Raw genomic sequence first — 115,343 nt, forward strand, 5'->3', positions numbered from 1 at the left:
TCATCAACCAACATGGGAGCGAACTGAGGAAATAAATGAGTAAATAAACCGTATTTGTGCAGTAGTTGAAAGGTTTTTACACCACTTCCTGAAATGAATAGTTTAAGCACTTCTTCAAATAAGCGCGCTGGCGGTATATTAGCCAATAAATGGCCAAGTTCTTTGAACTGAGCACCAAGTTCATCAGAAATACTCATACCTAATTTCGCTGAAAACCGGATAGCTCTGATCATACGAACCGGGTCTTCACGAAAACGCGTAGCAGGATCGCCAATGAGTTCTATTTTTTTGTTCTGAATAGACTCGATACCATGGGCAAAGTCGATAATGCTCTGATCTTTTGCGCTAAAGTACATCGCATTAAAGGTAAAGTCTCTGCGTTCAGCATCTTCATCAATGGTGCCAAATACATTGTCACGAAGCAGTTGGCCTTGTTGATCTTGCTTTGCCAAAACGTCTTCCACGTCTTTTCCGCGACGGCTCTTTACCTGTACTTTATTCTCTTCATCGTTCTCTGACACGTCACCATGATGCCCACGAAAAGTGGCGACTTCTATAATATCTTTACCGAACACGATATGGGCTAAGCGAAAGCGTCTGCCGATAAGTCGACAATTACGAAAGCAGGCTTTAATTTGTTCAGGGGTTGCGTTTGTAGCAATGTCGAAGTCTTTCGGCGTTTTACCCATGAGTTTGTCGCGAATGCAGCCGCCGACTAAATAAGCGTCGTAGCCTTTGCTATTCAAGCGACGTAACACTGACAGTGCGTTTTCGCTAATGTCAGAAAATGTCACTGGATGTTGCCCTTTCGGGATAACCACCGGGTCGATCGCCGGAGAGTTAGTTTGTGTTGGTGCTATTGGGGTGCTTGACATGCCACCTTTGCCTATTATCGATGCTTCAACTTTGTGTTGAGCGTCTTTATTGATTTTTCGCGATTATACTTCATTTACGTCAGAAATCAGAATTTCTCTTTGTTTTGACAGTAATTTCGGCGACCAATGAATAATTGCCCACTGCAACAATTCACTTGGGTCTTGCGTCGCTAACTGTTTTTCTCTCGCTAGCCCAATATAAGTAAGCGCTACCGAAAGTGTTTGATAAGTGTTTTCTGTACTCACAGCCTTCGCATGGTTTTGTTTACTGAGCTTTTTGCCTGGCGCTCTACTTAATACTGGAAAGTGTAAATATTGCGGGGGCGCAGATTGCAGCAGTCCGTAAAGATAGTTTTGTTGGGGCGTGGTATCTATCAAGTCGGCACCGCGCACAACGTGAGTCACACCTTGATAAATGTCGTCTACGACAACTGCTAAATTATAAGCAAATAGACCATCTTTTCTTTTTAACACCAGGTCTTCATTACAAAACTCGGGTTCAACTGTCACTCGGCCTAACAACAAGTCATCAAAGCTTGCTTGATTGTTTTTAATGATAAGGCGCAGCGCATTGCCAGTATCGCTTAGGTTTCTATGCTGACAATAAGACGTGTAGTAGCGACCCTTGGTTTTTATTGTTTGGCGCGTGCAATCACAGGCGTAGACTAATTGTTTAGCTTGCAGGCTTGAGAGTGCCGCTTGATATGCTTCTTGCCGCTGTGTTTGATATACCACTGAGTTATCCCAATGTAAGCCATGGGCTTCAAGTTGATGTAGAATGGTGGAGTCTGCATTAGGCATGACACGAGTTGTATCTACGTCCTCCATTCGCACAAGCCATTTACCGCCAGCCTGTTTCGCATGCAAATAGCTGACTAAAGCACAGCTCAAAGATCCCAGATGCAGCGGACCGCTGGGGGAGGGAGCGAATCGACCAATGTAAGGAAGTGCTTGTTGCATGCAAGTGCTCATGTTAGACAATAAAAAACCGCAATAGCAAAGCCATTGCGGTTAATCATATACGAACAAACAACCACAGGATTTAACCTTGTAATTGCTTCTCTTTAATTTCAGCCATGGTTTTGCAGTCTATGCACATATCGGCAGTAGGTCGAGCTTCTAACCGGCGAATACCAATTTCGATACCGCATGAATCGCAGAAGCCGAAATCATCTTCTTCAATGCGCTTCAAGGTTTTCTCGATTTTTTTGATAAGCTTACGTTCTCTGTCACGGGCACGTAGCTCCAAGCTAAATTCTTCTTCTTGAGCCGCTCTATCTACTGGATCAGGGAAGTTTGCAGCTTCATCTTGCATGTGGTGTACAGTACGGTCGACTTCTTGCCGAAGTTGGTTACGCCAAGCTTTCAGAATCAATCTAAAATGATTCATTTGCTCGTCGTTCATGTATTCTTCGTCCGGTTTTTCTTGGTATGGCTGAACATCAGCTAACGCAAGTAACCCTAATGATTTTCCTGTTGGCATCTGCCATTTCTCCTAAACTTCGACATTTTGTATCCTTTTGCCTAAACAGTGCTGGCAAATCACATTGCAACGAAATGTCTTATCAATCATTTAATGCTATTAGTAGCACCAAATTCTAAAAATTGTGTAGTCCACTTTTCAAACTGAGGACGGTAATATGGTGATTTTTACACAAAAATCAATCTTTTTTTAATCAACAATTGGTAGTGCGTCGGCTAAGCTCATATTTTCAATAGAAAAATTACATTTATACGATAATAATAAAACGCCTGCTTCTTGTGCTTTTCTCACCGCTTCAGCATATTTGGGGTCAATATGCTGTGCAATTTGCACCGAATTAATCCCGCTATGCTGCACACAAAACAATAGCACAGCCTTGTGACCTTGCCTGGCTAATTCTGCTAATTCATTTGCGTGTTTGGTACCCCTTTTTGTGACAGCATCGGGGAAAAAGCCCATTCCACCTTCACTGCATAAGCTGACTGACTTTACTTCGACATAGCAATCAGGCATGCCGTCACCTTGTAAGAAAAAATCAATCCGGCTATCACCCACTTTATATTCAGGGTGAATCGAGTTGTATTCGGCGAGTTCAATAATATGTCGGTTCTGAAGTGCTGCTTTGACCACCTTATTTGCGTTATTGGTATTGATGCCAATCCATTCTTGACGATGATTCTTAGCAAGCTCCCAGGTATGCGCATATTTGCGTTTTGGATTGTCCGACTGGCTTAAGTAAACTCGCCAACCTGGCTCAGCGCAGCCTGTCATGGCGCCAGTGTTTGGGCAATGTACGGTGAGGGAATCACCATTGGGCAATACGACGTCGGCTAAGAAACGCTTATAACGCTTAAGCAAAGTGGCTTCAATTAATGAACTTGTGAATGTAATCAACTTATTATTCTTTTTATTTTTCTTAATTTTTTGGGCGACGCTTTATATTTGTTACACTCATCACCATATAAGCGATATAAAGCAAATCGGTCGATGAGAGACCGCTATCATCAAACCTTGTTGGAGATATAATGTCAAATTTTCAGGTATCACTGAGTACGCAAAGCGCCGATGCAATTTGGGGCGAACAAACCAAGCTTTCTTTTAACGAAAAGGGGGCTGTCCTGCATTTACCCTCCGAAGCATTGCACTTACGTGATATTCAAAAATCTGCTCGTAAAGTGGCCGGTCTAGGAGTAAAAAACCTGGCTTTTGTTGGCCAGTGGGATTCTGAGCAGCAATGGGCATTTGTAATGAGTTTTTGTGGTGCGGGCTTCCGCGGCGATATTCAATGGGCAGACGATGAACATGCCATTGACCTTGCTATTCGTTTTGAAGCCTTGCAATTCACTCGAAAGTTGGTGAATGAAACTCCAGAGGACTTAAGTCCAGAAGTGTTGGCTGTTGCTGCTGCATCTTGGATCGAATCAATTGCACCTGACTTCGTGAGTACGAAAATGATCAAAGGCGAAGAATTGATTGCAGCTGGTTGGCAAGGCATTTACGAGGTTGGGCGTGGTAGTTGCCGACCACCTGTTTTGCTTGAATTAGATTTCAATCCAACGGGTGACGCAAACGCAGATGTTGAATTTGCTTTAGTTGGAAAAGGAATTACGTTCGATAGTGGTGGCTATAGCATAAAGTCAAGTGAAGGAATGTTGGACATGAAGTGCGATATGGGTGGTGCTGCTACCGTCACTGGGGCACTTGGCTTAGCAATTATGAAAGGATTGGAAAAACGCACCAAACTATTTTTATGTTGCGCCGAAAATTTGATTAGTGATCATGCATATAAATTAGGGGATGTGATCACGTATAAAAATGGTGTGACGGTAGAAATTGTCAACACGGACGCAGAGGGCAGACTCGTGCTCGCAGATGGTTTGATGGCCGCCACTGAGTCGGGAGCGAAAAAAATTATAGATGCAGCAACCTTAACTGGCGCGGCAATTATGGCTGTTGGTAAAGAGTTTAATGCAGTATTCAGTTTAGACACAGCGTTCCAACAGGAAGTGCTAGCAAGTGCTGTGGAAATGAATGAACCTCATTGGCCACTGCCTCTTATGCCATGGCACCAAGAGCAATGCCCGTCTCCTTTCGCGGAAACGGCAAACAGTAGACCGATGAAAGGTGGTGGTGCTGGTGGTGCTTCAAATGCAGCGGGTTTCTTATCACGCTTTGTTGCCGACGATGGCAAAGGTTGGGTACACATAGATTTAGCCGCGGCTTACAATCGTAATGGGACTGAAATTATGCCAAATGGTGCAAGTGCTATTGGTATTAGAACGATTGCAGCTCAGTTACTAAAATAGCCATTCACTCAGGTGCGCATATGCTTTTTGGCATAGAGCGCATAGATGGAAGGGGGACTAGCAGGGGCGAAGGAAACTTAGATTCCGCCTAAACGCTCTGCTAGTTCTTTGTATTTTTCGACATCGGTTCGATCAAACAATGGATTGCCAGCATCATCTTTATCTTTAGAAAGTAACAAACTTTCTCTTTCCAAGCGTTCCACTCTCACTTCTTGTACCGCTAAAAACTCTGCGACTTCACTTACCGTCATTAATGCCATGTTTCCTCCAATTGTATTATTGAAACTTCAGTTCGGACTCGCTGCTGCTACAAAGCTAAACCCTTGCTTGAAAGGTTAACGACAGTTGCGACGAATATCTTAATAAATTCATCATAACAGTTTGTGGTGAAACTGCTCGGGAAAAACCTTTCTTATAGGTGTGTAGATAAATTCCAAGGTATAAATTATTGCTTTTTACTGCCAATCTCGGCCCAAATAGCGCATAATTGCGCTTTTTTTCAAGGAGCAAAGGTGTGATCGAAATACTCTCAGCGGCCACGATGTTATTCCTGATCATGGATCCATTGGGTAACTTACCGATTTATATGTCGGTATTAAAAACGATCGACCCGAAAAGACGCCGAATAGTGATTATTCGAGAGCTCATTTTCGCACTCATCATCCTGATGGTATTTTTGCATAGTGGGCAAGCCCTGCTCGACTTTTTAAAAATAGAGCAAGAGACCGTGAGTATTGCTGGCGGTATTATTTTGTTCATTATTGCCATAAAAATGATATTCCCTAAACCGGGCGGCATCATGGGCATGCCTGCTGGTGAAGAGCCATTTATCGTGCCACTAGCTATTCCTATGATAGCGGGACCTTCTACGATGGCTGCGCTGATTCTGCTAGCAAATCAAGAGCCGAACAAAATGACAGAGTGGAGTATTGCTTTGTTTGCGGCTTGGCTGATCAGCGCTATTATTTTATCGATGTCTTCAACCTTTCATCGCTTGTTGGGTGAAAAAGGCTTAAATGCCGTTGAAAGACTCATGGGAATGATACTCGTCATGATTGCAATTCAAATGCTACTAAACGGCATCGGTGTATATTTTCAGTCGCAGCTAAGTGCTGCTATTTAACGCGACAATTAAACAAAAATTAGAGAAGCGAATATGAGCGAAAAGCTAAGTACTTTCCAACAAGTGCGAGATTTATCGAAGAAGCCAGCTGTTGGTTTTTCTGCAGCCATGCTGCAAAGAATGTTACCGAACTATCAATTGTTTTGTGAACTTGCAGAGTTTGGCGATGCTGAATTTGCTGAAAAGGTGGTGAATTTAGTTTGGGAATGGTTGACTGCACCCAAAGCAAAAATCAACATCGCAGTGCAGTTGGAAAAGCTAGAAGAAATTACGCCAGATGTGGAAAACTTCGATAATTTTGGCGTCTACCCTGCACTTGATTTCTGTATGGCAGCAGCTGCCACACTTCAATTGATAAGTGATGAAGAGCCGAATGGTGCTGTGATGGTCGCCAAGCTGAGCCAAGGCGGCGTCGAAGCTTATTTACTGGCGCTTTCTGAAACCGATTTAAGTAATCAAGAGGTCAAAGCCGATCCGCTGATGCAGTTCGAGATTGAAACCCAATTAGAAGTGTTGGCCATGTGTAACAACCGCGCACTTGACTTCAAACAATTGCGTGCCGAGATGAAAGCTCAGGGAATGTCAAACATTGGCATTGCTATCTAAACGACTTGGTATAATTCAGCACTCACTTGTTGAGTCGATTTGTGTTTAATTTGCTGCCAATTGTCGGGAACGTGCAGTGACTGACTGTTATTTTCTCGTTCGATGTATATTTTGCTACCTGCTTTGACTAAGCCTTTCGATTGAATCATATCCACACAGCTTTGCACTAGGCCTTTGTGAAACGGCGGGTCGATGAATATCAAATCAGCAGCTTCCTTGAGTGTTTCTAGTACCTGCAATGCATTACCCTGCTGAACTGTCGCACTTTCAGCGTCAATACGCAGCAGAGAAGCATTCTTTGATAATTGCTGTGCAGCAGGCTTATCTAACTCAATAAATTGCACATGACTTGCCCCACGTGACAATGCTTCAAACCCTAATGAGCCAGCACCCGCAAAACAGTCAATACACTTTGCATTTCTTACGTCGAGCATTAACCAATTGAACACGGTTTCTTTCATTCTATCCGTAGTAGGGCGCAAGCCCTCTAGGTTCAATACAGGTAGTTTTCGACCGCGGTGTTCGCCACCGATGATTCGAATATTACCTGTACTGGAATTTACCTTTTTTCTTACTCGCGTCATGTGGCCTGAAAGTGTTAGTATTGGGGGATTACGGGATTATATCTGAATCTACCAATCTGCTGTTAAGGATTTTTTGAACAACATGGCAAATTTGTTTAACTGGTTTAAGAAAGACCAATCAAAAAGTGACTCGAAATCGACTGAAAGCGAGGCCATTGAAGATAAGGCTATCACAACTGATACCGACGCGGCTGAGACACTTGAAGATACTAGCTTCAGGCCTGCACAGAATACAGAATTAGAAGACAGCAATGTTGAGCCTGTAGACAACACCGAGCTTGTTGAGTCTGAAACACTCAATCCTGTAGATCCTCATCTCCCTGCTGCGAGTGAAACAGAACCAGCGCAAGAGCCGACAAAGTCAGAAGCTACACAAGAAAAACCAGCATCGAAAGGTTTTTTCAGCCGTTTAAGAGACAGCTTGTCGCGCACCAAGGAGAGCATTGGAACCGGTTTTATCTCTTTGTTTGCTGGCAAGAAAATTGACGACGAGCTATACGAAGAGTTAGAAACACAGTTATTGATTGCTGATGTGGGAATGACGACCACAAGTAAAATCATCAATAAGCTAACTGAAAGCGCAAAACTGTCTCAGTTGAAAGACGGCGAAGCCTTGTACGATCTGCTTAAGCAGCAAATGCGTGATTTATTGGAGCCGGTCTCCAGCCCTCTCAATCTCGACAATAATATAAATGAAAATGGTGAGAAAGAGCCTTTTGTTATTTTGATGGTGGGTGTTAATGGTGTGGGCAAGACGACCACAATTGGTAAGCTTGCTAAGCAGTTCCAAAACCAAGGCAAAAAAGTCATGCTAGCTGCGGGTGACACCTTTAGAGCTGCAGCTGTTGAGCAGTTGCAGGTATGGGGTGAACGTAATGATATCCCCGTTGTTGCTCAGCAAACCGGGTCTGATAGCGCTTCTGTCATATTTGATGCTTTGGCGTCAGCCAAGGCTAAAGGAGCTGACGTGCTGATTGCAGATACGGCCGGTCGCTTACAAAACAAAGATAACTTAATCGAAGAGTTGAAAAAAGTGGTCAGGGTGATGAAAAAAATCAACCCGAACGCACCTCATGAGATCATGCTCACGCTGGATGCCAGTACAGGCCAAAACGCGGTAAGCCAGACTAAAATCTTTAATGACGCTGTAGGTATCACTGGTATTAATCTAACAAAGTTAGACGGTACAGCAAAAGGTGGTATTATTTTCTCATTAGCGGACCAATTTGGTATCCCAATCCGTTATATCGGCATTGGTGAAGGCATAGACGATTTGAAACCGTTTGAAGCTCAGCAGTTTGTTGATGCTTTATTCAGCCAAGATGTAGCCACAGAAGCAACAGTGGATTAAGCTAGAACCGATGTAGTCGATCAGAATGAAAAGGATGTAAGGTTGATCAAGTTTGAGCAGGTAAGCAAAACCTACCCAGGAGGCCAGCAAGCGCTTCGCAAGGTAGATTTCCATGTCGAACAGGGCGAAATGGCCTTTTTAACGGGCCATTCTGGCGCGGGGAAAAGTACGCTCCTGAAACTGATCAGTATCATGGAGCGTCCAACCGTTGGGCGCGTGCTGATTAACGGCCATGACTTAGGTTCAATCAAACGCAAGCAAATAGCCTACATTCGCCGTGACATCGGCATGATCTTTCAAAGTCATCAGCTACTAATGGACAAGAGCGTCTATGACAACGTTTCCTTGCCATTAGTCATTGAAGGGCACACGCGTAAAAACATTGCCAAGCGCGTCGATGCTGCCCTCGAAATGGTGGGTCTACGTGACAAAGCCCGCAATTTACCTATTACGCTTTCTGGTGGTGAGCAACAACGCGTAGGCATAGCTCGAGCGATTGTGAATCGACCGCCACTGTTGCTCGCAGATGAGCCAACGGGTAATTTAGATCCTAAATTGTCTATGGAAATTATTCGCTTGTTTGAAGACTTCAACCAAGCCGGAGTATCGGTTTTTATAGCAACCCATGACCTTGGCCTGATTGCGCGAATGAAATATCGCACACTCACACTAAAAAATGGACAAATGATCACAGATGGCTTAACAGATTCCTCAGATGAGGGGAACTATCGATGAGCTTATTATTCAAAGGCCGCGCACAAGGCGCAGAATCCGTAAGAGTCGGCTTTTTTCAGTCAATTTTTATGTTCTTTACGGATCATGCTAGACAAGCTGTTAATAGCTTAGGTGAGCTATGGCGATCACCTTTTGCTTCTTTGATGACGATTGGTGTCTTGGGTTTCAGTATAACACTGCCGAGTACCTTATACGTCATTGTGAAAAACACCGAACAAATCAGTGAGCAATGGCAACAAGCATCTGAAATATCCTTGTTTTTGGAAAAGGGGGTGTCGAATGCAGATGCACAACAGTTGCTTAAACGATTGCGCCTGTGGCCTGAAATATCTGAGGTAGCCTATATCCCAGCAGATAAGGCCTTGGAAGAATTTCAGCTACTCTCTGGCTTTGGTGATGCACTAAATTACCTGGAAGAGAACCCTTTACCTGCGGTTGTATTAGTGGTGCCGACCAGTAAGCATGCTAGCCCAACAGCGGCCGGTATTTTGCTAGATAAACTACGTAAAGAACGAGAAGTCGAAATAGGGAAGTTAGATATTGAATGGTTAGAGCGCTTGTATGCGCTAATCAACATAGCCAAGGATTTAGTTACCCTGCTCGCCGTGCTCCTCTTTTTCGCGGTAGTATTGATTATTGGTAACACCATTCGTTTAAATATTCTGAACAAGAAAGATGAAATTGTAGTGATGAAGCTTGTTGGTGCTACCGATGCGTTTATTCAACGACCATTTCTTTATACGGGTTTTTGGTTCGGCTTACTCGGCGGGATCATGGCTTGGGTCACGGTACTGTTTATTCTGCTTTGGGTTGATTTCAGTATGGATGCTTTTATGGAAAAGTATCAGGTCGATTTTAATATTACCGCAATGGATTTGAGTACACTGTTAATCATGCTAATGATGTCGGTGGGACTCGGTTTAGCAGGTTCAATATTGTCTGTTCAACGGCATGTGAAAGATATAGAGCCTAGGTAGATAGTCCTGCAAGGCACAGCAAAGCAATCGGTATTTACAAGGTATATAAGCTGTATCTACCTTGAAATCTATCAGATAGTGATTGATGGCCTTATTGCTTGCCGTTGGGCGTCGCTCTGGGGAAGAAATCAGACAGCGCTTGTCGCATTTCGTTGCTCCATTTAATCGCTCTATTGAATATTTCATGCAAATCTTTTTGAGAGATATCCAAGCTTTCTGATTGAGAGATGACGATCCCCCACAAGCCGCTTTCAAAGGCTTTTGCTGTGCTGAGATAGTCGGTAAAAGTACACGCTTCACCCAGCAATGCTTGTTTTATACCTTTCGATACTGGCAGTTTTTCTAAGATTACCGGCATTTCAGAGTCTAGGATGGTATCCAGAAGAGAGAACAAGCCAACAATGAAGGCTGACATGGACTTATCTTTACCGTTTTTCTTTTCTTCGAACAGCTCACAGAACTTCGCTCTCACTAAGGAGACTTGTAAAAGCTCGAGTGGCTTAGAGTCGTTCAAGCTTGCAAGAGATAGTAGTGCGATGAATTTCTTCACCTCGACTTCGCCCAAGTACGTTAATGCATGGCGTAGAGATGTTATTTTTAAACGTTTGTTTACCATTGGATTATTGATAAAACGCAATAACAGATAAGATAAAGCAGCGTCACGTTCAATAATACTCGCGACGGATTCTAAGTCGAATTCGGGCTGCGCGCTTTGTGACATCAGCTCAAGCATGGTGAGTTTAGATGCAGGCAATGCCTTAGCAGATTTTGTATCAGGTTGAGTGAAAAAATAGCCTTGAAAGTAGTCAAAACCAAGATCACGACACATTGCAAATTGATCTAAGGAAGCAACTTGCTCAGCAACTAGCTGAATCCCTGAAGCCGCAAGGGTTGGTATATGTTGCTCTAACCATTCAGGCTTAATTTTGGTGATGTCGACCTTCACGATATCAATGTAAGGATAAGGCGTGAGGATCGTCGATTCGAGTTTATCGTCACTCAAGGCTAATTTGTAGCCTTGTTGCTTTAGATGTTCACAAGCATTCATCAAGCTAGTATTTATCGCTGGATTTTGAGTTAACTCAACAACCACATTGTCGGCAGACAGTTCTTCTGGAAAGCGATTGATAATAGTTTCAGGTAAGAAGTTGATGAATGCTTTTTGATTACCAGAAATATCATCTATCCCCAGCGTTGAAAAACGCTCGGTAATCAGCTCAGCCTTCTTCGGTTCATGAAGAGGGTAAGCACCGCTTGCACCATCGCGAAACAGGAGTTCATAAGCGAATAGGTCCTGCTCCTTATCTAAAATGGGTTGTCTGGCGATGAATGCAAACATACTACGTTCCTTGTTTGTCGTTTAAATTAGCGATGTGCTCATATTTTGTGCCCAATGCATTGCCTCGTAATACAGTGTATACAAGCGCTCGCCGGTTAGCTCAAATTCAGCTGCGATATAATCTATCTCATCCCAGTTTGCCTCTTCGAACGCGTAGCAAGCTCTTAGTTGGAGGCCCATGTTAGAGTCTTTGTTTTTATGACAAAGCGCATCTTGAAGTTCAGCACCGACGGGCAGTTTCTGTACTAAGGATTCCATCGGTTGATCCAATAACGCATCCAACATGGAAAAGAGGCCCAATATAAAGCTACTCGGTGGATTTTCTGGTAGTTCTAATTCAACTGACATCAGTGAGCAGAAGCGCGCTCTAACCAATGACTGGATGAGCAACTCTCCAGGTTTCTCACCGCGTAGATTAGCTAAGGCCAGAAGCGCGATAAACTTTTTAATTTCAATGTGACCCATGTAGTTCAGGGCATGCTGCAAGGATTCAATCTTTTGGCGCTTGTTGATCAGAGGATTGTTTACAAAGCGCATTAGTTTGTATGCTAAGCCCACATCTCGCTCTATTACTTTAGTCACTTCTTTCACGTCAAAATTGGGTGAGTTACTTAAGCTTACTAATTCTGTTACCGAGTGCAAAGAGGCGTTAAGGTCGCGATGTCTGATCATTTCAGGACGTGCTAGGAAATAACCTTGGAAAAGTTTCACACCCATATCTTTGAAGCGTTCAAACTGTTCGTGGGTTTCTACTTTTTCAGCAATTATTTTGATGCCATGACTGTTCAATTGTTGAATTTTGGCAACGGCAGCAGGGCCTTGCTTCTCAATTTCCTCTACTTCAACTTTGATGTAATCAACGAAAGGCAAAAATACATCCCATCGCGAACCAAAGTCATAGTCGTCTAATGCCAATTGATAGCCTAAATTACGAATATGTTTACATGCTTGCACTAACTCATCGTTGACCTCTACAGTTTCAACGATTTCAATCACCACACTCAGAGGGTCAAGTGTTGATGGGAAACGATACAAAAGAGTATCGCGGTGGAAATTGATAAAAGCGGGTTTATTAAAGGTAATATCTTCAATACCAATCGATAAGTGACTGGTCGCAATCATGTTACTCGTAGCTTCATCTGGAGACATGTCTGGAAAACAATTACTGTCGCCATCCCTGAACAGTAATTCGTACGCAAATACACGTTTTTCGACGTTATAAATGGCTTGTCGTGCTACATATGCAAACATTCAAAAGTGCTCAAATTATAAACTTTGTGATAAATGATATTAATCAAATTTTTTACATAAAAATATGATCGTTTTTGGAATTTACCATATAATACAATAGTGTTTTCATCTAAATAAAAAAAATCTAGAGAAAATCGGAAAATAAAGGGTCTTAGGGCTTGAGTTCTGAGCAAGAAGCCTTATATTTACTGAAATGTTTTAATCGAACTTCCGTTCTAATTGAGTGTCTATTATATAGATGGACTATAAATGTATCGGCTGTAAAACGCAGCAAAGGCATCACAATTGCTCTTGTGTGGACGAAATACCGAAAGCGTATGTTCACGAGGATATGTTCACACTAAGAATGAAGTAACGAGGTAATAATGAGTACAAAAATGCAATCATTGGCGTTAAGCGTCCCGCAAAGTGGCAGTATCGAAAGCTACATTCAGGCGGTGAGCGGTATTAATATGCTAACTGCTGACGAAGAGAAGTCGTTAGCAACACGTTTATTTGATGAAGGTGACCTTGAAGCTGCGCGTAAGCTTGTTATGTCTCACCTGCGTTTTGTTGTTCATGTCGCGAAATCATATGCTGGTTACGGCTTGCCACAAGCAGACCTTATTCAAGAGGGTAATATCGGCTTGATGAAAGCAGTGAAAAGATTCGACCCAAATGTGGGCGTGCGTCTGGTTTCATTTGCAGTGCATTGGATCAAAGCTGAAATTCACGAATTCGTATTGAAAAACTGGCGTATCGTGAAAGTCGCAACAACAAAAGCGCAAAGAAAATTATTCTTTAACCTACGCAAAGCGAAAAAACGCTTGGGTTGGTTTACTCATGACGAAGTGCAAAAAGTGGCTGATGAGTTAGGTGTAAGCACAAAGGAAGTATTGCAGATGGAGGCTCGTATGAGCAGCCAAGATGCAGCCTTCGACCTGACTAACGATGATGATGACTCAACTGCTTTTGCGCCGGCGCAATACTTAGAAGACAAATCAACAGACGTTGAAATGGAAGTTATTAACACAGATCATGACAAAACAGCGTCAACCAAACTGTATTCTGCTATTAAAACATTGGATGCACGTAGTCAGCATATCATCGAAACTCGTTGGTTAGCTGACGACAAAATGACTTTGCAAGATTTGGCAGATGAGTACGATGTGTCAGCGGAGCGTGTTCGCCAAATCGAAAAGAACGCGATGAAAAAGCTGCAAGCTGCTATGGCGTAAAGCGCTTTATCATCGACAACAAAATATAAGCTACACCAAAACGCCGATAGTAATATCGGCGTTTTTTTATTTCGAAAAGCGGGCTTTCAAGCTACCTAAGTAGGGTTCGAAGTGTCTCCATTGTTCCAGTCCTGAGGTGTAGATTGGCTGTCGAACTTGCTGAGCGCTGGGCGTTTTCACCGCGCGCTTGTTTTTATGGAAGTCGAGACATGCTTGCTCAAACGGTAAACCGCAGAAATCGAGAATACGACGCACTTGGTTTTCAGTATCGGCCACGACTTCTTCATGTCGCACTAATAAAATTTCATCGGGAAATAAGGCGTCCCAATGAGCCATTAAACGTTCGTAGTTTTGATAATACTGACCAATGTCATCAAGTGAGTAGGAAAATTCCTGTCCTTCGCCAAACAATTGCTTAAAGCCACTAAAGCAGCAAGCCATGGGTTCTCTGCGAGCGTCAATTATCTTTGCATTTGGCAATATCATCTTTATTAGACCAATATGCATATAGTTGTTTGGCATTTTATCAATAAAGTAAGCCGCGCCCTGACGGTAGACTTTGGTTTCTTCTATAAATTTTTGACCAAATTTCGCAAATAGATCGTTTGGGATCTGCTTCAAATTCAGTGGATAGCTTGGCTTGTTTCCTTGCTTTTTACTCAGGGTTGCGGCTAAACCCAATATTTCGTGTAGTTCCATCGTGCCATCGACTTGAGAATGCGAAGCCAGTATCTGTTCCAATAGCGTAGAGCCAGCACGGGGCATGCCGACAATGAAGATCGGTGCACCATCGCTGCAGCCTATCTCGTGCCGCTGCTCAACTAAATCTGGGGTGAAGGTGTTTATCTGGGTTTGGACAAACTGAGTATGCTTCTCACTGGAATATGACAAGGTGCTACTTTGTAATGCGTTTCCTTGTTCATAATGAAAGAAAGACTTGTCGAACTGCTCTTCATCTTCATAATATTTACCCAAAGCAAAATGTAAGTGAACTTTCTCCTTTACAGCGAGTTCTGGATCGTGTGTACCTGCCAGCATCGAAGCAACTTCGTCTTCGGCAAAGCGATAGGTTTTGGTGTTGGCTAAACTCCAATAAGCGTCGCCACAAAAGCGCTGTTGTTGATAAGCGTTTTGATAAGCAGAAATAGATAGGGCAATGTCACCCTGAGTTTTGTATGCGTGGCCCAACAAAAGATAAACATTGGCTTCAGCGCGTCCGCGTTCTATCAGTGCGAGGTACACATTGATAGCCTCTTTTAATTGACCTACACCAACTAATGCAGTCGCTTTAGCTACTTGATAGAAAACATTCTCTGTGTCTTTGCTGCATAAAGCTTCTGTGAGTTCGAGCGCTTTCGAAAACTTGCCAAGTTTACTATAAATCTTAAATAGCTCGTATTTGGCTTCTAAGTTATCCGGTGCTAATTCGCAGCAAGTCTCTAGTACGAATTCAGCTTCTGGTATCGCTTTCAAGCGCAGGGCAATTTCAGCCAGTAATAATAAAGCATCAAGTGAGTGCTTATTGGTTTGTAAGAATTGTCGGCATAAGGCATCTGCCTCCAACACTTTCCCGTCATAAAGTAGATCGCTTGCAGCCAAAATTGGTTTGGGTAAACGGCTTAGTTTACCTATTTGCTGTTGGCAAAGGCGCAATGCTTCTGATTGTCCATTCTCTTGATACACGGGTAACAAGGCCTGCCACGCAGACAATAAGGCTGGGTTAAGTTTAGTGGCCTTGTAAAAATGGACACTTGCCTGCTGTTGTTCACCCATTGCTCGATAGTTATAAGCGAGCTCTTGATGAGCTCGTGCATGTTCTGCATTAATGACGAGTAGTTGGTGCAATGTCTCGATAGCTTTTGTATGTGCTTGTTGCAAACGTAGGCTGACCGCGAGTAAGTAATGCGCCATTGTGCGGCTATCTGTGTCGATATCTAAGGCTAATAGAGCATTAACTTCAGCTTCTACTTTTGAGAACACGCCTTGTTGTACAAAGGTTTGTATCGCTTTTAGTTTTTCTGCAATTAGATGGGCACTTGGTGGGCTTTGAGACATAGGTTCTTCAATAATACTTATTTTATTCGATAATTTAACATAAAAAAGCCCCAACTTGGGGCTTTCTTAGGGTCTTGCTACTGTGCTTACTTTCTACTTTTAATAGAAGTCGTAAGACAGTCTGAAACCAATGGTGCGAGGACGGTTAGTCACTACTTTCGGCGTAAACTGCTGATTATCGATGTGCAATACAGCGCGCTCATCAAACAGGTTGTCGATGTAGATTTCAGCCTTCCATTCATCATTAGTCACACCGAAAGCAACGTTTGCTAGTGTGTAACCATCTTGGATGTAACGTCCGCCAGCAAACAAGTTGCCGTTGGTATCGGTATAACCGACGCCGTCGTATACTGGTGCTTCATTTTCGATGCTCAAGCCACTGCCAACACCATAAACTAAGCGGGTAGTGTCTTCTAATACATAAGCGTCCATCGACATGCCCGCCAAACGGTCACCCGTATAAACCAGTGAGCCATTAACAAAGCCAGTCAAGCCATTGTCCATTTCGTAGAAGTAACGCGCACGTAAGTTACCAGAGAAATCAGCTGAGTAAGGTAGTGCTGCGCCAACAGGTGGTGCAATGCCATCTAGTTCCGCATTGATACGAGTCAGTTCTGTATCTAAAATACTGAAAGAGGCATCAATAACCAAGTTATCGGTCGCTAACCACGTAATGTCACCATCAATACCTTGTATTTCGGCATCACCGACATTATCGGTAAATACCAAGAAGCTGATGTTTGTCGGGTCGAAACGTGAAGTCTGAAGGTCCGTTATTTCAGACATATATGCCGTTGCGTTTACACGCAGGATGCCGTCTAAGAAGTCACCTTTCATACCAATTTCGTAGTTTTTCAGAGTATCTGTCGTTGAATAGACTGGAATTCTGAAGCCATCAAAAGCGCCTGATTGGTTTGTCGCTAAGCCACCACCAACACGGTTTGTTACCGGTGGTCTGAAACCTTCACTGTAAGTTGCAAATACGAGTAAATCGTCATTCGGTTTCCAATCAATGGATGCTTTGTAAATGACATCATCTACGGTAAGCACGCCATCATCATCCAATAGCGATACATCAAGTTGACCACTGGCGATCGCGGCATCTATAGCAGCTGGATCTTCGCCTACAGCTGCTAACTCAGCTGGGTCTAAGGAACCAAATGCACGAATTCGACGAGTGACGTCAACCGTTGAGGTAGAGCCCTTATATTCGTCTTCAATTTCGTACCAACGCGCGCCAAGGCTGACCGTTACGGTATCTGTAATGTCATATTCTGCTTGACCGAATAAAGCAATTTGGTCGATTCCATGAGTGACATCGTTTACGAAGCTAACTTCAGAATTGAATGGACCACCGTCACTATTGATACCTTCCTGACCGACTGTTGTTCTGGCTAGGTTAGGGAAAAGTTCAGTATTGGCAATTTTGAACTGGCCAACGGTGCTTAGCTCTTGTGAGTCATAAAACACACCAGCTGTGATGCGCCAGTCTTTAGATGCATCTGTGTTAACTCTGAATTCGTGAGTAACGCGAGAAGTATCCGTATCTTCTTTATAGAATTTAGTTGGGTCTAAACACTCAACGTCTGCTGGTGTTGCTGCGGTGTAGTGGTTACACACGTAGTATGCAGCAAATAAACCACCGTTAGTGTAACCGGTGTAATCGACAGTTGATGCGATGTCACGGTCTAAGAACCCGCCGGTATAAACCACTTCAAGCTCGGCTAAACGGCCGCTTAGTGTCCAAGTTGTTAGTCCGAAAGTATCGCTGTTTTTGTCCGCTTGGAAACGGTTTACAGACTGCGTACCTTCAAGGTTAGGGTCATATGCGAATACGCCCTCTGTATCAAGTTGTTGTTGTGTATGCTGGACAAGTAAGTCCCAGTCAGCATTAATTTCATGCGCTACGCCAACACGTACACCTGAGTAAATAGCATCATTTGAATCTTTCTCAACAAGTGCATCGTTATTCGGTGATACGACGGACGCTTGAGATGCATCTGGAAGAACCCCACCAGAAATACGGTCAATAACAATAGCGCTGCCAATGTAGCCGCCTTCGCCTGGCTCGTTTCGGATGTTATCGATCCAACCGCCTTGATTGTCATTATATGCAGTAACACGTACCGCTAAATCATCACGTAAAGTGAAGTTCATGAAGGCTTCTACTGAATTGCTCATTTCACCATCTTTAGTGAAGCTTGCGCCAAGGTCTACGCCACCAGAAAAGCCATTGAAGTTTGGCTTGTTTGTGATCATGCGCACGGTACCAGACTGAGAGCTAGCACCAAATAAGGTACCTTGAGGCCCAGGTAACACTTCCACTCGAGCAACGTCAGCAGCATAAATATCAAGGTTTCGACCTTGCATTGATACTGGCTGCTCGTCTAAGTAAAAAGCGACAGACGGTTGTAAGGCTTGCACAGTCGAAACGGCAATGTTCGTTTGAGAGGTTGCAGCACCACGAATATAAATTTCGTTTTGGCCAGGACCTGTGCCTTGGAATACAACGTTAGGTAAAAATTCGACATAGTCTTGGAAGTTATCCACCCCAAGATTCTCGAGCGCTTGTCCACTGAGTGCACTTACTGTCACAGGTACGTCTTGAATAGATTCAGTTCGTTTTGTTGCTGTGACTTCAATTGTCTCGATCTTTGGGCCTTCTTTTACTTCAGTCGCATCTTGCGCCATTGCTAGCGATGATGCACTTAATGCCGTGATAATAGCGTAGCTTAGCTTGTTAATTTTCAATGGTGTCCCCTACTTGATTTCCGTTGACTGTGGTTTTTATGCACTTCATGCCTAATAAGTTCACCTTAATTATTAGTGTGCTATTTATTAGGCATGAATGTATTTCAACCACATCGTACCACATTAAATAGGCAAATTTAACCTTGTATGCTGGCTCGAGGCCTATTCCGGCTTTTTGATAGTGCACTAAGTAACAGCTTTCTGTAGAATAAGAGTGTCTAATTCAACGCAATGTAATATGCTAGGCGTTCATAGAAATAAAGGGGTAATGAGTGAATAAAGATGTACTTAAAGGCAAGTTGAATAGCGCGGTCTTCTATCCCGCGTCGGTATTAGTCATTGGCCTGCTAGCATTTACCTTAGTGCTTCCTGAAATCTCTGCAGGGTTTTTCGCTGCCTTACAAGCAACGATTGTAGAAAACGGCAGTTGGTTCTATGTCTTTGTTGTTGCGATTATTCTCATATTCACGCTTTATCTCGGGCTGTCCCGTTACAGCGATATAAAACTAGGGCCCGACCATGCTACACCCGATTACTCCTATGTCAGTTGGCTATCTATGCTATTCGCTGCGGGTATGGGCATAGGCTTGATGTTTTATGGTGTTGCGGAACCATTAATGCACTACTTGTCGCCACCGACTGTCGAGACAGGCTCTATTGAGGCGGCAAAGGAAGCAATGAAAACCACCTTTTTTCACTGGGGCCTTCATGCTTGGGCTATCTATGCCATCGTTGCGCTTATCCTTGCTTACTTTAGTTTTAGACACGAGCTCCCTTTAACTTTACGTTCAGCACTGTATCCGCTAATCGGTGATAAGATTTACGGCTGGCGAGGCAACGCCGTGGATATCTTCGCGGTTATCGGTACTTTATTTGGTGTCGCTACTTCGCTTGGTTTAGGTGTGTTGCAGATCAGTGCAGGACTCGAATATTTATTTGGCTTCTCAGCTACCTCTAGCATGCAAGTTATGCTCATTTGCGGCATTACCTTTATTGCTATTCTCTCGGTGGGTAGTGGTCTTGATAAAGGCATCAAGCGCCTTTCTGAATTGAACATGATGCTCGCGGTTGGCTTACTCTTTCTCGTATTAATATTAGGTCCAACTGTCTTTCTACTAAAGGCAATGATGCAGAACACCGGTGCTTATTTATCTGACATCGTACGCAATACCTTCAATTTGTTTGCCTACCAAAAAACAGATTGGATTGGTGGCTGGACTATTTTCTATTGGGGGTGGTGGTTAGCTTGGGCGCCGTTCGTTGGCTTGTTCATAGCACGTATTTCTCGTGGACGTACAATCAGAGAGTTTATTCTGGGCGTAATGCTTGTGCCTACCGTGTTTACATTAATCTGGATGACGATATTTGGTAACAGCGCTATCGATATGGTGTTAAACCAAGGCAATGAAATGCTTGGCACTTTAGCGAACGACAATACGCCGGTTGCCTTATTTTTATTCTTAGAACAGTTCCCTTGGTCTAGTGTTTTATCTGTAATCGCGGTCCTTATGATCGTTGTCTTTTTTGTTACGTCCTGTGATTCCGGTGCAATGGTCATCGATATGTTATGTAGTCATGGAAATAACAATACACCACTTTGGCAGCGTGTTTATTGGACTGCTGGGGTAGGTATTATTGCCGCGGTGCTGTTGCTTTCGGATGGAATAAGCGCACTTCAAACGATGACAATTGCCAGTGCTTTACCTTTTGCAGTTGTGCTCCTAATCGCGATGCTAGGCCTAGTGAAAGCACTTCGCATAGAAGCTTACAAGCGCGACAGTTTGCTCATTGCTCCGTCACTGATGCAAAGTAGCGGTAATCAGGAGAGTTGGAAGGAACGATTGAAAAGCATTGTTGACTTTCCGAGCAAGCAACGTGTATCGAAGTTTATTACCGAAGTAGGGCTTCCATCCTTTGAATCAGTGAAGGAGGAATTGAAAGCGTTGGATATTGCCGCTGAAGTCGAACAAACAGAACAAGGCATACGCTTTTATGTGGAACAAGGCGAAGCGCAGGGTTTCAGCTACGAAATTCGTCCTAAGCGTCATCTGCAACCTGAGTTTGCGAATGATGATGAGGGCGACACCGAAATCGACAGCGAATATTATCGCGCAGAAGTGCACTTAGGTGAGGGTGGGCAAGACTATTGCGTGATGGGATGGTCGAAAACAGCACTCATTAACGATGTTGTTGACCAATATCACAAACACTTGTATTTTCTCCACCTAATGCGTTAAGCGCCTGTGAAAGGTTTATTATGAAAAAAGATGAAGAGTTGCTAGTCGCGCTAAGAAAAATCATCAGAGCGATTGATATTCGCTCTCGACAGTTGAGCAAAGAAGTTGGCCTGACTGGCCCTCAACTGCTCATATTACAAAAAGTGGGTAAACAAAAAGGGGTAATGGTCCGCGAAATTGCCGATGACATTAATCTCAGTTCTGCCACAGTGACGAGTGTGTTAGACAGAATGGAAGCCCGTAATTTAGTGGAAAGGATACGCAGTACAGAAGACAAACGTAAAGTCGGTGTATTTTTAACTCAGGAAGGTGAGAAAGCCCTTGAAACCGCACCATTGCCTTTCCAAGAGCACTTTACAAATAGTTTTAATAGCATGGAAGAATGGGAGCAAAGTCAAATGGTTGCTACGCTTCAGCGTATTGCCACGATGATGGGAGCGCAAGATGTCGATGCATCGCCCGTACTCGAAATCGGTAGTATTATCGAAAAATAATTCCTGTGTAATATTTGTACAGTTTAAAAAGCACTGCTATAGTCGATGAGGAAGTAACAGCCCTTACTTCCTTTTTTCAGTTTTAGGGCAACATATTAAGGATTGATATGAACGTGAACACAACGAAAAACTTAATCACTAAAACACTTTTAACACTCGGTACCGTAATGGCTTTGGCGGCTTGTGCTGTCGAGCCCGCGCTTATGGTGAATACGGAATCGAAGCAAGCTGTGCAGAACTATACTACGTTTTCTTGGGTTAAAGATGACCCAATGTTTATCAATGGCGATTTCCAGCCTAGTCCACAAATGAGTGCCAAGGTAATGGAAAGCATCAAAAAAGAGCTTGAGACCAAAGGCTATCGCTTCACCGAAGAGAGAACAAACGCTGATCTTGTCGTCTTGTTCTCTGTAGGCGCAAATGAGAAAACAGAGTTTGAGAAATTTCCTAATTATTTCTCAGAGAATGCGCGTTGGATGAGTAACTATCAAGACGGAGATGTTGGTGAAGTGACGAAAGTCACCGTGTTGCATGCCGGCATTGCGATTGATGTTTTTGATCGAGAAAAGCGTGAAGCTGTGTGGTATGGCTCGGCAAAGAGAAAGTTGAAAGAGCATGATGAGGCAAGTGCTATACTTGACCCTGAGGGTCTTTCAAAGTCAGTTCAAGTCTTGTTAACAGAGTTTCCTAAGGCGAGTTAATCCGCTATCATGGGTGCTGTGTCACGGAGTTTAATCTTGTGGCGGTAGTACCCAATATTTACCGATAAATTCAGCGACCGCTGTGTCACCGTCATGCAATTCAACTTTCAAATCGATTGGGCATTTCTTACCCGCCGTTAATAGGTCAAAGCGAGCCTTTACCGATTCAATATTGCACACTGCTCTTGGCTTCATGGTTATTGGCTTGTGATAATGTATATTACCATCGCCTAAGACAATTTCACCAACCAAACCTTTTTGTTTAAGCTGTAAAAATATCATACCCCAACCTGTAAGTGTGGCTTGAGAAAAGATACTGCCGGCAAACATGGAACCGTGCAGATTGATGTTTTTGTTCAGCGATGCACGCGTTTCAATTGTTCTTTCAGTGTATTGGTATAGCTTAATGCCCATATGTTCAGTGATCGGGATTTGTTCGTGCCAGGTGCTCTGAAGCTCTTGGCACCACTTGGGATGCAGAACCAGCACATTGTTATCAACAAGCAGCTTGAACATGTGCGTGCGTTTAAGTTTGCCGAGTTCGTTTGGCGCTTCTTTTTCGATTTGGAAACCACAGGCCGAGAAAAATGACATGGATGTTTCTCGTGAATTGGTTACAGCTCTTTCGGCACCTAAGTCCCTAGCAACGGATTCTAAGGCAGACAATATGATTTGACCGACGCCTTTGCGACGATATCGTTTATCCACTGCAATATGGCGTATTTGTGCTTCTTCTGAAGTATTTAGATGTATTCTTCCACAAGCAACGATCTCACCTGAAGGGTTTAAGATGACACGGTGCTCACTGACAGTTTCATACTCGTCTTTTTCGGAACCAATAGGATAACCCCATGGCTCTCGCAACCATTGCCATCGAAAGTGGAAATAATCTTCTAATTCTTTTTCGGTTTTTGGTGTGGCGATGGTAAACACTGCTAATCCTCTTTGCGTCCATGTGTGCAACACACTATATTAGCATGATAAATGAAAAGTAACTGGTCCATCGTTTACTAGAGCGACCTGCATGTCTGCGCCAAATCGCCCGGTTTCACATATTTTGTATTGAGCATTAACGTGTTCAATAAACGCTTGGTAGATTAGCTCTCCCTGCTGGGGGCTTGCTCCGCGTGAAAATCCGGGGCGGTTACCTTTTAAGGTATCTGCGACTAGAGTGAATTGAGAAACCACTAATAGCTGGCCATGAACATCAATGAGGCTTCGATTCATTTTACCGTTTTCGTCAGGAAATATACGATAGTTGTGTACTTTACGAGCCATTTTTTGAATTTGCTCGCTTGAATCGCCTTGTTCTACGCCTAAAAATAACAACAGACCAGTGTCAATCGAGCCAACGACTTCACTGCCGACTGTCACTGATGCCTGTGTTACTCGTTGAATCAATCCTTTCAACGGATCGCACCCAACTCAAACATGTTATTCATAATCCGTGTGAGTTCGTTAGCAATGCCGATTTCAGACATACTGTGTCCGGCATTGTTGACAATTTTCAATGTGGACAAAGGTAAGGCTTGTTGAACAGAGTACGCAGCCTCTAATTTGCAGACCATGTCATATCGGCCATGCACGATATGACAAGGTGTTCCTTTCAATGCATCGATATTGTTGAGGATAAAGTTCTCATCAATAAAGCACTTGTTCAAAAGGTAATGACACTCTAGAAGAGCAAGGCTTTTCACTTGGGCATCCGCACTCAGGTCACTGGCCATTACACTGGGGGCCACCAGTCGTGAGATATAACCTTCCCAATCATACCAAGACTTGAGTGCAGGAAAGCTCACGCTTTTATCAGAATGTTTAAATAGTTCAATGAATTGTTCGCACACCGCGCTTGATGAAGATAAGTCTTTTATATGAGATGAAAAGTTTTTATATGCTTCTGGGTAGATTTGCGCTGCACAACCGTTCGGTCTAAGGAACCAATCAAAATCTTCTTCTCGAGCTAAAAATACACCGCGTAATACTAAAGAGAGACAATTTTCCGGATGCATAATGCCGTACATTAAGGCAAGTGTTGAACCCCATGAACCGCCAAATACCACCCACTTCTGAATGCCTAAAGACTCTCTTACAAATTCAACATCGTCGAGTAATAGCTGCGTGGTATTGTGTTGTGTATCGCCAAAGGGAGTTGAACGCCCGCAGCCCCGCTGATCAATGCCGATAATACGATATTTGATAGGATCAAAAGGCCATTGGTAATTGCGACCTAAGCCGGCGCCTGGTCCGCCGTGAAGGTAAACGAGAGGGATACCGTCGGGGTTGCCGCTTTGTTCAACGTATATCTCGTGCCCATGAGAAACAGACATAAAGCCTGTTTGATATGCGCTATTTGTATGGAAGAGTCCGTTCATACTACTCAATACTATTGTTAAACTAATACAAGTGTCGTTTACGCGACAGATACAAGCTATTTACAAATGTAACATTTGATTTGTGGTATTATAACTCATTATTTTGCTTAGCAGATCATTGCTGACGGTATTTTGGGAAAAAGTAAGGATGAACATACCTAAGGCATTGATAAGGTAATAAAATTATATTTTCAGTCTTAATCAGAAAGGAAGAATTATGTTTCGTATACTTACAATGATGTTTGTTTTGGTATTAAGCTTAAGCGCTTGCCAGTCGGTAGTAGACAATGCTTACTATGGCATGTGGGAAAAGCTAGGTGTAGAAAAGCGAGATTTATTAGTAGATAGAGTGGAAGACGCTCAAGATTCACAAAAAGAAGCTCAGGAACAGTTTTCCTCAGCCTTAGAAGAGTTTAGCGCGTTAATTAACTTCGATGGCGGTGAGTTAGAAAGCGTCTACAAAAATTTAAGTGATCAATTGGGTGCAAGCAAAGACAGCGCAGCTGCGGTCACCGCGAGAATTATTAAAGTTGAAGATGTAGCCACTGCTTTGTTTGAAGAGTGGGAAGACGAAATAGATTTAATTAACAGTGCGACCTTGAAGCGTGACAGCAAACGTAAACTCAATGAAACAAAACGAAAATACGATTCATTACTGCGCTCCATGCGCAAGGTAGAAAAAAGTATAGATCCCGTATTGATTGCACTACAAGACAATGTCCTAGCCTTAAAACACAATCTGAATGCAAACGCGATTGGTGCATTGCAAGGCGAGTTTAATAATATTAAGCAAGATGTGACAAGCTTAATTGCTGAAATGAATACAGCAATTAAACAATCTGACGAATTTATTGCAGGTATAAAAGGCTAACTGAGCTTATTCAGCTTCAGCAGCATCGATATCGAGCCCCATTTTTTCCATGATTTCACGGGCAGAAGCAGGAATACGGTGAGGATTGTCCTTTTTTAGATCAGCGTCGTCGGGTAAAGGTTGCCCAGTAAACGCATGCAAGAAAGCTTCGCATAGCAATTCGGAGTTGGTTGCATGACGAAGGTTGTTTACTTGACGGCGCGTGCGCTCATCGGTAAGTACTTGCAGCACGTTGATAGGAATCGATACGGTCACTTTTTTTACCTGTTCGTTCTTCTTTCCGTGTTCTGCGTATGGATGTATATATTTACCGTTCCACTCTGCCATGTGAATCCTTAATGGTTTTACTTATATGAAAATTCTAACTGGAATAGAAAAAATATCAATCTAGAAGTGTAAACTTCTTGACGTCTAGGTGTATAAAACGTAATTTAGACGTCTAAACGTCTATAAGTGAGCAAGTAACATGGTTTCCTACGCACAGGGTATTGATGCACTGAATCAATCTCTATCTGAATTGAGAGATATCGAGGTGTCTTTTGAGTTTTTTCCGCCAAATTCTGCGGCGATGGAAAATACCCTTTGGAAATCTGTTGAGCGATTAGCACCTCTTAAACCCAAATATATGTCGGTAACCTATGGGGCGAATAGCGGTGAACGTGATCGCACTCATTCTGTTGTTAAGCGTATTAACAACGAAACAGGCGTGCCAACAGCACCACACCTTACATGTGTTGATGCCTCACCTAGCGAGTTAAAGCAAATTGCAAAGGACTACTGGGACTCAGGCATCAAGCGCATCGTTGCCTTGCGCGGAGACTTACCTCAAGGTGTGGATAAAACTGATATGTACGCTTCAGACTTAGTCGCGCTTTTAAAGGACGTGGCAGATTTTGATATTTCGGTCGCGGCTTATCCAGAAAAGCATCCAGAAGCACCTAATGCTCAATTTGATCTATTGAATCTAAAACGCAAAGCTGAAGCGGGTGCGAATGAAGCAATCACCCAATTCTTTTTCGACACCAGTGTGTTCTTGCGTTTTCGGGACCGCGCCGCGGCTGCTGGTATCGACTTGGATATCGTACCCGGTATTCTGCCCGTGACTAACTATCAAACTCTTCAGCGCTTTGCTGGCTTTACAAATGTGCATGTACCAAATTGGTTGCATAAAATGTATGAAGGTTTAGATGATGACGATCAAGCAACTCGTAACCTACTTGGTGCCAACATAGCCATGGATATGGTCAAGGTGTTAGCTAAAGAAGGGGTGAAGCACTTTCACTTTTATACTCTGAATCGCAGTGAACTCAGTTACGCAATATGTCATATGCTAGGATTGCGTAGCCATTCGAAATAGGCAGTGTTATTTCCTGATTAGGCTTGAGTGGGGCCTTAGCCCTTGAAGTTTACGGTACACCTGTAGTTTAAGTTTGCGATGGAACACTGTAAACTGCAGGTCTAACGTCCATTGTCATCATTGAGTTGCGCTACCTTGAATCTACCTGACTACGTAAATAAAAAAGTAAGTTACTATCAACCTTTGCTAATTAATATTGGCAAAGCGTTTGTTGACCATATCCGTAGTGAGCGTATCACCGTTTCAGCAGGGCATTTAGCCTACGTTTCTTTGCTTTCATTAGTGCCTGTCATTATGGTCTTCTTTATGATCATGTCAGCTTTCCCTGCATTTGAAGATGTGCGTGAACAACTAGAGAACTTCATTTTTAATAACTTTGTGCCCACTGCCGGTGATGTGGTGCAAGATTACATGGGTGATTTTGTGTCTAACGCCTCTAGCATGGGTGCTGTGAGTATTATTTCACTTTTGGTGGTGGCGCTTTTACTCATTTCGAATATTGATAAAACCTTTAATCACATCTGGCGCACGCAAGTCCAACGCCCGCTAATTTATACCTTCGCAATATATTGGATGGTTATTACCTTAGGCCCATTGTTAATTGGCTCGAGTATTGTTGTAAGCTCATATCTAGCTGGGTTGGCGGCGTTTGCGGAAGAATATACCCCAGGTTTAGGTACCTTTTTCCTAAAATTAGTACCAAGCTTCGCTGCAATCGGTGCATTCTTGATTTTGTACATGATTGTGCCTAATCGTCCAGTACGCGCAAAATATGCATTATGTGGTGCAATTCTGGCAACTGTGTTGTTTGAGCTTTCGAAGAAAGGCTTTGCCGCTTACGTAACTAGTTTCCCATCCTATCAAGTGATTTATGGTGCGCTTGCGGTTGTGCCAATATTGTTTGTTTGGGTCTATCTGAGCTGGATTGTGGTACTGCTGGGCGCCGTATTTACTTACAGCATCACTGTGACTTGTGATGCAAGAGATGAAGCTGAAGAAGAAGCGCAAAATGAGAGAAAAGCCCTCGAAAAACCGAAAGAGGCAAAGGTATCAAAGGCAAGTGACGAAGATAAGCCAAAGGACTAAGTGCTCAACGCCTTAGTCCTTGTTTGGATTCTTATTACTCAAGCCACTATCCCGCAAACTACTCGTCAGTAAATCTATAAACTCAGGCACATCGAAATATGAGGTGTGTATCAGTTCCTGCCAGTTTAGGCTTTCGCTCAGTTCGCTGCGAATATCGGGGCTTCCTCCCGCTTGTTCCGACATGCCCAACACGACTCTGACCTTATGTAAGGTCTTAATGGCATTCTTTTCGCTATGCTTGCGCAGGGGGGCGGCGATGTTTTCGCTTAAAAAGTCACATTGATGTTTGAATAAAGGGGGGTGTGAACCTACCGCATACACGTCTTCTTTCAATAGATCATCTCCCCATGCTCGCTGTTTAATTGACGTCCAAACGATATTGTTCAGCAAAGATGACAAAGGTCGCCCAACAATGCCTGCAAGAAAGCTGAGTATTTTGGTGAATATCCAAATAATCGGAATGCAGAAAGCCAGAATCATGACCAACATCATCCAAGTGAAAAAGCCAACACCAAAGCCTTCCTCTTCCATGTCTTCCAAGAAAAAGTGGGCAATTCCGAGTATTTCTTTACTATCATGAAACGCAATATCTATGGCGAAGTAGAGACCCACAAAAATCACCGCGACAAACTGTAAGCTGGACACAATGGGGGCTAGAAAGTTATTCGGTACGATTGGTGCATTGATTTGTCGGATGTTACTCAGTGCGCTGATTGCCTCGTCTTCTTTGTGCCAGAGGCCGCACCATCTTTCACCGTATTGCTCCTCGGTTTGCCTCTTTTGCTTCAGTGTGAACCAACTTTTTTTACGATGCTCATACAGCCATAAAGCCCCATAATTGATCAGGCCATACAACATCATTGCATACCCCATATCAAGTACTGTCTCATCAAGTTGGTCACCGAAGAAGCCGATTGCAGCAATCCATAAACCGAGTATGAATAAGACAATGCCAGTGGTACAAATAGTTAAACCCAAACTGCGTAAACGCTGAAATAGAAAGGTATTGGGGCGGTAATCTAGGAAAGGAGTACCAACAGTACACCAAAGCTTAAGCCTCTCGAAAGGAGTATTATCAGCGACTGATTTTAAGAGTGCATTGTATATGACGGAGCCACCGTGGCTATGCCCAACTAAATAGTAGTCTTGTTGTGCAGCGTCGTAACTAAGCAATAGCTTCGCCAACGAGCATCCTGCTGCACGCCGCTTTTCTTCGCTATTCGGACCGTCTTCCCATTGAAAAGGGACAATGTCGACTTGATCTGGTTCGAGCTCTAGACCTTGTTGTAGTTTACCCATGAAAACGCTGCCTAACTGCCACCATTTATCGCCAGAGCTGGTAACATCACCAGCTCCCGTGCCATGCACGGTGACTAGTTTTATGGAGGGATTGCTCGTTGTTTGATTGATTTCAGTATTAGTAGACACAGGATGTTCCTATTATTGTTATTTTCAATACTGCTTATTTTTTATTCAAGCTAACAGCTTTTGGTAAGAAGGTCACTGAATTTAAATTTGAGCCTGACTACAAGGCCTCTAGGTGATTCCAACGTGTACAAGATGCTAACGCACGAGCAATTTCGTCAGTTCCTTCATTTAATTCATGTTTAATTTCATTGTTAATGCGCCTATCAATAAAATGCAGTGTAAATGCCAAAGATAAAAGTCCAGTGAGTTCATATTCGAACACTTCATCTTTGGTAAAGTAATCTGCAGTTTTGTCTTCTTTACTGCTGTTGAAGCTGACAGGTTCCGATAAACGATTGTGATCAATAAAGCTCAGTTCTATTTTGTGGGCGCCGCTGAGTTCCAACAAACGCGTACCCAATTGAGTGACGAAGACCTGCAGTTTTTGCGTTTCAGCAAGTACCAAAATATCTTTGGAAAGAAAGCGCTTAAGCATGTGCAGATCTTTGTTAAAAAAGGCATCGCAGGACTTGGAGATATATTGATAGGCTGGAATCGCGAATAATGAACTTATCGCAGCGGCAACAAATGCTGAAAAGGTTTTATTACTCAAACCAAGGGTCTGATTCAGTAACACCTGCATGCCTTGGTCTAAACCCGCCCAAGCTGAAAATGCGAGGATCGAAAGCAAGCTCAAGGTAGCAGACTTGGAAATCAAGGAATTGACCTGCCAAAGGCCGTAACGCATTAAAGCAAAGAAAATACCCAAACCAATACTCAGCACGATAATATAACGACCGGCCAATACCCCGTATTTTCCTCCCCAAGTCATCAGAGGGAAGTAGAGTAATAATCCAATACTAAGGCAATACACCATTGTAAGTACTTGCTTACGTTCTTTTGTGTTGAGTACTTTTCGAAACTTAAATATAAAGTGCAGTACAAGCACAAACAGCGATAGCGAGATACTCGCTAGATAAACAGTAAAAGCCTTCGGATACCAGTCAACATTGATTAATTGAAAACTGACCAACATAAGTAACGCGCAGAACATGACGCCATAAAATTGAGGCTTACGCCAAACATCTTGATGATCCGCTTGAGGAAAACAATAAAGTCCAATAGGGCCTATGAGTAAAGCAATACTGATGCGTAATGTTTCAAATAGACCTGCATCAATGGCATTGGAACCAATATAAAAAAACTTACTTTCACCAGCAGCAAGTAATAGCGTTAGGCTAATAAGATAGCCCGATAGGAAGTGGCGTGCTTTATTGAATAAGAGTAAGGAAAGCGCTAAACATACGCCAAGTAGAAAAGTATCGAGTAAAATATAAGGCACATTATGCTGCATACCTTTTTTATCGTTCTGTTTGACCGTCTTGTCGTTTGATTCACCTTGTTTTATTGCAGGTAACTTCGCGACAGTATACGTTTTAAGCTGATCATATCGCTCTAGCGATAAGCTTAAGGTTTGTGCACTTTCTACTTTAGAACCACCTTGTTCTGAATTTTTTGTTTCTGCTATTTTGGCGCAGGAAAATAGCGCTTTAACGCTATTAAATTGAGAAACATCGCAAGCATTTATCTTAAACAAGCGGCTATGGTCGAAACCCTGCTGGTACAAACTCGAGCCTTCATGAGAAAACAATGCATAACGATTAATGAAGGGATATTTGAAAATAGAGGCACCGTACTGTTGGATGCCTGCATTTTCTTTTTTATTTAAGCTGGCAGTACCAATTGCGCCTATGAATATAAACAACACTATAATTGCCAAGGATACATAGTAAAAAGTGTTCGCAAATAGTCTTATTGATTTCCCTATTGGGGGCTTGCTTCCTATGTCGGTCATTCCGGGTTTGCAGCCTCAATGTAAAATAGTTGTTTGTATTGTCTGTACAAATATAGTACAAGTGAGAACGCTTAGCGAGAAGTATACATTGCAGACTTATCACCACAGTGTGGCTTTAACTATGGGGAATTGCACTTAGATCAGAGTAGTCGCGTTAGCGCATTTACCTGTTTATTGCACAAACAAAACTTAATTATTTGGAGAATTCTCATGTCAAAAGAAGACCACGTAAACGACAGAAGCCGAGGCGAAGCGCCGGCTGAAGAGCAATCAGAAAACACTGAAACACCAGCAACGCCAAACCAAGTGCCAGCCAGTCCTGCATCTGGGGGAACGACACCAGCAGGTGGATAGACTGCGCACTTCTAAAAAAGACTCGCTTTTTAGTGACTAAAGGTTTTCAATATACCTAAGAAAATTGTCTTAGGAGAAAGCCGTGAGTGAAGTTGTAAATTGCAGCATTGAGAATAATGTCGCTACCATTCGTATTCAAAATGGCAAAGTGAACGCCATATCTCATCAAGTGATTGATGAGCTAAATGCTGCGCTAGACCAAGCTGAAGCTGCGAAAGCGGTCGTTGTATTAACTGGACAAGCTGGCATGTTGTCTGGTGGTTACGATCTTAAAGTCATGAAAGAAAGTATGGCCAAAGCAATGGCTTTGGTTGAGAAGGGGTCTACCTTATCTCGACGCCTTCTGTCCTTTCCTTTTCCAGTTGTTGCAGCCTGTCCAGGACATGCAGTAGCAAAAGGCGCATTTCTGCTCTTATCAGTTGACTATAGAATTGGCGTACAAGGCGATTTTAAAATTGGTTTGAACGAAGTGGCAATCGGCATGAGTATGCACCATGCAGGTATTGAAATCGCAAGAGGTCGTTTAGCGCCTGTTTATTTTAATCGAAGCGTTAATTTGGCTGAAATGGTTGGGCCGGAAGATGCCGTTACGGCAGGCTTCTTAGATAAAGTTGTGCCAGCTAGTGAGTTTGAAGCTACGGTAAATTTTGTTGCGCAGTCATTAACAAAACTAAATATGAAAGCCCACGTAAATACTAAGTTAAAAGCGCGTGCAGACCTATTGAGCGTGCTCGATGAGTCTATCGAAAAAGACAAGCACGCCAGTTTATAGTAAGTAAATTAGTCGGGTGTTGCCGCACAGAATTTAGCGATAAATTCATCTTGTGTCGGTAAGGTATCAACCGATTTATCTATCACCGATTGTATGTGCTGCAGGCGCCGAGATACTTCTTCCTCTGGCAGGTTATCTACAATCGGGTGATAGCCTTCTGGCCTCAACCCCTGTCCATGCATCACCGCCAACCATGATGTTTCATCGAATAGTTCTGTTTCGTAGCGGAAAATGCGCCCATTTGATTCATATAGGGCCATTTTGTCTTCCAGATTTTTCGGCACTGGCATGTTTTTACAATACTCCCAAAACGGCGTATCTTCGCGCTCGGTGAGTTTGTAGTGCAAGATAATAAAGTCGCGTATTTGTTCCATTTCCAATTTTGACTGTTCATTAAAGTGGTCAATATCAATTTGGTTAAAGCCTCTGTGCGGGAAAAAGCCCATAAGACGCGAAATTGCTGTTTGTATTAAATGCAAGCCTGTGGATTCTAATGGCTCAATAAAGCCGGCGGATAAGCCAATGGCGACAACATTTTTATTCCACATTTTGTTACGACGACCTGTTTGCCAACGCAGAAAGTTGGGTTCAGTAATGGGCTCGCTTTCCATTTGCCCGCGCAGTGTTTCTAGTGCTTCTTCATCGCTAACATATTGACTGGGGTAAACGTAACCGTTGCCAATTCTATGTTGTAATGGGATCCGCCATGTCCAACCGGCATCTTGCGCGGTCGACTTAGTGTAGGGTTTGACTTCGTCCTTTGGCATGCATTGCATAGCAACTGCGCGATCACACGGAAGCCATTCACTCCAATCTTCGAAGCCAGTCTTTAGGGTTTGTTCAATTAACAAGCCTTTAAAGCCAGAGCAATCAATGAATAAATCCCCCTCAATGCGTTGACCATCTTCAAGCAACAAGGAGTCTATAAAACCATTACTACTGCGCGTAAACACATCCTTTACTTTGCCTTCAATGCGTGTCACTCCGCGTTCTTCAGAGAAGCTTCGCAGATACTTAGCGTATAAGGTAGCGTCAAAATGAAAGGCATAGGCAATATTGGAAAGTGGACTGTTTTTAATCGCTTGAGAGCGATTAAATTTACCTTTGTAAGCTGCATTGCAAAGCAATGAATAGGCCGACAAGTCTGGGGCCTTGTCTTGTAAATACATTTTTAGCCAATAGTGATGGAATTGGATGGCATCCATGTTGGTACCATATGTACCAAAGGGGTGCATGTAGGAATGGCCTTTCTTTTTCCAATTAGCGAATTCGATACCTAACTTGAATGTACCTTTAGTAAATTTTACAAACTTATTTTCGTCTATGCCAAGCAAGGTATTAAATAGGGATATTTGCGGAATGGTGGCTTCACCCACAGAAACCGTTCCGACAGATTCGGATTCAATTAAGGTGATATTACATTTATCGCTGTTAAAGACTTTTGATAGCGCTGCGGCTGTCATCCAGCCTGCCGAACCTCCGCCTAGAATAACGACATTTTGAATGTTGTTTTGTGATGAATTCATTTTTATTATTATCCTAATTAACTTGCTTTAGCGACGCTGCTGAGAAATTGACTGAGACTCGGGGCCTGCTTCGACGCTGCTTTAATTTGTTGCACCATATTGCTGATGATATTCGGGACATTCGGAATATTATTCGTAACCGGGTCGTAGTTTTTAGGCCAATATGACATTGCTAATGCTAAGTTTCGCCAAGCATGTGGAGCAATGCAGTCTTGCTCAGTTAGGTAGTCTGTACCGGTATGTTCAAATAGATTGATTCTTGCCAATAAGCTTGGAGAGTAGCATTTTGAATATTCGCCATCGCCTTTCGAGGTATTCTCAGCATGGGGGAGTAACAACAAGCTTTCAAAATCACCTAAATTTCGCTGATATTTCAGGGCGAGTTGGTTAAACGTAGCGCTCAAAATTGGATAGGTTTCGCTAGCTTCCTCAAATTTTGCCGGATAAAACTGCAACCATAAGTCAATGATGTCACTAATTGCTGTGCGGCGCATCGGTAAATAATTGAGGGTAGCTGTCACGCTCGCTAAATCAATGGTGTTGGTGCTCCAAAGTCTCTCGCATTGCATATTTTGGGTTTTAGTCGTGCTTTGCCACCTCATACTCTCTGTGTTGAGTGAGTAAGTGTTGGCTAAATATGTATTAATTTCGGCCAGGCTAGCGTCTTTTATCTTTTGCTCTGTGCCGCGTAAGGTAAGCTCAATCGTGAGTTGCTTATTAACTTGTATTAATTGAGCTAGGCCATTGTTAAGCTTAATAATATCATGCTGACATCCGTCGCTTTCCTGACCTTTGATTTTGCATTCAATCTCACCCGTCCAAGTCAGTTGACTAAGCTTATCCTTTGTCGAGTCGGCCATGTTAAAGCGAGTGTCGAATACGAAATCCACGGGAAAGTGCTCGGCTGAGCCATCGCTACCAAGCGCTATAAAGTTAACTTTGCCGAGCGCTTGTTCGCTATATGTGGGGGTGACTTCGCTTTGTTTTATTAGTTTCAGATCCGTTGATTGGTGCGTGCTAATTCCCAGTTTATCGCAGAGGTAAGTCAACTGCTCTTGAAGCTTCTTAGCATTGACTACAATACCGTACTCAACACTGGAGGCAATGCTGCGTTTGTCATGACTAGGTGGCATAAAACGATTTTGGGCATACAATTGACCAACTAATGAATAACTCACTAGGCTCTCATCAATAGTCTGTTCTTTTTGTTGGCTTTGGACTAGTAAATGATGAAACTCAACACCAGATATGCTGACGCCTAAGGGGGCCCGGCTATTGAATTTTTGCGTCAAATTAACTTTGTCTGCTTGAACTGTCTTGTGCATCTCGCCAAAGTGAATATTACCGTCACAATGCTTTACTAGCGCGTCTTCTGATAGCCCAAGTGTCTTGAAAATGCGAATGAGATCTTGTTCAACTAGGTACCAATAATGTTGGTTTTTGTACTCTGATTTTGACTCTGGAGCTTGCTCAATATAAACGCTCAAAGCACAGTCCAAACTCGCGAGCTTATCTTGCAAAGTGAGGGCGGTGATCAGTCCGTTGAGAGCGGTATGAGTGTCGGTGACGATGGCGATATTTTGTAAACTCATACAGCTCGCCTATTGCCATAGAGGTTATTACCTTGAGTTTCGACTCTAGTTGACGTTTGCTGCAGTAGTTGTTGTATTGCATTTTCGTGGCTTTGCATTGAGTCGCTGTAGTCACTCACTTCGTTTCGAATGGTTTCGAGTAATTGGCTCACCGTGTTCTCGGGCACATTATCTACTCTTGGGTCGTAGCGTTTCGGAAAATACTTTTGACCCAAATAAACAGCTACCCAACTTGGCTCTAAGAAAAGGCCGTGCTGATAGGTTTCGATTACCCCAGTTTCTTTAAATAAAGCCATTTTTTGTTCCAGACTGTGCGGTATCGACATGTGTTTGCAGTACCGCCAAAATTCAGTGTCCTCGCGATGGGTAGCATGATAATGAAGAATCAGAAAGTCTCTAATACGATTCATTTCATTGTCGAATGTGCGATTGAACTCATCTCGGTTCGCTGCCATTTGAGAAGACCTTGGCATGAGTTCGAGCAACTTCATTATGTTAGCTTGAATCAAGAATATGCTTGTGGATTCTAATGGCTCTAAGAATCCACTCGATAGGCCAATCGACACGCAGTTGTGTGACCACGCTTTTTTGCGTTTGCCAGTAACGAAACGTAAATGATTTGGCTCTGTGATTGGTTTGCCGCTTAAATTCTGTAGCAAAGTATCGAGGGCTTGATCTTGGTTTACAAAACTATCGCAGTATACGTGACCGTTACCTAAACGATGTTGTAAGGGAATACACCATTGCCAACCTGCGTCTCTGGCAATGGCTTTCGTATAAGGTAAAGGTGCGGAGTTTTGCTCACAAGCAACGGCGACGGCTCGATTGCAGGGAAGCCAGTGCGACCAGTCCTCGTATCCTGCATGCAAAACTTGCTCAATTAAACGGCCTCTAAAGCCTGAGCAGTCAATGAACAATTCGCCTTCAATACGTTGTCCGTTCTCACAGATTAGGCTGGTGATACTGCCGTCGCTAGCGCGTTGAACGACATCGATGATTTTTCCTTCTATACGCTTAGCGCCCAGATTTTCGGAGAACTTTCGTAAAAACCGAGCGTAGCGGCCAGCGTCAATATGGTAAGCATAAGAAAATGTAGAACTGACATGATTAAAGTCTTGGCTGGGGAACTGAAACTTTTCAGCCAAGCTGGCAACAACGGGCAGAGAATAGTCGTCGATACTATGTGCTCGGCCTGACAAGTATTCTTTTAACCAAAAGTGATGAAAACCGATGTTCTGAATTTTGTGTCCATAGTCTCCAAAAGGGTGAATATAAGCTTGACCTTGTTGGCCCCAGTTAGCGAACTCTATACCCACTTTATAGGTAGCACCAGTTTCGCGCATAAACTCTTGCTCGTTGATACCCAAACGCTGATTGAAGAAACGTAAGTGCGGTAATGTCGCTTCACCCACGCCCACAGTGCCTATTTGTTCAGATTCAATAAGCGTAACGGTATAGTGAGGTATTAGTAGTTTTGATAAAGCTGCAGCTGTCATCCATCCGGCAGTGCCTCCGCCTAGGATGACGATGTTTTTAATTGGATGTGTTGCAGTATTGGACAAAGGAATAACACTCAAAAATAAGATCTGATGTTTTTATAACAGACTACGACTATTTAAAAAAGTAATTGCCGGCACATTAAGGTGCCGGCAAATTACAATGATAGAAATTACTATTCTATCTGGGACACAAATTTTAGAAGTTACCTCTCACAATGAAGCTGTAACGGCTATCGTTAACGAACACCCCTCTAGTACGACGGTCACCCTCAGGTGTTACCTGCATCTGAGTCACGCTTTCTGTATCGGTGATATTAGTCGCTTGGAAGCCCACTTGAATGTTATCGGTTGCTTGATAGAAAATAGATGCATCAAGGTAACCCGCGCCTTCACTAAAAATAGGTAAGGCAGTAATAACGTCCCTCGTGGTTAACAAGTACTCAGAACGCCAGTTATACGCCAAACGAGCGTTAATTTTATCTTTCTCGTATAAGGCTGTGATGTTCATCGTGTGCTTGGATAAGCCCTCTAAAGGCAAGTTTTCAAACGCTTGTACGTTTTGAGCTGCATCTCCCGGTGCATCTGGCGATAAGTTCGCGTTCGGCGAGCCCTCTTCATCAACGTAGGTGTAGTTGAACTGTGCACCTAAACCATCAAAGCCTTCTGGTAGGAAATCAAAAAACTGCTGGTACGCAACTTCAAATCCTTGAATTTTCCCTTCGTCACCATTATATGCGCCAGAAACAAGGACTGTTTGTGTGGAGCCATTGTTAGTAAACTCTCTAGGGCGCGCATCATTAATGAAGTAGTTCTTAAGGTCTTTGTAGAATAGTGAGGTTGTTAGTGAACCCGCTTCAGCAAAGTACCACTCGAAGGTAACATCAAAGTTATACGACTCCATTGGCTTCAAGTTCGGATTACCAGAGTTCGCAATATAACGACCAATTGTTGATAGCACTGGAATCGGCTCACCGCCATTCGGATCTGGCTCTGTTACGGTCGTGCGATCCACGCCCTGAATGTTGACATAGTTTCTCAGCAAGCCTAGCTGCGGCAAGGCAATCGCTTCTGAAATGCCGACACGCACCAACATGTCTTCGTTTAAATTCAGCTTAATATTAAAACTAGGTAAGACATTAGTGTAGTCGTCACTTACGGTACTAGGAACACTCGTATCATTACCAAAAGCGGCTTGATCTGCAGGAAGGAAATTATCTAAATCTTCTGGACCATCTATTAGGTTGTCTGGATAGATAACCGAACCAAAAGTATCATTTTCTAGTTTTACATAACGTAAACCAAAGTTACCTTGGTAATCCATATCGCCTAATTCGCCATCAAAATTTGCTTTTGCGTAAAGTGCAGTCGATGTTTCGCTGGTTTCGTTTATTTCGCCAGGCGTGAAATCTGTACCCGGGATAACATTACCTCGTGCACTTAATGGAGCCCACCCGCCGGGTAGCGCTTGCGCCGCTAAAATATTGAATGGACTGTCAGGATTGACTGCATCTCTGTAGTTCTTCGCTAACTCGATACCAGGGAACAAAATCGTATTGCCGCCTTCTATATCTAGCACGCCGCCTTTACCAAAGTTATCAAAACTCACTAAGTCAGTGGGCAAGCTTTGGGTTGCAGGATCATCAAACCAAGTAATACCGCCACCAGCCCATGGTGTAGAAAGGTTACCCCAATTATATGTAGACTCACGCGTAGTTTGGTCACGATCTGAATAACGTACGCCGGTCGTAATGGCAGTAATGAAGCCACTATCTAAGGTGTATTTAGCATCAAAGCGGTATGCTGTCGATTGACCTTCATTATCTGAAACATGGTCCATCGCCGAGCGCCAAAACGTTCTATTTGGGTTTGTGAAGTGGTCCCCATCTGGACCTGGATTATCTGCAGTGTAGGCAGGATTAAATAAGCCAATTCTAGGTGTGCTGCCTTGTGTTAGGTCAAGAGAAACCGCGGCTCGTGTACCACCTTGAACTTGAAAATCTTGAATTTGCGTATCGGCATCAACGCGTTGAACATCAAAATTGAAGGCCCAAGTATCATTTGGCGTATACTTGACGTTAAAGCTGATATCTTGAACTGAACTATCGTCTTCACGTGCCCTTGAAACCATAGAGTGTAAGTTACCGAAAACTCCTCCTGGTGCTCTATCAGCGTATTCGTCTGGACCACGCCAACCCGCTGTTGAGCTAATGACGCCATTCTGGAAGTAACCTTGGTCATCAAATTCATACTGTGTGCCTTCTGCAGGCACCAAATCACCGATACGGTCATCATCGCCGAATTCAACCGCGTTTTCAGTCCATGCTAGGTTTGCGTCAGAGCGAATAAACTCTGCGGTGACTTCTAATGTTCTTTCTGTGTTTTCATATTGAAGCACTGCAGCAAAACCTTGGCGCTCTCTGTCATCTTGCTTACGAGCAAAACGACCAGACCTAGGTACGAATACAGTTTGCCCATCGACTTGCGCATTTTGCTCCGTGAATTGACCAACTTGTGTGGCATCTGATTGTGCTTTTAACTCAGACGTTGAAGCATTCAACAACAAACCAAAACGTCCCGCGTCGGATTCAAATACGTCGCTATATAAGAAAGAGAAGGACGGTGTTGTTTCTTCTATAAAGTCTGCATAGGTAGCATCTGCTGAAAACGCAATGATTCTCTCGCCAGAATCGAATGGCTTTTTCGTGTTTAAATTAACGGTACCTGCGATACCGCCTTCAACCATATCTGCCGTTTGGTTCTTGAATACTTCTACTGAACCAATAAGTTCTGGTGGTACATCTTCAAAACTTAAGGACCGACCAGAGTTTGCCGTAAACGTGTCACGACCGTTAAATTCGCTGCGCACTTGTGTCAAACCACGAACAACTAGGCCACTGCCTTCTGTACCAAAGTGGTCTGGGTCATTTGGCGCGGCGAAGCGACCAATGGATACACCCGGTACACGAGATATCGCTTCCAAGACACTGCGGTCAGGAAGTACACCGATATCAGAAGCAGACAAGGCATCGAGTAAAGTCTCACCTTCACGACGCATATCCTGTGCTTTTATTAAGTTTCCACGCACGCCACGTACATCGATAACTTCTACTACATCGTCTTCGTCTTCGGTCGCTTTCTCTTGAGCATATACCGGAGCAGACGTTACGCCTATAACGGCGGAGGCGAGTAGGGAGTATTTAAATAATGTATTTAAACCCTTGTTGTGTTTCTTATTGCTCTTTGACATCAGTCTAATCCTAGTCTTTTGGTCGCGTTTTGATGGTCATCTTCTACCATCACGACTTATTATCGGTTTTCACTTCAAACCATTCAAATCTAATCAGTTGTGTGTCCAAACTTGAAATTATTGCTCGAAATGTCATGTAATCGTTTTCATTTGCATCTAAAAAAAAGCGCAATCTGTTTGTTATGTTGGAGAAAACGACTGTAAACACATGTTAAAAATTCCAACATGTTCGTAACATAATGTCGTTTTGTGAAATTGTCAACAGTTTGTTAATGAGTTATGTAAGCGCTTTCTTTTTGCTGTTTAAGTGTTGTATACTCCGGTTTACAGTTTGCTTATTTCATTCTCAAGTCATGTGATATATGGCGTTGATAATAATGTCGATATTCGAAGTGCTTGAAACTAATAGAGAAAATAAATCCTATTTAGTGATGTAAAAGTAAACAAATTGTTATTTTTGAATTGTAAACGATTACATAATCATTTATCGTTTGCTCAGCATTACTAATGTTGATTTAACTTATTAATGAAAAAACATAAGCTGGATACGAAAAAAAGAATAAAAAACAATAGGCTTGCGAGTAAACCTGTAGCTAGGTAATTAATATTTTATCCGTTTTTTGTTCATTGATCCGCCAGCTTGTCGTCAATATCGAATCATCACAATTGGCGAATGACTATAGTTTTCTGTGAAAGTAGTGAAAATGAATGAAAATTTCGATTATTGATATCTCTATCGTTCTAGCTTACCTCATTGCGATTGTCGCAATTGGTTTTGTTTTGAAAAAGCGGGCTTCAAAGGACATGCAGGCCTATTACCAAGGGGGTAAGAAACTTCCTTGGTATATGTTGGGCTTATCCAATGCCAGTGGCATGTTTGATATATCTGGGACGATGTGGTTAGTCACACTTTGTTTCGTCTACGGTATGAAAAGCATTTGGATCCCGTGGTTGTGGCCAGTATTTAACCAAGTCTTTTTGATGGTCTATTTGTCTTTATGGCTGCGTCGCTCTAACGTATTAACTGGTGCGGAATGGATGAGAACACGCTTTGGCGATGGACAGGGCGGCAAGTTAGCTCATTTAGTCGTGGTGCTTTTCGCGATCATTGGGGTACTCGGCTTTCTTGCTTATGGGTTTGTAGGTATTGGTAAATTTATCGAAATATTTGTTCCATGGGAATCCGTTTCTCCTTTCTTACCATTTGAACTAGCCGCCCAGAATGTGCCTTATTTCTACGGCATTCTATTCACCTCGATTGCGACTTTATATGTCATGTTAGGTGGCATGATGAGTATTGTGTGGGCCGATGTTTTGCAGTTCACCATCATGACCTTCGCAGCACTCGCTATTGGCATTATTGCCATGGTGCAAATTACGCCAGAAATGTTACAAGCTGCGGTACCAGAGGGGTGGGCCAATCCATTCTTTGGTTGGACGCTTGATGTCGATTGGTCAGGCAAGATCGACGAAGTTAACGACAAAATCCTGTCAGATGGCTACTCGTTGTTCAGCATCTTCGTCATGATGATGGTTTTCAAGGGCGTACTGGTGAGCGCTGCCGGACCCGCACCGAACTATGACATGCAGAAGATCTTAGCGACAAAGTCTCCTCGTGAAGGCGCCTTAATGAGTGGTTTTGTATCTATAGTATTGATGCCAATTCGCTACTTCATGATTGCCGGGTTCACTGTATTAGCCATTGTGTTTTACGATCAGCTTGACCTGATTTCTGGTGGCAAACTCGATTTTGAGAATATTCTGCCCAGCGCTATTTTAGAATTCGCACCGGTTGGCATTATGGGAATTCTACTGGCTGGGCTCATCGCTGCTTTTATGTCGACGTTCGCCTCGACTGTGAATGCTGCACCGGCTTATCTCGTGAATGACATTTATCTACGTTATATCAATCCTAGCGCTTCAAATAAAACCTTAATAAGAGCTAGCTATATTGTGTCGGTATCTGTTGTTCTTATCAGCACCGTCATTGGCTTGTATGTGCAAAGTATCAATAGCGTTTTGCAGTGGTTAGTATCCGGTCTTTGGGGTGGCTACGTTATTTCTAATGTCTTGAAATGGTATTGGTGGCGTCTAAATGGACAGGGCTATTTCTACGGTATGTTGTCAGGCATTGTTGGTGCATTATTGTTCCCGCCCATTTTCAAAAGTATTTTCCCAGATGTTGCTGGTGATATCGTACCGCTAACCGTATTCCCATTAATTTTAATTACTTCTGGCATTATCTGTGTAGTCACCAGTTTGTACACGCAAGAGGATGACAGAGAGGTACTCAAACGCTTTTACAGAACGGTCAATCCTTGGGGCTTCTGGGGGCCGGTAAAAGCTGATGTCTTAAGAGACGATCCAAATTTCAAACCCAACCCGCACTTTAAACGAGATATGCAAAACATCGTTGTAGGTGTAATAACGCAAACATGCTTAGTCGCACTGCCTATTTTCATTGTCATTAAAGAATGGCAATCGATGGCGACGACAATGGCTATCCTGTTGATTAGTGCCTTAGTTTTGAAGAAGAACTGGTACGATAAACTAAGAACTGATGCATTATGAGTATAAAAAACAAAAGCTATGGGCACTTTGACGATGCCAACTATGAATACGTTATCACGAGTCCTTTTACACCCACACCGTGGATCAACTACTTAGGCAATGATGGCTTTCATGGTTTGATTTCCAATACTGCGGGTGGGTATTGCTTCTATCGCGATCCGAAGTTTCGCCGTTTAACGCGCTATCGTTACAATAATGTGCCAGTCGATACAGGTGGTCGGTACTATTACTTAAAAACGGATGACGACATGTGGTCTGCCTCAGGCCGTCCAGTTGAAACTGAATTAGATAGCTTTGAATGCCGCCATGGCATGGGCTACAGTCGCTTTCTATCGAGAAAAGGCGGCATTAGTTCCGAGCTTACTTGCTTTGTGCCTTTAGGTGAAACGGCAGAAGTACATAAATTGACTGTCACTAATGAAGGGACTTCAAGCAAGGAGTTAAGCTTGTTCTCTTATCTTGAGTGGTGTTTGTGGAATGCTGAGGATGATGGCGCGAATTTTCAGCGTAACCTATCTACAGGCGAAGTTGAGGTGGAAGGGAGCACTTTGTTTCATAAGACAGAGTACCGTGAACGTCGAAACCACTATTCATTCTTCCACGTTAACCAGTCAATCACTGGCTACGATACTGATCGTGAATCATTTTTAGGGCCTTATCGCGGTGTGCACAAACCCTTAGCGGTTACCAATGGGCAGTCTACAAACTCGGTAGCGCATGGGTGGTCACCTATTGCTAGCCACCACATCAATATGAAGCTGGCTCCGGGTGAAACACGTGAACTGATGTTTGTTCTCGGTTATGTCGAAGTTGCACCAGCGGAGAAGTGGGAATCAAAGGGGATTATTAATAAACAGCCAGCGCAGGCATTGATAGCCAAGTTTGATACTACTGAAAAAGTGAATTCTGCACTGGATGAGCTACATACCTATTGGCATACCTTGCTAAACAAGTGCCATGTTTCAACGCCTGATGACCGTTTCAACAGGGCTTTAAATATCTGGAATCAATACCAGAACATGGTCACTTTTAATCTGTCCCGTAGTGCCTCCTTTTATGAGTCAGGCATTGGTCGAGGAATGGGTTTTAGAGATTCTAATCAAGACACTATCGGCTTTGCACATATGGTGCCTGAAAAGGTTAGAGAGAGGATTTTAGACTTATCTGCGACACAAAAAGCGGATGGTTCGGCTTATCACCAATATCAACCTCTAACGAAAAAAGGCAACAGCGCTATTGGTGGCAACTTCAATGATGATCCCATGTGGATGGTATTCTCGACATGCAACTACATTAAAGAAACGGGCGACTTTAGCATCCTTGATGAGCAAGTTCCTTTTGACAATGACGATACAACGAAAGCCCCACATTTTGAGCATCTAAAACGAGCATTTGATCATGTCATCAATAATTTAGGGCCACACAAGCTGCCTTTGATAGGGCGTGCTGATTGGAACGATTGTCTTAATCTAAATTGCTTTTCTACTGACCCAAATGAGTCTTTTCAAACGACGCAACGTGGTAAATCCGATATCGCTGAGTCACTCATGATAGCTGGTCAATTTGTCGCTTACGGGCAAGAGTTTATTGCCCTGTGTAAGCAGCTAAATAAAGATGAATTGGCCGCTGATTGCCAGTTGCATGTCGACGCTATGATTCAAGCAGTAAATGAACATGGCTGGGATGGCGATTGGTTCCTAAGAGCATACAATGCCTTAGGAGATAAAGTGGGGAGCCATGAGAATGAGGAAGGTAAAATATTTATAGAGTCCCAAGGTTTCTGTGTGATGGCGGGAATTGGCTTGGACGATGGAAAAGCCGCCAAAGCATTGCGCTCTGTAGAGAAGCACTTGGCAACAGAGCATGGCGTGATGCTGCAACAGCCAGCTTATTCAGAATATGATAAATACTTGGGTGAAATTAGCTCTTATCCACCTGGCTACAAAGAAAACGCGGGGATCTTCTGTCACAATAATCCTTGGATTGTGATTGCTGAAGCGATGTTGGGCAATGGTGATAAAAGTTACGACTATTTTACACGTATAACGCCGTCGTTTTTGCAAGACATACAAGATCTGCGTAAGAGCGAGCCATATGTTTACAGTCAAATGGTTGCTGGGCGAGATGCGGCAACGCCAGGGCAAGCAAAGAACTCTTGGTTAACCGGTACTGCAGCGTGGTGCTATTACGCTGCTTCACACTATATTTTGGGTATTCAGCCAGACTACGATGGATTGTCGTTGTCACCTTGTTTACCGAAATCATGGCCAGAAGTGAAGATTCACCGAGAATACCGTGGTGCGCAGTATGATATTACCCTGAGCAATCCAAAAGGATTGTCTACAGGTATTTACAAACTAACTGTGGACGGTGAAGTGCAAATTGGTAACACGATTAACTTTGAGCGATTCAATGCTTCGCATAAAGTTGAATTGACCTTGGAAAAAGCATAGAGGAAATAAAAAATGAAGAATATAAAAGAGTCTAGTAAACGCTTTTTCACTATTACCTTCGCTTTTTTATTGATGGCGGGAAACGTCTCTGCCGGTCAGAAAGATTGGTGGAATATTCCTTACCCAGCTGGTTTTGACGCCAGCCAGCTAAAACCTCAATCCTTCATTAAGGTCAAAGGAAATAAACTAGTGGATGACAAGGGCGATGCTTTTTTGTTTAAAGGAATGAATATCGCTTCACCCGACAAACTAGTGCATCAATCTCAATGGAAGAAGTCACTGTTCAAAGAACTGAAAGATTGGGGTGTGAATGTTATTCGTTTACCTATACACCCAATAGGATGGAGAGCTACAGGTGAAAGTGAGTACCTACAACTAATTGACCAAGCAGTAGTGTGGGCGAATGCATACGATATTTATTTGATCATAGATTGGCACTCAATCGGTTACCTACCCGACGGCCTTTTTCAGCATCCGATGTATGTCACGACAGAGCAGGAAACGATGCAATTTTGGCAAACTATTGCGAAGCGTTACACCAATATTCCGACCGTTGCCGTTTATGAAATTTTTAACGAACCAACTGATATTGGTGGCAAAGCAGGTAAAGCAGATTGGATGGAATGGAAAGCCTTCAATGAAAAAGTGATTGATGTGATTTATGCACATGATCGTAATGTCATTCCATTGGTTGCAGGTTTCAATTGGGCCTATGACTTAAGACCAGTACTTGATAATCCTATTGCACGCCCCGGAGTTGCTTATGCTTCGCATCCATATCCGCAGAAGGAAAGCCCCAGTGTAGCCAACAAAGAAAACTTTTTTAGGCTGTGGGATGACGCGTGGGGTAAGGTTGCGGCGACATATCCGATTATTGTCACTGAGTTGGGCTGGGTAAGAAAGGATGGTGTAGGCGCCCATATTCCAGTCATTAATGATGGTAGTTATGGGCCCATGATCATTGAGTTCATGGACCAACGCAATATCTCCTGGGTAGCATGGGTATTTGACCCGGAATGGTCACCTACGATGATTCATGACTGGGACTTTACTCCTACTGAACAAGGCGAATTTTTCAAAAAGGTATTGCAATCGCAGTAGCAAACCTACTCGTCATTCCCTCGAAGGAGGGAACCCTGCTCGTCATTCCCTCGTAGGAGGGGAACCCACTCGTCATTCCCTCGCAGGAGGGAACTACTCGTCATTCCCTCGTAGGAGGGAACCTAGATTGCTGCCTTCGCAGCAATGACAGGGGGAGGAACCTACTCGTCATTCCCTCGTAGGAGGGAACCTAGATTGCTGCCTTCGCAGCAATGACAGGGGAGGGGAACCCACTCGTCATTCCCTCGCAGGAGGGAACCTAGATTGCTGCCTTCGCAGCAATGACAGGGGAGGGGAACCCACTCGTCATTCCCTCGCAGGAGGGAACCTAGATTGCTGCCTTCGCAGCAATGACAGGGGGAGGAACCTACTCGTCATTCCCTTGTAGGAGGGAACCTAGATTGCTGCCTTCGCAGCAATGACAGGGGAGGGGAACCCACTCGTCATTCCCTCGCAGGAGGGAACCTAGATTGCTGCCTTCGCAGCAATGACGGTTGATGCAGCAGTGAAGTCTTAAAATACACGATGTTTCCCTCCCGAAACCAAGGTCAGCAGAATAGACTATCTATAAATAAAACAAATAGTTCATACATAGACTTAACATCATCTTGTTAATAGTATGTGTGTAATTTGTAAATTCCGTGTTTTGGCTAGCGTGTACAACATCGTCGAATCACGCTAAAAGTAGAGTTTCCCCTCATGAATAACCGTATCCCAAGAGACAGTGACAACGACTATACCGCAGACATGGCGAAAGCGCGTCGAGACTACTTGTTTGAAAAAACAGGTACGTCGACCGAACACATAGGGCAATATTCTTTCGATCCCCAATGTACAGCCGGCAATATCGAAAACTTTATTGGTGTTGCGCAAGTACCAATAGGCTTAGCTGGTCCCTTGTTTGTCAACGGCGAGCATGCACAGGGAGAGTTTTTCGTGCCAATGGCAACAAGTGAGGGCACTCTTGTTGCTAGTTATAATAGAGGAATGCGTTTATTGCGCGCTGCTGGTGGCGCAAAGGTCACTGTCGTCGATGATGCGATGCAGCGAGCGCCAGTCTTTATTTTTAACGATGCACGAGAAGCACGAGACTTCGGTGTATGGATAGAGGAAAACGTTGAAGCAATAAAAAGTGTTGCTGAATCGACGACAAAATCTGGCAAGCTTCGAAATATTGAACAATACGCTGCGGGACGAATGCGGTATTTGCGTTTTAACTTCACTACGGGTGATGCGGCGGGTCAAAATATGGTAGGAAAAGCCACTTATGTTGCCTGTGAATGGATAAAAAAGCAGTATGCCGGAATTGACCGCTACATGCTGTCGGGTGCAATGGACACGGACAAAAAACATTCGCAACTCAATACGCTGAACACACGCGGCAAGAGAGTTATTGCTGAAGCCGTTCTGCCCAGTGAACTTATTCAAGAAATCATGGGTGTGTCGGCTATGACATTGTACAAAGCTAGGGCAATTACGCAGGTTGGAAACTTTATGGCGGGCTCGGTAAATACTGGCGCCCATTCTGCCAATGGTATTACTGCAACGTTCATCGCAACGGGGCAAGATGTGGCTAATGTTGCAGAGTCTTCAGCGGCAGTAACCTATGCTGATATCGATGACCAAGGAAACTACTATCTATCGATAACAATCCCCTCATTAATCGTCGCGACTTATGGCGGCGGCACTGCCTTACCTACCCAACAAGAATGTTTAAAATTACTGGGTTGCGCTGGCGAAGGTAAGGTTAGAAAGTTAGCCGAAATAATTGGTGCTACCGTGCTAGCCGGTGAGTTATCGCTGATGAGTGCAGTGCTTGCGGGCGATTGGGTCAGTAGCCATGATAGTTTAGGTAGAAACCGCTAGGGCAGAATGTCAAATTTTAACTGGATGAACAAGGAATAGACCAATGTGGCGTGCTCTAAAAGGTGTTTTGCTTTTCTTAATAGTCCTAGTTTGTGGCTTTGGGATTTATGTTTATCTGCATAAAGAGCCAGATCGGCCTCTTGCAGACTTGACTGAGCGCTGGGCTCAGCCGCCATCTACATTCATTGAGCTGGCAGGCATGCTAGTGCATTTGCGCGATGAAGGGCCTCGAAATGACAAAGCCCCAATTATATTGATTCATGGTACCAGCGCATCACTGCACACATGGGATGGGTGGGCACAAGTGCTTTCTCAGGATAGGCGCGTTATTCGTTTTGATTTGCCCGCTTTTGGCTTAACAGGACCTGAGCCAAACAACAATTATACGATTGAACGATATGCTGAATTTGTCGTGACAGTCATGGATCATTTAGGTGTAGATAACGCGATTTTAGCGGGTAACTCTTTGGGCGGATATATTGCGTGGTCAACAGCCGTCCTGCATCCTTCGCGTGTTCATCAGTTGGTGCTGGTGGACGCGAGTGGTTATCCTTATGAGTCAGAGTCGGTGCCAATTGCCTTTAAGATTTCTCAACACCCAATCGCCAGTGTGTTACTAAAAGATTTCATCCCTAAGGCATTAGTCGAAAATAGCGTAAAGAATGTTTATGGTAATCCTGATCTCGTGAGCCAAGAGTTGGTCGAGCGGTATTATCAGCTGTCATTACGAGAGGGCAATAGAAGTGCACTTAGTGAGCGATTCAAACAAACAAAGCCAGGGGCTTTAGCGGCCAGTATTCCAGACATAAAGGTTCCGACACTTATTTTGTGGGGAGCCAAGGACAAGCTTATCCCATTGAAACAGGGAGAGCGCTTTAATCAAGAGATACTAGGCAGTCAGTTGATTGTGTTTGATGGGCTAGGGCATGTACCCCATGAAGAAGATCCGCAAGCCACGGTTGACGCAGTGCTGAGCTTTTTGGATTGAAAATCTACTCGTCATTCCCTCGTAGGAGTGAACCTAGATTGCTGCCTTCGCAGCAATGACAGGAGCGCTTAACTTCTATCTTTAGCGTGGCACGGGCCCAGTGCTTTGACGCACAACTAACTCAAAGGGAAGCTTAATCACTTTTTGTTCTGGCCGATTTCCTTTCAATTGCTCAACCAATAGTTGCATGCAATTTCTACCAATATCTTCGAGGGGCTGACGGATTGTTGTGAGCTTAGGGTACATTAGTTCAGCATACGAAATATCATCAAAGCCAATCACAGAGATATCCTCTGGAATGCGGTAATCATATTCGCGCAAAGCATTCATGGCGCCAATCGCCATATCGTCACTGAAGCAAAAAACGGCTGTAGGACGATGCCTTAATCTAAGCAGTTTCTCCATTGCTTCAATACCAGAAACGGTGCGGTAGTCGCCACGAATTATCAAGTTTTTATTGATTTCAATATTGGCTTCAGTTAACGCTTGCTTGTAACCAGCGAGTCTTTCTAATGTGCTCGGCGTATCTTTCGGTCCCATAACGGCAGCAATACAGGTATGGCCTAAATCAAGAAGGTGTTGAACGGCTGCTCGACCACCCGCTTTATTGTCGATAAGCACCTTGTAAATATCTTCATTATCGATCTCTTCACATGAGTTTACTAAAGGCGGTAACTGCTCTGTGACTGGTTTATTTTCTTGCAAAGTAAAAGGGAGGTTGGGAGTAAAGATCAAAATACCATCGGCTTGACCCGAGGAGACCATGTCGGCGTAGTGTTGTTCGCGCTCCTCTTGATTTTGTGTATCTCCAAGTAAAACGGAATAACCTGCTTTATGCGCTTCGCTCTCGATGGCACGAATAATACCAGCATTCACTTGATTGGTGATGTCGGGCATAACCACCACCACATTCCCGCTTTTTTGGGTGCGCAAGCTAGCGCCGAATCGATTCGGTTTATAACCCGTTTCCTTGACAGCTTTGAGCACGCGGGTGCGAGTATCCTTACTTACTAATTCTGGATTTCTTAGGGTACGACTGACGGTAGCAGACGAGACTCCAGAACGAGCAGCGATATCTTTGATTCCGACTTTTGACACAGCGATCTCTCTTTTAGCTATGGATTTACTTTTGAAATCTCTTGTTTTTATTTCATGAAACGGGTGAAAACAGCAAATTATTTGCAATCGTTTACATGAGTTAAATTGCTATGCTTCATAGAATAGCACTGTATGGCTGATATTGCGCCAGAAAATGTGAAAAAAATGATCAATTTATTTGCATTTATTAACAAGTATGGGTTATTTTAATGAAAACGTTTACATTTTTATTCGTTGCCACTTAAGTTGAGCTGTAAAAGCCATTAAAATCAATGTGATGGATGAAATTATAATAAGAGTGATGTAACAGCACCGTGCAACTTTGCACATTGCATGTAGAGGAAAGTAATGGACACAACTAACAACACAGCAGGTGAATTAGGTCAGCAACCTAGTTATCGACTACCACTAGCAATATTAACGATTCTCTTTTTTATGTGGGGGTTTATTACTAGTCTAAATGACATCTTGATTCCGCACTTAAAAGCCTTATTTGATCTTACCTATTTTAAAGCGATGGCGGTTAACTCAGCGTTCTTTGGTGCTTACGCTTTAGTGTCCTATCCTGCCGGCATGATGGTGAAAAAAACAGGTTATCAAAAGGGCCTAGTGATTGGTTTGATTATCGCATCTCTGGGTTGTGTTGGTTTTGCTATGGCCGCTGACGTGCATCAGTATTGGGTGTTTCTCTTAGCTTTATTCGTGTTGGCTTCGGGGATCACCATATTGCAGGTCTCGGCCAACCCATTTGTTTCTCACTTGGGGCCAGAGAAAACAGCCTCAAGTCGATTAACCTTAACCCAAGCATTTAACAGTTTAGGCACCACATTAGCTCCCGCTTTTGGTTCCGTTTTTATACTGTCAGTGGCTGTGTTGAGCGCTGAACAGCTGGCAGCCTTAGCGCCAGAGCAACTAAATCAATACTATCTGGATCAAGCCTCATCCGTTAAGTTTCCGTATTATTTGTTAGCCACGGTATTATTTTCTTTAGCGATCATCTTTGCGTTTATTAAACTACCAAATTTAAAACAAGATGAAGAAACTAGCATTGCAGACAATGACTCCGTTTTCAAACATCGACACCTTGTATTGGGTGTACTTGCAATATTTATGTATGTGGGTGGTGAAGTGGCGATAGGAAGCTTGCTCGTCAATTTTTTCAAAGAGCCTAACATTGCCGGCATGACAGAAAAAGTGGGTGCTGCCTACGTTACTTACTATTGGGGCGGTGCGATGATTGGTCGTTTCATTGGTGCTTATCTTATGTTGAAGGTGGCAGCAAACAAAGTGCTCACTTTCAATGCTTTAATGGTCATTGTGCTAATAGTCATTGCGATTGTTGCGGATGGAAAACTGGCCATGTGGTCAATCTTGGGTGTGGGTTTCTTTAACTCCATCATGTTCCCAACTATTTTTAGTTTGGCGATTCATAAACTTGGCGCTTTGAGCAGTCGTGGTTCGGGTTTCCTCTGTGTCGCCATTGTGGGTGGCGCATTGATTCCACCCCTACAAGGAATAGTAGCTGACACTATCGGTATTCAATTGTCGTTCATTGTGCCTATTTTTTGCTACGTTTATATCGCATATTATGGCTTCAAGGGCTACAAGCCAAAAGAGTCTTAGTACTATTTTTTCCTGCCAATACCTCTTTTAATCCCGAGGTAAGCTTGCTAATACGTCTTTATTCTTTGATAAAGGCGTTTTTTTGTTTAAGCTGAACGTAAATGAGAGCTATCCCTTTCTAATAAAGACAAGTGCCCATTAGCTGAAGTAACGGACCTTTTTATTTCGTGAGAAGCAAATGTCATAGACCTTATTCACAAGGAAATGTATGCGTAACAAGATCTTCAAAATATTAATTTCGATAAATTTATTGGTGCTCGCTCTTGGCTTGCTGTCTTTGAATTTCCTCTGGGTGTTGTTACTCACTGGGTCCTTATTAGCGATTGCCATCTATGATAGTCAGCAAACCAAACATGCTATTTTACGAAACTTTCCATTGATTGGCCGCGCACGTTGGATGATTGAGGATGTGCGTCCTTTTGTTCAGCAATATATTCTTGAAACTGATACCGGTGGCGCGCCCATCTCTAGAATGTTTAGAAATATAGTGTATCAGCGAGCGAAAAATAGTCGCGATACCATTCCTTTTGGTACGCAAGTAGACACTTATAAGACTGGATATGAGTGGATTGGACATTCATTATCTGCCTTTAATATTAGTGAAATAAATAAGGCCCCTCGCATCACAATCGGCAGTAAACACTGCAAACAACCCTATTCCGCCAGTATTCTAAATATATCTGCGATGAGTTTTGGTTCGCTAAGTAAACCCGCTTTATTGGCTTTGAATAAAGGCGCCAAGCTGGGAGGTTTTTATCACAATACTGGTGAAGGCGGTGTCAGTCCTTATCACTTAGAACACAACGCTGATGTCGTATGGCAAATAGGAACAGGTTATTTCGGCTGTCGCAATGACGAGGGTGGTTTTTGCCCTGAGAAATTCGAAAAACAAGCACGTCATCAAAATATAAAAATGATAGAAATCAAACTCTCTCAAGGGGCGAAGCCTGGTCATGGTGGTATTCTACCAGCGAGTAAGAACACACAAGAGATCGCCGATATACGTGGCGTAAGAGTTGGCACTCAAGTTGATTCACCATCCATTCACAGCGCTTTTCAAACGCCGATGCAGTTGATTCAATTTGTCGATACTTTACGTGAGCTCAGCGGCGGCAAACCGATAGGGATTAAATTGGCTTTAGGTCGTCGAAGTGAGTTTGTCGCTATTTGTAAAGCCATGGTAGAACTCAATGTTACGCCTGATTTTGTGACTGTGGATGGCGGCGAAGGCGGCACCGGTGCTGCACCACTAGAGTATTCCAATTCAATTGGCTCCCCTCTAAGAGAAGCGTTGGCGTTTGTTGATGACTGTTTAACCGGTTACGGCGTTCGTGAAGACGTAAAAATTATTGCTTCAGGTAAAATTATTTCGGGCTTCCACTTGGTTAAAAATTTAGCCTTGGGCGCAGACGTTTGTAATAGCGCACGCGGCATGATGCTTGCCCTCGGTTGCGTGCAATCTCTTTCATGCAATACCAATGAATGCCCAACCGGTGTAGCGACACAGGATCCCAGCTTACACAAAGGTTTGGTGCCTGAGAATAAAGCGGTTCGTGTATTCCAGTTTCATAAAAAGACTATCCATGCCACGGTAGACATCATATCGTCAGCAGGCTTGAAGTCGCCGAGTGACCTAAATCGAACGCATATTTTTAGGAGAGTGAATCAACAAGAAGTGAAACGCTATGATGAAATCTTTCCACATATGGTTGTGGGTGGGTTTTTAAAAGACTGTATTCCTGATAATTACGCGATTGATATTGAGGAAGCTGATGCGAACAGCTTTGCGCCTAAACGCACCTTAACTAGCATCAATCAAGAAACGAAATCATTGTGCGAGAATGAGGCGTCGTAAGCCCGTTTAGGCTTGTAGACGCTCAAACTTCTCAGCTAATTGGTCAACCGTTTCTTTGCGTTGCGGATTCACTTCGATGCATTCTATCGGGCAAACCGCAGCGCAGCTAGGTTCATCATAATGACCAACGCATTCGGTGCATTTATCTGCATCGATTTCATAAATTTCGGCACCCATTGCAATTGCATCGTTTGGACACTCTTCGGGGCATAAATCGCAGTTAATGCATTCTTCAGTAATATATAAAGCCATGTCGTTTCTCTCAATGTAGTAGACCTTGGCTACAAAATAGCATTGCTAAGTATAAGCGCAAGTGACACAAGCAGGGTGCTTGATCAAGCTCAATAATTTGTCTTTTTTACTGCTAGAAAGCGCTCTGTAGAATGCCCTGAGTGAAGTTCTTGCGAAGATAGAAGCCGCGAGGGCGAGTTTGGATAGCTTGACCGTCTTCGCCGATAGCTTCAGTGAGAGCGGAGCCATTCGCTGCTTTAGGTCGCAATTGCAGCACGCTGCCAACGGTCGCATCTATGCGCTCTACTTGACCTAAGCTAATCATATCCATTAATTCTTCCCAATCTGTCCGCAAGAGTGTTTCTTCCTCAATACTAGGCTGCCACAATATGGGCGAACCGATGAGACGCTGAGCGGGAGGAATCTCACGTTCACCCTGTACAGGCAGCCAAAGTACCTTTTGGAGTTTGTTGCGCACGTTAGAATTTTGCCAAGTAACACCGGTATTGTGAGTCAAAGGCGCATAGCACACATACGTGGTTTCTAAGGGGAGGTTAGTGTAGGACAAGGGGAGCGTTTTTAGTTCTACCCCCAGTTCTGGAAAGTCTTGTTCCGGCTTCGAACCGGCGCTTGCTCCTAACCAGAGTTCTATTAGCTGTCCTGTCCAGCCTTTTTGTGTTCTAAAGTTCTGCGGTGTGACAATATTTGCGGCGTCGGCTAAGTCACCTAAACTCAGACCTGAAAGCGCATTTGCTCTGCTCATTAGCTCATTAAGGGAAGCGGGTGGTGAACTAGGAGGCGAAGATGAATGCATGGGTTTAGAGAGTTTCCTTGTAATAATTAAAACTAGCGCTTTGCTTAATGCATAGTTTATGGAAGAATGAAGTTATATGAAAGAATAAAAGCGCTGGGTAATCTAAGTGATTGATGCCGAAGGATTCCGCGCGAATGTTGGCATAATTATATGTAACAAGCTAGGTCAAGTCTTCTGGGCTCGACGTTATGGCCAGCATTCATGGCAATTCCCACAAGGCGGGATTGACCAAGGGGAAACTGCCGAACAGGCAATGTATAGGGAACTCCACGAAGAAGTGGGTCTACTTGAAAAAGACGTGAGCATAGTTGGCGTATCTCGCAACTGGCTTCGTTACAAATTGCCGAAACGCCTTGTAAGAAAGGGCTCAAGCCCTGTATGTATTGGTCAGAAACAGAAATGGTTTTTGCTCACCTTAAAGTGTGAGGAAAAAGACGTTAACCTGTTGCAGTCAGGCCATCCAGAATTTGATGATTGGCGCTGGGTGAGTTACTGGTATCCAATTCGAAATGTGGTTTCTTTTAAACGTGATGTATACCGTAAGGTCATGAAAGAATTTTCACCTTTGGTCTTACCCGCTCAAAAACCAACGAATAATAATCACCGAAAAAACAAACGTCGTCGTTCACGACCGCAAGCATAAGTCGGGCTCTGGGAAAGCTGAATGCTTGCATTATTTGTTTCGTTAACTGCAATGGAGCTTAATGCATGCTAACAACTCTGAAAAGAATTGTTCAAGAAGTTAACCAGATACCGGGGCTTGAGCCTGCGTTAGCGCGTTTAGCCACCTTAGTGAAAGAGACCATGAAAGTGGACTCTTGCGCTATCTATCTGGCTGACTACAAAAATCAAGTGCATGTACTCAAAGCAACCGACGGCCTCGAACGCTCGGCGGTAAATAAAGTCAAAATTGGTTTCAGTGAAGGTTTGATTGGCTTAGTCGGTCAGCGTGAAGAACCTCTTAATATTGAAAATGCGCCATTACATCCTCGCTTCAAACATTTCCCAGAAGTCAACGAAGACAGTTTATTCGCTTTTATTGGCACACCTATAATTCACCAGCGTAAAGTGCTGGGTGTGATTTCTATGCAGCAGAAGTCGATTCGACGTTTTAGTGAAGACGAAGAGGCTTTCTTAGTCACACTCGCCACACAGATCGGATTGGAAATTGCTAACGCTGAAATGTTGGGTGTGCTCGATGTGAGCATTGACAATTCAGCCAACGATCAGAAAAGTATTAACGGTGTACCGGGTTCTCCAGGTCTCGCGATTGGTAATGCGGTTGTGTTAAATATGAAGCATGAGTTAAGTCAGCTCGTGCTTCGTAAAACTAGCGACCAAGCAGGGCAGGTAGAAGCGTATCGAAAAGCAGTAGAAATAACGCGAGGGCAGGTTGCGTCTCTTTCCGATAACTTGGGCAGCACCTTACCCGAAGATGTGAAAGCAATTTTTCAGCTTTATCACCAGCTCTTGGATGCCAACAGTTTGGGTCGAGAAGTCGAACAAAAAATACGCGAAAATTGGGACGCTGCCTCTTCCTTAAAACTGGTTGTAGAAGCTTATGCTACAAAGTTCGCGAGCATGGAAGATCCCTACATGCAAGAGCGTGCCGTGGATATCGTCGACTTGTCGAATCGAATATTACACAACATTATGGACGCAAATTCATCTCCACTAAAAGACCCGGCGAAAATGCCTGAGTCAGCTATTCTTGTGGCGAAAGAAGTCAGTGCGCCGATGCTCGCCGAATTTCCAGCCAAACAATTGAAAGCCATTGTGTCTATACAGGGTTCAAATAACTCTCATGCGGCCATACTGGCGAGAGCGATGGGCGTACCAGCGGTAATGGGTTTAGGCCAAGTGCCTTTGAACTTCCTCAATCATAAAGAATTGTTTGTGGATGGCTATTCAGGGCAAGTTGTTGTGTCACCCGAGGCGCTGGCTCGTGAAGAATTTTTACAACTCATTGCTGAAGAAGAAACACTGTCTCAAAAGATCGCCAGCCAAGCTGAAGCGCCTTCTACCACCCAAGATGGCTGCGATATGACCTTGTTGGTGAATGCTGGTTTGTCTGCTGATTTGGAAATGGATAATAACAAAGAGGGAGCGGGTGTTGGTTTATACCGCACTGAAATCCCGTTTATGTTGCGAGAACGTTTCCCCTCTGAACAAGAACAATATGAGCTGTATCGCGCGATGTTAAATGCGCATCCTGAAAAAGAGATGACCATGCGTACCTTGGACGTGGGTGGTGATAAGCCCTTATCCTATTTCCCTATTAACGAAGAGAACCCATTTCTTGGCTGGCGTGGTATTAGGTTAACCTTAGATCATCCTGATATTTTTTTGGTGCAAGTGAGAGCGATGTTGCGGGCGAGTATCGGCTTGCACAATCTGCATATTTTGTTGCCCATGATTTCCACCTTAAATGAAATTGATGATGCCAAACGACTCATTAAGCAAGCCTTTCATGAAGTGAAAGAAGAGGCTGTGCAGGCTAATCAAGAGCTTTTCAAACCAGCCATTGGCGTCATGCTTGAAGTGCCTGCTGTGATTTTTCAGTTGGAACAAATTGCCGAGAAGGTCGACTTTTTCTCTGTCGGTACAAATGACCTTACGCAATATTTATTGGCGGTAGACCGAAATAATAGCCGTGTTTCTTCTTTGTATTCTAGTTACCACCCGTCAGTTTTACTTGCCTTAAATCATATAATGAAGAGTGCAGAAGTAAGTGGAACACCCATCACAGTGTGTGGGGAACTAGCCGGTGAGCCAACCGGCGCATTAATATTAATGGCAATGGGCTATCGAAAACTGAGTATGAATGCGCATAGCTTACGAAAAATAAATTGGGTCATTCGGAATGTTTCGGTAGCTGAATTAGAAAATCTTCTAGCGGATATTCTCGGCTGTTGCGGCCCTGAAAATGTAAAAGAAATAGTAGATGAATATCTTGAATCCAAGGGCTTGGGAGGCCTAGTTCGAGCTGGTTCGTAATTAGTGATGCCCAACAGGGCTTAGTTGTGGAAAATAAATGGACCCAAATCTCGAAATATTGATGTTGTGTGCTGTTCTCGGTTCGGTAGTAGGGATCTTGGCAGGCTTATTAGGTATAGGCGGTGGTTTAGTCATTGTGCCTGCCTTGGTGTTTTTATTACACTTCTTCTTAGGTCTCGGTGTAGAAGATAGCATGCCTATTGCAATTGCCACCTCGCTTTCAACCGTCATCATGACGGGCATGTCCTCTGCTCGCAGTCATTATAAACTGGGCAATTTAGATCGGCGCATTATCACTTACTGTGGTTTTGGGATCGCGATTGGTGCGACCTTAGGGGCGCACTTTGCAAGTCATATCTCTGGTGTATTATTGCAACGAATATTTGCTGTTTTAGTCATTGTGATTGCTTTACAAATGGTATTTGGTGGACGCAAGGCCTCTAAAAATACTATTGGCAATAAAGGCTTGGGTGGTATTGGCATCGGAAGTGGCTTCATTGCGGCGCTGATGGGAATTGGTGGGGGCGCATTAATAGTGCCTGTGCTTGTTTGGTTTCAAGTCAATATTCGTAAAGCCATCGGCTGTGCGGCGTTCAGTGGTATCATCATTGCTGTGTTTGGCACGCTGAACTTCATTTATACCGGCTGGGAGAAGCCTTACTTACCCGAATTTTCGTTGGGGTACGTTTACTTACCAGCCACCTTAGGCATCATTGCTACGTCTATCCTAACAGCGCCAATTGGTGCTAAACTAGGGCAAAAGCTAGACGTTGCCAAATTAAAGAAAGTGTTTGCCGCTTTCTTGGTCTTAGTCAGCATTAGAATGATTATAGGAATTGAGTAATACATGACAACGCCAGCTTCAAATATCCCCCCTCATTTAACGTTTCCCCAAATTGATGAAGTGATTATTCAATTAGGGCCTCTTGCCCTACGTTGGTATGGTTTGATGTATCTTGTTGGCTTTGTCGCCGCTTTTTGGTTAGCCAATCGCAGACTGTCACGTACAGACTGGAGCAAAGATCAACTCAGCGACCTCCTGTTTTGGGGGTTTATGGGCGTAGTACTCGGTGGCCGGGTTGGCTATGTATTGTTCTACAACTTCAGCGTATTTCTTGATAATCCACTGTATTTATTTAAGATTTGGGAAGGAGGGATGTCCTTTCACGGTGGCTGCTTAGGCGTCATTTTTGCCGCGTATTTGTATTCAAGAAAGCGTCAGTGGTCATTTCTTCGTGTTGGCGACTTCATCGCGCCTCTAGTGCCTATCGGTTTAGGGGCCGGCCGCATTGGTAATTTTATTAATGGCGAGTTGTGGGGACGCACAACTGACGTACCGTGGGCTTTTGTTTTTCCGAATGCCGGCGAATATCCTCGCCATGCATCTCAATTATATGAGTTTGCACTTGAAGGTGTTCTTCTCTTTGTCATTTTGTGGTTGTATTCCGCTAAACCGCGCCCAGTGGGTTCAGTAGGTGGTTTGTTTCTAGTGGGTTACGGTAGTTTCCGTTTCTTCGTAGAGTACTTCCGTGAACCGGATGCACATTTAGGCTTATATTCTTTCGGTCTTTCGCAAGGTCAACTACTGTGTATCCCTATGATTGTTGGTGGTCTAGGTCTAATTGCTTATGCTGTAAAAAAGGGTGAGAAAGCGTAATGAGTCAGTATGAAAAGTTGTGCCAACGCATCGTGGATGAAGGCACTTGGTTGAGTAACGAGCGTACCGGTCAGAAATGCTTAACAGTGATTAACGCTGAATTGGAATATGACGTTGAGAATAAGTCATTCCCCTTGGTCACTACAAGAAAAAGTTACTACAAAGCAGCGATCGCAGAGTTACTAGGTTACTTAAGAGGCTATCAAAGCGCTGCAGAGTTTCGTTCTATTGGCTGTAATACGTGGAATGCAAATGCGAATGAAAACCAAGCTTGGCTATCAAACCCTAATCGGCAAGGCGAAGATGATATGGGCCGCGTTTATGGCGTACAGGGTCGTCGCTGGCAAAAACCGGATGGTAGCCATTTAGACCAACTCGCTAAAGTTGTTGATAATCTATCTCAGGGAATTGATGACCGAGGTGAAATCATTACTTTCTATAATCCGGGTGAATTTGATTTAGGTTGTTTGCGTCCTTGCATGCACACACATACATTTTCTTTGCTAAACGATGATTTGTACCTGACGAGTTATCAACGTTCTTGTGATGTCCCATTAGGGCTAAACTTCAATCAAATTCAGGTTTATGTGTTTCTTGCGCTTATCGCACAGATCACAGGTAAGAACCCCAAAAAGGCTTATCATAAAATTGTGAATGCGCATATTTACGAAAATCAGTTTGAACTCATGCGCGACGTACAATTAAAAAGACAGCCCTTTGCTAACCCAAGTTTGAGCCTAAACCCAGACATCAGGTCATTAAAAGACCTTGAAACTTGGGTAACAACTGATGATTTCGTGCTCGAAGGATATGAGCATCATGAAGTAATTGCATACCCATTTTCAGTGTAAGTAAGGTAATCGCGATTTTGCTTATGGGATTTTATACATAGCTTAATGAGAGTTTTGATTATTAAGCCGAATTGTAATAAAGTTTGTGCTCTAAACGACCGATATCTTAATCAACAACGCGTCTTTGTTTGCTGACTTTTCCCACGAAGCTAGCATGAGAGGCTGATATCTCCTTATCTAATGTGATGTGATACCTACAGAAGGCTACTGAATGACAGTATCTGTGTTAATTTGTGACGATTCCGGCTTTGCTCGAAAGGCAATGGCGCGCTCACTTCCCGACGGCTGGGATATTGATATATCGTTTGCAGAGCACGGGCAAGAAGCGATTGATATGATCAAAGAAGGTAAAGGCGATATTCTTTTCCTTGATTTGAACATGCCAGTGCTTGATGGCTATCAAACAATGGAAATTATTCGTAAGCAAGACCTGCCTACTTTAGTCATTGTGGTATCTGGAGATGTGCAAGAAGAAGCTAGAAATCGTATGTTGGCGATGGGAGCGATCGACTTTATTCGCAAACCCATCGACAACGAAAAACTCACTACCATATTAGCAAAATATGGTATCTACAATGGTGATACCAGCGCATCTCATCGTGAACAAACAACGCAATTATCTGACACAGCAGACGAAGACGAGAAGTTAGATGCCTTTCGCGAACTGGCCAATGTCGCAATGGGACAAGCTGGTGAAAACTTAGCGAAAGTCCTGAATGAATTTATTGAGCTACCTATTCCAAATGTCAGTTTATTGCATACTAACGAGTTGCATATGGCACTCGATGAAGTTAACCAAAACTCGCAGATGTCGGCAGTATCAAAAGGGTTCATTAGCACAGGGATCAGTGGCGAAGCTATCATATTGTTCAACGACAGTAATGTTGAAAATATGGCTAATTTACTTGGCGCCACCAATGATGAAAACCATGAAGGTGCTGAAGTTGAAGCCTTAATGGATGTTTCGAATATTCTTATCGGTGCTTGTCTAAATGCGCTATCAGCCCAATTAAACGTAAAATTCACCCATAATTCTCCGATTATTCTTGGGCTACATTGCGACCTGTATGAACTGATGAATAATCATGTTTCACGTTGGGACAAAGTGCTCGCGATAGAAATAGCTTATGCGATTTCCAAACACAATTTGAATTTTGAACTTTTGCTATTAATTCCAGATCAAGATGTAGACAAAGTATTCAATCGACTCGTTTTCCAAAAGGTAGGCTAACATGAGTAATATCGCTTCTGAAATGGCGAACATGCACTGGCAACATGACCTATTAAGTTCCATTGAAGTGGGCATCATCGTTTTGGATAAAGACTATAACGTTGAAGTGTGGAACCAGTTCATGGAGAACCACAGTGACGTGCGCCCTAGTCAAATTGCCGGTAAAAACGTATTCAAATTCTTCCCAGAGGTCGATGAGCAGTGGTTTAAACGTAAGTGTGAGCCAGTTTTTTCAATGGGAACACCCGCATTTATCATATGGGAGCAACGCCCATACGTTTTCAAGTTTGGTACAAGCCGCCCAATTACATCTACGTCTGACGTAATGTATCAAAACGTGACGATTTTTCCGCTTGCATCGACAAGCGGCAAAACTGACCGCATATGTGTGTTAGTTTACGACGTGACCGATCAAGCCGTTGCTAAGAAGAATATTGAAGGCTTGAACCAGCGCTTACAAGAAGTGAGTCGTGTCGATGGTTTAACAGGTTTATTCAATCGTCGCTATTGGCAAGAGCGTTATGAGCGCGAATTCAAAATGGCAGTGCGTAATAAGCCAGATATTTGTGCAATTATGTTAGATATTGATCACTTTAAAAAGGTAAACGATACTTATGGTCATCACGCAGGTGATCTAGTGATCCAGCGCTTGGCAAATCTAGTCAAATTGGCCACCAGAGAAACCGATATTACAGGCCGTTATGGTGGTGAAGAGTTCTCTATCGTGTTACCTGACACAACTGAACGAAAAGCCAAGATTGTGGCTGAGCGATTACGCAAATTAGTTAGCCTAGATGCCGTGGCTTATGAAGATATTAATATTAAGTATACTATTAGTGTTGGTATCGCCCAGTTTTCGCCGAAATATACTCAAGCAAGTCAATGGTTAGAAGATGCTGATAAAGCCTTGTATCAGGCGAAGGAAGGCGGTAGAAATCAGGTTGTCTTAGCGTCAGAAGTGAAACCTACCTAGGATAGACCCGTTTGTAAATCTAACTTGTGACTGATGCTTGAATTAAGGGCGCATACCTATCACGTCGATAGGACATAAACCATTTCCCTCTAAATACATTACGCATGTAGAAAGCTGTGTTTTAACATAGATATCATGCTTGATGATAGGCTCTTCCCAAAAGTGGGTTTGGTGGAGCACATGCCAAAACACACGTTCTTTGTGACTATAGGGTTGCATGCTTTGATTGTTGAGTTGTGACCATTCTTCAAATGTATCCCATAGGAAACATTCGAGCTCTTGATATGGAAGCTCATTTTGCCAATACGAGCGCATATAAAACGCTAACTGCTCGGCTTTATGGTCAATAAACTGTTGTACTAACAATATAAATAACTCAGTTAAGGATGCGATGTTTTGCACATCTCAGATGAATACATACCGTTAGTATAGGTAGTGTTTGGAAACTTACTTCGGAGCAATGCTCTATTCTAGCTATCTATCTGTTATTCAAAAGTTTTTAATCAGTAACAAAAAATCGAAAGAACCATTACCAACCTAAATACGTAGTCCAACCTTTAATCGTCTTAGCAATGTAATCTGCTTGGCTAGCATCCAGTTCTTGACCAACAATCTCAACCTGACGATACACTTCCTTTAGTTCGGTATTGACTGCAACTTGGCGGTTTCTGCGCGTTTGCTTGCTCCAAGCGTTATCCCATTCACTGAACAAATCTAAAACGGGAATCTCTGTTTGTGCAACAATACTGGGGACTCGCTTGTTTAGCTCTCGAATTGGCCAATATGGACTATGCACAATTAACGCATCGACCTCCTGAAATGATGGGTTTCCATCAGCAACAAGCTTCACAATCGTCGCAGCTGAAATGCCTTGAGTTAGCACGATGCGATGACCCATCGTGGTAGACATATGCTCAAATCCTGACTGTAAATATGCTTCAACCTCGGTTGCATAGATAACTAATTGTGCTTCAGAAATACTGTTTTGAAGGGTTCGCCTATTCGTTATCTTAGCGACTTCTTGAGGTTCTTCCTCTTGCACATTCTGAGTATTCTCTTCACTTTCTACCGCATCATTTTCATCTTCTTGGTTTTCTTCTTCTCGGTTTTCCTCTGGATTTTCCTCTGGGTTTTCGGGTGAGCTTATATCTTCCTCTGTGTCAGTATCTTCGGTGATTGGAAAGGCAATGTTTGGGCCCAGTTGAAGCCCTAATGAGGGAAGTAGCACCGTTGTCCAGCCAGCTTTTGGTAAAATACCTGCTAGTTGATGCAGAGAGTTACTTTTGCCAAATGGAACATCGGCATCTGACAGAATAAAAATAAGCCCTTTGTTTATCGGCAATTCGGAGCGTTGAATAAAGATAGGTAAACGATTGTCACCAACTTCTATCAATTCGTACTCATCTTGGTGTAGGCCTTGTTCGATATCTTTCGTGAGTAAATTATTGAAGCTAAGCGTTTGCGCCCTGACAGAGGTCGAATCCAGGGCGATGACAATAAAAACGATGAGTATCGATAAAAGGTAATTGGCTTTCACTAGTTATCTAAATTTGTAAGAGACTAATTTCCTTTATCGACCAACAAGCTTGGAAACTTAAAAGCTGAGTGATAATGCTTCAGTACACTGTGAATATAGGTATTTGGCCATTGCCTGCGATGCTGGGATGGAGGAACGTGAAGCTCGCGTTGATGGTTTTCTTGTGGTTCCCTTATGGCTCTGCGAAAAAGTCGTGATCACTCTCAAAACGCATTACCTGTTCGCTAGAGGGGTGGGCGAATTGGTGCATTTGTGCATGTAGGCAGAGCCGTTGGCTCTTCGCCAAAGCAGCTTCATGAGCATACAGCCTATCACCCAATATAGGGTGGCCTAATGCTAGCATGTGCACGCGTAACTGGTGAGAACGACCGGTGATCGGTGTTAGCTCAACTAGAGTGGAGTAAGCATCACGGCTTACCACTTGATAGTGTGTTTGCGAGGGTTTTCCACGTTCGTGATCAACCATTTGTTTAGGCCGATTTGGCCAGTCACAAATTAACGGTAAATCTATGCTGCCATGTTCCTGCTCAAGATGACCAAACACTCTCGCGAAATAGCGCTTAGAAGTGAGCCTATTTTCGAATTGTCTCGAAATATGCACGTGGGCTGGCTTATTGAGTGCCAAAATGAGTATACCTGACGTTGCCATGTCGAGACGATGGACTATCGTTGCGCTAGGAAACACTCGTTGAACACGGGTTTGAAGCGAATCTCTATGTTCGGGCGCTTTGCCTGGCACAGTCAATAGCCCGCTGGGTTTATCGCACACCAGAATATCCTCATCTTGATACAGTATCTTTAGATAGGGATTTGTCGGTGGCTCGTAACTCAATAGCGCCATTGGATTATCGTTGCTCTTCTGTGTTCATGAGTTACGGGTTGTTCACAACAACGCGCAAACTATCTAAATAAGGTTCCGCTTTTTCGATAATGTCGCTTAGCTGACGTCTTTGTTCTTCTACAAATTCAATTTCTTCATCACGGATGGACGGGTTTGATTTCTGTAGTGAACGTAAACGTCCCACTTCACCATCTAACTCCTCCTGCATACCTTGTAGAGCGGCTGCCTGCTTTTCAGCGAGCGCTTGATGGCTCAACTTCAAACTCTGTTCGATCCCTGCAGAAATTGGGTCAGCTAGGGCCTGAAGCAATTGTAAAGCCATTTTACGTTTGACTTTGAAGAGTTGCTCAAACTCAATATCGACTTCATTATTTTTAGCATCTACACAGATTCTTACCGGCGTTGGGGGTAAAAAACGATATAGCTGCAAATCAGCAGCTGCGCTGGCGCTCAGCACAGACGTGGTTTCTATCCAAAAGGTACCCGTTGGCAGCTCGGGATCTTTAGCAAAGGCAATACTGCTCTTGCCAAGTACATCGGTTGTCACCGAATCTAGGCAATGCCTAACAATGTCACTGTCCCAGCTTAGAAAGCCTAGTTGCTCAAATTTAGTAGCAGTATTGCGTTGATAAGTTACTTCCAACCCGTCTTCAGTCAAACCGGGTATTTGGTGAACAAGTTGTTCAGTTGGACGCAAAATGAAACTGTGGTCATCTTTATCTTCCTGAGTCACTCCTAGCGTATCGAACAAGCGACTCATGAACTTCATTAAACCTACCGGATTTTCTGCCGCAACGATTCGATCAAGTAAATCATCAATTTGGCCAAAGCCAGAGGCGTTCAATTCAAGCAATTTATCACGGCCTTGTTCGATTTTCCGTTTCAAATCTACAGTAAGTTCATGAGTCTGATGAATAATATCTAGTTTCAGTTCAGTATCTTCAGGGTCTTTTAATGAAGCAAGTAAGTCGGTGCTTACTTGTTTGTATACATCACTACCTACAGGGCACGTACTTTCAAATGCGCCTAAACCATCTTGATACCAGTCGAATAAAACGTGCTGCGCGGTATTCTCGAAGTAAGGGACGTGAATGTTGATATCGTATTTTTGGCCAATGCGGTCCAGACGACCAATACGTTGCTCAAGTAAATCAGGCACCATTGGCAAATCAAATAAGACCAAGTGGCGAGAAAACTGGAAATTACGGCCTTCACTGCCTATTTCACTGCACAATAATACTTGCGCACCTTGTTCGTCAGTAGCAAAGAAATGGGCAGCTTTATCGCGTTCTACAATACTCATTCCTTCATGGAATACGCTATGGCGTATTGCGGTTTTCTGACGTAGGTATTCAGCCATTTGCAGCGCAGTAGAGGCGTAAGCACAGATGACCAATACTTTTTCGCCTTTGCATTCTTCAAGTAAGTCGACTAGCCAAGTGACTCGAGGGTCATACTTAGTCCAGTTATCGTTAACTAATGGTGCTCGCTCGGGGTGCAGGCTTAACTCAATGTCTTCTTCAAGTGACATCGACACTGCATACTCTTTAGGAAGCTTTAGAGGAGCAGGAAGTGCGATACGCTCTGGAAATCCCTGGATACTGACGCGACTATTTCTAAACAGCAAACGGCCTGTGCCATGTTGGTCAATTAAGCGACGAAGTAGGGCTTGTCGCTCTTCACCGCTAGCTAACATTTCATCAGTAATGGTTTCGCCTGGGGCTGCAGCATTCAAAGCATCTAAATGACTCTGTTCCATGTGCAAATTATCTATGAGAGGAGAGACTGCACTTGCCAGTTCACCATAATGCGACTCTTCTTCTAAAAAGGACTGATAATCATGGAAACGCGCAGGATCTAGTAGGCGTAGCCTTGCGAAATGGCTTTCATGACCTAATTGATCTGGTGTTGCTGTTAATAACAAAACACCTTTGCTGATATGACAGAGTTTTTCAATTGCTGCATATTCTTCCGAAACATGCTCTTTTGACCATTGCAAATGATGGGCCTCATCGACAATTAAGATATCCCAATCTACCGCCGTGGCCTCTTTGAGTACTTTTTCTTGTTTAATAAAATCAATACTACATAGAACAAGCTGTTCTTGGTCGAATGGATTTTCATCACTTTCACTCATCGCATCCAATCGTTCTTCATCGAACACAGAAAATGATAAATGGACACGTCTCAGCATCTCTACTAACCATTGATGTACTAAACTAGACGGTACGACAATGAGTGCACGTTTTACTTTGCCTGTTAGTATTTGCTGGTGGAGAACCAAGCCAGCTTCAATGGTCTTACCCAAACCTACTTCGTCAGCCAGCAGTACGCGTGGCGCAAAACGGCTACCGACTTCATTGGCTATGTGTAATTGGTGTGGAATAAGTTCAACTCTTGCGCCGACTAGTCCTACAGCACCAGACGTCGCATGATCGTATTGTTTCTGCAAACACTCATGGCGAATATCAAACCATTTAGGGCTGTCAAATTGGCCACTGAAAAGGCGCTTTTCAGGTTGATTGAGTTTGACATTGTGGTCTAGGGATACTTCGATTATCGATGCTTTTTCCTCAGTGTCTGTGCGCACACCTGAATATATATAGAGACCGTCTTGAATAGCGACATTTTCAATCTTCAATTCCCAACCGTCAGTGTGTAAGGCTTTTTCACCTTCACTCAGAATAAGGCGTGTTATCGGTGCGTGCGCTATCGCGTAGGTTCGATCTTCTTGGACAGCAGGAAACAGCAAATTTATCGTTCGGTTATCTGCCGCCATCACAACGCCTAAACCTAAATCGGCTTCGGTATTGCTCAACCAACGTTGACCGACGGTAAATTCTAGTGCTGCACTCATAGTAAAAATCCAAGTTGAAACTGAAAACGGGAGCGCATTGTACTGATCCTTAAGGCCAGTGTCAGCACTCAAGCTAAATAAGCTGAAAAAAGTAAGTGATAATTATAGCAAACTCATTTAAGGTAGAAATGTCGTCAATACTTTCTGACGCAAAGCGATGTGATTTTTGCAGCATCAAGTGCCCATTGGCATCTACTTAACGCGCAGAAGTGTTGTTTTCTCACCTCAGAGTAAACACAACAAATTCGTTTACTCTGTACGACTGGAGTCACGGATGCCTGAAAGCAAACAAGCAAAAAGCGAAGGAACTTCTGCACCAAGCGAACGCCCGGATGCTACTATCGTCAACCTTTCCAATACTAAGCTGTATATCCTCGATACCAATATTCTCCTTCATGAACCGCTCGCATTCATGTCATTTAAAGAGAATGATGTGGTCGTGCCAATGACGGTGCTTGAGGAACTCGACTATATAAAAGACAGTAAAAAGGATGTGGCGAGAGATGCTCGAGTCTCAATACGTGCTATGGAAGACTTATTACACGATGCCACGCCAGAGCAAATGCTAGATGGCGTGAGTATGCATGGCCTAGGTGCCGGTGAAACTGCACCAACAGGCTCTCTTTCTATATTCGCTGATCTTACTATGCCAGTTAACCAACAGGTATTTACCAGCAATGAGAATGATAATCGCATTATTAATGTTGCACTTCACTTACAAAAGAAGTTAGCACCTCGGCAAGTCGTCTTAGTGACTAAAGATATCAATATGCGACTGAAAGCCAAAGGCGCCGGTATGGGGCTAGTAGAAGATTATCGTACCGACCAATTAGTTACCGATATTAAATATTTATCAAAAGGCTATCACCAATTTGAAGGGAGCTTTTGGGAGCAAGTCACGAGTGTCGAAAGCTTCACTGAAGGGCGCGATACTATCCACACTATCGATAAACGTGTATTACCAGAGGCATATATAAACGAATTTTTAATTGACGATACCAAACAATTCGCTGGTATTGTTGAGTCTATAAATAACGATACGCTCGAGGTATTAGATTTAGGCTATGAGCGTTTGATGTCACGCCGAGCATGGGGCATATCGCCAAAAAACATTGGTCAAGCGATGGCTCTGCATGCCTTATTAGACCCACATATCGACCTCTGTGTTTTAACTGGCCCAGCCGGTAGCGGAAAAACCTTGTTAGCACTTGCTGCAGCGCTGGAAATGGTGATCGAAAAAAACATGTATGACAAAATCATTGTGACTCGCTCAACACCAGAAATCGCCGAATCGATAGGTTTCCTCCCGGGTACCGAGGAAGAGAAAATGGCACCGTGGTTAGCAGCAATTACCGATTCGCTTGAGGTCCTACATAAAAATGATGAGAACACGAAAGGCTCAATGAGTTACATCATGGAAAAAGCGAATATTCAGTTTAAATCGGTTAACTTCATGCGTGGTCGTAGTATCCAAAACGCCATTGTTATATTGGACGAATCGCAAAACCTGACTGCTTCTCAACTAAAAACTATCATTACGCGCTGTGGTGAGGGAACTAAACTTATTTGCGGTGGTAACTTGGCCCAGATTGATAGTAATTACCTCAGTGCGGTGACTTCAGGGCTTACCTACATTGTCGAGAAGTTTAAGAATTTTTCTGGTAGCGCCACCTTTAATTTAGATGGCGTGGTACGCAGTCGTTTAGCTGAGTTTGCAGAAAAGGAACTGTAAGCTCGCCTAATTTACTGGAGTTTATTGAAATTATGTCGATAGTACGATGAGCTTAGCTGATTGTAAGTTCATTATTTGGTGTTAATATAACCAATGTTTTGAAATATATTTGCGACTTTATATGAAACTTAAGCTTTTGCTAGGGTAGGCCGTTAGCGATGGTTGAGTGTAAAGCACTACCACTTGGGCCCTAAATGATAGAAGAAAAAGCGACTATCCTTGTTGTTGATGACGAAGCCATGAATATTCAGATTATCAATAATGCGCTTTCTAAAGACTACCATATTCTTGCAGCGATAAGTGGCGAGGAAGCCCTTCGTGTAGCAAGGCGAACGAAACCCGACTTGATATTGTTAGACATAGTCTTGCCCGATATCAGTGGGCATGAAGTATGTAGGGCCTTGAAAAACGATATTGAAACGAAGCACATTCCCATTATTTTTGTTACCTCCCAAAATCGCACTGAAGATGAGTTAAAAGGCTTAGAGCTTGGTGCAGTAGACTACTTTCGAAAGCCATTTGTAGTGCCTTTATTACAAGTCCGCGTGCGGAATCAAATAGACTTGGTTGTTAAAACCAGGGCGCTTGAAAAAATGGCGTGGGTCGATGGTTTAACGGGGATCTCTAATCGTCGGCACTTCGATAAAAAATACGAAGATGCATGTAAATACGCCCAACGAAATAAACGAAGCATATGTTTGCTTTTGATTGATATAGATTATTTTAAACAATATAACGATCATTACGGTCACGCGAAGGGCGATTTGGTGTTGCGAGAAGTCGCACACGAGCTCGAAGCCGGTGCGGCCAGGCCTCTCGACTTAGTGGCACGATATGGAGGCGAAGAGTTTGTTATTCTGCTTACCGACTCGAGTGAAACAGAAGGAGCTTTAGTCGCTGAAAAAGTGCGTGAACAAATTGAAATGCTTGCAATTCCTCATGAGAAGTCTTTAATACATCAAGTCGTTACGGTAAGTATTGGTGTAACGACCAGTCCAGCAGATGGTGTTAAATTTGATCATGATATGTTGTTAAATACGGCAGATGAGTGCTTGTATGAAGCTAAAGCATCAGGTCGCAATACAATTGTGAGCACTGACTTTAGACCAACAGTCACTAAAGAGTAACTGACCAAAAACTACTATCGCTTTTTCCTAACACGTCAACATACCTATTGTGGGGCCCCGTGTCGGCCTAGGAACGTGCGTAAACTAAAATTAACTTCCAATGTCTTTTTGTTATGATATAACTTTACATAGGCATTGTTACAGTATAACATTTTACTCTATGGCTTAGTTTATAACTTCAACTTCATGGATAGTAAGATGAAATCTTCTGCTTTAATTTCTGTATCTGTACTTGCTGCACTCGCTACAATGTCACCAAATTTATATGCCAAAACCATTACCGGAATTGTGAAAGACCAGAACGGTCAAGTGCTAACAACAGGTAAGGTTCAAATCATGGGTACAAATAAAAGTACGACTATCGGAAAAGACGGTACTTTTACCTTCAATGATGTAAAGCCTGGTAAGGTAGAAGTGCATGTTGCAAGCGCCAAGCATATTCACAGCAGTACCGAGTTTGTTTTACCTGAGACCGGTTTATTTGATGTTGAAATTAATGTTGAAAACTCCAGTATTGAAATCTTTGATGTGACGGCCAGTGCGTTCCATGCATCAACCATCGAATCCGCCGCACCTGTCAGTGTTATAGCAGGTCAAGACTTGCGTCAAAAGCAAGCTTCTACGCTAGGTGACACACTCAAAAATGAAGTAGGTGTGCACTCTACATTTTATGGCGGTGTTGCCAGCTCTCCTATTATTCGTGGTTTAGATGGCCCAAGAGTACTTATTACCCAAAATGGACTCGATTCAGGCGATGCGTCTCGTGTTGGCCCCGATCATATCGTCGCTACGGATGCATCCACAGCGACACAAATAGAAATTTTACGTGGTCCAGCAACCTTGTTCTACGGTAGTGGGGCGATTGGTGGTGTTGTCAATGTTGTTGATCAACGTATTCCGGATAACAATGATTTTGAAGGTGAAGCCTTAGTTGAAAGAAACACGAATAACAGTGAAGAAAGTTTCTCTGGTTCACTGAAAGGTGGTTCTGGAAATTTTGCTTTCAATGTACAGGGTTATTACCGGGATTCAGATGACTATCGTATCCCTGGTTATGCAGAAAATGAAAAAGCACATGATGATGAACATGAAGGCGAAGAGCACGACGAGAATGAAGATGAGCATCACAGTGATGTAGAAGGCATCGTCGAAAATTCAGCTAGCCGCAGCAAAGGTCTAACATTTGGTACAAGCTACCTGATGGACAATGGTTTCGTTGGTATTTCTATTGAACACATGTCGAGTCTATATGGAATTCCGGGTCATGCCCATGATGAGCATGAAGAAGGTGAAGAGCACAATGAGCTAGAAGAAATGGAAGAAGTTGTGCGTGGTGATTTACAACAGAATCGCTATCAAATTATGAGTAAGCATCAAATTGACTCTGCGTTGATTAGTGCGGTAAACACCAGCTTTGCATACACCGATTACACCCATGCTGAAATCGAGAACGGTGAAATTGGCACCGTTTTCGCTAACGATTCTCAAGAAACTCGTGTTGAAATTATTCATCAACCTTTCATGGGCTGGCGTGGCGGATTAAGCCTACATTATAAGTCGAGTGATTTTGAAGCGATTGGTGAAGAGGCATTTACACCACCTTCAAAAACAGACAGCTTCGGTATCGGTATTATTGAAGAGCAGCACTTCGGTGATGTGTTATTCCAATTTGGTGCGCGAATTGAGCGTGTTGAGATAGACGTACCGATGATCCAAATTGGTGATATTGAACTGCTAGAAGAGCACGACGAAGAAGAACATGATGCAGCTCATGATGATGAGCATGACGAGCATAACGAATTAGCCGAATCTAACCCGGGGAGTGATAAGGAAACCTTTACACCTATCAGCTTGTCTGCAGGTGCGGTTTGGGATTTCACTGATGGTTATAATCTAGGTGTATCATTCGTTCACGCACAACGTGCACCATCGAGCCCCGAGCTATATTCCTTTGGTCCTCATATCGGAACCAGTACATACGAACTGGGCGCTTTTTTCACTGTAGATGATGAGGGGGACATTGCCTTCAACGAAAATGAGCTCGAAATTGAAAAGTCGAATAATATCGATATTTCGCTTCGTAAGTTCAGTGGTGACTTCGGTTTTGTATTGAATGCTTTTTATAATCAAGTTGATGATTACTATTTTGCTGCAGACACGGGTTTTGTGTCTGGTGAAGAGCACGAAGAACACGAAGAAGATGGCATGGATGAAATGCATGACGAAGAGGAGCACGCTCATGAAGATGAGTTACCGGTGTTTGTTTTCAATGCGGTTGATGTTGACCTTTATGGTTTTGAAGCTCAGGTGAACTGGCAAGCAACGCCGTCACTTAGCTTCCAAGCACAAGGGGATATGATTAGAACAAAACTAGCGAATGCTGAAGACGGAAAATATCTACCACGTACACCTCCGACACGCTTAGGCGCTAGTGCCAATTATGCAACAAATGACTGGCAAGCCGAGCTTTCAGTAAACCACTACTTCGAACAAGACCGTGTTGCGGAGTTTGAGTCTAGTACCGACGGTTATACGTTGGTTGACCTCAATGTGAATTATGTGACAACAGTGCGTGATATTGATGTGACGGTATTCTTGAAAGGCAGTAACCTAACAGATGAAGAAGCGCGAGTGCATACCTCTTTCTTGAAAGATTTAACTCCTGTTCAAGGTCGCTCTTTCATTATGGGTGTTAGCGCTGCATTCTAATCCAATTGCTTTATGCAATCGCTTGCTTAGACTTAGAAAGCTCACTGTAAAGTGAGCTTTTTTGTCTCTACTCGACTGTATCTGGTGTCATGATTAATCGCCTAGTCCATGAATGAAAAATACTTTTCTCACGGTCTTGTGACATGTCCCCTAATCCAACTGAGTACATATATGTTTTTTTCACATTCACATGCCAATTCATTACGCATTAATTCAAGGTCAAAGTACGCTTTTTTTCAGGCCAAAAAGGCCATCTCCGCAATCTTTTTAGCTGCTATTTTTACTGTGTTACCAGCTCAAGCTAGCCAAGAAATTAATTGGCTTGATTATGAAGATGCAAGGCAACTCGATTCTGATAAGCCGATTTTTGTCTTCGGCGAAATGACGTTCTGCTCGGCTTGCAAAAAAATGAAAAAAGAAGTGTTCGTAGAAGCCGATATTATTAACACACTCAATGAAGATTTCATCCCAGTGCGGATGAGTACACTTGGCATTTTTCCCAATACCCTAGCTGACTTGGCAGATGACCAAGGAGACCCACTAGAACTTAATGGCTCGCCTGGTTTCGTTGTCATTCAGAATAATCAGTATTCCGTATTTTATGGCTTCCAATCAGCTGAAACCTTACGAAAGATTTTTGGCTTAGTGTTGAAAAGTGACGAAGCGTGAGGGCTGTCTTAATAAGCTGACCTTGATTTACGAAATTTCATATCGCACTAGTTTTGTTTTTAAATGGATAAATTAAATTTAGACAGCTACCAGCAAGGTGTTAACATATCGATAACATTTGAGTGCAATCCGAGATCCAGCGTCTCGATTGACAGAACAAAAGGATAGGTATGAGTAGTAGTCTTCAGCAAAATGAGAACATGTTGTTCATTGTGGTGATAAGTTGTGTAGCCACTATTGGAGGTTTTTTATTTGGTTTCGATAGCGGCGTTATCAACGGTACTTTCGACGGTTTAGAAAAAAGCTTTCAAACAGATGATCTTGCTGGTGGCTTTAATATCGCCAGCATGCTCTAGGGTTGTGCTGTAGGCGCATTTTTTGCCGGTACGCTAGCCGACAAATTCGGCCGCAAAGCTTTACTGCTTGTTGCCTCAGTATTTTTCATCATTAGCGCTTGGGGTTCGGGTATTGCTGGCAGTTCTATTGAATTTATCTGTTATCGTATTTTGGGTGGATTAGCTGTTGGTGCCGCTTCCGTCATGGCACCTGCTTACATTAGTGAAATAGCCCCAGCGAGACTTCGTGGCCGACTCACTTCCATTCAGCAATTTGCTATTATCGCGGGCTTAACGTCGGCGTTTATTAGTAATTATCTATTAGCCAAGCAAGCTGGCTTATCTACCGAAATACTGTGGATGGATTACGAGGCTTGGCGCTGGATGTTCTGGATTGAATTAGTCCCCGCGATTATTTTCTTTTTTGTGTTGTTTTTCATTCCAGAAAGCCCACGCTTTTTGGTGATGAGTCAACAAACAGACAAGGCACGACAAGTACTTGCCAGATTATATGGAAAAGAAGCAGTTGAACCGCTAGAAAAAGAAATTTTGTTATCATTGGAGACTCAAGATCAAAAGCCTCGCCTGAGCGATCTCATCGACAAAGTAAAAGGAAAAGTACGCCCTATTGTTTGGGTCGGGATTGGATTAGCGACTTTTCAGCAACTTGTTGGTATCAATGTTGTTTTCTATTATGGCGCGGTGTTGTGGCAAGCAGTGGGGTTTTCAGAATCTGACGCCTTGTTAATCAATATCATTGGCGCAAGTGTGAGTATTGCGGCTTGTCTGATAACCCTAAAAGTCATTGATAAAGTGGGTCGGAAACCTTTACTGACGATAGGTTCAGTGGGTATGGCTGTGACTTTACTAACGATGGTTGTGGCATTTGCCAATTCAGATTACGACCCAGCGACAAAATCACTCGTAATGGGCGACTTGGGCACTGTGGCGCTAATAGCAGCGAATGCCTATGTATTTTTCTTCAATTTAAGTTGGGGACCGGTTATGTGGGTGATGCTCGGAGAAATGTTCCCGAATCAAATTCGAGGCTCTGGTTTAGCCGTTGCAGGCTTATCACAATGGGGATCAAATTTTGCTATAACGATGATGTTCCCCATTATGTTGGCAAGTATTGGTTTGGCCGGTGCCTATGGTTTCTATGCATTATGCGCATTTATTTCTATCTTCTTTGTCGTGCGCTTCGTGCAAGAAACCAAAGGTCGAGCGTTAGAGGATATGCAAGGTTAAGGTAGCAGGTCTTTAAAAATGGGGGCACGCTTTTCTTGCGCGGCGCCCATCGCTTCCATAACGTCTGGCATTTGTAGCATACCGCTTTGCCAAGTCGCTATGTAGTTTAAGCTATTAGCAACATCATGATCGCGGGTGTAGTTTAGCATTTCTTTACAACCTGCTATGGCCATTGGCGAATGGCTTGCGATGGTTTGTGCGATCTTCATGACTTCGCTTAGCATGGTTTCTTGGTCAGGGTATACATGATTTACCAAGCCGCAATTTTTCGATTCTTGGCTGCCCATTTTACGTCCGGTATATACTAATTCTCTCACCAGACCCTGTGGCATTAGATGCGGCAAACGTTGCAGGGTTCCGACATCAGCGGTCATACCAATTTCTGTTTCTTTAATGCAGAAAAAGGCATCCTCAGTACAGTATCTGCTGTCGCAAGCACTGACCATATCGACTGCACCGCCAATAACACCGCCTTGCAAAGCTGCTAATACTGGCATTCTGACTTCTTCGAGAGCGTTAAAAGCATCTTGTAGTTTTAGGATCATCCGGCGAGCTTTTTCGGCTCGTCTCGCTGGTTCGCCCTGAAAGTCTTTACCCATATTAGCGAAGACTGATAAATCCATACCTGCACTGAAGTGTTTTCCTTGCGCAGAAATAACGATAACGCGCGCCAGCACATATTCATCAATCGTGCGCACAGCGTCGGGGAGTTCTGACCAAAACTCAGTCGTCATACTGTTGAGCTCAGCTGGGCGGCAAAGTTCAATATGTGCAATGCTTTGCTCGATGGTCACTTTCAATGTCTTATATTCTGCAAACTTCTCTGTATTGCCTGATATGGTTGAGCTCATGATATTCATCCTTTTTTTCTTATCTTCATTCAAGCACAAATACTCATTGGTTTTTGAACAAACTGTATTTTGATTACAAATAACTACGAATAATTACGAATTATTTTGGCTCAGAAACTATGCACTTGGGCCTACTCTTGCTAATCTAGCACTATGTAAATAATAAGAAAATCAACATGACAAAAATTTTTGGAATGATCTGCACAGTCGCCTTATTTGGTGCATTGACTGTCAGTTGTACTGGCAACAAGGACGATGAAGGTTTTAACGTTGAGTATGAACAATACCAATTGAAAAATGGCCTGAATGTTATTCTGCATCAAGATAAGTCAGATCCTATCGTTGCAATGGCAACGATTGTGCACGTCGGCTCTAATCGCGAGAAGCCGGGCCGCACCGGCTTTGCACATTTCTTTGAGCATATGTCATTCAATGATTCTGAAAATGTGCCCAAAGGCGCTAATCGCAAAATGATCCCTGAACTTGGAGGAACCCGAAATGGCGGTACTTGGAGTGATGGCACCATATACTACGAAGTGGTACCAAAGGACGCTTTTGATAAGCTCTTATGGATAGACAGTGACCGCCTAGGATACATGATCAACACAGTGGATGTTGGTACCCTTGAGCGTGAAAAACAGGTTGTTAAAAACGAAAAACGTCAGCGTGTCGATAACCGTGCTTATGGTCATACTTCACATGTTATTAAGAAAAACCTCTACCCGAAAGACCACCCTTACAACTGGACCGTGATTGGTGATTTAGACGATTTGCAGTCTGCAACCCTAGAAGATGTTCGAGAGTTTTATGATACCTACTATGTACCTAGCAATGCGACGCTTGTGATTGCGGGTGATATAGATATTGAAGAAACTAAAAAGAAAGTTGAACTCTGGTTTGGTGAAATTGCGGCAGGTCCAGAGGTTGAGCCGATTGAACCTTGGGCTGTCGAGCTTGAAGAAAGTAAAAAGCTATTTCATGTTGATAACTTTGCGAAGCTGCCTGAAATTCGTCTGACCTTTCCAACGGTAGAACAATACCACGAGGACGCCTACGCTTTAGACGCTTTAGGCACCTTGCTGTCTAGTGGTAAAAATGCAGCCTTGTATAAGACAATTGTAGAAAAAGAAAAATTGGCGCCCGGCGTGTCTTCTTATCACCGAGCAGAAGAAATTGCGGGTACCTTCACAATTCGCGTTAGAGCGAATGCCGGTGTGAAGCTAGATGACGTGTACGCTGCAATTAACACTTCATTGGATAAGTTCGCAACCGAAGGTTTTACTGACGAGCAATTAGCTAAGATTAAAGCGCAAACGGAAACCTCATTCTATTATGCTATTGAGAGCATCCTAGATAAAGCCCTTCAATTGGGTATTTACAATGAGTATGCGGGTTCACCTGACTTCATTAAGCAGGATATTAAAAACATCAAAGCCGTGTCCCGACAAGATGTAATGCGTGTGTTCAAAAAGTATATCCATAACAAACCAGCGATTATTACAAGTTTTGTGCCTAAAACCGATGAAGCGTTAGTACTTGCCGGCTCAACCAAAGCGAATGTCGTTGAGGAAGAAATTAAGCGCAACGCAGAACAAAAGTTTGTTGAGAACGAAGTGCTTAGTTTTGAAAAAACACCCACTAAGCACGACCGCAGTGAGCCGCCTCTGACTGACCTACCAGCATTAAGTATTCCAAACGTCTGGGAGTCTGCTTCTACTAATGGCATGCGAGTGCTTGGCATTGAGCAAACCGAATTGCCAGTCGTTAATTTCAGTATTACTGTTTCTGGTGGACAAGCGCTTGACACGAAAGACAAACTTGGAACAGCGTTCCTAATGGCGCAGTTAATGAATGAAGGAACTGCCAACAAGACGCCTCAGCAGCTAGAAGAGGCAATTGGTTTGTTGGGTGCTTCTATTCGTGTTTCTGCGGGCAAAGAAAGTGTTAGCATCCGCGGGAATACATTAGCGAAAAACTTTGAGGCCACTTTGGCTTTAGTGAACGAAATCCTTCTTCAGCCTCGCTGGGATCCCAGCGAGTTCGAGCGCTTAAAGGCTCGCCGTTTAACTAGCATTAAACAGGCACAAGGCAATCCAAATGCCATTGCATCGCAAGCTTTTATGAAACAACTTTATGGTGCAGACCATTTAGCTGGTTCTCCAACAGGAGGTACCCAAAGCACGGTCTCTGACATATCTCTGGAAGATCTCAAGCGTTACTACACTGCCAACATGACACCCAAAAATGCAGCATTTCATGTTGTTGGTGATGTGAAGCAGGCTGAGGTTGAAAAGGCTTTGTTACAATTGTCCGCATGGGATGGTGACCAGGTGACTATTCCTGAACAACCATCAATTAAAAATGTCGAAAAGCCTAAGCTTTATTTCATTGATTTGCCGAATGCAAAGCAAAGCGTCATCTATATTGGTAAAACAGTTGTGTCAGCGAATGATAAGTATTTTTATCCAATTGAATTTGCCAATATGAGACTAGGTGGTGGTATTAGTGCCCGACTTGCACAAACCCTAAGAATTGAGAAAGGCTACACTTATGGTGCATATTCTTATGTGCCAGCGACAGGCTACCAAAGTCCCTTTATTGCCTCTTCTCAAGTCAGAAGCAATGTCACCTTGGAGTCTTTAGAAGTGTTTAAAGATTTGATTGGTAATTATCGGGCAACCTTTACCGAAGAGGATCTTGGCGTAGCGAGAAACATGACAATTAAGAGTAACTCTCGCCGTTTTGAAACCTTGAATAGTTTACTCAGTATGCTTGAAACAATAAGCCGTTTCGACAAGCCAAAAAATTATATTGAACAAGAGCAAAATTTTGTTATCAACGCCAAGTTAATTGATTTGCATAACGCGATTGAGACATTCCTTGATGAACAAGAAATGATTTATTTAGTTGTAGGTGATGCAGCCTCACAGCTCGATAGAATGAACGGTCTGGGTTACGGTGAACCAATACTACTCGATTCTGACGGTAATCTTATCGGTTCAGACGATAGCTCGAGCGATTCAGTGCTTGGTGCCGGGCAATAAGGCGCAAACTAAATCGACTCAGATATACAACAATAAAAGCTTACCCCAAGTTGGCGTTTCAGAAACTTGGGGTAGGTTTCCCCAATAATGGCCTTTTGGCCCCTTTATTTACCTATCAAAAGGTTGATATATGAATATTTCAAACCGCTATCTTACGGCAAGCCTTTTTACCTTTTTTCTAAGCTCATTCAGTCACACTGCTTTTGCCAATAACCTCAATGTTGAAATAGAAAGTCCGCAAACGATTGATTCAAAAGGACGGCTTCACCTTGTTTTTTCAAAGTCTGCCGACAGGGAGCCAAGAAACTACAGCGCATGGCCAACAAGGAACATTGAGCCTTTGTTCTCCAAAGATCTGGAAAAAGTCCCAACAGGTGAAGCAATGCAAGTCAATTTCAATGACGCAGGCTTTCCGTACCGTTCACCTCAAGACTTACCTCCAGGAAACTGGTTCGTGCAAGTAATCTACGATACGGATGCTTTCGACTCACGCATCAATTCACCTGGAAACTATTACAGTGAGGTGCAAAAAGTAGAGCTTGATTTCCTTGACTCCAAAGTGCTTTCTTTCAACTTAAGCAAGAAACTACCACCGGAAACATTACCCGCCGAGCAAGAACATCTCAAATTTGTCAAAATGCCAAGCGAGCTGCTAACTGAGTTTTGGCAACATGATATGCATTTAAGAGCCGGTGTGATTTTGCCCAAGGATTATTACTCGCAGCCCGATAAAGTATTTCCAGTTGTATTTAGCATAGGTGGCTATCACGGTCGTTATGACCGTGCTGAGCGTACCTTCAACAATAAAGATTTTCAAACTTATTGGTTTGGAGATGAAGCCCCGAATATGGTACTTGTGTTCTTAGACGGTGAAGCACCCTTGGGCGATAGTTACCAAATTGATTCTGCGAATAATGGGCCTTATGGCGAAGCGACATGGACCGAACTCCTGCCTTATTTAACCAAGCAATTCCGATTAGTAGACTCAGGTGAAACACGCTTTACCACTGGCTGCTCAACAGGTGGTTGGGTGAGCTTAGCTTTACAATTATTTTACCCTGATATGTTTAATGGCGCATGGTCATTTAGCGCTGACGGTGTTGATTTTAGATATTTCCAACTCGTTGATATTTACAAAGACGAAAATGCTTTCATTAACGAGCATGGCGTTGAGCGCCCTTCATTTAGAGCGAAAGACGGTGAAATTATTTTCAGTATTCAACGTGAAATCATGATGGAAAATACGATGGGACGGAATGATTCGTTTGCATACAGTGGTGGTCAATGGGGTGGTTGGAACGCCGTCTATGGGCCTCGCTTAGACAATGGACAACCTTCGGTCTTATGGGACCCAATAACAGGCGAAATAAATAAAGAGGTTGCGCAGGCATGGTCACGCTATGATTTACGCAAATATACTGAAGATAATTGGTCAAGCTTGGGGCCTAAAGTTGCGGGCAAGCTACATATTTGGATGGGGGATATGGACAATTTCTACCTCAACAACGCAATGAAGCTTTATGAAGAAATGTTGTCGAATCAAACCCAACCTATTTCAGACGCAAAATTTACTTGGGTTGACGGCGCTGGCCACTGCGATTATAGAGCCATACCAATGCTACAAAAAACCTTGTCGCAAATGCACGACCGTGTACCAGAAATGTACCAAACTAAGTAGAGACAGTTTTCCACCTTACAGTGCAATACTAAACAATAAGGCAAACAAATGAGCACAAAAGAACCATCAAATTTCGACTTCATCCTCTATGGTGCGAGCTCTTTCGTTGGGCAGATTATGGCAGAATATTTAGCTACTTATACTGGTGAAAGTTTCTCTTGGGCGATAGCTGGAAGAAGCGAAGCAAAGTTGATCGATTTAAAAAAGCGCCTAAATCTTGAAAATGTTCAACACTTTGTCGCGGATGCTGATGACGAGAGCGCGCTTAAAGACATGTGTCATAGAACCAATGCTGTGGTGAGTACGGTTGGACCCTATGCTCTCTACGGTGAGACCTTGGTCAGCGTTTGTGCAAAATCTGGCACCGATTATTGTGATCTGACTGGTGAACCACAGTGGATAAAGGCAATGCTAGATAAATATGAAAGCGATGCAAAGTCGTCTGGCGCTCGCATTGTTCATTGTACAGGCTTTGATTCTATTCCATCTGATTTGGGCGTGTTTAAATTACAGCAAACCATGATTGCAGCAACGGGTGCTCCGGCGCAGCAGATTAAAATGCGCGTACGCAGAATTAAAGGCGCAGCCTCGGGTGGCACAATCGCCAGCATGCTGAACGTGATTAAAGAGGCGAAAGAGGATCCGAGTTTACGCAAGATCCTAGTAAACCCATACGTGCTTTGCCCTAGTAGTCATGATTTCAAGCAAAGGCAAAAGAACCATAAAAAAGCAGAATACGATGCCGATCTGAAAGTATGGACCATGCCGTTTGTCATGGCGTCGATTAACGAAAGGATTGTGCATCGCAGTAACGCCTTATTAGGCAACCAGTACGGCGAAAACTTTCTTTACGATGAAGCAATGACAGCAAAGTCAGGCTTTCAAGCGTGGACATTTACGCTAGGCTTAGGTGCTTTCATGTTGGGAGCGAGTATCTCGCCAATCAGAAACCTTCTAGCGAATAAATTTCTGCCCAAACCCGGCGAAGGTCCTAGTCCAGAAGAACAATTGAATGGCATGTTTGACATGCGTTTTTATGCAAAGACTTCAGAGGGCGAAAAGCGCTGCGTAAAGGTTTACGGTGATCGTGACCCAGGTTACGGCTCTACTGCTAAAATGCTAGCTCAATCTGTGCTATGTTTAAGTAAAGATGTGCCAGAACTGAAAGGTGGATTTTGGACGCCAGCATCAGCTTTGGGAGACAAGCTTATAGACCGCTTAGCTGAGCATGCTGGCGTAAGCGTTGAGTTGATTGACTAATTCAGGGAAAAGATAATGAACGTTAAGAATGTAAATACCTTTTGGCGCAAGCCAATGACTACTGTGGCTAGTATTTTATTATTGGGATGTCTGTTTTCAGCCAGTTCTTATGCTGAAACAGTGCGTTTATCAGAGCCGGTTGCTGTGACTGATACTAGCGAAACCTTTGGTTCAATTATTGATGAAACCCTACAGAAAGTCGATTTAGGAAGCTTGTCGAAACAACCCAGCAAGCATGCTGAAAAGCCCTTTATAGTCGAGACTAAAATTGCGAAAGTGTGTCAAAAGAAAGGCTGTTTCTTTATTGCACAAGACGGCGATACCATCATGCGCGTATCATTTAAAGACTATGGTTTTTTCATCCCTAGTGACACCGCTGGGCGCACCGTAACACTTGCAGGAGAGCTAGTTAAAAAAGAGCTCAGTGAGGAACAGGCAGCGCATTACCGTGCAGACCTACAATTAGACTCTGATATTGTTAAAGCCGGTGAAGTATATGAAATTGTTGCTTCAGGGATAAGAATCCCCAAAGCATAGTTTTCAGCTAGGCTTGTTTTAACAGATTGATTGCTTCTTCTAAATAAGTTCTGGAACAACCGAAGTTAATGCGGAAAAATGATGGCGCGCCGAAGTCTCGGCCTGGAGAGGGGCCAATACCCTTGCTTTCAGCCCAAGCTTGAGTGTCGTCAACCTGTAAACCGGAGGCATCTACCCACAATAAAAAAGTGGCTTCCGGTGCAATTGCTGTTAAACCTGAGATTTTGTTGATTTCTTCAACAAGATAATCACGATTTTCTTTCAAATAAGCCAACTCGGCTTTATGCCAGTCATCGCAATAACGAAACGCAGCGTTTGTTGCAGTTAGGCCAGTGACGGTGACCCATGGAACAATCCCGCGAGTAGAGCGCACGAACTTTGCGCGTAAGTCTGCATTTGGAATAATGGCAAATGAAGTTCCTAAACCGGCGACATTAAAGGTTTTGCTTGCAGCCATTAAGGTCATTGATTTGTCATGTAGCTTGCTGTGTGCGCCAGCTGGTAGATGCGGTACATCATCTAAAACCAAGTCGCAGTGGATTTCATCAGAGCACAGCGTCACATTGTGTTTTTCACATATTTGGGCAACACGATCCAGTTCTGTTTTGGTCATCACTGAGCCAACTGGGTTCATCGGGTTACACATAATGAACAAACTCGCATTGGGTGCAGCTGCCGCTTCTTCGAGTGCATCGAAATCCAAGGTCCAACGCCCATTAAGCTCAACAGTCGGCACGGTGGCTTTTTTCATGCCATTAATTGCTGGTGCGGCGAGTAGTGGAGGGTAGTTAGGGCTTTGTACAATGACAGTATCACCGGCCTTACAATTTGCTTTGATAGCAACATTAAAAGCGGGAACAACACCTGGTGTCCAAACGATCCAATCAGCTTCAATAGTCCAGTCGTATTGTTTCTTACACCACTCGACAATAGCTTCTAGGGCATCAGAATCATGGGCTGGGAGTGTATAACCAAATAACCCATCGTCGACTCTTTTATGCAGCGCTTCGATGATAGGAGGGGCACACCTAAATTCAGTATCAGCAATCCACATAGGTAAGATATCAGTGCCTTTGTATTTTTCCCATTTATAGGCTTTCGTTGCACTTCTATCTGGCTTATCACTGAAATTCATTTGGTTTCCTTTTGGCTGCTATTAATCTCAATCCTCAAGTTTAAAGCAGTTTAACAAAGAACCAAAGAGCTAATCGTAACTGCACTCCCCCCCGCGCATGTCGTCATCCCCGCGTAGGTTATGATCCCTGCGCATTCCGTCATCCCCGCGCATTCCGTCATCCCCGCGCATTCCGTCATCCCCGCGCATTCCGTCATCCCCGCGCATTCCGTCATCCCCGCGCAGGCGGGGACCTAGATTCCTGCCTTCGCAGGAATGACATAAGCGCTTAGGAATGACGTAAATGTTGCAGGAATGACGCAAGTTGGGAGTGTTGGCTTATCCTTTGCTGCTATTGAGTTCTAAGTCTTCGGCATCTTCTAATTCACCTTCCAAACGTTTACTTTCATCAGCGCGTGGCTTAGTGAAACGAGCAATCAGCTTGTATAGCACTGGCGTGAGAAACAAAGTAAAGATGACGGCGATACCCAACCCACCGAAAACTACCCAACCGATGGAGTTACGAGCTTCCGCACCAGCACCGGTTGACAAAATCAAAGGCAGGCCACCCAGTATGGTTGACATCAAGGTCATCATAATCGGACGAAGTCTTACCGAAGCGGCTTCAACGATGGCATCATTCACTTGCATCCCACGGTCACGCAGTTGGTCAGCAAATTCAACGAGTAAAATGGCATTCTTGGCAATCAGCCCTATGAGCATTACTAAACCTATCTGAGAATAGATATTGATTGAAGTGCCGGTAAGATAGAGTGCAAATATCGCAGCGGCAATGCCGAAGGGAACGGTAATCATAACAATGATCGCACTATTAAGGCTTTCAAACTGTGCAGCTAGGACCAGTAAGACAATGATGAATGCAAACAAGTAAGTCATCGCGACTTCGTTAGATGTTTCTTCAAACGTCAATGCTTCGCCCAAGAAAATCAAGCCGATGCCATCAGGTAAGTTTTCATTGCCAATGTCTCGCAGCTTACTGACGGCTTCTGCCATCGTTAACGAGTCTGGTAGTTCCAATTCAATCTCTATTGCACGACGCTGCGCATGACGCTCCAATTCAGCCGCAACACCTTCTTCACTGATGTATGCCAAACTAGAAAGTGGTACGAGGCGTCCGTTGTTAGACTTCACATACAAGTTAGTCAACTCAGATGGATTGGTTGTGACACGGTTGCTTGATTGCAGTATTAAAGGCACAGCTTGATCACCGATGTTTAGGTCGGCAATGTCATCGCCGTTGATCGCTGCCCGCAATGTGGTGGATATGTCGTTAAATGGCACACCCAGTTCTTCTGCGCGACGTCTGTCGATGTTTACACGCAATTGTGGCTGGGTAGGCTGATAGCCAATTCGAGGCCTGCCGAGTTCAGGCAGTTGTTGCTCTACTAGCTTAGTAAACTCAAGAGCTGACTCATATATTCTCTCATATGTATCGCCAGTAAGCGCTAACTCAAGACCGCCCCCTTGGCCACGCAGGTTTAAGCTGTTTGAACCGAAGGCATTAGCAGGAGCACCAGGAATACCCTGTAGTTGGGGGCGCATTTCATTAATGATTTCTTGTTGTGTCTTGTCTCTATCGTCCCAATGCTCTAGCGGCACAGTGATAAACACAACGTTCGGATCCCAACGACCTACTACGGTATAGATAGAATCCACATTTGAGTCTTCTACATAAGGCAATAAGATTTCTTCCATCTTCTCAGCTTGGCGATTCATGTAGTTTAAGCCAACGCCATCTGGGCCCCTTGCGAATACACGAATTGATCCACGGTCCTCAGAGGGTAGTAATTGATTTTCAATTTTCTCATAGAGAAGAAACGCACCACCAGCGGCCATAAGCGAAATCAGCACGGTTAGCCATGATAATTGAAGGCTTCGTTTGAGTATGACCATATATCCATTCAGTACTTGTCTGCCAAAAGCCCCTAGGGTTCGGTCAAAGAAACCACTGGAAGATGATTTGATGGGCAGTTTTGCCGTTAATGCAGGTACTAAACTCAGCGCGACAAACGATGAGATGATAACAGCACCGGCAAGGACACCACCGAACTCTCTGAACAATCGTCCTGCAGTTGATGGTAAAAATGCGATAGGAATAAATACAGCTGCTAAGACTGCTGTGGTGGCAACGACAGCGAAGAAAACTTCACGTGTCCCTAATACGGCAGCGGCTCTCGCACCTAAGCCTTGTGAACGTCTACGTTGAATGTTTTCTGAAACAACGATAGCATCGTCAACAATTAGGCCGGTACCTAAAACTAAGGCCAGTAGCGTTAGAATATTAATCGAGAATCCTAGCACCCACATGATAACCAAAGCACCAACCAAAGACACTGGGATAGATAAAGCCGGCACTAACGTCGCTCTGAATGTGCCTAAGAACAACCATAAAGTGGCAACGACGAGTAGGATAGTCAGACTAAGAGAAACAATGACTTCGTCTACTGAACCTCGTATAAACTCTGCATCATCAGAGGTGACAACAATATTCATGTCAGTAAAGCGCTTGTCTAAACTAGCCACCATTGCCAGTACTTCATCAGAAATCTCAATGGTATTTGAGCGGGCTTGACGAACAATACCTAAGCCAACGACGGGTTTGCCATCTAAGCGAACCAAACTATTGGCATCAGCGGGCCCAAAATATACATTGGCAACATCTGCTATGCGCGTATCGCCGTTGACCACAATTTGCTCTATATCTTGTGTATTTACGGATGTGGCATCGGCGCGCACGATTAATTCTTGGTCTTGCGATTTGACACTACCTGCCGGTACATCAAATGGCGCTAAACGCAACGCTGCCGCGACGTCGGTCATAGAAAGGTTGAAGCTAGTTAATCGTAGTGGGTCAACAGCAACCCGCATAACGCGTTGACGCTGACCATTCAATGAAACGTCAGCGACACCGGGGATACTCAGAAACATTGGAGCAAGGTCAACTTCAACGCGTTCTGTTAGAGTTTCCATGTCGAGAGAGTCACTACTGATCGCTAAACTTACAACGGCTTGTGCATCGTTGTCTGCTTTAATAATGGCTAGGTTTTCAACTTCTGCGGGTAAGCGCCTTTGGACACGACTGACAGATTCTCTTGTTTCGTTGGCTGCGTCTTCAAGGTTAATGCCAGGGCGAAATTCAACACGGACACGAGCAGAGCCTTCTTCACTTGAAGCTCTTATCGATTTCACCCCGCTCACTCGGGCCACAGCCCCTTCTAGTCGGCTAGTCACTTCGCTATCGACTGTCTCTGGTGAGCCACCAGGATAGCTTGCTGTTACCGAAACGATAGGTCTATCTACATCCGGTAATTCTCTTATTTCTAGATCATTAATTGCTGCAAAGCCGGCTAAAATAATGAGTAGGTTAAGTACCATCACCAATACTGGGCGACGAATTGAAAGTGACGGTAAATCGTTCACTTGTAGTGATGAGGGCAACTTCATGATGCCTTCTCCTGCTCGTTTCTATTCGCGCGGCTGGCATTGCTCGTCATCGCTTCGAGAGCTTGACCACCGCGTAGGCGTTGTACGCCCTCTACAACCAGCGGCGCACCTGCCGTAAATGGCCCTTGGACCAGTATTGTGCCGAGTAATCGTTGCTGAATTTGAACATCAACTCTTGCTGCTTTGCCCTCGACCATTTGCCAAACATACGCACCTGTCGCAGACCAGAGCAATGAGGCTTCAGGAACAGCAACATATTCTTGTCCTAAAATGGAAAGTGTGACGCGAAAGCTCATGCCAGGGCGATACTTATCGTTTTCATTGTTCAACAATGCTCTGACTCGTATTGTGCGATCCTGTTCGCTAATTCGCGAATCTACTTGTGCAATCGACGCTTCAATTTTCACCTCTCGGTCTTGCCAAGGTGTCAGAAACACTTTCGCTTCATTATTAAGTATATCTACAGCAACTTCTGGCGCTGAGAAGTTAATATACAACTCGTTTCGGTCATCAATGGTGGTGATTTGAGTCTGTTGAGAAATTCGGTCACCCACTTCAACATCAGTGAACCCTAAAATGCCAGAGAAAGGCGCTTTCACAATACGCTCACTCAGCGCAACATCCGCTTCTTTAACTGCCACTTCTGCCAAGGCCATGGCGGTTTGAGCCACATCAACCTGGCTTTGTGATGCTGCTCCTTTTTTGCGGCTCTCGACCAATCGTTGATATTCGCGTTGAGTGTCTTTTAATTGTATTTTCGCGCGTTGTAAGGCGACTTTTTCGCGCTCATTGTAAAGTGTTAGTAGTACTTTATCTTTCTCGACAAATTGACCAGGTTCAAAATCGACTAAGGTGACGCGTTCACTCACGGCTGGGAAAAGAATAACTGACTTTCTTGCTTCAGCTGTTCCGACAGCTTCCAAGTTGAGTTCTTGGGCTTGATACTTGAGCGGTGCGACAATGACTTTGGTTTTTGCATCATCTCTGCCTCCCCATGATTGGGCGTGAACATTCAGTGAAGCAATAAATAGTATGGCGATGCTTGCGAAGTGAAACAGCTTTTCTCGCTTAAAAATTTGCAATGTCATTATATATTTTCTCAGTTTTTTGTTCGGCACAAGGTAGGTGCACATCTCTGCTTGTAATGGCAAGTTTACGCGAAAGGTCTCGAGGTAGATCATATCTTTACATTTACTTTACGCTTGTAAATTGCTTGAAACTGCCCTTTGCATTGACACAAATCAGACGAGTGTTTCATTGAAAGAAAAATCCTTGTTTTTGTTCCAACTATTCTGTTCAATAGAGCAATGCAAAAACACACCTCAAACTCGTCATTAATGTTAAGGTTTTTACTCCTTATCAGTTTGGCATTCAATCAAGGACTCGGATTAGCGTCTAGCTCAACCGCCATGTCGGCTATGCAGTCATTTGCGAGTGATGATGTGTTGGCTATTTGCACAGGTAAAAGTGTCAAGTGGATTTCCGCCTACGTTTATTTCGCTAGCGGAGAAGTCCTTGAAGTTGAGGCACCTGCAGCTACGCCAGAAAATTTGCATGAAGTGTCTTGTGTACTGGCGCAACTTGCCGACCAGCCGAATTCCCTAGAAAATACTCAATCCGTAAGTGTTAACGTCGCAGGACATACGCCGCTTTTTTACACTCTTGTCAGTTTTTCTACTACAAGCACACAGACTCTCAATTTAGCCAGAGCTCCCCCAATTCTTTTCGCTAATTCGTTCCCCAAATAGTTGAGCGTCACAGTGCCTGTAGTACTGTGAACTTATGAACATTGTCTCAAATACACTTTGAGAAAAGGCTTAGAGAATAAAGATGTTGAATCACATACAAAGTAATGGCCGCATGATGGCCCCAAAAATCCTTGCCGCTATTTCACTCGCGGTCTGTCTTGCATTGGGCAGCGCAGCATCAAGTGCTGTTGCCGAAGAGTCGAATATTGAAAGAATTGAAGTGCTTGGCCAAATTAACAGTGGCCTACTGGAGTCACAAATCGACTTTGAAGATAGCAGCTCCCCCGATTTGCGTGCGCAACTAAGTCAATTGCCTGGTGTATCCGTCAATGGCAATGGCTTAGTGAGTGGTATTGTGCAATATCGCGGACTCTACGGTGATAGAGTGAAGGTCAAAATTGACGATATTGATATTGCAGGTGCTGGACCTAATGCAATGGATAGCCCTTTATCTCACGTGCTTGGCACACAACAAGAGGTCATTCTATATCAAGGTGTCGCACCAGTATCGGTGGGAGCAGAGAGCCTGGGTGGCGCTTTAGTCATCCGTAACAATAAACCTGATCTTAATACCCGAGACAAATGGGAGTCTACTGCTGCGTTAACAGCCACATACTTCGGTAATAATGATTCAAAAAATGTGAATGCTGAGGTGTTTTCCGCTACGGACAATGCATACATATCGGTACAAGGTCAGCTGCAAAAGGCAGGCAACTATGAAAGTGGCAATGGTGATGAAGTGCCATCCACCTTTTATGATAGAACTGGCTTAAAACTAGGTGCGGGTTACTTTACTGATGACACAGCAATAAATGCGCTTGTAGGGTATAGGAACACAGACGAGTCGGGCACACCAGCCTTAGCGATGGACATTATCTATGTCGACTCACTTTGGTATAAATTGGCGGTTGATCGTGAATTCTCTAACGACTGGCAAGCGAAGTTAAAACTGTATGGCAATCAGAATGAGCACGACATGAATAACTACGAGTTACGTTCTGCGCCTATGCCAGCGATGCACCGCTTGAATACAGTCGACAGTGAAGCACTGGGCTTTGACATTGATTTTGTTCAATTTGGGCAAAATGGGCAAACCTTAAGAAGTGAAGGGGGGTGGCGTATTGGCGCGAGCTACTATCAGCAAGTGCATAACTCACGGATCACAAACCCAAATAATGCGATGTTTTTCATTCACAACTTTAATGACATTGAACGCGATTTATTGAGTGCTTACCTCGAGTATGACGGTAGTTTTAACTCTACAGATAAGATCGATAAACCATGGCAAATTGGTTTACGTGCGAGTGAAGTGACGCTCAATGCAGATGAAGTCGGTTCAAGCATGGCCATGATGAATCCAAATGTAGCGGCCCTTGTCATGGGCTTCAATAATGCAAATAGAGAAGTAGACTATCAGTTAGTCGATATTGTATTAAAAACCCAAATGCCGCTGACTGAGCGTGCTGATATTACATTTTCACTGGGTCAAAAAGAAAGAGCCCCCACTTACAGTGAAATTTACTCGTGGTTTCCTTTGGAGGTTTCAGCAGGCTTAGCTGATGGTAGAAACTATATCGGTAATCTTAACTTGAAGAAAGAATCAGCCAAGAAAGCAGATGTGGGTATTCAGTATCAAAAAGCTGGGTTTAGTGTGATGGGTAATGTTTTCTATCAAAAAATCGATGATTATATTATTGGTACGCCTTCTGAAAGTTCGCCGGCGAATATGATTACAACGATGATGGGCGCTCAGCAAGCTTTGCAATGGAATAACTTAGGTGCGCAACTACATGGTTTAGACGTTTATGCCTCTTACGAGATTGACAAGCATTGGCAAATTACAAGCAGTGCGCAATGGGTAAATGGTAAACTGACTGAAGCCATTAATAGCGAAAAGTTACCTTTATATCGTGTGGCTCCTTTAAGCGGAAATATCACCGTGAATTGGCAGTATGACAGAATCGATGCAGCCCTAACGCTTGTGGCAGCGGCCAAGCAAGATGAAGTGTCGAGCTTACAAAATGAAAGCCCTACAGCCGGTTATGGCGTGTTCAATTTCATCCTTGATTATGAGCTAAATGCGGCGATGAATCTGAGCTTTGTGATTGAAAATCTTGCGGATAAATCGTATGCCCAACACTTAGGTGGCGTTAATCGTGTAGCCAATGCAGATATTTCACTAGGTGAGAAGGTACCCGAAATTGGCCGTAATATTGGTGTCCACCTCGACGTTGTGTTTTAACCCAGCGTCGAGATGTAAGTTTGTACTTTTTCACGATCATTGAGAACAAACAGCAAAACCAAATCACCGGCTTGAGCGCGCTTCATAATGTGCTTGCAGCCGGTGAGTGGATCGGGGGAAACGGTGATACTGGCAGCAGGTACACCTCGCGATAGCAAATGTGTTTGCACTAGCTCAGATATTTCATTGGGTGCTCGACCTCGTAAATACTTGTCTATTTCAGCAAGCACATAGTTGCTAGGTTCAAGCTTTTTCACGATATTCGCTACTTCAATAATCTCCTGATCAGAGCGGTCGCCAGCATGGCTGAACATAACATGTTTATTGTTCGCCTTCGTTTGAGCGGCCATTTCTATGATAGCCTCCATACTATGTGCGTTGTGGGCAAAATCTACGACGACTTGTATATCATTTACTAGGTAGCGATTTCCCCGCCCAGGGTTGTCTTCAGGACGTAAACCGAATTGCTTCAAACCTTGGCTTATTGCCTCGTCAGGAATATGCAATGCCTTACATAAACCAATAACGCCTAGCGCATTTTGGATGTTGTAGTTCGCTGTACCCTCCATTGTCATAGGCACTTGATTGATGTTAGCTATGTTTGATGCTTCTGAGAAGTGGTACACAAATTCATTATTATCCACGTATACGCAGGGCATCTGTTTGTCTAGCGCTTCCCTAATCTTTGGGTTGTCTTTGTTTGTACTAAACCAACAAATTGGTGCGCTAAGGTGCGCTGAATGTTCAACAATTAACTTATCATCAGCATTCAGTACGAGAACTGCATTGCTATCAATTGCTTTTGCGACCATGAGTTTTACTTGGGCTATTTCATCTACCGTATTTATGCCATATTGACCAAGGTGATCCCCTGCAACGTTAGTAACCAGTGCCGCATCAGCTTGGGGAACGGGTAAACCTCTGCGCAGTAGGCCGCCTCGGGCGACCTCCAGAAAAGCCATTTCTGTTCTATTGTCGCGCAGGAGCATTCTTGCACCACCCGGTCCAGAGTAATCCCCTTCGTCGATAAGTATGTCGCCGACTTTAATAAAGTCAGTGGAAGTCACACCAGCATTAATCTTGGCACATTTTGCAATCTCCGCAGCCAAACGAACGCTGGTCGATTTACCGTTGGTACCGGTGATTAACGCCAATGGAATTTGCGAAAATGCAGACCAGTCAATGTCATTTTCAGATGCTTTGCTTAAGTGGCTATTGGAAACTAAACCAAAGGGTTTAAGTGCAGGTAGCTTGTCTATCGGCCAAGTCACAGCGCTTGGTCCAGTGCCTAAACTCACTTCATCATCATCGGGTAAACAAAGCACATTGTGCGCCCTCGCTTGCTGCAAAAGGCTGAGTAATGCTGGATTTCTTTCCTCTTTGATGGTGTCTTTTAACGCACTCAAACGTTGGCTAAATTTTATGTTGATGGGCTTATCTACAGAATGCCCAAGAAGTTGGTCTACACACCGATCCCAAGCTAATTCAATCAAGTCACATGCACTATACAATTGGTCCATTGGTGCAGCGATAGACATGCTTGCCCCACCGGTATAGAAACGGTGAAAGGTGGGCTGTTTCCAATTCACAGCTAATTGGCAAATTTGTACATGTTGTTGCCAACACTTTAGGACAGTCTCAGGTGCAATACCTTCAAAAAAAACATCAATGATTGCACCAGAGTGATCTGACAGTAAGTTTGGCCCAGTGAGGCGTCGTACTTCGTCCAGTTCTAATTTCATATTCAATCTATCTCAGACTTTCATCAGACTTGGCTTGAAAGCTAGTCTGATTCCTCGTCGCGCTCTACAACAATATGGACACCTCGATCGTCTTGCACAATGCGCTGGCCTTCCTGCAGCTCAAATTTATTTTCCACCGGAGCGAAAAGCTTTTCTGGGTAGTCTTGAGAAGGAGCGGAACTGCCTTCTTCAGGCACCTCTGTCGCGTTATTGAAGTGGACTATCTGTTTCCAACAGCGCGTAATGTTGTCGCCCAATACAATCAATAAATCGCCAGGGTGGCAACTATTTAGGGCTGCTTCTACACCCTCTTCTTCACTAGGAATCACTTCGATTGAATCTTCGTCAACGCCTGCGGCCATCAAGGTACGTTTAATCAACTCAGGCACTTCATCGTGACCACGACCTCGACGATCATCATCTGCTTTACACACAAAAGTATCAAAAGTAGAGGCGATACTATTTGCCGCGTCAATAATGTCTTCGTCTCTTCTATCACCTGGCATTGCCATTACAATGCGGCGCTTTCCTTTTACTTCTAGTCTGGCGGCTAAATCGGTAATCGTTTTGATTGCCGCAGGATTATGAGCGTAATCTAGAATAACTTTAAATGGATGCTCATCGAAAATATTTAAGCGACCCGGTGCTTGATAAAAAGACGTGTTGAAAATACGTAAACCTTGGCGAATATCTTCAAGAGAAGTATCAAAACTGTAGGCCATTGCTGTAGCAAACATGGCGTTCTGCACATTGTGCATTGCTTTGCCTTCTATCGTCGCTGGGATTAAATGCGTCCAAAGTAGCGGAATATGGGCGCCTTTGTCATAAATAGTGATCATGTCACCGTTTATACCTTTTTCTAGCACAACGGCCATGCCGCCTTGACGGATATGTTCACGAACTAAGCCATGACCAGAGTCCACCGTGACATAACAAATCTGTTTGGCTTGGCAGAACTCGGCCATTTGCAAGCAGTGAATGTCATCTGCATTTAGCACGACACAATCTTGCGCAACCTCTACAACAACACGTTTAATCTGCGCCAATTGTTCAAGTGTATTAACACCGCGTTGACCAAGGTGATCTGCGGAAATATTTAGACAAGCACCGACATTACATGTGCTATAACCCAAGCCTCGCTTTACAATGCCACCTCGAGCGGTTTCCATAATAGCGAAATCAACGCTAGGGTCGCGCAAGACTATTTGTGCTGAAGTGGGGCCGGTCATATCGCCTTTCACCGTTAGATGTCCATCGATATAGACACCATCGGTTGAAGTCATACCTGTGGTAAAGCCAGCGCTTTTCATAATGCTTGCTAGCATGCGTGAAGTTGTCGTTTTACCATTTGTTCCAGTGATACCTGCCACGGGGATACGCGAATCTGTGCCTGCAGGGAATAACATGTCCATGACTTTACCAGCCACGTCTCTAGGTTGACCTTCACTGGGTGCAACGTGCATCCTAAAACCTGGAGCAGCATTACATTCACAAATACCGCCGCCTATTTCTTTATAGGAACGGCTAATATCGTCAGTGAGGAAGTCAACGCCACCAATATCTAAGCCAATGGCGCGAATAGCTCGAATGGCCATGTCTTTGTTATCCGGGTGCACAATGTCGGTGACATCGATAGCAGTGCCGCCAGTCGATAAGTTAGCCGTTGAGCGTAAAAAGAATACCTGCCCATCTTCTAAGACTGTGTCTTTGTTCACACCGCCTTCTTCCATCAGCCTTTCAGCTTGGGTATCGAGTTCTAAACGAGTGAGTACTTTTTCGTGCCCAACACCGCGGCGAGGATCTAGGTTGACGATTTCTATGAGTTTTTCAATGCTATCCTTACCATTCCCAACAACATGACCGGGTACACGCTTCGCGACAGCAACCAGTTCATTGTTCACAACCAGCATGCGGTGGTCATAGCCTGTTAAATAGCTTTCCACTAAAACTGCGCGACTCGTGCCATGCTTTTGCGCTTCAGCGAATGCCAATTCAACCTGTTCATCGGTGGTCAAATTGATACTCACGCCACGACCGTGATTTGCATTGAGGGGTTTTAGTACGACGGGATAACCAATGCGCTTTGCTGCTCTAATAGCCTGACGATCGCTATAAATCATCAATTGTTGCGGTACAGGTAAACCCAAGTCGTTCAGAAGGTTGTGCGTATCTTCTTTATCACATGATATTTCCACTGCGATATGTTTTGTTTCGCTAGTGATAGTCGCCTGAATACGTTGCTGGTATTTTCCATGTCCGAACTGTACAAGACTGTAGTTGTTCAAACGCAGCCAAGGTATGTCTCTTTGTTCTGCGGCAGCAACCAGCGAAGCAGTGCTTGGCCCAAACTCTTTACGTTGCGCCATTTTAATGAAATCAGTGAGCTCATCTGCAAAATTGAAGTCTTCTTCAATATCTGCCCCAATTGCTTCTTGTACATTCTTTGGCATCAAATGTGTCAACAGCTTTAAACCAAGTGTGCCAGCTTCAAGGCCCACGTCACGCTGTTGATATTGATAGACAACGTAATAACAGCCGGGCTTTTCCAAGCTGCGAGTGCGACCAAAGGTTACGTGTGACCCCGCGAGATTCTGCAACTCGATGGCGACGTGTTCCCAAATGTGGCCGATCCACGTTCCCTCATCTTCTCTCAAGCGGCGTAAAAAACCACCTTCCTCACCATAAGAGCAGCCATGTTGTTGCAAACTCGGAAGCGCTTTTACCAAACCTTCAATAAAGTCTGTTCCTAGCTTAACGGATGGCCACTTTTCGAGCTCACCTAGGTCAATCTGGTAGCAGATAACAGGGAAGTTAGCATAGACATTTGGTCCGACAAAAACACTCTTGTTTAAAATTTTCACTGTGACGATTCCCTTTACTCTTCTGATGCCGCTGCGTTTTTTGATGAAGAAGCATTTGATTTTATTTTTATCAATCTAAACTACATAAAAAAGGTAGCTTACGCTACCTTTTAGAGTTTTTTCTTTATCTACCAAGGGATTGCACCATAAAAGTGCTGGCTACTAGCTCACGTAAGCCTTTCGCTCGCTTATATCGAAGCGTCCACCAGAAGCAAGAATGTGAACCTTTAAATTGAGTAAGGTGAGAGCATCACCAGTGCGAGCTTCTGCCATAGATGAATACTCTATGTCACTGGGATCTACGACAGTAATTGCACCGCTGCCGACTACGGTGAAAACATTGTTGTGGTCAATGAATGCAGCAGTATCTTCATCGAGTCCTACTCCAACTAAGAAGGGATTATAGCTAACAGCAGATAATAGACGGGCTAAACGGTTACGTTCATTAAAGTGTTGGTCAACAACAATCGTGTTGATTAAGCCCATTCCTGGGGCCAAGTTTACGCCATCCTCAGTAGGAACAATGCCTGTGCTTCCACCGGTGATCATGTGCTGAGAGACAATAGCGGCACCTGCAGAAGTACCTGCGTAGTTAACACCTTTTGCATTCAATTGACGAATACACTTCGCAATTGGAGTGCCCCCCAAAATGGTAGAAAGCCTTAGTTGATTTCCGCCAGTGACGAAAATACCGGTGCTCTTTTCTAAGGTAGAAACATACTCTTCTTTCTGTGCATCACTGCGCTCAGTAATTGGCAAAGAATAGGTTTTCTTCACGCCAATCTCTTCAAAAATCTTTTGATAGCGAGGACCCGTATCATCCAGTTGTGAAGCCGTGGGTATAATTGTTATCACAGCATCTTTTCCGCCAGATAGCTCAACGAACTTCGCAAGAATTTCTGGGTTGTCTAGTTTTTCTTCAGCACCACCAATAGGAATAACGAATCCCCTTTTGGTGCCTTCTATAGTAGGAGAGGGCATAATATTTACTCGAATGTACCTTTAAGGGTTTGTTGGTTGTCTCTAACATGCCAGCGGCCCATTGCCATGACGTGTTCGATACGTTTTTGTTTGTTTAGAATGATGAGGTCGGCATCTGCGCCTACTTCAATTCGTCCTTTTTGATGGAAGTTCATTAATTTTGCAACGTTCAAAGTAAAGAAAGGCAGAAAGTCCTCTATCTTTTGGCCGTCGTCTATCAGCTCGTAAAAAATGTCCGTCATTGACTGTGAATCGGCAAAGTCCATTTTGCGTAAACTGCCATCACAATTAAAATCAGGTAAGCAACCACCGCCATCCGAACTAATCGTCAATTTATCTTGGGGTAAATCTTGCTGCATGTATCGGAGTAAGGCTTCACCTGGCTCAAATCCCACCTTGCCAGTCTCAAACGCAGTAACATCAACCCAACATCCTCTTTTTGCAAGCTCACACGCTTCTTCAAATAGAAAGCGTTGGCGATTAATATGTGTCGGGTTGTAAGTTCTTGCGGGTATTTCAGCTGTGTCCAATGCTTGTCGAATGAGTTCTAGGCCACGTTTCCCATCACCAAGGTGCAAGTGCAACATTCCGGCTTTTCCTGTCATCAAGCGTGCGACGTGGGCTTCGGAAGCAATTTTCAATAATTCATTTAAAGTGGGTTGGCTAGAACGATGGTCGCTGATTGCCAGCTCACCAACACCAATAACAGGTTCTATAAACACAATATCGGTTTTCACCGAACCTGTTAGTGTCGTCGGTGGTAAATGATAACCGCCAGTGTAACAGTAGGCTGAAAAGCCTTCTTCACGCAACGCATACACTTGGGCTACTAACGATTCAGTGCTGCGGGTTGTATCGTCTGTGCCGAGTAAACCCACCGCTGTCGTCACTCCAGCGCGCGTAAATTTGCTCAAAGGTACCGGTGGAACGCGAGTTGAAAAACCTGCTTCACCACCGCCACCGGTGATATGAGTATGACCATCCACAAACCCAGGTAATAACTCACAGCCATTAGCATCAAGTACTTCATGTTCTATATTCAGCTCAGGTAGCGTGTCACCCATATAAACAATCTTGTTTTCAGCGATCACAATATGTTGTAAACCTAGGGACGAAGGCGAATAGACATTGGCATTTTTGATGATAGTGATCACTGTATATTGGCTCTGTTTATTGTGATTAGCTGGTTGGTCGCATTCTACTGTTTATAACAATAAAAACACATCATTGTTTTAGATAGAGCAAAAAAAAAGACCGTCTAAGGTCTTTTTTTTTGAGGTGAAGTCAGCCTTAGTCTTTCTTGGGACGACTAGCACGCTTACGTTCGTTTTCAGTCAATAGCTTCTTACGAATACGAACTGACTGCGGTGTTACTTCAACAAGTTCGTCATCATCGATGAATTCAAGCGCTTGCTCAAGTGTGTAAATGATTGGTGGAACTAAGGTTTGTGCTTCATCGGTGCCAGATGCACGAACGTTAGTTAGTTGCTTACCTTTAAGCGCGTTAACAGTAAGGTCGTTGTCACGACTGTGAATACCAATCACCATACCTTCGTAAACTTCAATACCATGGCCAATAAACAAGCGACCACGTTCTTGCAGGTTAAATAATGCGTTAGTTAGTGCTTTACCTGTTGCGTTAGCAATCAATACACCGTTCTTACGTTGACCAATATTGCCACCTTTGTGCGGACCGTAATGATCAAATGTATGATACAACAATCCAGACCCAGACGTCATGGTCATGAAGTCTGTTTGGAAGCCAATCAAACCGCGACTTGGGATAATAAAGTCGATTCTTACACGGCCTTTACCATCTGGAGACATGTTGGTCATTTCTGCTTTACGCAAACCAAGCTGTTCCATCATAGCGCCTTGATGTGGCTCTTCTACGTCAACCGTTAGGGTTTCGTATGGTTCCATCAATTGGCCATTCTCTTCTTTTAAGATAACTTCTGGGCGAGATACTGCCAATTCGTATCCTTCACGGCGCATGTTCTCGATAAGAATACCTAAGTGAAGTTCGCCACGACCTGAAACGCGGAACTTGTCCGGATCTTCCATTTCTTCAACACGCAAAGCTACGTTATGAACCAATTCGTTTTGAAGACGCTCTAGGATGTTACGTGAAGTAACATACTTGCCTTCTTTACCTGCGAAAGGAGAGGTGTTGACTTGGAAAGTCATGGTGACTGTTGGTTCATCAACTGACAATGGAGGAAGTGCTTCAACTTCGTTGACATCACAAATGGTGTCAGAAATCTTAAGCTCACCTAAACCTGTTATCGCGATGATGTCACCTGCTGCTGCAGAATCAACGTCATGACGGTCAAGACCAAGATACCCTAATACTTTACCTACTTTTCCATTACGCTTTTCACCAGCAGCGTTAACGATAGTGACTTGTTGATTCACTTTAACAGTACCACGCGTGATGCGGCCGACACCGATAACACCAACGTAAGAGTTATAGTCAAGCTGAGAAATCTGCATTTGGAAACCGCCATTTGGATCAGCGTCTGGTGCAGCAACTTGGTCAACAATAGCTTGGAACAATGGTGTCATGTCATCGCTTGGCGTGTCTGCATCCAAAGATGCCCAGCCGTTAAGCGCTGAAGCGTAAACGACATTGAAGTCTAATTGGTCGTCGGTAGCACCTAAGTTATCGAACAGATCGAAAACTTGGTCAATTACCCAGTCTGGACGAGCGCCTGGCTTATCAATTTTGTTAACAACAACGATTGGCTTAAGGCCTTGAGCAAATGCTTTTTGCGTCACGAAACGCGTTTGTGGCATTGGCCCTTCTTGTGCATCAACCAAAAGCAATACTGAGTCAGCCATTGACATAACACGCTCAACTTCACCTCCGAAATCGGCGTGCCCAGGAGTATCAACGATATTGATTCTGTACTCGTTCCAGTTGATAGCTGTGTTTTTGGCTAAGATCGTAATACCACGTTCTTTTTCGATATCGTTCGAATCCATTACACGTTCTTCGGCTTCGCCGCGGCTTTCCAATGTGCCTGATTGTTGAAGAAGTTTGTCAACTAGGGTTGTTTTACCGTGGTCGACGTGCGCTATGATTGCTATGTTGCGCAAATTTGCAATGGATGAAGACATGTTTTACTCTCAAAAAATATAATACGCAGGGAAAAATCACCCTAGGATTGTTGGGCGCGGATTGTACAGAGTTATTGTTCAATTAGCGAATAACTTTATCGTTTTCGGCGTAAAAATCACAAATTGTTCATAAAGAGCAGAGAAATAGGCTGCTAGTTTACGTTAAGTAGCATATTCATTTTAATTATTTGGCTCACCCACTCAGCGTCTGGGTCTGAGTCCATGCCAATTTTGTACTTGAGTCTGTCAATGTCGAAACTTGCTTCAAGTTTATCACCTTTGCTAATGAGCACAAAAGATACAGGGTGGGTAAGGCCTCGTAGGCTCAGGTCACCACTCACCTCATAATTATCGCCTTTTTTCTCAATCTTCGTACTGACAAATTTTCCTTTGGGGTGGTTCTCAACATCAAACCAATCACCCTCTGGTAGGGTATTGTCATAAGTTGAGTCGCCGGTTTTTGCTGAGCGCAAATCGAAGTCCGCTCGTATTGATGGGGCGTCATTTGGCGGTAAGACTAACTTGGCTGACCATTTTTCGAAAATACCCTCAAATTTCATTCCGGCATGTTCACCAGCGAATCTCACAGTGCTATTGCTGTTATCTACGTTAAGTGGCTCATCAGCATTTACCTGTAGACTTAGAAATACTAAAGCCACTGCCCAAATGAGTCCGATTTTGGCATTGTTGAAGGTGAGTCTAAGTTTATTCATTGCTATTTTTTCCTTGCTTTTTAGCTTCTGTATTTGCAGTCCACCACATTCTGCTCAGTAAATTCACGCGATGCCGACGCTTGTGCCAAATGACAGCGGCAATATGCCCGACAACCAGTACACTCATCACAATAGCATTTATCCAATGTGTATAGTTAGCCACGGTTTCCACTGTTTTATTGCGAGCAATACCTGGGATATGAGGCCACTTTATCCAATCAACAAATACAAAGGTAGGTAGACCGAAAGGGCTCGCTGACACCATCACCCATCCCGATAGCGGCATGACAACTAATACACAATATAGACCAATATGGCCGAGTTTGGCTTTCTGTATATCATTCTGATTAAATTCTGTTGGCTCTGCAGGCGCTTTGATAAAGATTTTAACGCCAACACGCAGCAAAATGGCCCATAGCATAATAACGCCTGCGGCCTTGTGTATTTGAAATAGTTTATACTGATCAGCTTTGCTGATATCGGCATAAACCATATATAAACCGCTGGCGAACATGAAAAGTAAGCCCAAGGCGATGCTCCAGTGCAACATAATGCTTAGGCTATGGTAGCGGTTTTTAGGTGCTGATGGCATTGCTGTTATCCTAGTCGTCTGATTTAACAAACTCACCTTCAATCATCACCTCAACGTCATCGCCAATACTCGGTACGTATTTACTCATTCCCCATTCTGAACGTTTTATCACCGTACTTGCTGAAAATCCCATGGTTGGCTTTCCACTGAATGGCTGGCGCAGCATTGCACCGTTAAACGTAACGTCTAACTCGACAGGTTTTACCACTCCTAAAAAGCTCAGCTCTCCCGTCATTATTGCGCTGGTATCATTGGTCATTTTGATTGAACTTGAAGAAAACGTTATAGACGCGAATTCACCTGCATTGAACCAGCCTTTTTCTGTTGCTAGTACTTTGTCGAAGTCTTTTTCGTCAGCCTTAGGGTAGGCCGTTTGAATAGACATCGGGTTTATTGTTGCTGTCACTTTTGATTTGCTAATATCACTGGGGTCAAAATCGATATTGGCATCGAAGTCAGCAAAACGAGCAACGTAGTCAGATAAACCAAGGTGAGACACCTTCCAAACAACTGAAGCATGCGTTAGATCAACGGCGTAGTTTCCTTCTGGCATGTCGTTGAACGGGCTTTTTGCGAAAACCCATGAGATACATCCGACTAAACTCAAGCTAATGGCGAGCGTGGCGATTTTTATAAATTTCATATTATTCCCTTTTAATTTTTATAAGAAGTGTCACACAAAAAAACAACGCTTCTACATGATAATAGTTTATGACTTCCTATCATATATTCATGATACTGTCATAACATAGATAAATCACATACGTTAAGATGCCGTGAATAGACCTATGATTTTTTGTATTTGTCACAGTCGTCTGACTTTTGTGGCTAATACACAATCTACAGAATTGGCTGCACCAACATGATCCAATGGTGCGCCACGATAGTGCACTGCTGAGGATGCTGAATCAGTAACGATCGTATGCAGGTCAGTGTTTTCAGGCCTATTTATTTGATTGCTAAGTGGCATGATTATCGCTTATAGTCATTAACCGCTGTTTTGTACGATTATTATTCTGTAAACAAGTTCCTTACACGAGCGAACCGTTTTAACTAAGGTATCTACGAAAGCGTTTTAAGATTTGTGCTTTGATAGTACAAGGACATTCACACATTGGAGGACATTATGTCAATTGAGTCGGCATTAGAACTAATTAAAGAAAGCGAAGCGAAATTTGTTGATTTGCGCTTCACAGACACCAAGGGAAAAGAGCAGCACGTATCAATCCCTACTCACCAAATCGACGAAGACTTCTTTGAAGAAGGCAAAATGTTCGACGGTTCTTCAATTGCTGGCTGGAAAGGCATTAACGAATCTGACATGGTGTTAATGCCAGACGCGTCTACCGCAGTACTTGACCCATTCTCAGAAGAGCCACAAGTCAACATCACTTGTGACATCTTAGAGCCTTCAACGATGCAAGGTTATGACCGTGATCCACGTTCAGTTGCAAAGCGTGCTGAAGAGTATTTGAAGTCTACTGGCATCGGTGACACTGTGTTGTTTGGCCCAGAGCCAGAGTTCTTCTTGTTTGACGATGTTCGTTTCCATACTGATATGTCTGGCTCTTTCTATAAGATTGATGCAGAAGAAGCTTCTTGGAACTCAGGTGCTGAGTTTGAAGGCGGAAACAAAGGCCACCGTCCAGGCGTTAAAGGTGGTTACTTCCCAGTAGCTCCAGTCGATTCAGCTCACGATACTCGTACAGCAATGTGCTTGGTAATGGAAGAAATGGGCTTAGTTGTTGAAGCGCATCACCACGAAGTTGCAACCGCAGGCCAAAACGAAATCGCTTGCCAATTCAACACGATGGTTAAGAAAGCTGACGAAATCCAAATTTATAAGTACGTTGTTCATAACGTTGCAGATGCATACGGTCAAACAGCGACATTTATGCCGAAGCCACTAGTGGGTGATAATGGTTCAGGCATGCACTGCCACCAATCAATCGGTAAAGATGGCAAAAACATCTTCGCGGGTGATAAGTATGCTGGTTTGTCTGAAGAAGCCTTGTTCTACATTGGCGGTATCATTAAGCATGCTAAAGCAATCAACGCTTTCGCAAATGCATCGACAAACTCTTACAAGCGTTTGGTCCCGGGCTTCGAAGCTCCAGTTATGCTAGCTTACTCAGCGCGTAACCGTTCTGCTTCTATCCGTATTCCTTTCGTAACAAGCGATAAAGCGCGTCGAATCGAAGTACGTTTCCCTGACCCAACTGCAAACCCTTATTTAGCATTTACTGCTATGTTGATGGCTGGCCTTGACGGGATCAAAAACAAAATTCACCCTGGTGACTCTATGGATAAAGATCTATATGACCTACCAGCTGAAGAAGCGGCACAAATTCCTCAAGTAGCAAGTTCACTTGAAGAAGCACTAGCTGCACTTGATGCTGATCGCGAATTCTTAACTGCTGGCGGCGTAATGAGCGACGATATGATCGATGCTTACATTGCACTTAAAGCTGAAGAAGTTGAGAAACTGAACATGACAACTCACCCAGTTGAGTTCGAAATGTACTACAGCGTTTAAGGACTTCATTATTTAGTGTAAATAGCCGATATATCTATGATAGAGGCAAGGTGCGTTGATAAGAGCACCCACTAAATATAAATTTTTATACTAAAGCCTGTTTATACAGGCTTTTTTTTTGCGCGGAAGACGCTACACTAATAATATGAAGAAAAGTATTGTTTCAAAATCACTTATATCCATGCTCGTTGGCACGCTTGTGCTAGCGACCCCAGCCCTTGCAGGTAAGATTTATAAGACGATTAATGAAGATGGGACAATTACTTATTCTGACACACCAAGTCCAGGTGCCATTGAAGTCGATTTTGCTTCGAACACTACGACAGTTGTGCAAAACCCCACTGTAAAAACAAAGACGAATAAGGTCATCACGCAGAAGCCTCAGGTTCAATACAATTTAAGTATTCTAGCACCAAGCCCTGAAGCGACTATTCGCAATACAACGGGTAACGTGAGTATCTCTGCTGACTTGTCTCCGCGCGCCGCGGGGCACTATGAACTGTCTTTACATGATAAAAAACTCCGCTCTAGCTCAGGTAGCTTCTTGATTAAAGATTTACCTAGAGGCGAATATTCCTATCAAATAAATTTCGTCGCAACTTCAGGCAAGGTAATTGCATCGTCTGAAGTAAGACGCTTTTTTATTCACAAACCTTCTGTGTTAATCAAGCCACAAAATAACGTTAATTAGGTTTTACCGCGCTACGTCACTGACAAGCTTCACATTTATAGTGCATTCATTTGGGTGCAGACGTAGACGGGGAAAACGATTATGATAGTGCGTTGCACGATTATGGTGCATAGCATGGGGATTTTATGGACGACCGTTTAGCCGCTCTCAATTTGTCACCTATTCAGCTGCGCAATATGCTGAAAACAGTGGTTATCATAATGGATGAACACTTTGATATCTTATATGTTAATGATGCGGCTCTTGCCCTGCTCGAAACGGGCTTAAAGCAAATTCATGATCGCAAGTTTTATGAGTTCTTTATTGAAGATGGTATTGAGCGAGCAACGTTTGAAGACGCGCTGCGTAACCGCGAAGATTTCAGTGAAACCGAAGTACAACTGTGTTTCAAAGATGGCCGATGTGTTCTTACTGATATCACCGCGACTTGTTTTGATATTGATGATCAACGTTTAATGTTGCTCGAAATAAGACAAATTGATAAACAAAAGAAAATTACGCAAGAAACTCAGCAACATGCTCAGCAGCAAGCTGCCAGAGAGCTTGTTCGAGGCTTAGCGCATGAAATTAAAAATCCGCTTGGTGGCATTCGAGGAGCCGCGCAGCTTCTCGAGAAAGAACTCACTAACCCTGATCACAAAGAGTTTACGCAAATGATCGTAGACCAATCAGATCGCCTGCGTTCTCTTGTCGACAGGTTGCTAGGACCGAATTCATTACCGCAGCTGAAATGGGTAAATATCCATGAAATCATCGAAAAAGTGCGCTCAGTGATTGAATTGGATATTAGTCATAACATCGCTTTTGCTCGTGATTACGATGTCTCTATTCCCGATATGTATGTGGATCCCGACATGGTACAGCAAGCGCTACTCAATATTGCACGCAATAGCATGCAGGCCTTGATGTCATCAGAGACACCTGAAGCGTGTATTACTTTAAAAACCAGAATTGAAAGGCAGTCTGTGATCAAAGGTAAGCGGCATGGACTGTGTGCCCTCATCAGTATTATTGACAATGGACCGGGTATTCCGAGAGAGCTAAAAGACACTGTTTTTTATCCCATGGTTACCTCTAAACAAAACGGAAATGGATTAGGTTTGTCAATTGCGCAAACCTTAACCGATCATCATAACGGCAAAATAGATGTAGAAAGTTATCCTGGCTACACCGAATTTACGCTCTATTTACCGATAGAAAAAAGGACGAATAGCAATGAATGAACCTGTATGGATTGTCGATGACGACAGTTCAATTCGCTGGGTGCTTCAAAAAGCGCTACAAGCGGCCAATATTGCATGTGTGAGCTTTGAAAACCCAGAAGACTTATTACTTCAGATCCAGTCAGGGCAAGCTCCGCAGATTGTGATTTCAGATGTAAGAATGCCTCAAATGGATGGGATGACATTACTTCAAGAGATTCATCAGCACTACCCCGATATGCCGGTCATTATCATGACAGCGCATTCTGATTTAGACAGTGCAGTTAATGCTTATCAAGGCGGCGCATTTGAATATCTGCCAAAGCCATTTGATGTGGATGAAGCGGTTACCCTTACCAAGCGTGCTATTGAGCATGCCAACGAACAAAGTAAATTAAAGCAAGTTGCACCGGTAAACCCGAGCGCAGAAATCATTGGTGAAGCGCCAGCAATGCAAGAAGTGTTTCGTGCAGTGGGCCGTTTATCCCGCTCGTCCATTAGTGTGTTGATTAATGGTCAATCTGGCACGGGTAAAGAACTTGTCGCGCACGCTTTGCATAAACATAGCCCACGTGCTGCAAATACCTTTGTTGCTTTGAATATGGCTGCAATTCCCGCAGATTTAGTCGAATCAGAACTATTTGGACATGAAAAAGGGGCTTTCACGGGCGCAGCTGCCGCGAGGCAAGGGCGATTCGAGCAAGCAGATGGCGGTACGCTCTTTTTAGATGAAATAGGTGATATGCCCATCGATGTGCAAACTCGCTTATTGCGAGTACTTGCCGATGGTCAATTCTATCGAGTCGGCGGACATAATCCTGTCAGTGTTGATGTGCGTATTATTGCAGCGACTCATCAAAATCTCGAAAAGCGTGTCGCTGAGGGTAAGTTTAGGGAAGATTTATATCACCGTCTGAATGTCATTAGAATTCACATTCCATCGCTAAACGAGCGGAGAGAAGATATTCCTTTGTTGGCTGAACACTTCCTTGGTAAGGCTTCAAAAGAACTCGGTGTTGAAGGCAAAGTGCTGAGTAAGCAAGCTGCTAAAACGCTCACTCAGTTAACTTGGCCGGGTAATGTTCGTCAGCTTGAGAATACCTGTCGTTGGTTAACGGTCATGGCAAGCGGACAAGAGATCCATCCTAACGATTTGCCACCAGAGCTGATGTCAACGCCTGAGGAGCATAGTTCACAATCTCAAGTTGATGATTGGACTTCGCTATTGTCGCATTGGGCTGACGAGCAGTTAAGCTCAGGTAAAGATAATATCTTGGGAGACGCTGTACATACGTTTGAGAAAATATTATTAGAACGAGCCCTGAAATATACACACGGTCACAAGCAGGACGCGGCGAAGAAGTTAGGGTGGGGAAGAAATACCCTCACTCGCAAATTAAAAGAGTTAGATTTAGAGTTATAAAATTCGCTTCAAGTTTTCTCTCCGTGATGCAAAAATTGTGGGTGGCGTATACTCGGTTATTGATGGATATACGCCTCTTATCTCGAGTTTCGATGCGCCATCCTATACACTTTCCTGAGTAATACAGTGCCATGTCGCTGTGACCTTTACTTCTTCTCGCAAGGACAGTGTTTCATGAGTCAAATAGTCGCTAGTGCAAATTCCTCTTTATGTTCAAAAGTAGGGCACAAACAAAGGGGTTTTACCCTAATAGAACTCATAGTTACCTTAGTTATTATGGGAATAATGTCTGTTATTGCCGTGCCTCGTTTTTTTGATTTCGCCACTGATGCCAAAGTTGCTTCTTTGAAAGGGGTGGAAGCCAGCTTAACGACTGCGGTACGAAACATTCAAGCCAAAGCAAATATTGAAGGTCAGACGCGTGTTACTGCTGGTGGCGGTAGTGGTACATCGTTCAACTTCGATGGACTAACCTTGACGATCTATAACCAAGGCGTGCCTAGAGAGATTTGGGCTAACGGATTTGAACAACTACTGGTCGGTGATTTCAACTTTGTAGGTCGCGGTCCGACCCAACTCGATACAGAATGCACAAGCTCTGAATTCTGCGTAGTTGATAACTTAAGAATGAACACCATCATCAGCGGTAAAAGTGGTTACGGTATTTTTTTCTTCCCGAAAGGCTACACCCTGAATGATATGTGCTTTACCTATTATGCTTTTGCACTCGGTGCCGGTGGTTTTCTTGATTACAAAGAAGTCGAAACTGTGACTACTGGTTGCTATTCGTAAGTTACATTGCGCAAAGTGTGTTAAATCAATAGATTGATGGCCAAGAGCAACATGACTAAACCGATGATGCCTTCTAATATCTTCCATGCGTTGGGGTTTTTGAATACTGGGATGAGCAATCGAGCGCCGTATCCGAGTGAAAAGAAAAACACAAATGACGCAATAACAGCGCCCATTCCAAAGGCGAGTTGTTGACCTTCATACTGCGTAGAAATCGATCCTAGCAAGACCACAGTATCTAAATACACATGCGGGTTTAACCAAGTAAAAGCCAGGCAAGTTAATAAAGCTGTTACTAAACTACCGACCGCTTTACCTTTAGCTTCTAATTTATGGTTAGTGGTCAGCGCCGATTTAAAACTCAGTGCCGCATAGACCAGCAAAAAAGCAGCGCCAGCGTAGCGAGAAATCTGCTCGATAAGTGGAAACTGCTTTACGATGGCGCCAAAGCCGGCGACCCCAGCAGAAATCAGGACTGCGTCAGATAATGCACAAATGAAACAAACAGCAAACACATGCTCTCGCTTCAAACCTTGTTTCAATACAAACGCATTTTGTGCGCCAATCGCTAGAATGAGAGAAATCCCTAAAGCAAAACCAGCGAGTGCAACCGATAGATCCATGTGACGTCCATGTATAAAAAAAACCGTAGCCAGCAATATAGCAGGGATACGGTTTTTTTGAAGTAGAGTTTGTTTACGCTGAGTTAACCGAGGTTTTTACTTTACCCAAATAAGATTCGATTCACTTTATTTTCTAACAATTCTTGTTCGCCAGATACATGCTGTGGATTAAAGTTATTAGTGCTTGCTAGTTTAGCGAGTGACGCCAATGATTCTTTTCCACTCATGATGGATTGTCCTAAAGGTAAGCTCCAAGCTGCATAGCGTTGTGCGACTTTTTCGGCAAGGAAATCGTTTTGAAGAATGGCTGCTGCCTTCTTCAGTGCGAGTGCCATATGGTCCATGCCACCAATATGACCATGGAAAAGATCTGCAGGGCTTGAACTCTGACGACGAAGCTTACAATCAAAATTCAAACCACCGGTTTGGAAGCCCCCTGATTTAAGGATTTCATACATCACTAAACTAAGCTCATCGACAGCCGTTGGGAATTGATCAGTATCCCAACCGTTTTGTGCATCGCCTCGGTTCGCATCGATACTACCGAAAATACCGAGTGAAATCGCAGTGGCAATTTCATGATGGAAAGAGTGTCCGGCAAGCGTTGCATGATTAGCTTCGATATTCATCTTAAACTCTTCTTCAATACCAAACTGCTTCAAAAAGCCATATACCGTGGCACTGTCATAGTCATACTGATGCTTTGTTGGTTCTTGGGGTTTCGGCTCAATCAATAAGGTACCTGTGAAACCTATTTTGTGCTTGTGCTCCACCACCATCTGCATGAAACGACCTAATTGCTCGCGTTCTTGACGGAGGTCGGTGTTGAGGATAGTTTCGTAGCCTTCACGACCACCCCATAATACATAGTTTTCACCACCCAAACGCTTCGTTGCATTCATGGCTTGCATGACTTGAGTTGCAGCGTAAGAGAAAACCTCAGGGTTAGGGTTAGTTGCGCCGCCAGCAGCATATCGAGGATTGCTGAATAAGTTGGCTGTGCCCCATAAAAGCTTTAAACCTGTTTCTTCTTGTTTGGCTTCTAATACGTCGGTCATGCGGGCGAAGTTTTCTGTGTATTCTTTAATGGAGTGACCTTCTGGCGCCACATCAACATCATGAAAACAATAATAAGGAATACTCAGTTTGTGAAAGAAATCAAAAGCAGCATCGGCTTTTTCCATTGCGCGCTGCATTGGTTCACCGGGCTGTAACCACGGTCGACCAAATGTTCCTTGTCCGAATACATCAGCCCCATCCCAACACATGTTATGCCAATAACAAGCAGCGAAGCGCAAGTGATCTTTCATTGATTTACCCAGCACTAGCTCGTCTGGATTATAGTGATGAAAGGCTAAAGGATTGTCAGATGACGTACCTTCAAATTTAATTTTTTCAATGTCTTTGAAATATGAGTTTGGCTTGTGAGTAGTCACTGCTTGTCCTTATTATTTAATGGCTTAGTCGCGGTATATAGCGCTTTGAATGTTGTTCGTTTTTGTTTGTACCAATCCAAAAATGTACTATCAGGATGATATTCTTCGATGAGTGCCGGTTGCGGGCATATTTGGTCGATAGTTTTTTCTGTATCTACCGCTAATTGAGCGAGCCTGGCCGCGCCGAGAGAGGGACCGACTTCACCACCTTCTCTAAAACAGAGCTTTTTATCTAAAACGGTAGCTAACAACTGTCGCCATAGGCGGCTCTTTGCACCGCCTCCAATCAGTGTCACTTCTTCTGGTAAAGCTTGATTTTTGACAAAACTCGCTTCAAGCGCATCTACTGCATCAGCAAAAGCTAAACTAACACCTTCTAAGACAGCGTAAGTCAGGTGTGCTTGTGATGTGTCATGTGTGAGACCAAAAAAACTGCCGGTGGCTGATGCATCATTATGAGGTGTTCGTTCGCCACTTAAATAAGGCAGGAATATCAAAGGCGATCGCCTGATGCTGTCGTTCGATAAGTCGCTAGATTCATTCTTCAATGCCACATTCAACTCGGACAATAGTTGAGAAACAGGTTTTTGTGCAATCTTGTCGGCATACCATTGAAGGCAACTTGCTGCACTTAGCAATACCGACATCAAGTGCCATTTCTGAGGAAGAGCATGACAAAAGCTATGCACCGCAGAATCTGGATTAGCTTGGAACCCGTCGGTTACGACAAAGTACACGCCAGACGTTCCAAGAGATAGCATTGCTTGTCCAGCATGAACCAAACCTACGCCAACAGCACCCGCTGCATTGTCACCTGCGCCACCCACAATCGGAATACTTTGCATGCCCCATTGCTCGGCAATACTTTTATCAAGGTAAGCACTAATTTGATTGCCTTCAACCAGCTCAGGCATGTGTTCTGTAGTGAGCCCGCACGCTGCCAGTAGAGTGGTATCCCATTGTCTTTTTCTGGTATCCATCCATAATGTGCCAGCGGCATCAGACATGTCGGAGATGTATTTACCACTGAGTAGAAAACGCAAGTAGTCTTTGGGCAGCAGGACTTTGGCAATCCTTGCGAAGTTTTCGGGCTCGTTTTGTTGAACCCACCTAAGCTTTGGGGCAGTGAACCCTGGCATCATGATGTTGCCGGTAATTTCCCGGCTAGTGCTAACGCTTTCTTCAATATCTTTGCATTGGGCTTCACAGCGTCCGTCATTCCACAAAATAGCAGGGCGAATGATTTGATCGTTGCCATCTAGGAGTGTCGCGCCATGCATTTGTCCAGCGATACCCATTGCTTTGACATCGCGTAAATCAATGCGGGACGAGAGTGTTTGTATTGCGTTATTAGTGGCCGTCCACCAGTCTTGGGGGTTTTGTTCTGACCACAAGGCGTGTGGTCTAGATATCGCAACGGGTGCTGAAGCGGAATCGAGAATATCTCCACATTCACTGGTAATGATTACTTTGACACCGGAAGTGCCTAAGTCGATTCCCATATACATAGCTCAATACCGCCTTTAATTTTTGGATACGCTGTTTCCTTAATACATCTTTGAAGATCCCCTAATGACTAGCAATTACGAAATTTGATAATTAATTTTCGTAATCTGTTTGAGGCGTGTTATTTATTTTTTTTCATATTACTATCGGTCATGTTTAAAAATCATAATTACCAGATGACCGCGAAACAGACTCTCTGCTTTGAGTTATGGTCACAAATGGCTGAAGCTGGAATTAGCTAAATTAGGAATTAGCTAAAAAAGGAGATAGGAAGTACCAATGTTTTCAACTCGTCATAGCATTACCTTATTGTTCAATGCGAACAAAGTTTACGATCGCCAAGTAATAGAGGGCGTCGGGCATTACTTGCAATCTTCTAAAGTGAATTGGGATGTTTACCTTGAAGAAGACTTCTTGGCGCGTTTAGACAATGTCAATACGTGGGCTTGCAAAGGGATCATTGCGGATTTTGACGATACCAATATTCAAAACGCCTTGCGAGGGGTCAATATTCCTGTTGTAGGAGTAGGTGGTTCATATCGCGATGAAGCCGACTATCCGAATGTACCGTATGTTGCCACAGATAATTACCAAGTGATTAAATTGGCCTATGAACATTTAAAGTCGAAAGGTTTAGAGCGTTTTGCCTTTTACGGTTTTCCTCTCGATGTGAATCATCGTTGGGCAACCGAGCGAGAGCGTGCAATTGTTGAGTTATGCCAAGCAGATGGATATGAATGTGCAATTTATCGTGGCCACTCAACTCGCCCTGAGACTTGGCAGTACAGCATGAACCGTCTGTCAGAATGGTTGCAAACCTTACCTAATCCAGTTGGTATTATTTCAGTGACGGATGCTCGCGCTCGTCATCTTTTACAGGCGTGTGACCATATTGGCAAAGTCGTTCCAGACCAAATATCGATTGTCGGTATTGATGATGATGATATCGCTCGGAATCTCAGTCGCATTAGCCTGAGTTCGGTGACACAAGGTTGTTTTGATATGGGGTTTCAAGCAGCAAAACTCTTGCACCGTCGAATCGAGAACCCTACTTTAAAGCACAAGATAGTCACTGTTCCGCCGGTGGGTGTTGTGCAGCGCCAGAGCACTGACTTCAAAGCCTTACAGGACCCTTTCGTGATCCAAGCAATGCATTATATTCGGCAGAATGCGTGTAGGGGGATTAAGGTCGATCAAGTCTTAGCTTTTGTCGGTATTTCACGATCCAATTTAGAAAGTCGTTTTCGTCAAGAACGTGGTCATAGCATTCACTTTGAGCTTCACCAAGAAAAACTCAACACAGCATGTGCCCTGCTAGAAAATAAGGATATGTCGACGCAAGAAATTGCAAAAGCGGCAGGTTATCCGTCCTTACAATACATGTATGCGGTATTCAAAAAGCATTTTGGTGAAACACCAAAAGAATATCGAGATAAGTTATAAGACGGAACTAGTTTTTTCGACCTAAGCGTAACACCAAGGTTTCCGAAATTTTGTCCTGGATGGCTTGACGGTTTGGGTCCCAATAAACTTGTAGAAAGCCTAGTAAACCCGTCGCAAATCCAGCGCCGTAACCGCCATATCGACCAAAGCTTTCCCACAAATTAGGATAGTTACCGTCAAGTTTCACAACCTCAATACCCACGATTTTCTTACCTAAGGTTTGTCCGCGCCACCAGGCAGTGAAAACACTGAAGTACAGCGCAGCCCATCCTAAACCAATGCCTAAATCAGACATCAATCCTTTAGTCCATTCGATAATACTGTAGACGGCATTATCCTTTTTAGGTTCTATTTCTTGGGCTTGAGTAATTTCCAGCACATCGTCTTTATAAGCATTCTTTTCCTCTTCTAAGGTGGCTTCAAACTGCCTTATAAATAGGGACTTTGTTTCCTCACTCCATTCTTTTTGTGAGACTAAATCAGCCGTTGTGGCTTTAATGTCCTCTACTGGAGCCTCCATAGCCGCGGCCGCTATCGCTAAACCCTCAGCATAATTAAGTTGGCACTCACTATCGCCATTGTCGCATTTAATATCTACCAGGAAGGCCGCAAGGTCGAGTAAACTTTGCATATTTTGCTTTTTCTCTGCTTCCTGTTCTTCGGGACTAACTGACGTGCTTACTTTACTCTCATCACCCATGTCGCCAATAATGACAAATACGATAGTGAAAATAAGAAAAGCGGCAGTGCCTCGTAAGGCAAGTCTCATCTTGTTGAATCTCTTTTGCTGCTTTAAACGATCGCCAGCCTTGAAGAAAGTCATGGCAACAAAACCGGCGAAGACTAATGAACTGAGTCCGGTAAGCACACTAATTAGAAATAAATCGATAAGGATCGCAACGCCTCTGCGGGTTGGTGTTGCTAGTGGTTGACCTAATAAGTCGGGAGCGACGGTAAATGCGTATGGTGTAACAATTTCGCGTGTTTCTTCTTTTGTCAGTTCGTCATCTAAACTTGGCGAAGTATCATTGTCTTCTTGTTTGCTGTCTTTGTCTGGGATTGGCTCATAGTCAATAGCGACAGGCTCCGATAGTTCACTATCGCGATTAAGCGTAGCGTCTACTTCTACCTCTACTTCTGGCTCGGCTTTAGGCTCAACCGTCTCTTCCACGGGTGCATCGAGATCGAATGACTGTTGTGGGTTTTCTTCGTTGGTTTTATTATTTTTTTTTGAAGATGCCATAGTCCCTTCCTTTGTCGACTCTAAGCTTAAAAGTATTTATTGAAAACGCCAAGCAATAAATCGGCTGGCTTTTGCGCCTTGGCTCATGTTGATGACACGCCAATCACTCACGCCCAAGTGTTTTGCAAATTTTTCCAAGCCGTAAACAGAGTCCTTTTTGGAAAGAAGGGAAGTGAACCATTCAACTTGGCCCGCGAATGCTTGGCTTTCCGTAAGCATCTGTTTAACGAAAGCAAACTCGCCACCTTCACACCATAGCTCATTGTGCTGGCCACCAAAGTTTAAGTTATCTCTATTGCTCGCACTGGATTCACCACCTCGACGCTTATGAGCATGTCGAGCAAGGTTTTTATTTTTCTTTCGGCTACCAGACATGGCTGCTGAGGCAGACTCATGAAAGGGCGGGTTACACATTGTGAAAGTGTAATATTCATCGCTTTGTATTATCCCGTTCAGAATACTTCCAGCCTTTTGCAGCTTCACTTTTACTAGTTTACTTAGGTTTTTATTCGACTTGGCAATCACCTTTGCACTCTGATACGAAGGCTCGTGAATATCAGTACCCACCATTTGCCAGCCGTAGCTTTGGCTGCCAATAATAGGATAAATAAGGTTCGCCCCAGTGCCAATATCAAGTCCTCTAATATTTTTACCAGAAGGCAGCGTTTTATTGTTTTCTGGTTCCTGTAAAGTTGCCGCTAACAAATCGGCAATACCATGAATATAGTCAGCTCGCCCTGGCACAGCAGGACAAAGGTAGCCGTGTGGAATATCCCAAAAGTGCACTTGATAATAATGGCTTAATAGCGCTGCATTGAGGCTTTTTACTGCAGCAGGTTGGGCAAAATCGATCGTCATTTTACCGTCTGGTTTTGGGGCTAAATGCACACTTAAAGGCGAATAAGCCTTTGCCAATTGCTCGAAGTCATAACCAGTTTTATGGGGATTGCGCGGATGCATAATTGCTTTCAGATGCTCATATTCAAGCTGGGTGGATAACCCGTGTTTGTCTTAATACGAACTATAGCCTTTAGCTGCTTGTATATCCAGAGTGGAAGCTGCGTGGAAGAAACTATTATCAAATAAACTATGCAGGCATAAATAGTTTTGATT

90 protein-coding genes and 1 pseudogene (1 of these 91 cut by a window edge) are annotated in these 115,343 nt (G+C 43.6%); 46 read left to right on the plus strand and 45 right to left on the minus strand.

Going from position 1 to position 115,343, the window contains the following annotated elements; genetic code table 11:
- The 4 genes from pcnB to sfsA all read right to left on the minus strand — a co-directional run.
- Nucleotides 1-875: the 5' portion of a polynucleotide adenylyltransferase PcnB gene (gene pcnB / locus RM544_RS07525; RefSeq protein ID WP_409220076.1), read on the minus strand. Its footprint begins 520 nt before the window's first position; 875 of the gene's 1,395 nt are visible here — the first part of the coding sequence; its start codon is at nucleotides 873-875; its stop codon lies off the left edge, out of view.
- Nucleotides 876-938: 63 nt separating this feature from the next.
- Nucleotides 939-1,835 carry a tRNA glutamyl-Q(34) synthetase GluQRS gene (gene gluQRS, locus RM544_RS07530; protein ID WP_311361149.1) on the minus strand — a complete coding sequence of 299 codons (897 nt, stop codon included), beginning with the start codon at nucleotides 1,833-1,835 and terminating at the stop codon, nucleotides 939-941.
- Nucleotides 1,836-1,917: 82 nt separating this feature from the next.
- Nucleotides 1,918-2,358 (minus strand): RNA polymerase-binding protein DksA, encoded by a 441-nt coding sequence (dksA, locus tag RM544_RS07535; protein WP_311361150.1) that lies wholly within the window; start codon nucleotides 2,356-2,358, stop codon nucleotides 1,918-1,920.
- 189 nt (nucleotides 2,359-2,547) lie between these two features.
- Nucleotides 2,548-3,249, minus strand: coding sequence for a DNA/RNA nuclease SfsA (sfsA, locus tag RM544_RS07540; protein WP_311361357.1), 702 nt, complete (start codon nucleotides 3,247-3,249; stop codon nucleotides 2,548-2,550).
- A 134-nt stretch (nucleotides 3,250-3,383) separates the two neighbouring features.
- Here sfsA and pepB point away from each other — a divergent pair, with 134 nt between their 5' ends.
- Nucleotides 3,384-4,664, plus strand: a complete 1,281-nt coding sequence (gene pepB / locus RM544_RS07545) for an aminopeptidase PepB (RefSeq protein WP_311361151.1) — start codon at nucleotides 3,384-3,386, stop codon at nucleotides 4,662-4,664.
- A 77-nt stretch (nucleotides 4,665-4,741) separates the two neighbouring features.
- Here pepB and RM544_RS07550 read toward each other — a convergent pair whose 3' ends face one another.
- Entirely contained in the window at nucleotides 4,742-4,924 is a 183-nt protein-coding gene (locus tag RM544_RS07550; protein ID WP_311361152.1) for a helix-turn-helix domain-containing protein, read from the minus strand.
- Between the two features lie 257 nt (nucleotides 4,925-5,181).
- Between RM544_RS07550 and RM544_RS07555 the strand changes: the two genes are divergently transcribed.
- Both RM544_RS07555 and RM544_RS07560 read left to right on the plus strand, forming a co-directional pair.
- Nucleotides 5,182-5,787 (plus strand): YhgN family NAAT transporter, encoded by a 606-nt coding sequence (locus RM544_RS07555; RefSeq protein ID WP_311361358.1) that lies wholly within the window; start codon nucleotides 5,182-5,184, stop codon nucleotides 5,785-5,787.
- A 33-nt stretch (nucleotides 5,788-5,820) separates the two neighbouring features.
- Entirely contained in the window at nucleotides 5,821-6,393 is a 573-nt protein-coding gene (locus tag RM544_RS07560) for a YjaG family protein (protein ID WP_311361153.1), read from the plus strand.
- Here RM544_RS07560 and rsmD read toward each other — a convergent pair.
- Nucleotides 6,390-6,977, minus strand: a complete 588-nt coding sequence (gene rsmD, locus RM544_RS07565; protein WP_311361154.1) for a 16S rRNA (guanine(966)-N(2))-methyltransferase RsmD — start codon at nucleotides 6,975-6,977, stop codon at nucleotides 6,390-6,392. The two genes, RM544_RS07560 and rsmD, sit on opposite strands and share 4 nt — an antisense overlap.
- Before the next feature lie 82 nt (nucleotides 6,978-7,059).
- On the opposite strand from rsmD, the gene ftsY reads away from it, so the two are divergent.
- Genes ftsY through ftsX form a run of 3 tightly spaced genes read left to right on the plus strand, consistent with a single transcriptional unit; the run spans nucleotide 7,060 to nucleotide 10,040 of the window.
- Nucleotides 7,060-8,328, plus strand: coding sequence for a signal recognition particle-docking protein FtsY (gene ftsY, locus RM544_RS07570; protein ID WP_311361155.1), 1,269 nt, complete (start codon nucleotides 7,060-7,062; stop codon nucleotides 8,326-8,328).
- 42 nt (nucleotides 8,329-8,370) lie between these two features.
- Nucleotides 8,371-9,063, plus strand: coding sequence for a cell division ATP-binding protein FtsE (gene ftsE, locus RM544_RS07575; RefSeq protein WP_311361156.1), 693 nt, complete (start codon nucleotides 8,371-8,373; stop codon nucleotides 9,061-9,063).
- A complete protein-coding gene (ftsX, locus tag RM544_RS07580; RefSeq protein ID WP_311361157.1) occupies nucleotides 9,060-10,040 on the plus strand; it encodes a permease-like cell division protein FtsX in 981 nt (326 codons plus the stop codon). The genes ftsE and ftsX overlap by 4 nt, the downstream gene beginning before the upstream one ends.
- 91 nt (nucleotides 10,041-10,131) lie before the next feature.
- On the opposite strand, the gene RM544_RS07585 is transcribed toward ftsX, so the two are convergent.
- Together RM544_RS07585 and RM544_RS07590 are read right to left on the minus strand one after the other, a co-directional pair.
- The gene (locus RM544_RS07585) at nucleotides 10,132-11,379 is read right to left on the minus strand and encodes an EAL and HDOD domain-containing protein (protein ID WP_311361158.1); all 1,248 of its coding nucleotides are present in this window, start codon (nucleotides 11,377-11,379) and stop codon (nucleotides 10,132-10,134) included.
- Nucleotides 11,380-11,400: 21 nt separating this feature from the next.
- On the minus strand, nucleotides 11,401-12,630 hold the full coding sequence (locus RM544_RS07590) for an EAL and HDOD domain-containing protein (RefSeq protein ID WP_311361159.1): 1,230 nt from the start codon (nucleotides 12,628-12,630) through the stop codon (nucleotides 11,401-11,403).
- Between the two features lie 365 nt (nucleotides 12,631-12,995).
- Here RM544_RS07590 and rpoH point away from each other — a divergent pair, with 365 nt between their 5' ends.
- On the plus strand, nucleotides 12,996-13,847 hold the full coding sequence (gene rpoH / locus RM544_RS07595) for an RNA polymerase sigma factor RpoH (RefSeq protein WP_311361160.1): 852 nt from the start codon (nucleotides 12,996-12,998) through the stop codon (nucleotides 13,845-13,847).
- 66 nt (nucleotides 13,848-13,913) lie between these two features.
- Here the strand turns inward: rpoH and RM544_RS07600 are convergent, their stop codons facing one another.
- Nucleotides 13,914-15,902, minus strand: a complete 1,989-nt coding sequence (locus RM544_RS07600; RefSeq protein ID WP_311361161.1) for a tetratricopeptide repeat-containing sulfotransferase family protein — start codon at nucleotides 15,900-15,902, stop codon at nucleotides 13,914-13,916.
- A 99-nt stretch (nucleotides 15,903-16,001) separates the two neighbouring features.
- Complete coding sequence (locus RM544_RS07605) at nucleotides 16,002-18,653, minus strand: TonB-dependent receptor (RefSeq protein WP_311361162.1); 2,652 nt, start codon at nucleotides 18,651-18,653, stop codon at nucleotides 16,002-16,004.
- Between the two features lie 272 nt (nucleotides 18,654-18,925).
- Between RM544_RS07605 and RM544_RS07610 the strand changes: the two genes are divergently transcribed.
- The 3 genes from RM544_RS07610 (at nucleotide 18,926) to RM544_RS07620 (ending at nucleotide 22,085) form a co-directional block, all read left to right on the plus strand.
- Nucleotides 18,926-20,890, plus strand: coding sequence for a BCCT family transporter (locus RM544_RS07610; RefSeq protein WP_311361163.1), 1,965 nt, complete (start codon nucleotides 18,926-18,928; stop codon nucleotides 20,888-20,890).
- Nucleotides 20,891-20,910: 20 nt separating this feature from the next.
- Nucleotides 20,911-21,384, plus strand: coding sequence for a MarR family winged helix-turn-helix transcriptional regulator (locus RM544_RS07615; protein ID WP_311361164.1), 474 nt, complete (start codon nucleotides 20,911-20,913; stop codon nucleotides 21,382-21,384).
- A gap of 107 nt (nucleotides 21,385-21,491) precedes the next feature.
- Nucleotides 21,492-22,085 carry a DUF4136 domain-containing protein gene (locus RM544_RS07620; protein ID WP_311361165.1) on the plus strand — a complete coding sequence of 198 codons (594 nt, stop codon included), beginning with the start codon at nucleotides 21,492-21,494 and terminating at the stop codon, nucleotides 22,083-22,085.
- Nucleotides 22,086-22,115: 30 nt separating this feature from the next.
- On the opposite strand, the gene RM544_RS07625 is transcribed toward RM544_RS07620, so the two are convergent.
- From RM544_RS07625 to pip, 3 genes are read right to left on the minus strand one after another with little or no spacing between them, the layout of a single operon-like run.
- Nucleotides 22,116-23,018: a bifunctional GNAT family N-acetyltransferase/hotdog fold thioesterase gene (locus RM544_RS07625; protein ID WP_311361166.1), complete on the minus strand. Its 903-nt coding sequence runs from the start codon at nucleotides 23,016-23,018 to the stop codon at nucleotides 22,116-22,118.
- Nucleotides 23,019-23,057: 39 nt separating this feature from the next.
- Nucleotides 23,058-23,495 (minus strand): D-aminoacyl-tRNA deacylase, encoded by a 438-nt coding sequence (gene dtd / locus RM544_RS07630; protein ID WP_311361167.1) that lies wholly within the window; start codon nucleotides 23,493-23,495, stop codon nucleotides 23,058-23,060.
- A complete protein-coding gene (gene pip, locus RM544_RS07635; protein ID WP_311361168.1) occupies nucleotides 23,492-24,457 on the minus strand; it encodes a prolyl aminopeptidase in 966 nt (321 codons plus the stop codon). The genes dtd and pip overlap by 4 nt, the downstream gene beginning before the upstream one ends.
- Before the next feature lie 217 nt (nucleotides 24,458-24,674).
- Here pip and RM544_RS07640 point away from each other — a divergent pair, with 217 nt between their 5' ends.
- The gene (locus RM544_RS07640) at nucleotides 24,675-25,328 is read left to right on the plus strand and encodes a DUF2959 domain-containing protein (protein ID WP_311361169.1); all 654 of its coding nucleotides are present in this window, start codon (nucleotides 24,675-24,677) and stop codon (nucleotides 25,326-25,328) included.
- Nucleotides 25,329-25,334: 6 nt separating this feature from the next.
- Here RM544_RS07640 and metJ read toward each other — a convergent pair whose 3' ends face one another.
- Nucleotides 25,335-25,655 carry a met regulon transcriptional regulator MetJ gene (gene metJ, locus RM544_RS07645; protein ID WP_311361170.1) on the minus strand — a complete coding sequence of 107 codons (321 nt, stop codon included), beginning with the start codon at nucleotides 25,653-25,655 and terminating at the stop codon, nucleotides 25,335-25,337.
- 139 nt (nucleotides 25,656-25,794) lie between these two features.
- Here metJ and metF point away from each other — a divergent pair, with 139 nt between their 5' ends.
- Both metF and RM544_RS07655 read left to right on the plus strand, forming a co-directional pair.
- Entirely contained in the window at nucleotides 25,795-26,685 is an 891-nt protein-coding gene (gene metF, locus RM544_RS07650) for a methylenetetrahydrofolate reductase (RefSeq protein ID WP_311361171.1), read from the plus strand.
- Nucleotides 26,686-26,805: 120 nt separating this feature from the next.
- Nucleotides 26,806-27,771, plus strand: coding sequence for a virulence factor BrkB family protein (locus RM544_RS07655; protein ID WP_409220077.1), 966 nt, complete (start codon nucleotides 26,806-26,808; stop codon nucleotides 27,769-27,771).
- A gap of 12 nt (nucleotides 27,772-27,783) precedes the next feature.
- Here the strand turns inward: RM544_RS07655 and RM544_RS07660 are convergent, their stop codons facing one another.
- Complete coding sequence (locus tag RM544_RS07660) at nucleotides 27,784-29,199, minus strand: hypothetical protein (protein WP_311361172.1); 1,416 nt, start codon at nucleotides 29,197-29,199, stop codon at nucleotides 27,784-27,786.
- Between the two features lie 97 nt (nucleotides 29,200-29,296).
- Nucleotides 29,297-30,946, minus strand: coding sequence for a hypothetical protein (locus tag RM544_RS07665; protein WP_311361173.1), 1,650 nt, complete (start codon nucleotides 30,944-30,946; stop codon nucleotides 29,297-29,299).
- Between the two features lie 297 nt (nucleotides 30,947-31,243).
- Here RM544_RS07665 and RM544_RS07670 point away from each other — a divergent pair, with 297 nt between their 5' ends.
- Together RM544_RS07670 and RM544_RS07675 are read left to right on the plus strand one after the other, a co-directional pair.
- Nucleotides 31,244-31,387, plus strand: a complete 144-nt coding sequence (locus RM544_RS07670; RefSeq protein ID WP_311361174.1) for a hypothetical protein — start codon at nucleotides 31,244-31,246, stop codon at nucleotides 31,385-31,387.
- A gap of 82 nt (nucleotides 31,388-31,469) precedes the next feature.
- Complete coding sequence (locus tag RM544_RS07675) at nucleotides 31,470-32,159, plus strand: crotonase/enoyl-CoA hydratase family protein (RefSeq protein WP_311361175.1); 690 nt, start codon at nucleotides 31,470-31,472, stop codon at nucleotides 32,157-32,159.
- A gap of 8 nt (nucleotides 32,160-32,167) precedes the next feature.
- Here RM544_RS07675 and RM544_RS07680 read toward each other — a convergent pair whose 3' ends face one another.
- The 4 genes from RM544_RS07680 to RM544_RS07695 form a co-directional block, all read right to left on the minus strand.
- Nucleotides 32,168-33,685, minus strand: coding sequence for a tryptophan halogenase family protein (locus tag RM544_RS07680; protein WP_311361176.1), 1,518 nt, complete (start codon nucleotides 33,683-33,685; stop codon nucleotides 32,168-32,170).
- Nucleotides 33,686-33,702: 17 nt separating this feature from the next.
- Nucleotides 33,703-35,277 carry a tryptophan 7-halogenase gene (locus RM544_RS07685; protein ID WP_311361177.1) on the minus strand — a complete coding sequence of 525 codons (1,575 nt, stop codon included), beginning with the start codon at nucleotides 35,275-35,277 and terminating at the stop codon, nucleotides 33,703-33,705.
- Nucleotides 35,274-36,854 carry a tryptophan halogenase family protein gene (locus RM544_RS07690; RefSeq protein WP_311361178.1) on the minus strand — a complete coding sequence of 527 codons (1,581 nt, stop codon included), beginning with the start codon at nucleotides 36,852-36,854 and terminating at the stop codon, nucleotides 35,274-35,276. Before RM544_RS07690 ends, RM544_RS07685 begins: the two co-directional genes overlap by 4 nt.
- A 118-nt stretch (nucleotides 36,855-36,972) precedes the next feature.
- A complete protein-coding gene (locus RM544_RS07695; RefSeq protein WP_311361179.1) occupies nucleotides 36,973-40,023 on the minus strand; it encodes a TonB-dependent receptor in 3,051 nt (1,016 codons plus the stop codon).
- A 708-nt stretch (nucleotides 40,024-40,731) separates the two neighbouring features.
- Here RM544_RS07695 and RM544_RS07700 point away from each other — a divergent pair.
- The 5 genes from RM544_RS07700 (at nucleotide 40,732) to RM544_RS07720 (ending at nucleotide 49,002) form a co-directional block, all read left to right on the plus strand.
- On the plus strand, nucleotides 40,732-42,594 hold the full coding sequence (locus RM544_RS07700) for a sodium:solute symporter family protein (protein WP_311361180.1): 1,863 nt from the start codon (nucleotides 40,732-40,734) through the stop codon (nucleotides 42,592-42,594).
- Nucleotides 42,591-45,047, plus strand: coding sequence for a glycoside hydrolase family 94 protein (locus tag RM544_RS07705; protein WP_311361181.1), 2,457 nt, complete (start codon nucleotides 42,591-42,593; stop codon nucleotides 45,045-45,047). The genes RM544_RS07700 and RM544_RS07705 overlap by 4 nt, the downstream gene beginning before the upstream one ends.
- A 12-nt stretch (nucleotides 45,048-45,059) precedes the next feature.
- Nucleotides 45,060-46,148: a glycoside hydrolase family 5 protein gene (locus tag RM544_RS07710; RefSeq protein WP_311361182.1), complete on the plus strand. Its 1,089-nt coding sequence runs from the start codon at nucleotides 45,060-45,062 to the stop codon at nucleotides 46,146-46,148.
- Between the two features lie 699 nt (nucleotides 46,149-46,847).
- The gene (locus RM544_RS07715; RefSeq protein WP_311361183.1) at nucleotides 46,848-48,014 is read left to right on the plus strand and encodes a hydroxymethylglutaryl-CoA reductase; all 1,167 of its coding nucleotides are present in this window, start codon (nucleotides 46,848-46,850) and stop codon (nucleotides 48,012-48,014) included.
- Between the two features lie 43 nt (nucleotides 48,015-48,057).
- Nucleotides 48,058-49,002, plus strand: coding sequence for an alpha/beta fold hydrolase (locus RM544_RS07720; protein WP_311361184.1), 945 nt, complete (start codon nucleotides 48,058-48,060; stop codon nucleotides 49,000-49,002).
- Between the two features lie 81 nt (nucleotides 49,003-49,083).
- Here the strand turns inward: RM544_RS07720 and RM544_RS07725 are convergent, their stop codons facing one another.
- Nucleotides 49,084-50,100, minus strand: a complete 1,017-nt coding sequence (locus RM544_RS07725) for a LacI family DNA-binding transcriptional regulator (RefSeq protein WP_311361185.1) — start codon at nucleotides 50,098-50,100, stop codon at nucleotides 49,084-49,086.
- A gap of 348 nt (nucleotides 50,101-50,448) precedes the next feature.
- Between RM544_RS07725 and RM544_RS07730 the strand changes: the two genes are divergently transcribed.
- Both RM544_RS07730 and RM544_RS07735 read left to right on the plus strand, forming a co-directional pair.
- A complete protein-coding gene (locus tag RM544_RS07730) occupies nucleotides 50,449-51,723 on the plus strand; it encodes a sugar MFS transporter (RefSeq protein ID WP_349254655.1) in 1,275 nt (424 codons plus the stop codon).
- 208 nt (nucleotides 51,724-51,931) lie between these two features.
- Nucleotides 51,932-53,578 (plus strand): FMN-binding glutamate synthase family protein, encoded by a 1,647-nt coding sequence (locus RM544_RS07735; protein WP_311361186.1) that lies wholly within the window; start codon nucleotides 51,932-51,934, stop codon nucleotides 53,576-53,578.
- 6 nt (nucleotides 53,579-53,584) lie between these two features.
- On the opposite strand, the gene RM544_RS07740 is transcribed toward RM544_RS07735, so the two are convergent.
- Together RM544_RS07740 and mutH are read right to left on the minus strand one after the other, a co-directional pair.
- Nucleotides 53,585-53,830, minus strand: coding sequence for a YfhL family 4Fe-4S dicluster ferredoxin (locus RM544_RS07740; protein ID WP_311361187.1), 246 nt, complete (start codon nucleotides 53,828-53,830; stop codon nucleotides 53,585-53,587).
- A 112-nt stretch (nucleotides 53,831-53,942) separates the two neighbouring features.
- A complete protein-coding gene (gene mutH / locus RM544_RS07745; protein WP_311361188.1) occupies nucleotides 53,943-54,623 on the minus strand; it encodes a DNA mismatch repair endonuclease MutH in 681 nt (226 codons plus the stop codon).
- 106 nt (nucleotides 54,624-54,729) lie between these two features.
- On the opposite strand from mutH, the gene rppH reads away from it, so the two are divergent.
- The 7 genes from rppH to RM544_RS07780 all read left to right on the plus strand — a co-directional run bounded on the left by rppH (nucleotide 54,730) and on the right by RM544_RS07780 (nucleotide 62,332).
- Nucleotides 54,730-55,266, plus strand: a complete 537-nt coding sequence (gene rppH / locus RM544_RS07750; RefSeq protein WP_311361189.1) for an RNA pyrophosphohydrolase — start codon at nucleotides 54,730-54,732, stop codon at nucleotides 55,264-55,266.
- A gap of 65 nt (nucleotides 55,267-55,331) precedes the next feature.
- Nucleotides 55,332-57,620: a phosphoenolpyruvate--protein phosphotransferase gene (gene ptsP, locus RM544_RS07755; protein ID WP_311361190.1), complete on the plus strand. Its 2,289-nt coding sequence runs from the start codon at nucleotides 55,332-55,334 to the stop codon at nucleotides 57,618-57,620.
- A gap of 37 nt (nucleotides 57,621-57,657) precedes the next feature.
- Nucleotides 57,658-58,464 (plus strand): sulfite exporter TauE/SafE family protein, encoded by an 807-nt coding sequence (locus tag RM544_RS07760; protein WP_311361191.1) that lies wholly within the window; start codon nucleotides 57,658-57,660, stop codon nucleotides 58,462-58,464.
- Between the two features lie 3 nt (nucleotides 58,465-58,467).
- The gene (lgt, locus tag RM544_RS07765; protein ID WP_311361192.1) at nucleotides 58,468-59,277 is read left to right on the plus strand and encodes a prolipoprotein diacylglyceryl transferase; all 810 of its coding nucleotides are present in this window, start codon (nucleotides 58,468-58,470) and stop codon (nucleotides 59,275-59,277) included.
- A complete protein-coding gene (locus RM544_RS07770; RefSeq protein ID WP_311361193.1) occupies nucleotides 59,277-60,128 on the plus strand; it encodes a thymidylate synthase in 852 nt (283 codons plus the stop codon). The genes lgt and RM544_RS07770 overlap by 1 nt, the downstream gene beginning before the upstream one ends.
- A gap of 211 nt (nucleotides 60,129-60,339) precedes the next feature.
- A complete protein-coding gene (locus RM544_RS07775) occupies nucleotides 60,340-61,359 on the plus strand; it encodes a response regulator (RefSeq protein ID WP_311361194.1) in 1,020 nt (339 codons plus the stop codon).
- 1 nt (nucleotide 61,360) lies between these two features.
- A complete protein-coding gene (locus tag RM544_RS07780; protein ID WP_311361195.1) occupies nucleotides 61,361-62,332 on the plus strand; it encodes a sensor domain-containing diguanylate cyclase in 972 nt (323 codons plus the stop codon).
- A 42-nt stretch (nucleotides 62,333-62,374) separates the two neighbouring features.
- Here RM544_RS07780 and RM544_RS07785 read toward each other — a convergent pair whose 3' ends face one another.
- The 4 genes from RM544_RS07785 to rapA all read right to left on the minus strand — a co-directional run bounded on the left by RM544_RS07785 (nucleotide 62,375) and on the right by rapA (nucleotide 67,567).
- Nucleotides 62,375-62,734 (minus strand): hypothetical protein, encoded by a 360-nt coding sequence (locus RM544_RS07785; protein ID WP_311361196.1) that lies wholly within the window; start codon nucleotides 62,732-62,734, stop codon nucleotides 62,375-62,377.
- A 127-nt stretch (nucleotides 62,735-62,861) separates the two neighbouring features.
- Nucleotides 62,862-63,869 (minus strand): DUF3530 family protein, encoded by a 1,008-nt coding sequence (locus RM544_RS07790; RefSeq protein WP_311361197.1) that lies wholly within the window; start codon nucleotides 63,867-63,869, stop codon nucleotides 62,862-62,864.
- Nucleotides 63,870-64,041: 172 nt separating this feature from the next.
- Entirely contained in the window at nucleotides 64,042-64,710 is a 669-nt protein-coding gene (gene rluA, locus RM544_RS07795; protein WP_311361198.1) for a bifunctional tRNA pseudouridine(32) synthase/23S rRNA pseudouridine(746) synthase RluA, read from the minus strand.
- 31 nt (nucleotides 64,711-64,741) lie between these two features.
- Entirely contained in the window at nucleotides 64,742-67,567 is a 2,826-nt protein-coding gene (rapA, locus tag RM544_RS07800; protein ID WP_311361199.1) for an RNA polymerase-associated protein RapA, read from the minus strand.
- A 274-nt stretch (nucleotides 67,568-67,841) separates the two neighbouring features.
- Here rapA and RM544_RS07805 point away from each other — a divergent pair, with 274 nt between their 5' ends.
- The 5 genes and pseudogenes from RM544_RS07805 to RM544_RS07825 all read left to right on the plus strand — a co-directional run bounded on the left by RM544_RS07805 (nucleotide 67,842) and on the right by RM544_RS07825 (nucleotide 75,387).
- Nucleotides 67,842-69,299, plus strand: a complete 1,458-nt coding sequence (locus RM544_RS07805; protein WP_311361200.1) for a PhoH family protein — start codon at nucleotides 67,842-67,844, stop codon at nucleotides 69,297-69,299.
- 194 nt (nucleotides 69,300-69,493) lie between these two features.
- Nucleotides 69,494-70,426 (plus strand): diguanylate cyclase, encoded by a 933-nt coding sequence (locus RM544_RS07810; protein WP_311361201.1) that lies wholly within the window; start codon nucleotides 69,494-69,496, stop codon nucleotides 70,424-70,426.
- A 198-nt stretch (nucleotides 70,427-70,624) separates the two neighbouring features.
- Nucleotides 70,625-73,135 carry a TonB-dependent receptor gene (locus tag RM544_RS07815; protein ID WP_311361202.1) on the plus strand — a complete coding sequence of 837 codons (2,511 nt, stop codon included), beginning with the start codon at nucleotides 70,625-70,627 and terminating at the stop codon, nucleotides 73,133-73,135.
- 171 nt (nucleotides 73,136-73,306) lie between these two features.
- Nucleotides 73,307-73,804 (plus strand): thioredoxin fold domain-containing protein, encoded by a 498-nt coding sequence (locus RM544_RS07820; RefSeq protein ID WP_311361203.1) that lies wholly within the window; start codon nucleotides 73,307-73,309, stop codon nucleotides 73,802-73,804.
- A gap of 170 nt (nucleotides 73,805-73,974) precedes the next feature.
- Nucleotides 73,975-75,387, plus strand: a pseudogene (locus tag RM544_RS07825) (sugar porter family MFS transporter).
- Here the strand turns inward: RM544_RS07825 and RM544_RS07830 are convergent.
- Entirely contained in the window at nucleotides 75,384-76,238 is an 855-nt protein-coding gene (locus RM544_RS07830) for a crotonase/enoyl-CoA hydratase family protein (protein WP_311361204.1), read from the minus strand. The pseudogene RM544_RS07825 and the gene RM544_RS07830 overlap by 4 nt on opposite strands.
- A gap of 176 nt (nucleotides 76,239-76,414) precedes the next feature.
- Here RM544_RS07830 and RM544_RS07835 point away from each other — a divergent pair, with 176 nt between their 5' ends.
- The 4 genes from RM544_RS07835 to RM544_RS07850 all read left to right on the plus strand — a co-directional run bounded on the left by RM544_RS07835 (nucleotide 76,415) and on the right by RM544_RS07850 (nucleotide 82,757).
- Complete coding sequence (locus tag RM544_RS07835) at nucleotides 76,415-79,282, plus strand: M16 family metallopeptidase (protein ID WP_311361205.1); 2,868 nt, start codon at nucleotides 76,415-76,417, stop codon at nucleotides 79,280-79,282.
- Nucleotides 79,283-79,412: 130 nt separating this feature from the next.
- Nucleotides 79,413-80,960: an alpha/beta hydrolase-fold protein gene (locus tag RM544_RS07840; RefSeq protein WP_311361206.1), complete on the plus strand. Its 1,548-nt coding sequence runs from the start codon at nucleotides 79,413-79,415 to the stop codon at nucleotides 80,958-80,960.
- Nucleotides 80,961-81,008: 48 nt separating this feature from the next.
- Nucleotides 81,009-82,220 carry a saccharopine dehydrogenase family protein gene (locus RM544_RS07845; RefSeq protein WP_311361207.1) on the plus strand — a complete coding sequence of 404 codons (1,212 nt, stop codon included), beginning with the start codon at nucleotides 81,009-81,011 and terminating at the stop codon, nucleotides 82,218-82,220.
- A 15-nt stretch (nucleotides 82,221-82,235) separates the two neighbouring features.
- A complete protein-coding gene (locus RM544_RS07850; protein ID WP_311361208.1) occupies nucleotides 82,236-82,757 on the plus strand; it encodes a DUF4920 domain-containing protein in 522 nt (173 codons plus the stop codon).
- A gap of 7 nt (nucleotides 82,758-82,764) precedes the next feature.
- Here the strand turns inward: RM544_RS07850 and RM544_RS07855 are convergent, their stop codons facing one another.
- From RM544_RS07855 to RM544_RS07865, 3 genes are all read right to left on the minus strand, one after another.
- The gene (locus RM544_RS07855; protein WP_311361209.1) at nucleotides 82,765-83,892 is read right to left on the minus strand and encodes a MalY/PatB family protein; all 1,128 of its coding nucleotides are present in this window, start codon (nucleotides 83,890-83,892) and stop codon (nucleotides 82,765-82,767) included.
- 318 nt (nucleotides 83,893-84,210) lie between these two features.
- Nucleotides 84,211-87,336 (minus strand): efflux RND transporter permease subunit, encoded by a 3,126-nt coding sequence (locus RM544_RS07860; RefSeq protein ID WP_311361210.1) that lies wholly within the window; start codon nucleotides 87,334-87,336, stop codon nucleotides 84,211-84,213.
- Nucleotides 87,333-88,424: an efflux RND transporter periplasmic adaptor subunit gene (locus RM544_RS07865; protein ID WP_311361211.1), complete on the minus strand. Its 1,092-nt coding sequence runs from the start codon at nucleotides 88,422-88,424 to the stop codon at nucleotides 87,333-87,335. Before RM544_RS07865 ends, RM544_RS07860 begins: the two co-directional genes overlap by 4 nt.
- Nucleotides 88,425-88,643: 219 nt before the next feature.
- On the opposite strand from RM544_RS07865, the gene RM544_RS07870 reads away from it, so the two are divergent.
- A complete protein-coding gene (locus tag RM544_RS07870) occupies nucleotides 88,644-89,084 on the plus strand; it encodes a hypothetical protein (RefSeq protein WP_311361212.1) in 441 nt (146 codons plus the stop codon).
- An 82-nt stretch (nucleotides 89,085-89,166) separates the two neighbouring features.
- Complete coding sequence (locus RM544_RS07875; RefSeq protein ID WP_311361213.1) at nucleotides 89,167-91,326, plus strand: TonB-dependent receptor plug domain-containing protein; 2,160 nt, start codon at nucleotides 89,167-89,169, stop codon at nucleotides 91,324-91,326.
- On the opposite strand, the gene RM544_RS07880 is transcribed toward RM544_RS07875, so the two are convergent.
- The 9 genes from RM544_RS07880 to RM544_RS07920 form a co-directional block, all read right to left on the minus strand.
- Nucleotides 91,323-93,068 carry a Mur ligase family protein gene (locus tag RM544_RS07880; RefSeq protein WP_311361214.1) on the minus strand — a complete coding sequence of 582 codons (1,746 nt, stop codon included), beginning with the start codon at nucleotides 93,066-93,068 and terminating at the stop codon, nucleotides 91,323-91,325. The genes RM544_RS07875 and RM544_RS07880 overlap by 4 nt on opposite strands.
- A 41-nt stretch (nucleotides 93,069-93,109) precedes the next feature.
- Nucleotides 93,110-95,929 (minus strand): cyanophycin synthetase, encoded by a 2,820-nt coding sequence (gene cphA, locus RM544_RS07885; RefSeq protein ID WP_311361215.1) that lies wholly within the window; start codon nucleotides 95,927-95,929, stop codon nucleotides 93,110-93,112.
- Nucleotides 95,930-96,091: 162 nt separating this feature from the next.
- Nucleotides 96,092-96,910: a cyanophycinase gene (locus RM544_RS07890; RefSeq protein WP_311361216.1), complete on the minus strand. Its 819-nt coding sequence runs from the start codon at nucleotides 96,908-96,910 to the stop codon at nucleotides 96,092-96,094.
- A gap of 5 nt (nucleotides 96,911-96,915) precedes the next feature.
- Nucleotides 96,916-98,064, minus strand: coding sequence for a beta-aspartyl-peptidase (iadA, locus tag RM544_RS07895; protein WP_311361217.1), 1,149 nt, complete (start codon nucleotides 98,062-98,064; stop codon nucleotides 96,916-96,918).
- 136 nt (nucleotides 98,065-98,200) lie between these two features.
- Entirely contained in the window at nucleotides 98,201-100,030 is a 1,830-nt protein-coding gene (typA, locus tag RM544_RS07900; protein WP_311361218.1) for a translational GTPase TypA, read from the minus strand.
- A 152-nt stretch (nucleotides 100,031-100,182) separates the two neighbouring features.
- On the minus strand, nucleotides 100,183-100,743 hold the full coding sequence (locus tag RM544_RS07905; protein ID WP_311361219.1) for a YceI family protein: 561 nt from the start codon (nucleotides 100,741-100,743) through the stop codon (nucleotides 100,183-100,185).
- Nucleotides 100,736-101,335, minus strand: coding sequence for a cytochrome b (locus RM544_RS07910; RefSeq protein WP_311361220.1), 600 nt, complete (start codon nucleotides 101,333-101,335; stop codon nucleotides 100,736-100,738). Before RM544_RS07910 ends, RM544_RS07905 begins: the two co-directional genes overlap by 8 nt.
- Nucleotides 101,336-101,345: 10 nt before the next feature.
- A complete protein-coding gene (locus RM544_RS07915) occupies nucleotides 101,346-101,978 on the minus strand; it encodes a YceI family protein (protein WP_311361221.1) in 633 nt (210 codons plus the stop codon).
- Nucleotides 101,979-102,140: 162 nt separating this feature from the next.
- Nucleotides 102,141-102,305 (minus strand): hypothetical protein, encoded by a 165-nt coding sequence (locus RM544_RS07920; RefSeq protein ID WP_311361222.1) that lies wholly within the window; start codon nucleotides 102,303-102,305, stop codon nucleotides 102,141-102,143.
- A gap of 156 nt (nucleotides 102,306-102,461) precedes the next feature.
- Here RM544_RS07920 and glnA point away from each other — a divergent pair, with 156 nt between their 5' ends.
- The 5 genes from glnA to RM544_RS07945 all read left to right on the plus strand — a co-directional run bounded on the left by glnA (nucleotide 102,462) and on the right by RM544_RS07945 (nucleotide 107,979).
- A complete protein-coding gene (glnA, locus tag RM544_RS07925; protein WP_311361223.1) occupies nucleotides 102,462-103,871 on the plus strand; it encodes a glutamate--ammonia ligase in 1,410 nt (469 codons plus the stop codon).
- 145 nt (nucleotides 103,872-104,016) lie between these two features.
- Nucleotides 104,017-104,562 carry a DUF4124 domain-containing protein gene (locus RM544_RS07930; RefSeq protein ID WP_311361224.1) on the plus strand — a complete coding sequence of 182 codons (546 nt, stop codon included), beginning with the start codon at nucleotides 104,017-104,019 and terminating at the stop codon, nucleotides 104,560-104,562.
- A 125-nt stretch (nucleotides 104,563-104,687) separates the two neighbouring features.
- Entirely contained in the window at nucleotides 104,688-105,785 is a 1,098-nt protein-coding gene (glnL, locus tag RM544_RS07935) for a nitrogen regulation protein NR(II) (protein ID WP_311361225.1), read from the plus strand.
- Nucleotides 105,778-107,187: a nitrogen regulation protein NR(I) gene (gene glnG, locus RM544_RS07940; protein ID WP_311361226.1), complete on the plus strand. Its 1,410-nt coding sequence runs from the start codon at nucleotides 105,778-105,780 to the stop codon at nucleotides 107,185-107,187. The genes glnL and glnG overlap by 8 nt, the downstream gene beginning before the upstream one ends.
- A gap of 174 nt (nucleotides 107,188-107,361) precedes the next feature.
- The gene (locus RM544_RS07945) at nucleotides 107,362-107,979 is read left to right on the plus strand and encodes a pilus assembly FimT family protein (protein ID WP_311361227.1); all 618 of its coding nucleotides are present in this window, start codon (nucleotides 107,362-107,364) and stop codon (nucleotides 107,977-107,979) included.
- A gap of 20 nt (nucleotides 107,980-107,999) precedes the next feature.
- Here the strand turns inward: RM544_RS07945 and RM544_RS07950 are convergent, their stop codons facing one another.
- The 3 genes from RM544_RS07950 to xylB all read right to left on the minus strand — a co-directional run bounded on the left by RM544_RS07950 (nucleotide 108,000) and on the right by xylB (nucleotide 111,546).
- Nucleotides 108,000-108,602 carry a LysE/ArgO family amino acid transporter gene (locus RM544_RS07950; protein ID WP_311361228.1) on the minus strand — a complete coding sequence of 201 codons (603 nt, stop codon included), beginning with the start codon at nucleotides 108,600-108,602 and terminating at the stop codon, nucleotides 108,000-108,002.
- Between the two features lie 101 nt (nucleotides 108,603-108,703).
- The gene (xylA, locus tag RM544_RS07955) at nucleotides 108,704-110,038 is read right to left on the minus strand and encodes a xylose isomerase (RefSeq protein WP_311361229.1); all 1,335 of its coding nucleotides are present in this window, start codon (nucleotides 110,036-110,038) and stop codon (nucleotides 108,704-108,706) included.
- A complete protein-coding gene (xylB, locus tag RM544_RS07960) occupies nucleotides 110,035-111,546 on the minus strand; it encodes a xylulokinase (protein ID WP_311361230.1) in 1,512 nt (503 codons plus the stop codon). The genes xylA and xylB overlap by 4 nt, the downstream gene beginning before the upstream one ends.
- Before the next feature lie 277 nt (nucleotides 111,547-111,823).
- On the opposite strand from xylB, the gene RM544_RS07965 reads away from it, so the two are divergent.
- Complete coding sequence (locus RM544_RS07965) at nucleotides 111,824-112,987, plus strand: XylR family transcriptional regulator (protein ID WP_311361231.1); 1,164 nt, start codon at nucleotides 111,824-111,826, stop codon at nucleotides 112,985-112,987.
- A 7-nt stretch (nucleotides 112,988-112,994) separates the two neighbouring features.
- Here the strand turns inward: RM544_RS07965 and RM544_RS07970 are convergent, their stop codons facing one another.
- The gene (locus RM544_RS07970) at nucleotides 112,995-114,230 is read right to left on the minus strand and encodes an RDD family protein (protein ID WP_311361232.1); all 1,236 of its coding nucleotides are present in this window, start codon (nucleotides 114,228-114,230) and stop codon (nucleotides 112,995-112,997) included.
- 36 nt (nucleotides 114,231-114,266) lie between these two features.
- On the minus strand, nucleotides 114,267-115,190 hold the full coding sequence (gene rlmF / locus RM544_RS07975) for a 23S rRNA (adenine(1618)-N(6))-methyltransferase RlmF (protein WP_311361233.1): 924 nt from the start codon (nucleotides 115,188-115,190) through the stop codon (nucleotides 114,267-114,269).
- Nucleotides 115,191-115,343 lie beyond the last annotated feature (153 nt).

Source organism: Brumicola blandensis (assembly GCF_031846165.1).
Taxonomy (GTDB): Bacteria; Pseudomonadota; Gammaproteobacteria; order Enterobacterales; family Alteromonadaceae; genus Glaciecola; species Glaciecola blandensis.

What these genes read in the sequence shown, in the direction of transcription:
- RM544_RS07920 (WP_311361222.1), bottom strand. Translation starts at nt 102,305, where the DNA reads ATGCCACTTAGCAATCAAATAAATAGGCCTGAAAACACTGACCTGCAT.
- RM544_RS07615 (WP_311361164.1), top strand. Translation starts at nt 20,911, where the DNA reads ATGAAAAAAGATGAAGAGTTGCTAGTCGCGCTAAGAAAAATCATCAGA.
- RM544_RS07930 (WP_311361224.1), top strand. Translation starts at nt 104,017, where the DNA reads ATGAAGAAAAGTATTGTTTCAAAATCACTTATATCCATGCTCGTTGGC.
- RM544_RS07685 (WP_311361177.1), bottom strand. Translation starts at nt 35,277, where the DNA reads ATGAGTTTACAAAATATCGCCATCGTCACCGACACTCATACCGCTCTC.
- RM544_RS07840 (WP_311361206.1), top strand. Translation starts at nt 79,413, where the DNA reads ATGAATATTTCAAACCGCTATCTTACGGCAAGCCTTTTTACCTTTTTT.
- RM544_RS07945 (WP_311361227.1), top strand. Translation starts at nt 107,362, where the DNA reads ATGAGTCAAATAGTCGCTAGTGCAAATTCCTCTTTATGTTCAAAAGTA.
- RM544_RS07880 (WP_311361214.1), bottom strand. Translation starts at nt 93,068, where the DNA reads ATGAAATTAGAACTGGACGAAGTACGACGCCTCACTGGGCCAAACTTA.
- glnL (WP_311361225.1), top strand. Translation starts at nt 104,688, where the DNA reads ATGGACGACCGTTTAGCCGCTCTCAATTTGTCACCTATTCAGCTGCGC.
- RM544_RS07950 (WP_311361228.1), bottom strand. Translation starts at nt 108,602, where the DNA reads ATGGATCTATCGGTTGCACTCGCTGGTTTTGCTTTAGGGATTTCTCTC.
- ptsP (WP_311361190.1), top strand. Translation starts at nt 55,332, where the DNA reads ATGCTAACAACTCTGAAAAGAATTGTTCAAGAAGTTAACCAGATACCG.
- gluQRS (WP_311361149.1), bottom strand. Translation starts at nt 1,835, where the DNA reads ATGCAACAAGCACTTCCTTACATTGGTCGATTCGCTCCCTCCCCCAGC.
- ftsY (WP_311361155.1), top strand. Translation starts at nt 7,060, where the DNA reads ATGGCAAATTTGTTTAACTGGTTTAAGAAAGACCAATCAAAAAGTGAC.
- RM544_RS07810 (WP_311361201.1), top strand. Translation starts at nt 69,494, where the DNA reads ATGATAGAAGAAAAAGCGACTATCCTTGTTGTTGATGACGAAGCCATG.
- lgt (WP_311361192.1), top strand. Translation starts at nt 58,468, where the DNA reads ATGACAACGCCAGCTTCAAATATCCCCCCTCATTTAACGTTTCCCCAA.
- pepB (WP_311361151.1), top strand. Translation starts at nt 3,384, where the DNA reads ATGTCAAATTTTCAGGTATCACTGAGTACGCAAAGCGCCGATGCAATT.
- rlmF (WP_311361233.1), bottom strand. Translation starts at nt 115,190, where the DNA reads ATGCATCCGCGCAATCCCCATAAAACTGGTTATGACTTCGAGCAATTG.
- RM544_RS07965 (WP_311361231.1), top strand. Translation starts at nt 111,824, where the DNA reads ATGTTTTCAACTCGTCATAGCATTACCTTATTGTTCAATGCGAACAAA.
- RM544_RS07915 (WP_311361221.1), bottom strand. Translation starts at nt 101,978, where the DNA reads ATGAAATTTATAAAAATCGCCACGCTCGCCATTAGCTTGAGTTTAGTC.
- RM544_RS07715 (WP_311361183.1), top strand. Translation starts at nt 46,848, where the DNA reads ATGAATAACCGTATCCCAAGAGACAGTGACAACGACTATACCGCAGAC.
- rluA (WP_311361198.1), bottom strand. Translation starts at nt 64,710, where the DNA reads ATGGCGCTATTGAGTTACGAGCCACCGACAAATCCCTATCTAAAGATA.
- rsmD (WP_311361154.1), bottom strand. Translation starts at nt 6,977, where the DNA reads ATGACGCGAGTAAGAAAAAAGGTAAATTCCAGTACAGGTAATATTCGA.
- dksA (WP_311361150.1), bottom strand. Translation starts at nt 2,358, where the DNA reads ATGCCAACAGGAAAATCATTAGGGTTACTTGCGTTAGCTGATGTTCAG.
- RM544_RS07870 (WP_311361212.1), top strand. Translation starts at nt 88,644, where the DNA reads ATGCAAAAACACACCTCAAACTCGTCATTAATGTTAAGGTTTTTACTC.
- RM544_RS07550 (WP_311361152.1), bottom strand. Translation starts at nt 4,924, where the DNA reads ATGGCATTAATGACGGTAAGTGAAGTCGCAGAGTTTTTAGCGGTACAA.
- glnG (WP_311361226.1), top strand. Translation starts at nt 105,778, where the DNA reads ATGAATGAACCTGTATGGATTGTCGATGACGACAGTTCAATTCGCTGG.
- RM544_RS07680 (WP_311361176.1), bottom strand. Translation starts at nt 33,685, where the DNA reads ATGAATTCATCACAAAACAACATTCAAAATGTCGTTATTCTAGGCGGA.
- pip (WP_311361168.1), bottom strand. Translation starts at nt 24,457, where the DNA reads ATGAACGGACTCTTCCATACAAATAGCGCATATCAAACAGGCTTTATG.
- metF (WP_311361171.1), top strand. Translation starts at nt 25,795, where the DNA reads ATGGTTTCCTACGCACAGGGTATTGATGCACTGAATCAATCTCTATCT.
- RM544_RS07695 (WP_311361179.1), bottom strand. Translation starts at nt 40,023, where the DNA reads ATGTCAAAGAGCAATAAGAAACACAACAAGGGTTTAAATACATTATTT.
- RM544_RS07730 (WP_349254655.1), top strand. Translation starts at nt 50,449, where the DNA reads ATGGACACAACTAACAACACAGCAGGTGAATTAGGTCAGCAACCTAGT.
- RM544_RS07740 (WP_311361187.1), bottom strand. Translation starts at nt 53,830, where the DNA reads ATGGCTTTATATATTACTGAAGAATGCATTAACTGCGATTTATGCCCC.
- RM544_RS07875 (WP_311361213.1), top strand. Translation starts at nt 89,167, where the DNA reads ATGTTGAATCACATACAAAGTAATGGCCGCATGATGGCCCCAAAAATC.
- RM544_RS07600 (WP_311361161.1), bottom strand. Translation starts at nt 15,902, where the DNA reads ATGTCTCAAAGCCCACCAAGTGCCCATCTAATTGCAGAAAAACTAAAA.
- RM544_RS07735 (WP_311361186.1), top strand. Translation starts at nt 51,932, where the DNA reads ATGCGTAACAAGATCTTCAAAATATTAATTTCGATAAATTTATTGGTG.
- RM544_RS07560 (WP_311361153.1), top strand. Translation starts at nt 5,821, where the DNA reads ATGAGCGAAAAGCTAAGTACTTTCCAACAAGTGCGAGATTTATCGAAG.
- RM544_RS07835 (WP_311361205.1), top strand. Translation starts at nt 76,415, where the DNA reads ATGACAAAAATTTTTGGAATGATCTGCACAGTCGCCTTATTTGGTGCA.
- RM544_RS07850 (WP_311361208.1), top strand. Translation starts at nt 82,236, where the DNA reads ATGAACGTTAAGAATGTAAATACCTTTTGGCGCAAGCCAATGACTACT.
- RM544_RS07815 (WP_311361202.1), top strand. Translation starts at nt 70,625, where the DNA reads ATGAAATCTTCTGCTTTAATTTCTGTATCTGTACTTGCTGCACTCGCT.
- RM544_RS07760 (WP_311361191.1), top strand. Translation starts at nt 57,658, where the DNA reads ATGGACCCAAATCTCGAAATATTGATGTTGTGTGCTGTTCTCGGTTCG.
- RM544_RS07865 (WP_311361211.1), bottom strand. Translation starts at nt 88,424, where the DNA reads ATGACATTGCAAATTTTTAAGCGAGAAAAGCTGTTTCACTTCGCAAGC.
- RM544_RS07890 (WP_311361216.1), bottom strand. Translation starts at nt 96,910, where the DNA reads ATGCCCTCTCCTACTATAGAAGGCACCAAAAGGGGATTCGTTATTCCT.
- typA (WP_311361218.1), bottom strand. Translation starts at nt 100,030, where the DNA reads ATGTCTTCATCCATTGCAAATTTGCGCAACATAGCAATCATAGCGCAC.
- rpoH (WP_311361160.1), top strand. Translation starts at nt 12,996, where the DNA reads ATGAGTACAAAAATGCAATCATTGGCGTTAAGCGTCCCGCAAAGTGGC.
- RM544_RS07585 (WP_311361158.1), bottom strand. Translation starts at nt 11,379, where the DNA reads ATGTTTGCATTCATCGCCAGACAACCCATTTTAGATAAGGAGCAGGAC.
- RM544_RS07640 (WP_311361169.1), top strand. Translation starts at nt 24,675, where the DNA reads ATGTTTCGTATACTTACAATGATGTTTGTTTTGGTATTAAGCTTAAGC.
- RM544_RS07845 (WP_311361207.1), top strand. Translation starts at nt 81,009, where the DNA reads ATGAGCACAAAAGAACCATCAAATTTCGACTTCATCCTCTATGGTGCG.
- RM544_RS07910 (WP_311361220.1), bottom strand. Translation starts at nt 101,335, where the DNA reads ATGCCATCAGCACCTAAAAACCGCTACCATAGCCTAAGCATTATGTTG.
- RM544_RS07970 (WP_311361232.1), bottom strand. Translation starts at nt 114,230, where the DNA reads ATGGCATCTTCAAAAAAAAATAATAAAACCAACGAAGAAAACCCACAA.
- glnA (WP_311361223.1), top strand. Translation starts at nt 102,462, where the DNA reads ATGTCAATTGAGTCGGCATTAGAACTAATTAAAGAAAGCGAAGCGAAA.
- ftsX (WP_311361157.1), top strand. Translation starts at nt 9,060, where the DNA reads ATGAGCTTATTATTCAAAGGCCGCGCACAAGGCGCAGAATCCGTAAGA.
- RM544_RS07670 (WP_311361174.1), top strand. Translation starts at nt 31,244, where the DNA reads ATGTCAAAAGAAGACCACGTAAACGACAGAAGCCGAGGCGAAGCGCCG.
- rapA (WP_311361199.1), bottom strand. Translation starts at nt 67,567, where the DNA reads ATGAGTGCAGCACTAGAATTTACCGTCGGTCAACGTTGGTTGAGCAAT.
- RM544_RS07780 (WP_311361195.1), top strand. Translation starts at nt 61,361, where the DNA reads ATGAGTAATATCGCTTCTGAAATGGCGAACATGCACTGGCAACATGAC.
- RM544_RS07770 (WP_311361193.1), top strand. Translation starts at nt 59,277, where the DNA reads ATGAGTCAGTATGAAAAGTTGTGCCAACGCATCGTGGATGAAGGCACT.
- RM544_RS07620 (WP_311361165.1), top strand. Translation starts at nt 21,492, where the DNA reads ATGAACGTGAACACAACGAAAAACTTAATCACTAAAACACTTTTAACA.
- RM544_RS07855 (WP_311361209.1), bottom strand. Translation starts at nt 83,892, where the DNA reads ATGAATTTCAGTGATAAGCCAGATAGAAGTGCAACGAAAGCCTATAAA.
- xylB (WP_311361230.1), bottom strand. Translation starts at nt 111,546, where the DNA reads ATGTATATGGGAATCGACTTAGGCACTTCCGGTGTCAAAGTAATCATT.
- metJ (WP_311361170.1), bottom strand. Translation starts at nt 25,655, where the DNA reads ATGGCAGAGTGGAACGGTAAATATATACATCCATACGCAGAACACGGA.
- RM544_RS07700 (WP_311361180.1), top strand. Translation starts at nt 40,732, where the DNA reads ATGAAAATTTCGATTATTGATATCTCTATCGTTCTAGCTTACCTCATT.
- RM544_RS07805 (WP_311361200.1), top strand. Translation starts at nt 67,842, where the DNA reads ATGCCTGAAAGCAAACAAGCAAAAAGCGAAGGAACTTCTGCACCAAGC.
- RM544_RS07775 (WP_311361194.1), top strand. Translation starts at nt 60,340, where the DNA reads ATGACAGTATCTGTGTTAATTTGTGACGATTCCGGCTTTGCTCGAAAG.
- RM544_RS07905 (WP_311361219.1), bottom strand. Translation starts at nt 100,743, where the DNA reads ATGAATAAACTTAGACTCACCTTCAACAATGCCAAAATCGGACTCATT.
- RM544_RS07705 (WP_311361181.1), top strand. Translation starts at nt 42,591, where the DNA reads ATGAGTATAAAAAACAAAAGCTATGGGCACTTTGACGATGCCAACTAT.
- RM544_RS07820 (WP_311361203.1), top strand. Translation starts at nt 73,307, where the DNA reads ATGTTTTTTTCACATTCACATGCCAATTCATTACGCATTAATTCAAGG.
- RM544_RS07720 (WP_311361184.1), top strand. Translation starts at nt 48,058, where the DNA reads ATGTGGCGTGCTCTAAAAGGTGTTTTGCTTTTCTTAATAGTCCTAGTT.
- mutH (WP_311361188.1), bottom strand. Translation starts at nt 54,623, where the DNA reads ATGCATTCATCTTCGCCTCCTAGTTCACCACCCGCTTCCCTTAATGAG.
- RM544_RS07860 (WP_311361210.1), bottom strand. Translation starts at nt 87,336, where the DNA reads ATGAAGTTGCCCTCATCACTACAAGTGAACGATTTACCGTCACTTTCA.
- RM544_RS07710 (WP_311361182.1), top strand. Translation starts at nt 45,060, where the DNA reads ATGAAGAATATAAAAGAGTCTAGTAAACGCTTTTTCACTATTACCTTC.
- RM544_RS07830 (WP_311361204.1), bottom strand. Translation starts at nt 76,238, where the DNA reads ATGAGCTCAACCATATCAGGCAATACAGAGAAGTTTGCAGAATATAAG.
- RM544_RS07590 (WP_311361159.1), bottom strand. Translation starts at nt 12,630, where the DNA reads ATGTTTGCATATGTAGCACGACAAGCCATTTATAACGTCGAAAAACGT.